Below are 103,326 nucleotides of genomic sequence, written 5' to 3'. Positions count from 1 at the left end.
GCATCGTTCCGTGGTAAGTAACCGTTAAGGTAGGATCGCCCATAGTAATCACCAAATCCTGCTGGGTAAGGTCAAAAGCAGCAAAGCCGTCGTTGTTTACATCGCACTCAATAAGGTTTCCGGGAACCGTGTTAACTGTTGGTGGGGTATCTATAATCAAATCGATACTACGACTGCTATCAAAACAACGGTCATCGTTTCGGTTTTCTAAACGAATATAGACGGTCTCTCCAGGAGCCGAAACATAATAAGGGTTTGGCAATGGGTTGGCATCGTTGTCTGCATCCACCTGGCTGCCATGATAGGTAATGAAATATCTGGAAGATGGCTCGCCATCAAGTACCAAAGAGTTGAACTCCACTGCTAGATCCACAAACTCGCCGCCATCACCATCAGCATCGCAATAGCTTGCGGTGGCTGGAACCAACCCAGCGATAGCACGGCTGAAGTAAATTTTAAAATCAGTTAAATCAAAACAGCTTCCACTATTATCCTCGATGCGTGCATAAATAGATTGTGGCGATGGGGGTACAATAATATGCACACCGCCAAGGATCTCATTGGTGTCATCAAAACTGTCTTGGAAACTTTGGTAATATTTTATCGTGAACTGCGCAGGGTCCTGAGCACCCAAAATATTTGCGTCGTTGTCTGTTAAATTGAAAACTCCCGCTGTCGTGCCATCATCGCATTGGTAAAGATTTACCGGAGTATTTGCAACGGGCTGGGGTCTAAATGTAATTACAACAGAATTACTATCTACACTACAAATACCATCTACTGCTTCCACTCTATAAATACCATCTGCAGTAACTACCAATGTTGGATTTGTAGCACCGGGAATAGCAATGTTATTTCTAAACCACTGAATATTAAATGGAGGATCGGTAACACCTGAATCTAAAATAACTGGCCTACCCAAACAAGCTGGACCTGGATTAAGAAGAATACCTGCTGTACTTAAATCAACTGGGTAAATATCTTCGTTGTTTGTTTCATCCGTTTCAGATACAATACCAGTTCCGTTTCCTATATCATCAATTACTGCTCTCAAGTTAAAATTGTTGGGAGTGGCAATTGGAATATTTAAAGTTATAGTACCACTTTCAGAACCACCAATAGGAATAATAGTTGTTGTTGTGGTTTGCCCAATAAGTGTTGCATCTGCATAAAATGCAATTGGTGTATTTGCCGGTAATTCATTCGTACTATTGACGTTATAAACTGTGTATTCTACATCCAAGTTATTATTCTCACAAAGCACACCCAAGTCATCAATTTCAATAGTAGCATCGGGAAGTTCTGAGTTTACACTGGTAATAATATTATTCACCATTATAAAATCCTGATGAGACTCTAATTCAATGAGGATACTAGTATCACCAGCAGCCACAATTCCTGATAAATTGTAAAAGTCCAAATCCATATTGTAGTTCTGGACATTTCCGGGAGCCCCGACATAAGAATTTGTTCCGTTGAATGCGTTATTTGCAGGATTTAAAGCATTAGAAATTAATGTTCCATTAATAAAAAGACTTTCTCCATTGGCGATTTCCTGTTCTCCTTCCCAAGCTAAAAACCCTATTTTCGAAAGTACATCCGAACTTACATCTATGTTAGTTAATGTAATACTGAGGTTATTATTATTTGCTGATACACTTTCTAAACCATCAAAAAGACTGATTTGATTTAGCAAAAGCGAAGGGTCTTCGTATATTACGTAAATTGCCCATCCACCAAAGTTAGTACCGCAATAGCCAGGAAGCAAGGCTTGTACGTCCATGTCTGCAAACGTATAAGTGCCATTTCCTGTTGCACCTACAAGAGCGGTAACATCTGAATAGGCCGAAAAGTATGGATTACCATTAAAAGTATGGCTAAAAATACGCTGGGCGCTAATGGGTGTTCCATTCATAGAAACATCAAAATCTCCTGTACCTATAGACCCCCAGTATAAATGAGCTGAAACAAAAGTCTGTCCAGGCGATAAAGATAAACTAGCACTACTCTGTAGCATCTGTCCGCAATACCCATTAAAATTTGGCTGTGAGTTCAGCGTATTACCTACTGCTGTAAAATCATACCTACCATTAAATTGCTGAAATAATGTTACGGCCTGTGAAAAAATAAAAAGTGGAAAAAGTAAGGCTAAGAAAAGTATTAATTTTTTCATAAAACTTGGTATTACAGTGCCAAATATATTGAATACATTGTTTTTCTTTTTATATTTTCGCAAAAAAAACATCTTAATGCCTCAATTTAACATAGATATTTCAAAAACGTCCAATCCGAATATTATAAAATTCGTTGCTAACTCGCTCTTAACCCGCTCCAGTAGCTACGAATTCAAAAATATAGATGAAGCAAAACCGAGCCCTTTGGCGCAGCAACTTTTTTATCTTCCATTTGTAAAAACGGTATATATTTCGCAGAATTTCATCGCAATCGAGAAATATGACATAATTGCATGGGAAGAAGTACAAGAAGAAGTGTCCGAATCCATTTTAGAGTACCTAAATGAAGGAAAATCTGTAATTGCCGAACAAGACACTCCCAAAAAAGTTGCCATAACCATTTATGCAGAAAGCACCCCCAATCCTTCAGTAATGAAATTTGTGGCTAATAAATCTTTAGCAACTGGAGTTTTTGAATTTAAAAACATCGACGATGCCACTCATTCGCCCTTGGCAATGGCATTGTTTAATTTCCCTTTTGTAAAAGAAGTTTTTATTAGCGAAAATTATGTTTCGGTGATGAAATACAACATTTCCGAATGGCAGGAAATTTCAATGGAATTGCGCGATTTTATCCGCAAATTTATTGAAGATGGAAAAACAATATTGAATGATGAAATATTAAATGCAACCACTACCGATGCAAATATTTCATCTACAAATAATACTTCTGAAAATTTTTCGGAGAATCACACAGACTTTGAAAAGGAAATAATTTCTATTTTAGATGAATACGTAAAACCTGCCGTAGCACGCGATGGTGGAAATATTCGTTTTGATTCTTTCAACGAAGAAACTAAAACAGTAAAAGTTATTTTACAAGGTGCTTGTAGTGGCTGCCCTTCTTCAACAATAACTTTAAAAAACGGAATAGAAACTATGTTGAAAGAAATGCTCCACGGTAAAATAAATAGCGTGGAAGCTATAAATGGATAACCTCACCTTATAGCGTTAGAAATCATTACCTTTTAACTTAATTTTCAGAAAATTAGGGCTTAATATTTGTATTTTGAAGTTTCACTATTTTTAACTTAAAACCAAAAATATGGCAGTATTAAAAGTTATTGAAGTTCTGGCAAGTTCAGACAAAAGTTGGGAAGACGCCACTAGAAATGCAGTTAAAGAAGCATCAAAAAGCGTGAAAAACATTCGCTCCGTTTATGTAAACGAACAAAGTTGCGTGGTTGAGGGCGGTGACAACATTACCAAATTTCGCGTAAATGTAAAAATCACTTTTGAAGTGAATTAATAATCTAAAGACCTTAACGGAATACGCTTTTGAAATTCCAAAAGCGTATTTTTGTTTTTCTGAAATCCCGTTATGCGACTACTATTTACACTTTTAGCCTCACTAATTCTACTTGGCTGTAATTCTTCAACTAAAAAAACCTTGGAAACACAAAGCTATACAAACGATTTAATAAAGGAAACAAGCCCTTATTTACTTCAGCACGCACACAATCCAGTTAATTGGAACGCTTGGAACGAAGCTACATTGCAAAAAGCAAAAAAAGAAAAAAAGCTAATGATTATAAGCGTTGGCTATGCTGCTTGCCACTGGTGCCACGTAATGGAGCACGAAAGTTTTGAAGATAGCACTGTAGCCGCTGTAATGAACAAGAGTTTTATTTCGGTAAAAGTAGATCGCGAAGAAAGACCCGATGTAGATCAAACTTACATAAATGCTGTTCAATTAATGACGGGAAGCGCCGGTTGGCCTTTAAATGTTGTTACACTCCCCGACGGAAGACCCGTTTGGGGCGGAACCTATTTCAGGAAAAATGATTGGATAAATGCCTTGGAACAAATACAGGAAGTTTATACCAACGAGCCTGAAAAATTGATCGCCTACGCAAACCGATTAGAAGAAGGAATTAAAAGCATGGATCTAATCCATTTAAATACGGATGAGATTATTTTTAAAGATTTTCCACTTGAAAATATTGTAGCGGATTGGTCGCGGAAATTCGACACGAAAAATGGCGGTTTTCAAGGTGCACCAAAATTTATGATGCCGAACAATCTTGAATTTTTGCTACGGCAAGCCATTGAAAAAAATGACGCCGAGCTACTAAATTTTGTAACGCTAACTTTAGACAAAATGGCTTATGGCGGCCTTTACGACCAGATTGGCGGCGGATTTTCCCGCTATAGTACAGACGAAAAATGGCACGTACCTCATTTTGAAAAAATGCTTTACGACAATGCGCAACTTGTTAGCCTTTACAGTAACGCATATTTGGTAACCAAAAACCCACTTTACAAAGAAGTAGTTGCGGAAACTTTGCAGTTTATAGCGCTCGATTTAACTAACAAAGAAGGCGGTTTTTATTCGTCGCTGGACGCAGATAGTAAAGATGAAAATGGCAAGCTGGAAGAAGGTGCATTCTACGTTTTTACTTCGGAAGAATTGCAGGAGCAGCTAAAAGATGATTTCAATATTTTTAAGGAATATTACAATGTAAACAGTTACGGAAAGTGGGAAAACAACCACTATGTCCTGATTCGCAAAAAGACGGATGCAGAAATTGAAAAAGAATTCGGGCTTACTTCTGAAGCATTTCAACAGAAAAAGAATAATCGGAAAGAAACACTTCTCACCTATCGCAACAAAAGGGACAAACCAAGATTGGACGACAAAACCCTAACTTCTTGGAATGCATTGATGCTAAAAGGATATGTGGATGCGTATAAAGCTTTCGGCAAAAAAGAATACTTAGATGCAGCTTTAAAAAACGCAGCTTTTATCTCTAAAAATCAACTTCGGAAAGACGGGGTGTTATTTCACAATTATAAAGATGGCAAAAGCAACATCAACGGTTTTTTAGAGGATTATGCTTTTACAATTGAAGCATTTGTAGACTTATATCAAATAACCTTGGACGATAAATGGCTCGACCTTTCCAAGAAAATGGCTGATTATACAATTGCTAACTTTTTCGATTCGGAAAAACACATGTTTTATTTCACTTCAAAAAATGATCCGGCCATTGTTACCCGAAACTTTGATTATCGCGACAATGTAATTCCCGCTTCAAATTCTGCAATGGCTAAGAATCTTTTTCTGCTTTCAAAATATTTTGAAGAAACCAATTTTGATGAAATTTCGCATCAAATGCTGAAAAACGTTTCCGAAGAAATAAAACAATATCCAAGTGGTTTTTCTAATTGGATGGACTTGATGCTAAACTTCAAAAGTAGTTTTTATGAAGTTGTTGTTGTAGGCGCTAATGCACCAGAAATAATAAAAGAACTAAATACAAATTATCTTCCGAACATAATTATTGCCGGAAGTACAGGCGAAAAAGATGGCCCACTTTTTGAAAATAGATATGTGCCCGATGAAACCCTTATTTATGTTTGCGAGAACAATGCTTGCAAACTACCCGTTACAGACACAAAAATTGCAATTAAATCATTAAACAAAAAAGAATAAATTTTTATGGAAAAATTTCAAGACTTAGATATTTACCTTGAAAAGTATGGCCAAAAGTTACTCGATTTTTTACCGAGTGCGATTGGAGCAGTTGTAATGTTACTGATTGGCTTTTGGATTATTAAAGTAATAAATCGGTACACAAAAAAGTTTTTCGACAAAAAAGAATACGATCCAACGCTCGAAAATTTTATTGCGAGTCTTATAAATTGGGGTTTAAAAATCATCCTTTTTGTTTTGGTTATTACGCAACTAGGCGTAGAATCTACTTCGCTAGTTGCAATTATTGGTGCGGCAGGATTGGCAATTGGTTTAGCATTACAAGGTTCGCTCGCCAATTTTGCGGGAGGTATTTTAATCCTGTTAATAAAACCGTTTAAAGTAGGCGATTTTATAAGCGCCCAAGGTGTAGATGGAACCGTAAAAGAGATTTCAATTTTCAATACTAGCGTAATCACTTTTGGAAACCAACTTGCTATAATTCCGAATGGACAATTGAGTAACGATAATATTATTAATTATACTATAGAAGGGATAAGACGCGAAAACTTAACCTTTGGTATTAGTTACGATGACAATATAAAACAAGCAAAAGAAATTCTTTTAGCTTTGGTGAATGAGCAAGAAACAGTTTTAAAGATTACAGACAAAATGCCGATGGCTGCCGTTGCTGAATTGGGTGATAGCTCGGTTAACCTTACACTGCGTTATTGGGCGAAGAATGAAGACTTTTGGAACCTGCGATGGCTAATTTTAGAAGAAGGAAAAGCAAGGCTTGAAGCTGCTGATATTTCTATACCTTACCCACAACGCGATGTACACCATTTTAATTTGGAAACACTACAGAAATAAATTGTTATGTTTGTAGAAATATAGCCTATTTTTATATCAATCATTAAAAATTCAAATATGAAAAAAATAATTTTAACCTCGCTTGCTGTTATGCTTTTAGTTCCGGCAATTGCGCAACGTACCAATACCAATTATAATATTTATGATAGAACCATAGATCTTAATCAAAAATCATTGGCTTTCGGACTTACAGAAGCACAATTTGAATCAATAAAAGACGAGGCTTATGCCAATCCCAATTTTGTTCAGGGGAAAATATTTCAAGGAGATCAGCTTGTACAAGATGATGTTCCGATGCGATATAACGCTTTTGCAGATGAAATTGAAATCAAAAAAAATGTGTCTGATGTAAGTTATGGCGCTTTAACAAAGTCACCAGATATATTCGTAAAAATATTTAGAGACATTTATGTTTTTGTTCCATTAGATGGCAGCAACGAAAAAGGCGGCTATTTTAACGTACTTAGCGATGGAAAAACATACGATCTTTACAAGAAGACGAAAGCTGTTTATAGAGAGCCACAGAAAGCTAAAACTAGCTATCAAAGAGATTCTCCGCCAGCATTCCCAAAAACTGTTACCTATTATTTGGTTCAAAATGGATCATTCTTAGAAATGCCAAATGGTAAGTCTAAAATTCTTAAAATGATGGATCGTAAAAAAAGCGAGATGAAAAGTTATATTAAAGACAATAATATAGATTTAGACAAAGAAGCAGATTTAATAAAAGCGATTAGCTACTTCGATTCAATATTATAAAGCAGTGACGCTAACCCAACATAAATTCCTTTAAATAAAAAGGCTCAAAATAAGCGACATTTTCTGTGTCGCTTATTTTGTATTTGGCCTCGGCCAAACTTGCCATACCGGCTGATGACGGAAAATTATTGTCAAGAAAAACTGCGTTTTTATTAGTACACAATTCTTCAAACTTGTTTGAACCATCGCCAAGGAAAATGGTTTTAGATTCTTCTAAATAGTCACTAAATGAATTCTCGTTTACTATTTCAGCTCTGGTTTCTCTAATTTGTTTTTTTTCAGCATTAAAAACTGCTGAATACACTTCCATTCTTCGAGCATCGAGCAGCGGGATAATGTAGCAATCTTTATGATCAACCTGTCGTGCAAGAATCTCTAGCGTTGAAATTGACAGTAACGGAATATCTAAAGCAAAGCACAATCCCTTGGCTGCAGATACGCCAATTCTAAGCCCAGTATAAGAACCCGGACCTTTACTAACTGCAATAGCATCTAATTGATTTTTATCAATTTTAGCTTCTGCTAAAACCTCTTCAATGAAAACATGAAGCTTTTCAGCGTGTGAATATTTTTGATTGTTTTCTTCGCGAATCGCTTTTACCTCACCCCCAACAGAAACAGCAACCGAACAATTGGTAGTAGCAGTTTCAAGACATAAAATTACAGCCATTATTTTTCCTTTTTTTCCGCTTTGGGATCAATAACCTCGACCTTATCACCTTGTTTCAACGATTTGGTAACTGTGTTATAAGGCCCAATAATAACGGTTTCGCCCTCTTTTAAGCCTGTTATTATTTCAATATTAGAATCGTCTTGTATACCTGTTTTTACAACGCGTAATTTTGCTTCTTCACCTACTTTAACATAAACCGCCTCAAACTTTTCGTCGCTTGTAGTTGTTGTTTGACTGGTATACAGTTTCTTTGAATCTGTGGTATCTGTTTTTATAACAATTGCACTAATAGGCACACCAATTACATTCTTCTTTGTAGTGGTAATTATATCTACAGTAGCTGTCATTCCAGGTCTAAAAGGTGAATAGCTTTCAGGTTTTCCTTCAGTTAAGGTTTTATAAGAATCTGGAAGAATTCGAACTTTCACTTTAAAGTTTGTTACTTGATCTGCAGTTAATGCACTTTCTGCACTATTTGCAATTTCACTAACTACCCCTCGAAATTCACGTTTTAAATACGCATCTACCTCAACAATTGTTGAATCGCCCACAGAAACTTTTACAATATCATTTTCGTTTACGTCAACTACTACTTCCATATTTTGAAGGTTTGCCACGCGAACAATTTCGGTTCCTGCCATTTGGGCTGTTCCCACTACTCGCTCGCCTAATTCAACCGACAGCTTTGAAATAGTTCCACTCATAGGCGCATAAATGGTGGTACGAGAAAGATTATCTACAGACTGCTTAACATTTGCTGAAGCACTTTGAACGTTGTAAAATGCCGCTTTTGAGTTTGCTTTCGCCATATCATAATCGGTTACCGATTTGTCCCATTCAGCTTTAGAAATAACGCCTTTCTCAAATAGTGATTTGTTGCGATCAAAATTAAGTTGGGCATTCTTTTCGCTCGCTTGGGCCTGTGTTAACTGAGCGCGAACATTCTGCAAACCTGCTTGCGATTGACTTACCGCAGCCTGAATTAAATCTGGGTTTATTTTAACCAAAAGATCGCCTTTTTGTACAGTTTGGCCTTCTTTAACGGGAAGTTCAATAATTTCTCCTGAAACTTCAGAAGAAAGCGCAACTTCTACTTCGGGTTGAATTTTTCCTGTTGCGGCAACGGTTTCAACTATATTGATGGGCGAAATCTGGGTGATTTCAACTTCTTTAAAATCGCCTGTATTACCGAACCAACCTGCTTTCTTTCCAACAAGAAGAACAACTATAAGCAACACAACAACTACAACAATCCAAATGATAGTTTTTTTCTTCATACTTAAAATTTTAATTCGCTAGCTGGAACTCCAAAATACAATTCCAAAACTTTCAATTTGAAAATATATTCAAATTTAGTTCTGTTCTCTTCAATTAAAGAATTATCGTAGCGTAATTTTGATTGACTAAAGTCGAATGCATTGGTTAACCCAACATCAAAACGATCTTTTGCATATTGATATGCTAGCTCTTGCGATTCAAGCGCAACGGTTGCAGATTCATACGCTTTAAGCGCACCATTAGCATCTACATAGGCTTGGTATACACTAGATTCTAAATCTAACCTTGTTTGCTCTAATTGATACTCCGTATTTTTTAAATTTATCTTACTTCGCTTTACATTACTTCTAACGGCAAAACCATTAAAAATAGGAACATTAAGTTGTAAACCATAACCAATACCATCGTTTAAGTAAAGCTGGTCAACAAAATCGGTTTGTAATGGGTCGTTATCTGCATAACGTGTATTGTAACCAAAAAATGCTGAAAGTGTTGGGTAATAGCTACCGCGCGAAATTTGCAAATCTTTCTCAGCCAAGTCTACACTTTTTTGAGCAATCTTTACTTCGGAACGCGTTTCTTTTGCGCTTTCAATTATTTCTGAAACATCTTTATCTGCAATGCCTCCATCGATAATTTTGTACTCCTCGTCAGCAATATCAAAATTTGTATAGTCTTTAATCAATAAAAGTTGCGCAAGGCTTATTAAAGAAATCGTGACAGTATTTTCTGCTACGGCCATACGTTGTTTTTCGCTTGCATCAGTAGCTTTAATCTCTAAAAGATCGCCTCGGGGAAGCACTCCAGCGTCCACAAGATTATTGGTTCTATCTAATTGTTCGAGCGTTACTCTGTTTTGAGAATTTGCAACTTCTAAATTTGCTTTATTCAGCAAAACTTGTAAATATGAATTTGCTACGGTAAGTGCAATATCATCTTTCATTTTGTCTAAACGATACTGAGCTGCTAATTTTGTTAGCTTAGAACGTTGCAATTGGCGCACATTTCTAAGTCCATCAAAAAGTTTAAGCCCTACGTTAATAGAGCCCGAAGCAGATCCAAAAGTAGTATTCTCAAGTTGATTATTTGTAGGGTTTAAACCTAAACCTGTATTTTTTGATGCACTAGCGCTACCGTTTACTGTAGGTAGAAAATTACCAATTGCTTCTAGTTTATCTATTTCGCTGCTCTCTAATTCTAGCTCGCTCTGTTTTACCGAAATATTATTTTCAAGTGCATGATTCACACATTCCTGCAAAGTCCATTGTTTGGTTTGGGCTGAGAGTGAAATACTGAGTATCAAAAAAAAGAAAGGGATTGCTATCTTCTTCATAAGTTTATCTATTGATGAATAAGTCTTTTGCAATGCTAATGCGTTACAAAATTTATGAAATTATAATTTTAAATTGAACTGATTTATATTCTAAAAAGGACGTTTAGCCACGACCACCCGTTACTGGCGCTGGTTTTAATATGTTCCAAACTTTAATGTCGTCATCTTTGGAAACTCCGCTCTTTACCTCAACATCTATTCCGTCGCTCACGCCTAATTCTATATCTCTTCGCTCAAATTTTTGATCGCCAACCATTACCTCAACAAAAGGTTTCTGTGTTTTTGGATCAAACTGAACTAAAGCTTCTTTTATGGTCAACACATTTTCTGCTTTTGCCAAAATAATAGAAGCGTTGGCACTAAGTCCTGCACGAATAAAAGTTGAAGTTGTGTCTAGATTTTTCATCGTTCCCTTTATTTCAAACTGAATTGCGCCATTTTCGTCTATTCCCTTTGGAGCGATATAATCTAGTTGGGCATTGAAAGTTTTTTCAGGAAGTGCGCCCACAGTAATCTCTAACGGAAGACCTTCTTTAATTTTCCCCACTTCGCTTTCATCAACTTTTCCTTCAAAAATCATTTTGTCTACATCGGCCAAAGTAGCAATTGTAGTTCCATCGTTGAAATTATTCGACTCAATTACTTGATTTCCAGTTTTTACAGGTACATCTAGTACCATTCCTGAAACTGTTGCACGAATTTCCGTATTTGCAGAAGAACCCATTCCACTTGTAGTTCCTGTTTTTACGATATCGTAATTTTGACTAGCAGCGGTTAAGCCAACTCTTTCTTGCTTTAATCTTTGCTCGCTTTGATCGTAAGACAATTGTGCGTTGTCAAATTCATTGGCAGAAATTACGCCTTTCTCAAACAATTGTTTCTGGCGGTTATAAATGTTCTTTTGGTTTTCGAAAGCAAGACGCGCGGTTTCAACTTGGGTGCGTACGCTGTTTATGTTGCTTTTGGCGCTGTTTAAAGAGGAAACATTTGGCACCACTTTTACTTTCGCAATTAGGTCTCCAGCTTTTACAATTTCACCTGCTACTACAAAAATCTCGTCAATAATTCCTGAAATGTTTGGTTTTATAAGCACTTCTTCCTTCGGAACAATGCTTCCTGTTGCCACAGTTTTTTTAACAACTGTACCCATTGTTGGTTTTTCAGTTTCATAAATAATAGGGTCTTCTATATTTTTTGAATAGAGCCAATACATAGAAACTGTAAATAGAATCGCAATGGATGCAAGGATGATTATGGTTTTAGTTTTTTTCATTTTGTTGATTGTTGAAATTTTGGTCTTTAATTGATGATTTTTTCAGGTTCATTTATGTGCCCAACAATGGCAAATGCTTAACCTTATGATATGTTAGCGCTAATGTTATACAGTGCTGTAATTCTTTCACTGGTATTTTTTCTTTTAATTTGAAAACGATAGCCCGATTGTCTTCAAAATTGAATTTGTCTTTATAAATTGTTCTAAATGTAGTAACCAGCTTGGATGTACATTTAAAGTAGATTGCAAACTGATCTGGGTTTTTCAACTTCCAATCCATTCGAATGGTGCTTCCATATTTTGTTAAATAACTCGGTTCACTCCATTTGAGAGTTTCCTCCAGTTCTTTAAGTTCATCGATCTCAGATGCCGTTTTTAAAACCAATTCGCGAAGCTGAAGCATTTGTTCCTTCACTTGTTCGGGATAATTTTCAAAAACTGCCACAACTTTTGGATCGCTTATTAATTTCATTACCACTTAATTTATTCTGTCCTTAATGCTTCAACAGGTTTTATTTTTATGGCATTCTGCGCGGGAATTAACCCTGCCAAAAGACCTGAAACAATCAAAATAGTTAATGCTATAAATACAACGCCAATGTTAACCGAAGGGTTTATAAACATCATTTCGCTGGTGTCCATTCCGCTGAGTTGATAATTTACAAGCCAAAGTACCGCAGATGCCAATACAATTCCTGCCATCCCAGAAACGATGGTTAAGAAAATAGATTCTAACAGTATTTGTGAGCGAATGCTTCCCGGCGTAGCACCTAAAGCTCGGCGAATACCGATTTCTTTAGTGCGTTCTTTTACTACAATTAGCATTATGTTACTAATGCCAATAATTCCTGAAAGCAACACTAAAATACCTACGAAATAGGCCACAAAATTAAGTGCCGTAAATAGGCCAGATATTTTGCTGTATTCTTGATAGAGATCAAAATTTCCAATGGCGCGATCGTCGTTCGGGTTTATAGTGTGACGTGTTTTTATAACGTCAAAAACTTGCGATTTCAATTCTGTAATTGAATAACCATCTTGAGCGGTAATTGCCATCCAACCTACAATGTCGCCCATATTAAATGCTTGTGAAAACGATGTAAAAGGCACATAAATTTCCTTTTGCATTTCTTCGGGATCGCCATTATTTCCTTTCTTTTTATAGGTGCCAATGACCATAAAATTAACGCCATTAATTTTAATATAAGAGCCTATAACTTCTTCACCGGGATCGTATAACGCACTTTGAACCCCGCTCCCGATTATTGCAACTTTTCGTTTTTCATTTATATCGGAATAGCTAATAAACCGTCCCGAAGTAATATCCATGGGCTGCTGCTCAATAATTTCGGGATAATCGCCATAAACATTAAAAGCACCAGTTTGAAGACCACGTACCACGTTATTACTTCCGCGAAAACCTCCTAATTGATTTCTGGGTGAAACGAAGCGTAAGCCTTGTACATTTTGTTTTAAAGCATCAATATCGCTCGTTTTGAAATTATAACGGCGACCCTTTGGTAATCCTTTATAAGGTTGCGAAGCGGTCTGCGTCCACATAAACATAGAATTAGTGGCCATGCCGTTAAAACCTTGTTTAATTCCGTTTTCTAAACCGTTGCCGGCTGCGAGTAAAATCACCAATATAAAAATACCCCAAAGCACTCCAAAAGCAGTCATTACGGTTCTAAACCAATTGCTGCTAAGAGCTTCAATAATTTCGGCCCAACTGTCTCTACTAAATAATTTACTCATCGCGTAAAGCTTCTATGGGTTTAATATTTGCGGCTCTATAGGCGGGGAAAAAACCAGCAACAGCTCCAGCAACCACAAGTATAATAACCGTTGTAATTGCAACTGAAAAGTCTACTGAAGGGTTTCTGATATAATCTGTTTCAATAAATGGTCCTACTAATTGCAATAGGATGAGACTAAATATTAAGCCCATAAAACCTGCGATTGCGGTAACAAAAATAGATTCGTGAAGTATCATTCCAATGATGGACCAAGGCTCAGCGCCAATTGCTTTCCGGACACCAATTTCTTTAGTGCGCTCTTTTACGATAATTAGCATAATATTACTTACTCCAACTACGCCAGCAATGATAGTACAGATACCAACGCCCCAAAAGAACCAAGTTATCATTTTATTGAGATCGTAAAAGCGTTTTGCATTTTCCAAAGTATTGTTCACATTTACCGCTCTGGTATCATCTGGCGATATAGTGTGCTTGGCTTTTAAATCTGCTTCTAAACCTGCAGAAAAGGCTTCCGAAGCAGCCAATGCATCGATGTAATTGTCGTGCTGTTCAATTGTGAAAGCAAGCGATCTAAGTTTATCGCCAGCATTGTAAACGCGTTGTGCTGTGGTTAATGGGATAAAAATGCGGGTTTCTTCGCGCTCTCCACCTGGGTCTGAATAAACTCCCACAACCTTAAACTGTATTCCTGCAACGTCTATATATTCACCCATTGCATTTTTTCCACCAAATAAATCCAGATAAACTTGGTTTCCTATAATTGCGTTTTTTTCAAATGAATTAAGATCGTTCTGATTTATGTATCTTCCTTCAACTAAAGTTGCGTTTTCAAGAAATTGATAATCGGCACGAACGCCTTCTACTCTATAACTTCCGCTTTCTTTTTTATAAGTAGTTAATTGCCCCCATCTACTGAAAACTCCAGATTTAAGTTCAATTATATCTTCGTTTTTATTAACCGCCATATCATAATCGCGGTTGTCCATTTCTATTATGCGGCCGGGATTCATCCCTTTATATTCTATGGAAGTAACATTTGTCCAAACGCTAATGCGGTTTGCAGCATCATTTTCGAATTGTTTTGAAACGCCGTTAGACATCCCTTGCCCGATGGCTAAAAGAATAACCAATATAAAAATACCAGATGCCACGGAAAGACCCGTTAAAAAAGTCCGAAGTTTGTTTTTGCGGATTGCTTCAAAAATTTCCTGCCAGCGTTCAATACTAAACATAAACCTCGCTTTTTGCTCGTACCTGTTTTACAACAGAGTCGTCAATAATTAACCCATCTTTTAGGTTTACGATTCTTTTGGTCATATGCGCAATATCGTCTTCGTGAGTAACAATTAAGATTGTTTTTCCCTCGTCGTTAATGCCTTGTATTAGTTCCATAACTTCATAAGAAGTTTTGGTGTCTAGCGCTCCTGTAGGTTCATCTGCAAGTAAAACTTTTGGATCACTAGCTAAGGCGCGGGCAATTGCCACACGTTGTTTTTGTCCACCAGAAAGTTCGTTTGGTAAATGTGAAGCCCAATCTGCCAAGCCAACTTTTTCTAGATAATGCATTGCTCTTTCAGTACGAATATTGCGTTTTACCCCTTGATAATAAAGCGGCATAGCAACATTTTCTAAAGCAGATTTGTAGTTTATGAGGTTAAAAGACTGAAAGATGAAACCAAGAAATTTATTGCGATAGCGGGCTGCAACTTTTTCATTCAAGTTTTTAATTAATGTTCCGTCAAGAGTGTAAGTTCCTTCATCTGCTTCATCAAGAATACCCAAGATATTTAGCAAAGTGGATTTTCCAGATCCGGAAGAACCCATAATGGAAACCATTTCACCTTCAGCAACCGAGAAGTTTATTCCTTTTAAAACATGAAGCGAGTTTTTGCCCATGTGATACGATTTGTGAAGGTCTTTTATTTCTATCATCCTAAAAATTATTGATTTGCAAATTACAAGGGAAATGCCTCGCAAATGTGAAATTCATGTTAAGACTTAAAATCGAAAGTGATTGCAGTCAGGTATAAGACTCCAACAGCTCGAAAGTGTTACAATATCTTTCGATAAACTACAGTGTTTTTTCTGCGCGGGCCTTTTTTCGACTTCTATAAATGGCATATCCGATGGCGGCAATAAGTAGATAAGGGAAAATCATAAGATACACGATTCCGTTATTGATGCCTTTTGCGGTTTGCCCGCCTTCTTCACTTTCTAAAACCGCACGACACATGGCGCACTGAGCTTCAGCGGGAATTGCGATTAAGAGACAAGCAACTAATACTATGAGAAGGGTTTTAGTATTCATTATAAATTTATTTCTGCAAAAAACTAAAGATGAAAAATAATATTAATTAGTATCTTTTTACGTTCTTCTATCTCCTATTCTTAAATATAATATGGCGAAATCATTAAGTAAACAATAACGCCTGTAACGGCTACATACAACCAAAGCGGGAACGTGATTCGCGCAATTTTTCTATGTTTATAAAACTGACCCGAAATACCTCTAGCAAAAGTTACTAATACAAAAGGAATAACGATAATGGAAAGCGAAATATGGGTTAAAAGAATAAAATAATACACATATTTTATAAAACCTTCACCGCCAAAAGGGGTTGAATCTGAGGTCATATGATAAGCCACGTACATTATCAAAAATAAAGCTGATAATATAATAGCCGTTTTCATTAGGCGCTCGTGCAGTTTTCTATTTCCTTTCTTTATTTGAATAACCGCGACTATCAAAATAATTGCGGTAAGTGCATTAATGCTCGCATATATTGGCGGTAAAAAACCCAATCGCTCCACTCCTGGAATTTTTACGGTAAACAACACTGCTACAGCTAAAGGTATAGCGATGGACAGTATCCATATCCATACATTGTAATTTCTAGGTTTTTGAGTGGTTGATTCCATTCGTTATAAAAGTTTTTTAATATCTTCTTTTAGCATTTTAACTGCTTTGTCCTCTAGCCCGTCGTAATAAATAATAGGGTTTTCGTTTTCATCTATCCTAGAGCGAATTTTGCCATTTTGATCAATAAGTGCAAAAAAGCCAGAATGTTCAAAACCACCATCTACTTCAGGAGTCTCGCCTACGTAAAGATTGAAACCTTCATTTGCTAGCTTAAATATTTTCTCCTTTTCACCAGTTAATAGATGCCATTGAGGCTTGGTTATGCCTTTGTTTTGAGCATATTCTTTTAAGATAGCTGAAGTATCGTATTCTGGATCGATAGAAAATGAAGCGATTGCCATGTTTGGATTTCCTAAAAACTCGTTTTGAATTTTTAGCATGCTTTCTGTCATAATTGGGCAAATGGACGGACAAGTTGTAAAAAAGAATTCTACAACATAAACCTTGTCTTTGTAGTCGGCATTTGTAATGGTTTTACCGTTTTGATCGGTAAAGCTAAATTGGGGCACTTCACCAATTGTTGCAAGTTCTGGACCTGAAATTTTATTTATAATTTTTGGCACTACCCAAATTCCAAAAACTAAAATAATGAATGAGATTCCTATGTATGAATAGTTCTTTTTCACGATGAATATTTTATATAATTTTTAATGTTATTGCTTATTACTCTTCCTATTGAGTTCTTAAGGTTTTGAACGTATTAAATTTCTCTGTTGGAATCGTATTTTTTTAAAGCTCTTCTGTATTCTGCCAAAAGCACTTTTACGTCGTCGCTCATTTTATTGTTTATCTCTGCAATGGTACTCGAATCGAAACCATACATTACACCTTCGTCGTCGTCATCGTCGCGACCACGAAGACTGCGCTCTTTATCGATTATAAAAACGTAGGGCGTAGATAAATTGGCATCCAAACTTATGTTTGATTTTAATGATTCGAAAACCATTTTAATATTTTCAGCTGAACCAAAAGCGAAGAACCAAGAATCTGTGGGTGCTATCTGCTTCAGTTTTTCTTCAATGTTTCTAGCCTGCTCCTCTGTGCCTTCGGGAAGTAAAATAACAAATTGAAATTCGTTAAACTGATGGTTTTTTGTGTAGATTTTATGCGCTAAGTTGTAGGCATAGGCGCGATGTGCCTCCAAATCATTTCCGAAGAAACCCAAAACTGTAATACGATTTTCGAGTTGTACAGAACCGCCGTCGAGCGTTTTAAAATTTTGAAGTTCAGTAACAGAAGTGGTGAGTACAGGTAAGGTAGCGAAGTTATTTTTTCCAGAAGCAAAAAAAACATAGACTGTAATAGGCAGTAAAAATAGGATGCCGAGAACCAAATATTTCTTCATTGTTACAATTTTTCACTACTTAAAATAGGGTAAAAGTAGTCTGGCAAAAATACAGGGTAAAACCCCCTTGAGCAATGTTTTGGATGTTAAATTTAGAAATTTGAATCATAAAAAAAGCCCTCACAAAGAGGGCTTTAATATAAATCTGTTTTTCAACTTAGAAGTTAAACTTTATAAATCCGTTTTTATAAACTTCGTGAATATAATCTCCTTCAATAAGAAGCAACAACACCAAATATGCAATAAGGAATATGGTTGTCCAAACCGCTGCTCTACGCAAGGCTGGAGTTTCATCACGCATGTGCATAAAGTCCCAAGTAATGTAGTAGGCTTTAAAGATTGTAAGTAATATGAATATCCAGTTAAGTAAGTTTAATGATAAAAACTTAGTATCTGCCAAAATTTCTGGTCTAATAATACCCAATGCTACTTCAATTATAGTAACAACAGAAAGTACTACAAATACGCCCCAGATTTTGTGAACGTTAGATTTAAACTTTAGAGTTCCTCTAAAGATTGCTAATTTATGTGCTTGCTCGTGTGCCATTTTTTAAATATTGAAATATCTATTATACAAGATAAAAGAATGTAAATACAAATACCCATACTAAATCCACAAAGTGCCAGTATAGTCCAACCTTTTCAACCATATCGTAATGGCCGCGGCGTTCGTATGTTCCTATTATTACATTGAAAAAGATAATACAGTTTAATAATACCCCGATTGTTACGTGAAACCCGTGAAATCCTGTTATAAAGAAGAAAAAGTCTGCAAACAGTGGATGCCCATATTCATTATGGCGAAGATTTGCTCCTTCCACAACCATATTACCATCATTCACAAGTTTTGCAATAGACTCTTCTCTAGACAGAACAATATGCTGCCCGTCTTCACCTTTGTTTGGTATTCTCAGTAAAAGATTGTCGTTTGCCAAAAATCCTTCTTTTACTTGTTCGAATGAAACACTTGGTTGATAAGCTAAATCCTGCTTGTACCAGATTCCTTTCTCTTTAGTTTGTTCTACTCTTAGTCCATTGTTTTCAGCTGCAAAATCAGCAAGCGCTACGCGTTCACCTTCTTTATCTAAAAACTGAAGTATCTGCCCACCGTGGGTTTCAACTGCACCAAAATCACCTTTAATAAAGGTATTCCATTCCCAGGCTTGAGAACCCAAGAAAATGAAACCACCAATAATGGTTAAAAACATATAGAAAATTACTTTCTTCTGCTGCATTTTATGACCGGCATCCACAGCTAATACCATGGTTACAGATGAGAAAATAAGAATGAAGGTCATAAAGGCCACATAGTACATGGGTGCCTCTACGCCGTGCAGAAAAGGAAAGTGTGTAAAGACTTCATCGGCAATAGGCCAAGCGTCAACAAATTTGAATCGAGACATTCCATAAGAGGCCAAAAAACCTGCGAATGTCAATGAATCGGAAACGATGAAAAACCACATCATCAATTTGCCATAATTGGCCTTCAGGGGATCGTTTCCGCCGCCCCAGGTTTTTCCTTCGGTACCTGTTTTTACAACAGTTGCTTCCATAAAAAGAGTTTGGTTTTAAATAAAGGTTCAAAAATACGTTTAATTTTTATTTAACGAAATATAAAAATAAAAACAGGTAAATCCATACAATATCTACAAAATGCCAAAAAGTTGCAGCTAGTTCAACGCCAAGGGTTTTACCGTTTTTATATTTTTGTTTATACTGATTATAAATTACAACCAAAAGCGATATTAGCCCTGCAAAAACGTGAGCAACGTGCAATAGCACCACCAAATAGATAAACGATGTAGTAATACTACTTGTAGGTCCTGTAAAATTATAACCATCTTGAATAATTTCTGCAAATCCTACAAATTGAAAGATAACAAATAATATTCCTAAAATAAAGGTTGAAACTAAAAGGGACAATCCAAGAACGTTCTGTTCTTTTTTGATTGCCTTTAGCGCAAAATGTACCGTCGCACTACTTATTACTATAAGTGCAAGACTTATGTAAAAAGCTGGCGGTATTTTAAAATCGGTCACCCAATCTGGTCGCTCTTTACTTACCACATACGCACTTGTTAGTCCAGCAAAACTCATTGTTAAGCTAATAAGGCCGAACCAAAGCATATTCTTTTTTGCTCTGTTAATTTTCAGATCTTGACTTCCTTGGGTTAAATCCATTTTATTTATTTCTTATATATTCTCCGAAACCAATAGTGTTTCGGTTATCTTAAAAATTTATCTACTACATAAATAATTTGTAGCAAAGTAATATAGCTAACGCTTGCAAGCATAAGCTGCTTTGCGGCGACTGACGTTTTTTCTTTATAAAGTCTAATTGCATAATACAACAACCCTATGCCCAACAACCCTATTAAAGCTCCAGAAACAGGGGTTAAATAAAGTTTCCCCGTTATTCCTAAAACAGGAACTAAAGAAACTAGCACCGTCCATATTGAATATAAAATAATTTGTATCGCCGTTCCTTTATCTCGCTTTCCATTCGGGAGCATAAAAAATCCTGCCTTTTTATAATCTTCAAATAGAAACCAGCCAATAGCCCAGAAATGTGGGAATTGCCAAAAAAACTGAATCATAAACACGGTTCCGGGTTCAATACCAAATTCACCTGTAGCTGCAACCCACCCCAACATAAACGGAATTGCTCCTGGAAAAGCTCCCACAAAAACCGAAAGAGGCGTTTTTGTTTTTAAAGGCGTGTAAAGGCTTACATACATAAAAATTGAAATGGCACCAAACATTGCCGTTATTGGGTTTATTGAATATAAAACAGCAATACCGATAACAGTTAATACACTAGCCAGTATAAATGCCGATTGAACAGTCATCTGTCCAGCGGGTAGCGGTCTGTTTTTGGTACGGTCCATTAGTGCGTCCAAGTCTTTTTCAATTATCTGATTGAAAACATTTGAGGCGCCTACCATACAGTAACCACCTACACATAATAGAAAGAGAATATAAAAATCTATGGAGTCTGCCCCTAAAAGATATCCTGCTACAGAAGAAAATACAACGCTAACGGAAAGCCGAAGTTTGGTAATTTCGGTAAAATTACCAATTAAGGACGGAGTGATTGACTTTGTATTAGTAACAGACAAGTTCTTCTTTTTAAACGGTGCAAAGATACGTCTACTGTATTTTCTCCGCAATATATAATCAACAATCTTCTGCGTTTATTTCAGCAATTGTAGTATTTTAATCCAATATTTCAAACTAAACAAATATGTTCGCAAAAATTACCTTCAACACCATCTTCTTATTATTCGTTTTAACTACATATGCTCAAAGCGATACTGGAGAAAAAAACAATACAAAGCTTATAAAAATAACCAATAAGGTCTATATGCTTCAAGGCAACGGTGGCAATATTGGGCTAAGCTTTGGCAACGACGGCATTTTTATGATTGATGACCAGTATGCCGAGGATATTGAACAAATTCAAAAAGACATTAAAAAAGTAAGCAACAAACCAATTCGGTTTTTGATTAACACACATTTTCACGGCGACCATACCGGCGGAAATGCAGCGTTGGCAGAATCAGGAACGATTATTTTTTCTCAAGAAAATGTACGCGATCGGCTACATAAAATGATAAAAACCGATTCAAAAAAGATTTCTGAAGACATTCTTCCCGTAGTTACTTTTAAAGAAGACCTAACATTTCATTTTAATGGTGAAAGAATATATGCCTTTCACGTACATAATGCACATACAGATGGGGACGCCATGGTTTACTTTCCAGATAGTAACGTGTTACATACTGGCGATGTTCTCTTCAACGGAAAATATCCTTATATCGATACCGAAAACGGAGGAAGCCTAAAAGGTTGCATTACCGCACTTGAAATGGCTTTAAAAATTATTAATGAGGATACTAAAATAATTCCCGGACACGGTAATTTAGCAACTTATGAAGATTTAAAGCTGACTATAAATATGCTTACAACGCTTTACCAACGTGTAAAAACTGAATACATAAAGCAAAAAACTGAGGCTGAAGTTTTAAGTATGACGGAACTCACCAAAACCTATGACGATCGAGGTTATGGCTCAGGTTTTATTAAAACCGAAGCTTTTGTAAAAATGTTATATAGTGAAGTAGCTAAAGAACGTGGGCCTATAGAAGAGATGGAAGCGACGAACAAAGAAGCTTTAAAAAAGTATGAGCAAATGCAAAAGGAAAGAGAAGAAAAACAGAAAGAATAACTTCTTAAAAATCGTAATACCAGTTAAATAAATCTGTTCGCACACCAAAATTCACCCACGTGGTTTGGTTTTCAAAGACCGTTTTAGTGTCAACTTCTGGATTGAAATCTCTAAATATAAAACTGCCATAAATTTTTAAATTTGTGGCAGGGTTTATTATATATCCCGTCTGTAATTCAGCATGGAAAAAATTTGTTGTATTTCCTTGTCCCAATTCATTGCCATTATCTGAAATACGGTCATCTTCCGTTCCATAAATATCTCCTCCGTAGAAGAAAGAATCTTCCGCAGTATTAAATTCGAAGCCTCGTTTTGCAACAATAAATTTGGCATCGCCATAAATTCTTCCTCTTTGGTAGCGTGCTATTGCAATAAATTCTGAAAAATTGGCGCCAAGCGTATGGGCTAAAGATTGATTGTTGTGACCATAATTTAGCACCACGGTGTTGTGCGAGTAAGTGTATGGACGCACACGATTATATTCGGCTTGCAGATATAAATTTTTAATTTTGAAGGCATCGTAATATTTAACTCCAAGTTGAAATCCAGTCTTGTTTTTATAGCTTCCTTCCCCTCCAACAACGTCGCTGGCTGAAAATTCATCAATTATAAGTTGCCCATAAAGGTTAACTTTATCATTCACCTTGTATTTTGAGGTGAGCCCGATTAGCGCATTTCCACCACGAGACCCAGTTGAAAATTGAATAGCCTGATAGAAAATAATCGGGTTTAGGTAATTCATATCAAAACCTCGATTATTATCATTCTCCCAAACTACAGATTCAAATAAGCCAATATTCAATCTTTTTGTAATATTATAACTCAGATAATGATTTGCCACAAATTTGGTGCGAAAGGAGCCATCTGCAGTAACTTCCGGGCGTACATCACGAAGGGACATCCAAGTGTTGGTATATTTAAGCTTCCAAAATGTGGTGTTTAATTTAAAAAATGGATACGAGCTCGCATTGTCGCTCATTAATAATGAACGATACCCGTCCCCTAAAAAGGTATTACCATGCCCTAATTGAATATTGAAATATTTTGAAGGTGTATACGAAATATGCCCAGTAGTAATTGGGTAATCGTAAGAGTTCGTTCTATATTCCTTTGCAATACCACGACCAGGAATAATTGCTGGATTACCACCATCGGGACGAATAGACTCTGCATAGCGATTAAAATAATCTGCAAAACGACCTTGGCTTTCATAAATAACCCCGAAGAAGCCAATTTTATCTCCAATACCACCTTGTGCATAAACCAGCCTCGTATTGTTATAGGTATTTAAATCTGCATCAATATCTCTTCCTAATTGTAAATCAACTCCTGGATCTAAGGTTATCCAATAATCTTTTCCTTTTATAGTAACAAAATGTTCATCCCATAATTTGCGGCTAAACCACGAAGTGCCACTTTTGGAAATTTCTTTATTTGCGGCCTCAAAATCATAGTATTTATTTACATCTGAATAGACGTATGGTTTCTGTGCAGTGTGATTGTTTAAACCTACACGATTCAGCGCAGGATCGAACAAACTATAATTATGGTGCGACAATGGAATATTGATATTACTACCGTACTCTTCATTGCTATAAGGCAGGTTCACCATTTCGTCGTACTCTTCGGTTAAGCCTGCCCTTTCGTTGTTTACGGTTATTGGCGTGGTCTGAATAATACTTTCGCCCGGAGCCACTAAAGGGATAGCAATGGGAAGCGTAAATTGAACATAGGCCGGACTGCCATTATAAGTTGCGGGAGATACTTCTGGGAGCGATTCAAAAACACGGACTGCCTCTATTTTTAGTTCATCATAAATGGCATCTGTATAAAGCACTTTGAATTTTCCTTCCTTAGTAACTTCAAAAAGCACATTTACATTCCCTTTATAATTTTGCGCAAACACCTTCTCGGGAACTTGAAAATTTTCAAAAATGAATTGTTGCAAGGTAGTTGTGAAACAATTTTCCAAAGCAGCAACTTCGGCCGTTTCACATTCCTCAAAAACAGGATATTTCTCGTACTGCGCAGATGGAATTTGTGCGAAAGAAACTATTGAAAAACAAAGTATAAAAAGAAAGAAAAGCTGTTTCATTGGGTAATGCTCGTTTAAAGTCGAAAGATACAGTTTTTTTATAATGAGCAGATTCAAAAAAAGCTCCCATTTTCTGTGGGAGCTTTTAATATATATATAAAATATCTTAATGAATTTGAAAAGCAATAGGTACGGTATACATTACATCTACATTTTTATCGCCCTGTTTTCCGGGTTTCATTTTTGGAAGATTATTTACAACACGCTGTGCTTCCTTCTTTAAATTAGCGTTATGTGAATTGGCAACTACGTCTGTAATAAATCCATTGGAATCAATTTTGAAATTCACATAAATTCTGTGGGTTTCATTTGGACTTAAACTCTCTAAATACTCTTTTCTGAAATTTTTATTTATAAAAGAATTAATTTTTGAAGACATACACTCAATCTTCTCGTTGTTTGTCGCTAAACTTTCACAACCAGGAAACACAGGCACAAATTCAACATTTAATACAGATCTAGTAATATTTGAGGCGGGTTCTTCCACGGTTTGTTTAGGCCCCGCTGGCACTTCAACTAAAGGAGCATCGGTTGCGGCTATTGGAGTTTCAATAACTTTAGCACTATCTGGCGCTACAATAAAAACTGAGCTTTTAACTACTTTTTGAATCGGAACTTGCTTCTGTATCACCTTCTTTGCTGGCTCAATAATTTTGGGTTTTTCAATATCCAAAACATAATTAATCATAGCTGGCTCTTCCACGGTTGTTGGAATATAACGTTCTGCCGTTTTTTTATTTATTTCGAAATCAGTTTGCAGTACAAAAAAGACAAGTAGCATACTGGCAATAACCCCAATTTGAAAAAACAAACGTGAGTTCCATTTTATGTTAGTCTGCTTTTTTTCTACTCTTTTGTTTCTGGTACTCTCTACAGTTGTTTTCATAATTAGGTGTTTTAAAGGGTTACACTTATATAAATATCAACTGTTGTGCCAAAATGCAAAAAGCCCTGTCTTTACTAGTAAAGACAGGGCTTTTAAAATTTAAATATTTTATTTACTGAATATCGAAAATTATAGGAAGTGAATAAAGAACCCCAACTGGTTTTCCTCTTTGCTTTCCAGGCGTCATATTAGGAAGTGAATTTACCACGTCCATTGCTTCTTTTTCAAGTCTTGGGTGTGGTGCACGAGCACGTACATCTACAACTTTTCCGTTTCTATCAATTTTGAATTGAACTGCAATACGCTGTCTTCCTTCCAAACCTAGATCTGATGCAAGGTTAGAGTTAAATTTCTTATTAATGAATTCACTAATCTTAGAAGACATACATTTCTTCTTAGCATCGTTAGATTTTTCTCCTTCACAACCAGGATATACAGGAACATTTTCAATTACTGCAAAAGGTACATCAGCAATTTCTTCCTCTACTACCTCTTCTTTAATCTCTTTTACCTCTACAATTTTTTCATCTTGTTTCGCTTCCGTAGATTCTATGATAGTTTCTTCCTCCTCAGCTTCGTCTTCAATAACGTCAATAATTTCTGGCGCTGGCGGTGGTGGTGGTGGTGGTGGTGGTGGTGTTAATTGTTGTGTTACTGGAATTTCTTCTTCAAGTTCGTCACCTACGTCAAGTTTTCCGTAGTCGTTATCAGACTTGTCATAAGATTTCCATTCAATTGCTTGCCATGCAAGAAAAAGCATTACGACCATACCAAGCTGAAAAAACATCATGCTTCTACGGCCTACGTCTGATTTTGGATTTTTTTTGGGTTCCATAATAGTGGGTTTAACTAGTTGCTAAAATATAGAAATTATCGTTCAATATAAAACTTAATTAAAATTTTAAAAATTTAATTTTTGTTTTATGCTTTTGAAAAAAAAGATACCGAGTGTTGCGCCTAATAAATTTGCTGCAACATCTAAAATATCTGCACTGCGTGAATTTGTGAACAGCTCTTGAGATATCTCAATTATTATGCCATATAGCAATACCGAAAGCAGTAGTATTAAAATCCATCTATTTTCGAACCGAAAGCTATTCTTAACATAAAAATAGAGCAACCAAAGGTTAACAAGAATAAAATAAATGAGCAGATGTATTAATTTATCTGCTTCATAAATTTGGGTTTTAGGCAAATCTTGACCCGAAACAAAAAATAGACCGGTAATTGTTATAGTATAAAATAGTGCTATTAACAGTAACGGTTTATCCGCCAATAAGCGTTTTATAAGCGGCATCATCAAGTAATTCTGCTATTTCATCTGGGTTTGAAATCTTCATTTTAATCATCCAACCTTCTCCGTAAGCGTCAGAATTCACCTTTTCGGGCTCAGACTCTAGGTTTTCATTGAATTCAATTATTTCACCTGTAAGCGGCAAAAACAAGTCGGAAACTGTTTTTACAGCTTCTACTGTTCCAAACACTTCGTCTTTATCCATAGTGTCTCCTACGGTTTCTACTTCCACATAAACTATATCGCCTAGCTCGCTTTGAGCAAAATCGGTGATACCGATAGTTGCGACATCGCCTTCAACTTTAATCCATTCGTGGTCTTTAGTGTATTTTAAATTTGTTGGTACGTTCATAACAATTATTATATATGCGATTATTTTTTAATTTCCAAAATTATACCTCAATGTAAACCCACTTCTAATAGTAGTTTGTGGGAAAGCCGTAGAAATGGCATATTCAGAGAAGGTATGGTCGTAATAGAATAGTGCGGTTAGATTTTTGCTCAGTGCATAATCTATAGAAAGCTGTGCTCCATAAATGGTTTGGCCAGCAGTGGTTTGGTTATTTAGAATATCTAAATACCTAACAATTGTAATATTATCTCTTCGGGAAAGATCTATTTTAAAGTTTAAATCGCTTACTATAACAGATTTTTTACCTCCAAAATTAGTCGCAACTCGTAGATCCTTTATTCGGTATCCAAACCCAACAATATACTCGTTTCCTTTTATTTCAGTAAGCAGGTTGTTTGCAAAACTTAAGGATAAAGCTCGATCTTTCCGCATTTCAGCAAGTATTTTGACTGAATTTTTCATTTCAAAATCCACTCGTAATAATGGCGAAAATTGTTCGGTTAAATTCACATTGGTCAATAATGTTTTCACCTTAAAGTTACCAGCCTGATCTACATCTTCCGGTGCATTAGCATCGTAATCTAAATTAGACTGAAATTGGTTTACAGTATAACCTGCGCGATATCCATGTGTAAGTGAAAAACGTTTGAAATTTTTCTTAAACCAAGCAATATTCATTAAACCAGTATATTTAATATCCCAGTTTGGAAGTGGTATATCTCTAAAAATTCCGGTTTTTTCTTTTGAAGCATCGCTGCCTTTATATGCCGCAAGAAATGATGGTAATAAAACGTCTTGACTGTTTCTTCCAAATCCTACAGGATACCCCAAGGAATCGCGTGGAATTGCTGCACCTTGATAATGATCTTCGGCAAGCCTATTTGCCACTGTCAATCTATTTGATCTGAAATCGTCAAAAGCAGCCGAAGTGATTTCATCACTAGTACCAAAAGCAGTTTTGATTAATAAGGTTGAAATAGTAAAGTTACCAAAGGTGTTTGGCGTCAATGATTGGTATAAATCGTCTTGAACTATAAAATTTTCTGAATAGTTTTCTGAATAAATTCGGCTTCCATTCACATCAACAGTTAAATCATTAATTGGTTGCAAATTGGCCTGAATATCCATTTGGCGACTTTCAACTTCGGTGTACTGTTCGTTAAATTCTGGATATAATGTTAACCAACCTTTACGCGCCGCTAACTCTCTTACTTCAGCCTGACTTCCTAAAACAAAACCTGTTGTTGGTTTTAATGTTCCAATAAACCCTATTGAAGGTAGATAACCCGGTAAGAAAATACCATTGTTTTCCTGATAGTTAAACTGTACTTTCCTAAGCATAGTTGCTAAACCTATAAATGTATTAATGGCTTTATCACCAGCATTAAGCCCGCCGCTGGAGTTTGCACCACCATTAAGAACACTCGGAGTATTATTTTTCCCGCCTGATAATGAATTATTTTTCTCTGCCTCTAGCTTACCTTCTCGCTCGTTTTTGCCTTCGTTTCCAGATTTTGAATTCGCCGCTCCACCGCGTTCATCGCCCGCAGATTTTGAGGTTTTACTTTTTCTAATTTTAGTTAGTCCCACATAACGGTAAAAACCATTCATGTCTAAACTAGAATTAATTTGATGTGTACTTGCGTTCTGAATTGAGTTTCCTAGATTATAAACATTTCTGCTTCCGTCACTAAGCTCAATTTCAATCTCGTTAAATTGATTACTGCCGCGCTCCCATTGATAGTCACCTGTATATGAATAGGTAGTTCTTAAGAATTTTAGAAACGGAAACTTGCTGAAAGGCAAATCGTAATTTAGTTGCAACGACTGAAAATGTTGGTTTGGATTACCCACATCGAAGAAACCATCCCAAACACCAATTTGATCATCAACAAGACCATTTTCGTCTAAATAATTATTTACAACCATATTGTTGGAAGACGTAAAATTGAATCGCAACGATTTGGTTAAATTATGGTTGACGGTGTATTGCCAGTCAAAAAGATAATTACGTTGATATAAAATTGGTAATCCCTGATTGCCCGCAAGCAAATCGAGTTCTCTAAACTTCTGCTCGTTGTATTGACGCGTAATATTGGAACTAATCGATATATTGGTAGGCAAATAATTAAAGTTGAAATCTTTTAAAAACTGCCAATATTTACCTGTAAATAGCGAGTCAATCTTTTTGAAAGGCTCCACCGGCTTTGCCGTAAAGTTATAGTTGTAAGTAGCTCCGGCTCGAACGTTTTGTTCCAGTGCATCTTCTACTTCAAAATCGTGATGATCTGTTTGATTATATGAAAAAGAACCCGTTAAATTTTCTACATCGTACACTTTGGGTTTACCCTCACCGCTTCTTTCTTTTCGAACACCAATAAAGTTTATACTTTGACGCTTCGTATAATCTACTGCTTGTTCCTTTATTCGATCCTTGTCTTCTTGGCTCTCCGTGTTATCAAGACGTGCATCTAATTCAATATCTTGAAATTCGGGATCGTATTGCGGTGTAATAAGTTCTTCGGAACGACCATAATTGAATGGCAACTGAATACCCCATTTTTTCGGAAGCAGTTGACCAAGATTTACATTTGTAACTACATCATATTGCTGAAAGTCTTCACGACTACGTTGATTTGGCCCTTGTTCAATAGATCCAAAACCAATGGTGCTTTTCTTACCTGTTGCACTTATAGTTGCAAAGTCGGCTATGTTAGCATCCATGCTTACTACCGCAGCCCAACCGCCTTCATTTTTAAGTTCAGACATTCTTAGTTCATTGAACCAAACTTCTCCACATAAATCGTTATTGGTACTGTTTCTTACCCCAATCATAATTGTCCGAACGTTTCCGAAACTTGGGTTACCTTTTATACCTATTGTAAGTTCATTCTCTCCGCCCGAAATACTTCCTTCAAGTTCCGATTGTGTGTAGAAAACTACATCGGTTGAATTTAAAGGCGTACGTGTTTTTACTTCCTGCAATAATTCTAAAGGCAGGTTTAATCTGTTTGCAACAGGCCAAATGTCTTCAGCAGATGTTGCTCCAAAATTAGTTGGGTTTAATGGAATTCGAACTTCGTAATAGTTATTTGTAAGGTCGTTACCCAAACGCATAAATGCTACTAATTGACCATTACCCAGCGCCGTTTCATTCTGCAACGATTCTGCGTGAATAAACATTTCCAGATTTTTATACTGGCGCATGTCGACATTAAAATTTTTATAAACAGAACGTCCATCGTTTGGCTCTAAACCACATACGCGCATAGCAAGAGATTGCTCGTTTTCACGTATAATATTATTGTTGTTGTTTAACTCTTCACGTTCCAATCCTGGAGGAAGTCTGTAAGGAATTGGCTCACGATTTTCGTTTTCTTCAATACTTACGGCTTCTACTTCAAATAAAGTATCGTCGTTTGAAGGATCTTCGAAAGTTACTTCGTCTAAAGTTTTTTGATATTTTCTGTAATCGCCACGCACTAATTCCATGGTACCAAAACGCAGTATCGTATTTTGTGAGAATTGAGAAAGGAACATTCGCATAAAACGAATAGATCTGTAATCTGAAATACCCCCTTTTGCTTGGTCTGGTTTATTAATTGGAACTTTAAACTGAACCCAACGCACCGGAAGTACATTATTATCTTGTGTCGTGATTTCCAACTCTTTTACATCGGAAATATAAGAGTTGTTTTGTCTGTTCATTCCAGGATAAACAGGCACATTGTATTCAAAATAACTGTTAATCGTATTCATAGTATTATCACGATTAATATCTTCTACATCGGGCTGGGCTGTGCTTCCACGGTTTGTATTTGTAACTTCTACAGGCGAATTTCCTTCGGTTCCATTATATTTTAAATAGCGATCCAAAAGACTTCCTTCTGCTTGTAAAAAGTATTGGTAATCATCGTTTGAAGGATCATTGCCAAATTCTGCTCCAAATTTTGCGATTTCTTGAGCATTGCTTAAACCATCGAACCCCACATCTTGATTGGCGCGTTCATCTCCTTGGGTGTCAAAAGTATAAACAAGAGATTGGTTTAAAGGCACTTTACCCCAAGCGGTTGAAGTAGTATTACCCGTCTCTCCATCTGCTGGCAGACCGTTTTCATATTGTTTTCTTCCATCTTTAAGAAGATCTTCAGAAACGCTTCCTAAGTTGAAATTTATATTTCCTCCTTGGTTGCCGCTGGTTTCATCGTAAATAAAAGGGTCCATTACCCAAAACTGAATATACTCAACGTTAGACTGTTCAAAATCTGTAGTTGTAAGCGGTCTCATTATTCCACCAAAATTGTCTGCTGGACTCGGAAGCGGCTCACCGTTAGCGGCTGCGGGATTATAATTGTATTCCCCACGTTGGGTTGGGTAATATGCCAAATCTAAAGTAAATAATGCCTGTGTTTGACCTTGAATAATATCTTGGTTCGGGAAAATTTCATCTCTAAAAACACGACGGGTAAATGGTGAAGATAGCTCTTCATCATTAATTCCTTCGGGGCGTTGGCTACTGTAAAATATAGGATCAATAGTATACCAAGCTAATTTAGCACGTTTATAATTATAGCGAAGATTATCATTCTCCAATTCCCCTCCATAATCTAGCGGTGTACTCGCCAAAAACCAACTTGAAGGCGAGCTAATGTCGTTTCCAGTTTGCGAAGCTTCAAAATCATCTACATAAACCGTGGTTTTTCCATCAAAATCTGCAACTTTTGGAGCTCCCGGTTTTAGATATGCAAATTCCCCACGCAAAGAAAGATTAGATTCTACATCTGTATCTATGTTTGGAAGTTTATTCACCAATCGGGTAAGAAACGGAACCTCGGTCGAATAATTTAGGTTCATACCATAAATGGTATTGTTTATAGGCTCAACACCGTAAGAGGATTTTTGAGTTAAAGGACGTTCGTTAAGATTTAAATAAGTGGCGCCCATTAAAAACTTATCGCTGAATTTATGCTCCACATTCAAACCTGTAAAGCGTTTGCTCTGTTGCCCGAATAGTGAATTATTTTCAGTACTTACTGAAATTGGAATATTACTATTTAATAAAGATGGATCCAAAATTTGAACGCGTCCCAATTGATAGTTTACGGTATAATCAACTCCTTCAACCAATGTTCTTCCACCAGCAGTAACAGTAACCGAACCCTGTGGAATATTGAAAGCTCCAATAGGAATTCCGTCTGCCCCTGTAGATTTGTATGAACCTTTTAATTGAAATTTATTTTTTTCACTTTCCTCTTGTTCAGCTTGTGTTTTTGTTCCGGTATAAAGTGTTCTAAAAACATACTTTGCCTGATTAGGGTTGTAAGTTTCTGGCATAGAATAATTAGCCGGCGCGGTGGCCAAACTCAACTTTTCAAACAAATGCTCACCAAAAGGCTCGACTGATGTAAAAATAATTCGCCCGTTTTGTGCATCTACCGTAATTCCTGGTAAGAAATCAAAGAATCCATCGCCACCTTGTTGCGGGTCGTTATTAAAGTTCAATCTATCGAGATTGAAGACTTTTAATAGAATTTGGTCTTTAACATCTTCCGGTAGTTCCGCTCCAGCCGCCGTTAAATAGTTTAACGGTGAAGGGTCAGTATAAAGAATATTAAGTTTGAAATCTTCCTTTTCTAGTTGGTATGCTCCAATTGGATAGATGTTTTTCATCATCAAATCCCAAATTGGTTCATTCACATTTGTAATGCTACTTTTCAAAAGTTTAACCACAAGATTTTGAGCAAGCCCAGTTTCTTGTTCAGGTGGAATTCCTGTTCCACCACCTTCTTCTGGTAGCGTACCTCCGTTTGCTTCAACACCATCGCTAGAAAATTCACCAACTTGATAAACTTTTCCGTTTACGGTATATTGAAATGAAACCGCTAATACTTCATCATTGGTTAAACGTTGATTTAACGAGATATAACCCAATTGCGAGTTTAAGGAATATTCTCCCCCATCTAATCTTCGGGCACTTTCTAAGGTTACATAATCTATTCCTTCACTTACATTAACACCAGTAAAACCTTGTCTTACCGTGGCAACATCACGAATTAATGGGTTTAACAACGTTTGCGCTCCGCCATTTATTCCGAAAGGGTTAAAATCGTTATTTCCGTTGTCAGGATATGCATTTCGAGAAGCGTTTATAAAACCTCCTGGAGGCATATTTAAACCAACATTTAGTGGATTAGACTCACCAATATCCTGCAATGCTACAATGTTCCGAACATTTTCGGTACGGCTGGTACGGTTGGTAATCCAAACTTCCATTCTAGTAATTTGAACGTTACTATTTATGAATGGATATTGCCCCAAGGCACGGTTATAATTATCTCTAAAGTAATGTGATAAAAAGAAGTGACGATTTTCGTCATAATCTAAAGCGAAAAGCTCAAAGTCTGTAATTGTTGCACCACCCTCCGCAGCTACTGTACGGGTCTCAGATTTTTGTTCAGAGAAAACTCCCGTAATAGTGGTTTTACCAAATTGAAGCTGTGTTTTTACTCCAAAAAGACTTTGCGCCCCTTGAATTAAAGAACTGTTAAGTGGCATACTTACGTTACCTACTTCAATTTTTTGAATAATATCGTCTTCCGTTGGAGTGTATTCCAACTTAATTTGGTTTTGAAAATCGAAAGTGCTTTCGGTGTCGTAGTTTGCGTTAACCTGAAGTCTGGTTCCAACTTTTGCCAAAAGGCTTAAACTAATCCGTTGGTCAAAATCAAAAGAAAAATTACTTCGATTTCTTGGAGAAAATGATGGGTTATCCTGTTTTGTATAAAGAAGTCCAAGATCCATTTCTACAGAACCTTGTGGAATTACCTCGATAGAATTTCCGCCGAAAATAGATTCAAAGAAATTTGAATTCACATAAAAAGTAGGTAGTAAGTTTTTTTGTTGTTCTTCCGAACCTTCTTTTCTACCGTCCGCTGCATCAATCTTTTCTTTGAAATATGCCTTCATCTGCTCCTCTTGAATAAGGCGCTGATATTCCTCTGGCGTAAGAATTATGGGGTAGGTAATTTTAAAACTACCCAAATTTTGGGTATAAATGTATCTGTCTGTAATTGGGTCGTAAGTATAGAGGTTTTGAATGCTTGTTGGATTTGGGAGATCCATGCGCCCCATCTCACTGCCAACAGCAGTGGAGTCCTGCGCCAATGAAGCATTGCCGACCAATATGAAACTTACAATTGCTAACAGCTTAAAAAAGCCACCCTTGTGAACGTAATTTTTTGCCTTCAAATTTTACAAATTTTTTAAAGCTTGTTTAATGATCATTTCTACCGAAGCATCTGGATTCTCCTTTACAATAGCATCCACTATTTTATCGGACTGTTTACGAACAAAACCTAGCGTCTCCAAAGCAGATAACGCTTCATTTTTGTTAGTATTGCTTGTTCCCGCAGAAATAGATGACAAACCGTATACTTTTAAAATCTTATCTTTTAAGTCCAAAACCACACGTTGTGCTGTCTTGGCTCCTATTCCTTTTACAGATTGAATCGTTGGTAAATCGTTCTGCGCAATGGCATCAAGCACTTGTTCTGGTGCTAAAGAAGACAACATCGTTCTTGCAATACTAGCCCCAACCCCCGAAACACTAATTAACAATTTAAATATTTCTCGTTCCGCAACACTCGAAAATCCGTAAAGCGTATGAGCATCTTCCCGCACTAGTAAGTGGGTAAATAACTTCACATTTTCACTTGAAGGAAGTTCAGAATATGTGTGCAATGAAATATTAATAAAGTATCCCACTCCATTGCAATCTATCACTACATCAGTTGGATTTTTTTCAACCAGTCTGCCCTGTATATGGGTTATCATATGTTAACGAAAACTTAAAGGTTCAAATATAGTATAATTATTTGCAACTGCCATTGGGGTTTTTGCGAAAATATTGAGGGGAAAGCTATGTATTTACTTGCTTCCTTGCTCCCGCACAGCTTTCTCTTTCTGTTGTGCATCTACAACAGCCACGGCACTCATATTTACAATTTCTTCAACACTAGCACCCAACTGCAGAATGTGAACAGGCTTGCGCATTCCCAACATAATTGGGCCAATGGATTCTACACCGTTTAACTCTTTCAGTAATTTGTAATTACTGTTTGCCGAATCTAGATTTGGAAAAATAAGTGCGTTTACTTTTTTACCCGCCAATTTTGAAAATGGAAATTTCTTTTTGAGCATTTCAGGGTTTAGCGCAAAATCAGTTTGTAACTCGCCATCAACAATCATATCTGGATTACTTTTATGAAGCAGGTCTACCGCCTCCCGTACCTTGGTAGCATGCGGATCTTTTGAAGAGCCGAAGTTGGCGTATGAAATCATTGCAATTACGGGTTGCAAACCAAACATTTTCATCGTGTAATTGGTCATTTGTGCAATCTTTGCAAGCTCTTTTGCCGTTGGATCTATATTTATAGATGTATCAGAAATAAACAATGGGCCGCGTTTAGTAAGCATCACGTTTGTGGTTGCTACTTTAGTAACACCTTCAAATCTTCCTACGGTTTCAAAAACTGGCACTACCACAGCTGGGTAGGAACGTGCGTAACCAGAGATCATACAATCTACATCGCCTTCACTCAGCATCATTCCAGCGAAATAATTTCGCTCACGAATAAGCTTTTCGGCAGTGTAAAGTGAAATTCCGCTTCTTCTACGTTTTTCCCACAGTTTTTGAGCGTAATACTGAAGCTTATCAGCATTCTCATCATTTTTTGGATCGATTATTTCAATGTCGGCATCAAAATCTATCTGTTCCATCAACTCGACGATAATTTCTTTTCTTCCCAATAAAACAGGGATGCCAATACCCTCTTCGAAAACAATTTGTGCGGCTTTTAGCACATCTAAATGATCGGCTTCCGCAAAAACAATTCTCTTTGGAGCCAGTTTTGCTCGGTTTACTAATAATCTAATCATTTTATTGTCGCTACCCATGCGCTCATAAAGCTCCTCTTGGTATTCTTCCCAATCGGTAATATTTGTAGTAGCAACACCACTTTCCATTGCAGCCTTCGCTACAGCGGGAGGGACTGCGGTTATAAGGCGTGGATCAAAAGGTTTAGGAATTATATATTCTTTCCCAAATGTTAGTCTGGTTTCGCCATAAGCAATATTTACTTGTTCTGGAACGGGTTCTTTGGCAAGGTCGGCCAATGCTTTTACAGCAGCCATTTTCATCGCTTCGTTTATTTTTGTAGCGCGAACATCTAATGCTCCACGAAAAATAAACGGAAATCCAAGTACATTGTTTACTTGATTAGGATGATCGCTACGGCCTGTTGCCATAATAATATCTTTTCGCGTTTTTACAGCTAGATCGTATTCAATTTCCGGATCGGGATTTGCCATTGCGAAAACAATGGGGTTTAGAGCCATGCTTAGAAGCATTGAAGGCGTTACAATATCTTTAACCGAAAGGCCAACAAAAACATCGGCATCTACCATGGCTTCGTCCAGCGTGTCAATTTTTCTATGTGTGGCAAATTCTGCTTTTTCATCGGTAAGGCTGTCGCGGTCTTTACGAATAACACCTTTACTATCCAGCATTACAATGTTTTCATTCTTCGCGCCAAAAGCTTTGTAAAGACGGGTACACGAAACTGCAGCAGCACCAGCCCCACTAATTACAATTCTAGCGTTCTCAATTTTTTTCTCAGATATTTCTAATGCGTTTAATAATGCCGCAGCAGAGATGATTGCCGTACCGTGCTGATCGTCGTGCATTACAGGAATATTCAATTCTTCCTTTAACCTTCTTTCAATTTCGAATGCTTCGGGAGCTTTAATGTCTTCAAGGTTTATGCCCCCAAAAGTTGGTGCAATGTTTTTAACTGTAGCAACAAATTCATCTATATCTTCGGTTCCTATTTCAATATCAAAAACATCTATATCTGCAAAAATTTTAAAAAGCAACCCTTTGCCTTCCATCACGGGTTTTGAAGCTTCGGGACCAATATTCCCCAAGCCTAAAACGGCGGTTCCGTTGGTAATTACTGCAACGAGGTTTCCTTTGTTTGTGTATTTATATGCGTTTTCAACATTTTTCTCTATTTCTAAACAAGGTTCCGCAACACCCGGCGAATACGCTAAAGATAAATCTCGTTGTGTAGAATAACTTTTTGTAGGAATAACCTCAATTTTCCCAGGTCTTGGTTTTGCGTGATATAAAAGGGCTTCTCTACGTTTGCTTTGTTTGCTCATATGTCTATACTATTAATCCGGTGTAACCTTTTTGATACTTGTTATTTCACAATTACCCAAAAGACCTACAAAGTTAGAATGTTAGTTGTAATGACGAAAATTTGAAAGTTAATCTTTCAAGAAGTTTATATTTCGTTTTAAGCCCGAAAATTTAGTCCGTTTTACCGCACTATTCTTGAATATTTTCTGAAAAACATCTTCGGTGATTTCTTCCCAGTCTTTTTTAGACATAGAAAGCATTTCGAGATTTGGGTTGAAAAGTGACTCGTTGTGTGGTTTGCTGAAACGGTTCCACGGACACACATCCTGGCATATATCGCAACCAAACATCCAATCTTCAAAATTTCCTTTTTGTGAAGTTGGGATTTCATTTTTCAATTCAATAGTGTAATACGAGATGCATTTACTGCCATCCACAATTCTATCGCCCACAATCGCGTTTGTGGGGCACGCATCTATGCAAGCGGTGCAACTGCCGCAGTGATCGGTTACGGGAGTGTCATATTCCAACTTTATATCGACTATTAATTCGGCAATAAAGTAAAAAGAGCCCAGCTGTTTTGTAAGCAAATTGCTGTGTTTGCCAATCCATCCCAAACCGCTTTTTGCCGCCCAAGCTTTGTCTAAAACCGGTGCAGAATCTACAAATGCACGACCCTGTACATCGCCTATTTCTTCGGAAATAAAATGCAGCAATTGTTTCAACTTGTCTTTTACTACAAAATGATAATCGGTGCCGTATGCGTATTTTGAAATTTTATAGGTTTCTGAAGTTTGTGCTTCAGAAGGGAAATAATTCAGCAATAAAGAAATAACACTTTTGGAGCCGGGAACCAAAATTGTTGGGTCCAGCCTTTTGTCGAAATGGTTTTCCATATACCCCATTTCGCCATTCATGTTTTTATTAAGCCAGCTTTCCAAACGTGGCGCCTCCTCCTCTAAAAATTCTGCTTTGCTAATTCCACAGGATAAAAAACCGAGACGCTTGGCTTCGGTTTTTATTAACTGCGTATATTTTGAAGTATTCTCTATCAAGTTTTATCTGTAATTAAATTCCAAAATAGCATTTTTTGGCTTAAGCGTTATGAGCGGTTTTATTTCAATTGGCGTGTTTTTTTCAGAAATCTTGTACGTTTTCACTATTTCGGCAATTGCCAGAATCATTTCGTACATCGCAAAATTATTGCCAATACACATCCGTGGACCGGCACCAAAAGGAAAATACTGACCCGAAAAGTGATTGGGATTTACATCTGAAAATCGCTCGGGTTTAAATTTTTGTGGCTCGTCCCAATTTTCAGGATTGGTATGAATTTCTAATATTGAAAATAACAAACTAGAATTTTTAGGGATAAACATATCTCCAAATTCATCGTCCTCAATATTTACACGGTCAATAAAATAAGCCGGCGGATAAAGACGCAACGATTCTTCAATTACATTTTTGGTAAATGGGCAATGCTTTATAAAATCTATTAAGGTTTCTGTTTTTTCTTCCGCCTCGGTAATTTCAGCAAAAAGTTTTTCCTGAATTTCAGGGTTGCGAGCTAACAATTCGCAAGTAAATGTTAGCGCATTCGATGTTGTTTCGTGACCCGCCGTAAAGAGAATTAGTATTTCGTCAATCAGTTGCTCATCTGCCATTGCGCTGCCGTCTTCGTATCTAGCATCCAAAAGCATATCGAGCAAATCGTCTTCCCGCTTTGCCGATTGGCGTCTTTCGTTAACTAGTTTTTTAAGAATATTGCGGGCGTCATTAGTTTCAGAAATATGTTTTGCGATTTTTCCGCTCAGTTTAAACCACCAACCAAGATACGGTTGTCGTAATTCCTTCACCAGCATTTGCTGGGCAGATTCAGTAATGTGCTGAAGTCTGTTAATTTCCTTTTGATCAACGGCGCTACTGAAAAGTGACTTTACAACAGTTTGAAATGCGAGGTCGTTAAAGACAGGAAAAATATCATTGGCGCCAGCTGTTTCAATTTTTATCAGTTCCGCTTTTATGGCACCGTGAATGGTATCCAACAAATTAACCAATTGCTTTTTATGAAAAGCGGGTTGAATAAGTTTTCGCTGTTTTTGCCATAATTCTCCTTCGGAAGTTAAAAGTCCGCGACCTACATATTTAACGAGATCGCGTGTTTGGATGGGCGATTTTGTAAAGTTTTTGTGGTTTTTCTGAAGTGCATATTGCGCAAAACCAGCATCGCGAGAAAAAATAACCGATTTGCCAAAACCAAGTTTCAATCGAAAAGTATCCCCTTTCGTTTCAAAATTTTTATGGTGAAATGGCAATGGGTTTTTGAGTATCTGAGTAGAATGAATCAAAAAACGGAAGGCAGAAACCGACGGAATTTTCTTTGCTTCCATAATAAGTTTTTAAAATAATCCGCCTTGCGATGGGCTTTTCACCTTTCCAAGGTGTTTATATGCGGCATCAGTAACTTCTCTTCCGCGAGGGGTTCGCATGATGAAACCTTGTTGTATTAAAAATGGCTCGTACACTTCTTCAATAGTTTCAGGGCTTTCGGAAACTGCCGTGGCAATTGTTGTTATACCAACGGGGCCTCCTTTAAATTTTTCGATGATGGTAGATAAAATTTTATTGTCCATTTCATCTAAACCATGAGCATCAACGTGCAATGCATCTAACCCAAATCTTGCGATTTCAATGTCAATTTTTCCATTACCTTTTATCTGTGCAAAATCACGGATTCTTCGCAAAAGTGCATTTGCAATTCTAGGTGTTCCACGACTTCGGCCAGCGATTTCCACAGCGGCTTCCATAGTAATAGGAACGTGCAAAATTCCGGCGCTTCGCTCTAATATGGTGGTAAGTAGTTCTGTAGTATAATATTGTAATCTAGAAGAGATGCCAAAACGAGCGCGCATTGGGGCTGTTAACAAGCCTGAACGGGTAGTCGCACCAATAAGCGTAAAAGGGTTCAGATTTATTTGAACTGAACGCGCATTCGGTCCAGATTCAATCATAATATCTATTTTGTAGTCTTCCATTGCAGAGTAAAGATATTCTTCCACAATGGGGCTTAATCTGTGTATTTCATCAATAAAGAGCACATCGCGCTCGTCGAGATTGGTGAGTAATCCTGCAAGATCGCCAGGTTTGTCTAATACTGGACCAGAAGTAACACGAATGTTTACACCAAGTTCGTTGGCAAGAATATAAGCAAGGGTGGTTTTTCCCAATCCTGGAGGTCCGTGAAACAGAGTGTGATCCAATGCTTCACTCCGCAAGTTTGCCGCTTGAACAAATATTTGAAGGTTTTCCAATGCCTGATCCTGCCCAGTAAAATCGTCGAAGCTAAGGGGGCGCAGTTTCTTTTCAATATCCAGTTCCTGAGATGAGAGATTTTCTCCAGTAGGATCGAGGTTTTCGTTCATAACACAAATATAGCAATCCTTTGGATGCCCTATAAAAAAATAGAGCCATACTTTTCAGCATGGCTCTTGAAATAAATAGTAGATTCCTCACTTCCTACATATTATTAACTCAATAGTGTAAAGATAACACAAAACATTTAAAGTTATACTACGTAGTAGTACGCAATTTTTACGTACAAAAAAGCCCTATCAATATTGAAAGGGCTCTTTTGTAAGGAAGTATGTAGGATTATTTAATGATCCATCTCGTCTTCGTTATCTTGAAGTGGGACGTTTTGCGGTATAAAATCCTGTCCAGGAATTACATAATCCGTTTCGTCTTTATTCAGTTTACTGTAGTCGTAAGACCAACGATATACGTGTGGAATTGGACCATCCCAGTTTCCGTGTATGTGTTTTATTTCTGTTGTCCACTCTAGTGTTGTAGCTCTCCAAGGATTCTTCGGGCCAATTTTTCCGAAGAAAATTGAATGGAAGAAGTTGTATAAAAAGACAACCTGAACAGAAATAGTAATGATTGCGAAAATAGTCATCACTACGTTAATGTCTGCCAAATCATCAAAATATGGAAATGCTGTATTACTATAATATCTTCGTGGTAAACCTGCCATCCCCACAAAATGCATAGGGAAGAAAATACCATAAGCACCAATTGAGGTTACCCAAAAGTGAATATAGCCAAGTTTCTTATTCATCATTTTACCTTCAAACATTTTTGGGAACCAGTGATAAACTCCCGCAAGTAGGCCATAAAGTGCAGATATACCCATTACCAAGTGGAAGTGAGCAACTACAAAATACGTATCGTGAACGTTAATATCTAAAGCACTATCACCAAGAATAATACCTGTTAATCCACCAGTAATAAATGTTGAAACGAAAGCTATAGAGAACAACATTGCCGTGTTCATCTGTAAGTTTCCCTTCCAAAGTGTGGTTATCCAGTTAAAAGCTTTTACTGCTGAAGGAATTGCAATCAGAAGGGTTGTAAATGTAAATACAGACCCAAGGAAAGGATTCATCCCAGAAATAAACATATGGTGTCCCCAAACAATAGTTGAAAGGAACGCAATTGCGAGAATGGATGCAACCATGGCGCGATAACCGAAAATTGGTTTTCGAGAGTTTGTTGCCATTACTTCGGAAACAATACCCATCGCTGGTAGAATTACAATATATACTTCAGGGTGCCCAAGGAACCAAAATAGGTGCTCGAACAATACCGGTGAACCACCCTGATGGTGTAATACTTCACCTGCAATATAAATATCTGAAAGGAAGAAAGAAGTACCAAAACTTCTATCCATAATTAACATTAGCGCTGCAGAAAATAAAACTGGGAAAGATACTACCCCAATAATTGCAGTTACAAAAAACGCCCAAATTGTTAACGGAAGGCGCGTCATAGACATACCTTTTGTACGTAAATTAATTACGGTAACAATATAGTTTAGCGACCCCAATAAAGACGATGCAATGAAAATAGCTATTGAAATTAACCAAAGCGACATTCCTGCTCCAGAACCTGGAATTGCCTGAGGCAACGCACTTAAGGGAGGATAAATTGTCCATCCTGCAGAAGCGGGTCCCGCTTCAACAAACAATGAACAAAGCATTACAAAACTTGATAAGAAGAATAGCCAATAGGAAATCATATTCAAGAATCCAGAGGCCATATCTCTTGCACCAATTTGCAAGGGAATTAATAGGTTACTAAAAGTTCCACTTAATCCTGCAGTTAATACAAAGAAAACCATGATGGTTCCGTGAATGGTAACTAACGCAAGGTAAACACTTGGATCCATTACGCCATCGGTTCCCCATTTTCCTAAGAAAATTTCGAAAATGGTGAATTTATGGTCTGGCCAAGCCAATTGTAATCTAAACAATAAAGACATTAATATACCAATAACTCCCATAAACAAACCTGTAATAAGATATTGTTTAGAAATCATTTTATGATCTTGGCTAAAGATATATTTAGTTACAAATGTTTCTTTATGATGATGCCCGTGATCGTCATGGTGATCTTCTACTGCGTGGACCTGTTCGTGTGCTGACATATCTATTTAAGCTAATATTATTTAGTTTCTTTACTAAGCTGATCTCCTAAGGTAGGCTGTTCTGCCAACCATGCTTTATAGTCTTCTTCAGATTCAACTATAATTTTCATTTGCATGTTGTAGTGACTTATTCCGCAAATCTTGTTACATAAAAGAATGTAATCAAATTCATATGAATCTAGCGCTTCTTCACCGTTGGCGATAAGTTTAACGCTATTTTCTTTTCTGATGTTATTGATTCTTGCAACCTTTTCAACAACGTACTCATCCTGTCTCATTTCTTCCGTAGTAATTGTAGGAGTGAAAGCGAATTGAGTTATCATTCCTGGAACACAGTTCATCTGAGCTCTAAAGTGAGGCATATATGCTGAGTGTAACACGTCTTGAGAACGCATTTTGAACAATACTTTTCTACCAACTGGTAAATGAAGTTCTGTTACTATTTTATCATCTTGTCCGTTCGGGTCTGCAGGATCTACACCTAATTGGTTTATTCCGGCTATCAATCGAACGTTTGCTTCTCCTAGCGTATTATCATTTCCACCGTAACGGGCTTTCCAGTTAAATTGCTGTGCATATAGCTCAACAATTAGTGGATCGTCATCTTTGTCAACATTCATAATATCGGTCCAAGTAAATAGACCGTAGATAATAAGACCGGCAAGAACGATTACAGGAATAATAGTCCAAATAAACTCTAGCTTGTCATTATCTGCGTAGAAAGTTGCTCTTTTTGTTTTGTTACCTCTGTATACAAAAGCAAACCAGTGGAGCAACCACTGTGTAAGGATTCCCACCAAAAAGATGACAACCATAGAGATCAACATTAAATTGTCAATTTCGGATCCGTGCTCAGATGCCGATTGTGGCAATAATGTATCGCCCCAAATCCAAAAGGTCAGTATGGCTAAAATATAGATGAAAGCTAAAAAGCCCATCATTAAATAACCATTCATGTTATTGTCCTTATCCGAAGCTATTTCGGAATGAATTGTTGGCTTTACTTGAGCCAATTGAAATATTCTGTTCATTTGCCAAACAGAAATTCCAAAAAGAATAATTACTAATACAACTAGAAATGCGGTCATCTTACTATATCTTCTTTAAACTAAATGATTAAAAATGGTAGTTTTCACTTTCTTTAATAAACGGATCATTCTTCGGTCTTAAGGATACTTTGCCCAATCCCGTTCCAACAACGAAAATGAAAAGTCCTGCAAAGAATAATAGCGCTGCTATTTCTGGAATTCCAAAACCCCAGTTATGGCCTACTGTTGAAGGCATCACCAATAAGAAAATATCTATATAATGACCTATCAATATGAATACAGCAGCAATAACAACAAACCAAGGCACTCTTTTATAATCGCTATTCATCAATACTAGAATAGGGAATACAAAATTAAGGATAAGCATTCCGAAAAACAACAATTTGTATTCTTGTATTCTTATAATAAAATAGGTTACTTCCTCAGGAATGTTAGCGTACCAAATTAGCATAAATTGACTGAACCATAAATAAGTCCAGAAAATACTAAAGGCGAACATATATTTTGCTAAATCGTGCAAATGCTTATCACTTACAAAAGGAATCAATCCTCGACTCTTCAAATGTATTGTTACAAGAGCAAGTACAGTAATTGCCGATACAAACATACTAGCAAAAATATACCAAGGAAATAGTGTGCTATACCAGTGTGGAGTCATAGACATAAACCAATCCCACGACATTGTTGCTTCTGTTAACAAGAAGAACAAAAGGAAAAATATAGACATTTTAAAGTTCTTTCTATATGGTCCATAGTTATTAGCCTCTGCTTGTGCTAACGAATTTTTTCTAGAAAAATGACGATATAGGTTCCATCCTAAAAGGTAAATTACGGCACGAATTAAAAAGAAAGGCAAGTTAAGATATCCAGCTTTACCCTGTAGAATTTTGTCTTCCGCAACTAACTCTGCGTTTTGCCAAGGGAAAAAATGTGTTCCAGCAAATGCTACTATTAAAACAACAATAATAGAACCCGGAAGTAAATAAGACGTAATACCCTCCATAATTCTATAAAGAACCGGAGACCATCCTGCCTGAGATGCAAATTGAATTGCATAAAAAACTAATACTCCTAGCGCCAACATCATAAAGAAGAATGCTGCTACAAATGTTGCCGACCAAGGTCTTGTTTGCATTTGGTGCAAAACATGCTCTTCGTGTGAGCTTGCTCCATGGCCTTCTGGCTTTAAGTCAGTCGCATGCTCCATAGCTGCTTCTGAATAGCCTTCCACTCCACGGGCAGTATCTACAAAATTCGCTGTGCTTTCATCGCCATGTCCTTCGACAGCGTGACTTTCACCGTGTTGGCCTTCCTGTTCGGCCATGATTTTTTTAACATCTTCTACAGTCTTTGGGGTCGTAAGAAAACCATAGGTCATTCCTGCAAGTCCAAGGACCATTATAATGATAGAAAACAGTTTTAATTTACTAGGTAGCGTGTACATATCTTTAGCTATTCTCTTTAATTCCTTACTTTTTATCTACTTCGGATGCATTAACTGCTTCCATATTTTTTCCTGTTGATCCATTTACTGAATCTGTAGCAACACTTGCAGTTTCAAGAATTCCGGGCTCACCATTCAGCGCCGCCTTAAGATCCATAACGTGCATTGCAATTTGCCAGCGTTCCTTTTCATTTACTTGGCCAGCATAAGATCCCATTGCATTTAGACCATAAACTTGAACGTGGTTGATACCTCCAGGTACAATGTTTCGTCCTGCATCGGCATAGCTAGGAATACCTAAAAACTTTTCGCGTGTTACCAAAATTCCTTGTCCATCACCTTTGTCTCCGTGACAAACAGCGCAATACACTGTGTAGAGCTGCGCACCAACGGCTATATTCTCTTCGTTAACTGGGTAAGGGCTTTGTGATTCGGCTTTTGCAAGTTCTAATCCAGCGGTACTGTTTTCGTAATCATACGCTGTATAACCACGAGGTATCGTATTAGCCGGTGGATGCATTGCCTCCTGCTGGTCTGGAAAAATTTGATATTCTCCGTATGTTTCATAGCCTACTGGCTCATACATATTAGGAAAATACTGATAATTTGGCTTTTTATCGTTAAAACAAGAAACCATGGTTGCAGAAGCAATAATGGCAATTCCTATGTTTATTAATGTTTTCATATTAATGGTCTTGCTCGTTTTCAATTAGACTAATTTCCGATGCACCAGTATCATACAAGAACTTCGTTAACTTTTCAACATCGTGATTATAGGCATCAACTTCCATTAAAAAATGGTCGTCTGTTGTACGTAAATCTGGATTTTCAGCTTTTTTAAATGGCCAAAGTTTACTTCTCATATAAAACGTTATAACCATTAAGTGAGCTGCAAAAAATACTGTAAGCTCAAACATAATAGGAATAAACGCTGGCATGTTCTGATAAAACGTGAAGCTTGGCTTGCCCCCTATATTCTGTGGCCAGTCTTGAATCATTATAAAATTCATCATAATAACAGCAACACTCAATCCAGTAATACCGTACAAAAATGAAGCTATCGCAAGACGGGTTGGTGCCAATCCTACTGCGTGGTCTAAACCGTGTACAGGGAATGGTGTAAAAACCTCAGAGATATGATAGTTTGCAGCGCGGGTCTGCTTAACGGCCTGTAATAATAGGTCGTCATCAGTGTAAATAGCGTGTATCTTTTTAGAAGCCATAATTAGTTCTTGTTTTTTAGCATTAGTGCCTGTCCAGCCCAATCATCTCTCTTGGCCCTTCCTGGGAATTCACTAATTATCTCGTCCAATAAATCGTATTCGCGGTCAGTCATTCTACTTACCTGCTCAAAGGTGAAAATTCCAAGTTGATGAAGTTTCTGTTCCATTACTGGTCCAACTCCACTTATCTTTTTAAGATCATCTTGTTTTTGAACCGATGGATCAAATGTTCCAACTGCACTCAATAAGTTATCTATTTTACCTCTATGAGCTTCAAAATCAACTTCATTGTTTTCAACATCATTCTCTGGCTCATTGAAAGCAGAATCAAAATCTTTATCTTCAATATTGGCAGATGGTCCAGCATCGGCAGGATACCCCTCTACTGATTGTACATGACTATGATCGTCACCGTGCACGGCACGCAATCTTTTAAAAGACTCTCCAGAAGATTTCAAAATTGTTTTTACCTCTGCTTGTGCAATTACTGGGAAAGTACGTGCATAGAGTAAGAAAAGCACAAAGAAGAAACCAATCGTTCCCATAAAGGTTCCGATATCAACAAACGTTGGTTGAAACATCGCCCAAGAAGAAGTTAAACGGTCTTTACTTAAATCGATAACGATAATATCAAAACGCTCAAACCACATCCCTATGTTAATAATAAGGGCAACAATAAAGGTATAAACAATATTTCTTCTTAATTTTTTCACCCATAGTGTAAGGGGCACAATAAGGTTACAGGTAATTAATGCCCAGAATGCCCACCAGTATGGTCCCGTTGCGGCACCAAAAGAAAGGTAAACGTAATTTTCATAAGGAACACCAGAATACCATCCAATGAAGTATTCAATAATATAAGCAACGGTAACGATTCCACCCGTAAGTAGAATTACCTTGTTCATATATTCAATATGTAAAACTGTGATATAAGCTTCAAGATTTGAAACTTTTCGCATAATAATCAAAAGTGTTTGCACCATTGCAAAACCTGAGAAAATTGCTCCCGCAACAAAGTATGGCGGATAAATAGTACTGTGCCATCCTGGAACTACAGACGTAGCAAAGTCAAAGGATACAATTGTGTGTACCGAAAGCACCAATGGTGTAGCCAAACCTGCCAAAACAAGCGATACTTCTTCAAAACGTTGCCAGTCTTTTACGCGACCGCTCCATCCAAAACTAAGGATGCCGTATATTTTTTTCTGAAATGGGCTATTAGTTCTGTCACGAATCATTGCAAAATCAGGAAGTAATCCTGTCCACCAGAATACAAGTGATACAGAAAGATATGTTGAAATTGCAAATACATCCCAAAGCAAAGGTGAGTTAAAGTTCACCCATAGCGATCCAAACTGGTTTGGAATAGGAAGTACCCAATAGGCCAACCAAGGACGACCCATGTGGATAATAGGGAATAATCCAGCTTGAACTACTGCGAAAATTGTCATTGCTTCCGCAGAACGGTTTACAGCCATTCTCCATTTTTGACGGAAAAGTAGCAATACCGCAGAAATAAGTGTTCCGGCGTGACCAATACCTACCCACCATACAAAGTTTGTAATATCCCAAGCCCAACCAATGGTCTTGTTTAATCCCCAAACCCCAATACCGGTTGATACGGTGTAGATAATGCATCCCAATCCCCATAAAAATGCTATAAGGGCAATGGTAAAAACAATCCACCAAGATTTATTGGCCTTTCCCAGAACGGGTGCCCCAACATCTACACTGATGTCATGATAGGACTTCTCTCCCAGAACCAACGGCTCTCTTATAGGTGCTTCGTAGTGTGACGACATATATAATTCTTAAATAATTGGTTTTTTATTAATTTTTATGCTTCTGATGTATTTTTCACAATAGCGTGATAGAAAACATTTGGTTTTGTACCAATATTCTCTAGAAGATGATACATCCTATCATCTTTTTTCAGCTTTAACACTTCAGAATTTTCATCGTTTTCATCCCCGAACACCATTGCGCCCGTATCGCAAGCTTTTGAACAAGCAGTTTGGAATTCACCATCTTTAACTGGTCTTCCGTCGCGCTTAGCATCAAGGATTGATTTTTGCGTCATTTGAATACACATAGAACATTTTTCCATAACCCCACGAGAACGTACTACCACATCTGGGTTAAGCACCATTCTACCAAGATCGTTGTTCATGTTATAATCAAACTCGTCGTTTTCGTTATACAAGAACCAGTTGAAACGACGCACCTTGTAAGGACAGTTATTTGCACAATAACGAGTACCCACACAACGGTTATAAGCCATTTGATTCTGCCCTTGACGTCCGTGTGATGTTGCCGCAACTGGACAAACAGTTTCACATGGAGCGTGGTTACAGTGTTGACACATTACAGGCTGGAAAGCAACCTGAGGATTTTCCTGTGCCGGAACTTCAACTACTTTATAACTATCAAAAGCAGGAAGATTTTCTAGCATTTCAATTTCATCCTTGAAAGTCTCACCCGCAGAGTAATATCTGTCAATACGCAACCAGTGCATATCACGAAATTTCCGTACTTCTTCTTTTCCTACAACAGGAACATTATTTTCAGCGTGACAAGCAATAACGCAAGCGCCACAACCAGTGCACGCATTAAGATCTATAGAAAGATTAAAGTGATGCCCAATACTTGTATCGAAAGGACTCCAAAGATCTGCTTTCTCTTCACGAACTGATATAGGACTATGATCGTAATCAGTTACTGGAATAGTATTCCAAACTGATTTGTCTTTTGTATTAAAAATTTCAAGGGTAGTTTCCTTAATAATATCTTCACTACGCCCAGCCATTGTGCTTTGCAATTGCACACAAGCAAACTCGTGCATTCCACTAGCCTTTTCAATAGAAACTTTTTGAATATTCGAAAAGTTCTGATAAAGCTGGTATGCGTTTACACCTGTTTGCATTTCTTCTTGAATTGCAGCAGTTTTACCATAACCTAAAGCCAAACCAACAGAACCTTTTGCCTGTCCGGGCTGAATAATTACTGGTATGTTTTCAACTACAACATTGCCCAATTTCACATTTACATAACTCCCGTTCAGGGCGCCATTTGAAACGTGTGTATTTTCAAGGTCTAAAGCTTCCGCATCTGCAGCCGAAACTGTAAGAAAGTTATCCCAAGACGCTCTAGTAATAGGGTCTGGAAACTCTTGTAACCAAGGGTTGTTAGCTTGTTGACCATCTCCTAAACCTGTAGAGGTATATAAAGTAAGGTCATATCCGCCTTCTTGTGAAAGGAAGGAAAGAGCTCCGTTAGTAGTGCTTTCTTCTATAATACCAGCACCTTCAGAAGCAGGAGTTAATTTCTCCATTGATACTTCCGCTTCACTTGAAACAAATCCATCGTGAAGTGCTTGACTCCAAGAACCACCAGCTAAAACTGAAGTAGTCCAAGTATCCTTTAAGTAATCGTAATATTTTTGAGTGTTTCCTGTCCACTGTAATATGCTATCCTGAAATTGACGCGTATTGAATAACGGACGGATTGTTGGCTGTGTAAGGCTATAAGTACCTTTCTTCATTTGCGCATCGCCCCAAGACTCCAAATAGTGTGGAGTAGCAGCAACCATTTTTGCCATTGAAGCTGTAGCATCTTGCTTCATAGCAAATGCAAGACTCATTTCAAGCTTTTTGTAGCCTTCAGCAAATTCTTTTGTATTTGGTAATGAATAAACCGGATCAACACCAATGGTAATTAAACCTTTGATACTTCCAGATATCACTCCATTTACAACATTCATTACTTCACTATTGCTTCCTTGTCTAATTAGCAAAGGCTTTTTAGCATCCATCGCCTCACTATTGGCATTGAAATTAAGCGCCATTGTTTGTGAAGCAACGTCTGGTAAATTTGTAATTAATAAAGCTTTGCTTCCAGCTTTTTGAAGTTGTGCTTTTGCTTTGTTAACGGAAGCCGTAATATGTTCTGGCAGCCCCGAAGCGCTTCCTCCTGTTAATGCTTTTAATATTTCAACTTGTTGTGAAGGTGTAGCTGGCACACGCTTGTCTGCTTTTGCACCAGTTAAAGACATGTTTGCCTCAAACTGAACGTGGCGAGACATTTTACCGTTTTTCGGAATACGCCCTTTTGCATACCCTTTACTATAACTTCCACCTTGCCAATCTCCTAAGAAGTCAGCACCCACTGAAACAATTACTTCAGCTTTTGAAAAATCGTAGTCTGGTAGCGCACGGCTTCCGTATTTATTTTGAAAAGCATCCAAAGCTCCCGAACAAGACACTGTATCATATACAACGTGACGTACATTTGGGTATTTAGCTGTGAATTCAGAAATTAATTTTGACGCAGAAGGACTTGCAAAAGTTTGAGTAAGCAACACCATGTCTTTTCCAGACATTTCGTTCATTTTCTGCGCGACAGCAGTATCGAACTCTGGCCAAGTTACTCCGGCTCCGTCCAACATTGGACCTGTTAATCTATTTTTATCGTATAACGAAAGTACTGAAGCGTGCACACGTGCATTTGCGCTTCCACCATTAATCGCTAAATCGTTTCTTTCAATTTTAATTGGGCGTCCTTCTCGAGTTTTAACCAAAATATTGGCAAAATCGAAACCATCCGCCATGGTAGACGCATAATAGTTTGCAACTCCAGGAACTATATCGTGAGGTTGAACAACATAAGGAATAGACTTAACCACGGGACCCTCGCAAGCTGCTAATGTAGCCGCTGCTGTGGAAAAACCCACATATTTTAAGAAATCACGACGCGTGGTTGAAGAAGATTCTAATGCTCCTTTATTGCCAAGAAACTCGTCTGTAGGTATTTCAGTTACAAACTCATTGTCCTGTAGCGCCTTCACAATTGTGCTGTCTTCGTTCAGCTCCTCAACACTTTTCCAGTATTTCTTGTTTGATGCCATATTGCTATCTGTAATTTTCCTTTAATTTTATTAATAATGACATTTTCCGCATTCCAATCCACCCATCTCGGCGATTGTTAACTTCTCAACTCCATATTTCTTAGAAAGCTCTTCGTGTATTTTGGCGTAATATTCATTATTCGCCATATTAACGTTGGTCTCTCTGTGACAATTAATACACCATCCCATAGTAAGCGGCGCAAACTGCTCTACAATTTCCATTTCTTGAATTTCTCCGTGACAAGTTTGACAGGCAACACCTGCAACAGTAACGTGCTGTGAGTGGTTAAAATACACAAAATCTGGAAGGTTGTGAATACGCACCCATTTAACAGGCTCGGTTTTACCGGTGTACTCTTGATTTTCTGCATCCCATCCTACAGCATTATATAATTTTGCTATCTCGCCGTCATAAAATTCTTTTGAATATTCTTCGGTAGCTGTTTCAGGAGCCACTTCCGAAATATTTTTATGACAATTCATACAAACATTTAATGAAGGAATTCCTGAAGTTTTACTTTTTCTAGCAGAACTGTGACAGAAATTACAGTCTATCTGATTATCACCAGCGTGAATTTTATGTGAGTAGTGTATTGGTTGTACAGGAGCATATCCTTGATCAACGCCAACCTGCATTAAATAACCGTAGCCAAAATAAGCCCCAGAAAGCAACAAGAATATAGAGAAAACCAAAACCAAGAATTGGTTTTGAACAAACGCCTTCCAGATTGGAGTGCGCTTTTCTTTTTCTTCATATACAACACCATTAGCCTCAGCAATTCTTTTAAGTGTATTGGTTACCAAGTAAAGCATTATTACCAATAACAAGAAAATAAGCGCTAGCGCACCTATCACTAAAGTATTTGAAACAGAACCAACACCGCCAGTTGTACTACCGGCACCTGCAGCACCTGGAACAGGTTCCGGGGGTGCAGCTTTTGGCTGATCAACATAAGCAAGTAAATTGTCTATATCGCTATCACTTAGCGCAGGAAAGGCTGTCATTATAGCCTTGTTGTTTTCTTCAAATATTTTTACTGCTATGGCGTCGCCAGATGCAATAAGCGCTTGACTGTTTTTAATCCACTTATTCAACCAATCGCGATCATACTTTTCGCCAACACCTCTAAGAGCTGGTCCAACTGCCTTTTTATCCAGTTTATGACACGCAGCACAATTGGCTTTAAATAAAGACTCCCCTGCAGCAACATCACCTCCAGTACTCGCTGCAGCAGCTTCCGCTGGTGCATCTTGTGAATATATGGTAGTTGAAAAAGTTAGTAAAAACACTAACAAAAGAAGTGGCAATTTTGAGCGTAGATGTATAAAATTCACCTTTTTCATCTGTTGATTATATTGTTTTTTATTGGTATTCGGAATTCGCAAAAAAATCATTTCGGTTTTAGGGCGAAACTCTTTGATGTGCTAATTTCTTTACAAAATGATTAATTTACTGTCGATAGTTTTGGAACAGAATTGGTTACTGATTACTGGAATCTTTAGACTCATTCCGCTCCACAAATAAAGGCACAAAAGTACATTATAAAGTCGATTTTGAAAATGCAAACAAAGTGTTAACTATTAATTTATATCTGTTCTAAATAATAATTTGGCTGTCCACAATGTTATTAAGTTTTACCTTTGCACAAAACAAATAAACTTATGAATCTACAAACCTATTCCAAAATTTTAATTGTCAGCATTTTAATCACTTTTATTTCTGGCAATTGCCTAGCACAAAGTGCTACGTTAACGGTCAATACAGATTCAAAGATTACACAATTGCTGAATTTGAAAAAAGAATTGGAAAAGGAAAATAAACTTTCTGATGGTTTTACAATACAGTTGTATTATGGCGAATTGGACAAAGCGAATCAAATTCTAAGAAAATATCGCGGAAGCCACACAAATTGGCCAGCTTCTATTGAATACGAAACACCTAATTATAAAGTTTGGGCAGGAAATTTTTCTTCGCGAATTGAAGCAGAAAGAGCCCTAATGGAAATTCAACAAAGCTTTTCTGCTGCGTTTATTTTGAAACCGGAACGAAGAAAATAGAACTTATTCTTCGGTAATTTAACTGCTTATATTCCAGCTTTATTTATTTTCTCGTCTCTATCAATATCTCGAGAAGACTGAATTTTGTTGGGCTTTCCAAACCAGTTTTTCATTCTATTGTAATCTACATAGTAACTAATTCGCATTGAAATACTATTCAATTGTGGCTCATCAAATAAATTGCTGAAATTGTTTAAAAGATTAATCTGCGAATCGCGAATATAGCTTTCCATCGCATTTCTATACAAAATTGAAACTTGGCTTCCTGGTGCAAACCACCACGAAAATCTTAAATCTACATTCCAATTATTATAAGTTGCATCTCTATTTTCGTTAAAAACAGTGTTTGCTACAAGCGACCCATCATTCTGTAAAGTTAAAAACTCACTGTATTCCACTTCGGAATAATAATGGCGAAAAGATAAATTAAGCGCCATTTTATTATTGAAAATGTATTGTGACTCCAATGCATTAACTACCGTGTTTCTATCACGTTTTCCGAAAATAATATCATCCGCAGCTAAACCCACAAAACCTTCTTCTTTATCTGAAAGAGCCACATTTGTGCTAAAATAAATTTTCCATTTATCCGAAACTCGATACTGCGGTGCAAACCGAAGATTCAAATTACCACGTCCATCTTCGTCGTATTTATACCAGTCTATATTTACATCAACGGCCAATTTTTTCCGATAATCTGTGGAAAACCAACCCCAAAAATCATAGTAATCCGGTACTTCTACAAACCTTCCATTTACACGCGGCTCATAAATATCGTTACTACCAAAAGGAGTCATTTCAAACCCACCACCAAAAGCAAAAAACTTTTTAGTTGTAAAACTAGAATTGAAGTTGAAGGTGAAATTGTTATAAAGATCTGTCTCCAGTCTGCGTGTATAATTTAAGTTGAAATTAAGATTCAGATTATTTAAAAATCCCTTTGGCTGAAGATATCTATAACCGTAATAGCCGTAGTAATTAATGAAATTCGTTTCGCCAGAATAACCCATATCATTAATATCGTAATCTTGTGTGCGAAAATTGATATTTGCAGATATACGGTTTTTGCCGCTAATCTTCGCCATTCCCGCAAAACCTTCCACCCCAAATTTTGTAGTATCTTCTTCAACCCAACTACCTTCAACATTTGCAGAATAATTAAAAGTGTTCTTTTTATTGGTCAAATCTAAATAAAGCCCTGTTGCATTTGCATCTCTAAAATTGCCTTCGCGAATAACGTTTGTATTTACAATTGAAACCGAAGAGTTATCTCCAAAACGCTGATCTAAAACCATAATATTATAGTTTGCGAAAGGTTCTACAACCTCTTTCCTGGTTTCACCATTTTGGGCATTTCTAATGTCGGCGTAGGTTCTTTCAGTAATTGCATTAAAAACACCTATTCCCAGATTTCCGTCTGTTCTTCCCGAAATTTTAAAGGCATTTATAAGATCGACAGACCCAGCATAGTTTTCAATTTCTTCATTCTCTGCAAGATTCGGATAGCGCGACGGCGAGCCACCTACTCTGCGCGAATAGAAAAGATTTCCTTTTGTGAAAAGCTCAGTTCCCTCTGTGAAAAACGGTCTATTTTCTTCGTATTGCGTCTCAAATGCTGAAAGATTTAATATTTCGGCGTCAAACTTAGATTGTCCAAAATCTGGAATCAAAATCATGTCTAAAGTAAAGGCGTCGTTGATGCCATATTTAAGGTCCATGCCACCGTTAATTGCGGTTTTAGTCGTGTCATCATAATCATCTACATAAACCGAAACGTACGGCTGAAATGAAAGTCTTGTGGGTGATTGTACGTTTTCAATTCCATAAATCTCCCCGTCATAAATTGAAAAGGAGCCTTTGGTATTATCTATTGGACTCCAAGAATAACGTGTTCGCGTTCTTCGCACCTCCCGCTCCATATTTAAGCCCCATTCTTGTATATTTTTATTTGGAAATCGCACTTCAGAATAGGGAATAAAAAGTTCAGCCACCCAGCCGTCGTCATTTATTTGTACTGCACTGTACCAGACACCGTTCCACGAGCTGTCCTCATTGTCGTTTGTCATTTTAGCGTCGTATTGCACTCCTGCGGCAGTTATAATAAACTGTAAACTTTGTTGCCTATCATTGTAACCGTTTAAAAGAACGAAGAAAAAATCGTCGTTACCAATTCCGTCTCTTTCGGTAAGTTCCTTTAAAATTTTATCGGGCTCTGGATCCTTCATCGTTGCACCAAAGTAAATCCCCAAATCATCATAAATAATTTTAACCTCTGTATTTAAGCTATCTGGTATTTTCCTGCCATTGTTTGGTTGGCGCTCCACAAAATCGGTTGCAATTGGTGCATTTTGCCAAGCAGCATCGTTTAAAACACCATCAATTTTTGGAGCTTCAGTTGTACGGAGAATGGTTATTTTTTTTCTTGGAATACTATCACTGGTCTGAGCGAACATTACGCTACTGAAAGACAGAAGCGCCAAGAAGAAAATGCTTTTTGATGAAAAGTACATTGGGTTTGGTTTGCTTAATAGACCACGAAAAAATTGAATTGTTACACCCAATCTGAAGAATTCTAAATTAATTAAATGAAAAACGACCTGAAAAAATGATTTTCAGGTCGTTCTAAAATTTAAATTATGGATTAATTATTTCAGCTTCTTCTTCACTGCAACTTCTTGGAACGCTTCAATAATATCGTTCTCATAAATGTCGTTGTAATTTTTCACCTGAATACCACAATCATATCCTTTAGCAACTTCTTTCGCATCATCTTTGAATCGCTTTAAAGAAGAAAGCTCGCCAGTGTAAACAACCACACCTTCACGAATTAAACGGATATTAGAGTTTCGGAATATTTTTCCGGTAAGAACCATACATCCAGCGATTGTTCCTACTTTCGAAATTTTGAATGTTTCTCTGATCTCAGCAGTTCCGCTAATTTCCTCCTTCATTTCAGGAGAAAGCATACCTTCCATTGCATCTTTAAGATCGTTTATAGCATCGTAGATAATTGAATATGTACGGATATCTATTTCTTCCTTATCTGCAATTTGGCGCGCGTTACCCATTGGGCGAACGTTAAAGCCGATAATAATTGCATCGGAAGCTGAAGCTAACAACACATCACTTTCGGTAATTGGACCAACAGCTTTATGAATTATATTAACCTGAATTTCTTCGGTAGAAAGTTTTTGGAATGAATCTGTTAATGCTTCCACAGAACCATCCACATCACCTTTAAGAATAATATTAAGCTCCTTAAATTCACCAAGTGCAATACGTCGTCCAATTTCGTCAAGCGTAATATGACGTTGTGTTCTTACAGACTGCTCACGTTGTAATTGTGTACGTCTTGTAGCAATTGCTTTGGCTTCACGTTCATCTGCAAACACATTAAATTTGTCTCCAGCCTGTGGTGCTCCGTCTAATCCTAGTACAGATACAGGAGTTGATGGACCAGCCACTTTCACGTTATTACCGCGTTCATCCTGCATTGCTCTCACTTTTCCGCTGTGTTGACCTGCTAATACATAATCACCAACTTTTAGCGTTCCTCCTTGTACTAATACTGTTGAAACATATCCACGACCTTTGTCTAGGAAGGCTTCCACTACAGTACCGTTTGCTTGGCGGTTTGGATTTGCAGTTAATTCAAGTAATTCAGCTTCAAGTAATACTTTTTCAAGTAATTCTTTTACACCATCTCCAGTTTTTGCCGAAATGTCGTGCGATTGAATTTTTCCACCCCAATCTTCAACTAGTAAATTCATCTGGGCAAGTCCTTCTTTAATTTTTTCAGGATTTGCGTTGGGCTTATCTATTTTGTTTATAGCAAAAACTATTGGAACACCAGCTGCTTGCGCGTGGCTAATTGCTTCCTTAGTTTGTGGCATAATATCGTCGTCTGCCGCAACTACAATAATTGCAAGATCGGTAACTTGAGCTCCACGGGCACGCATTGCGGTAAACGCTTCGTGACCAGGAGTATCTAGGAATGCCATTTTTTGACCACCATCTAGTTCAACACCGTAGGCACCAATATGCTGGGTAATTCCACCAGACTCACCGGCAATTACATTCTCTTTACGTATATAATCTAAAAGTGAAGTTTTACCGTGATCAACGTGACCCATTACGGTAACGATTGGCGCACGTGGCTGAAGATCTTCTGGAGCATCTACTTCGTGAATGATAGATTCGCCAATATCGGCCGTTACGAATTCAACTTCATAACCAAATTCATCAGCAACGATAGTTAATGTTTCAGCATCTAGACGTTGGTTCATCGTTACCATCATACCTAAACTCATACAAGCTGAGATAATTTTAGTAACCGGAACATCCATCATCGTTGCCATTTCGCTTGCAGTAACGAATTCCGTAACTTTAATAAGTTTGTTATCGGCTTCCTGTTGTGCAAGTTCATCAGATTTTTGACGGTGCGTATCTCGTTTTTCTCGACGGTATTTAGCACCTTTTCCTTTGGAAGATTTACCTTGAAGTTTTTCCAAGGTTTCACGTACTTGTTTTTGCACGTCTTCTTCGCTTGGCTCTTCTTTTGGTGTGTTACTTCTTCCTTTTCTATTTGCCGCTCCCGCATTAGATCCTGGTCCGCGATTATCTCGGGTGTTTGAACTTCCAGGTTTTGGAGCTTCTTTACTTATGCGGCGTCTTTTGCCTTTAATGTTTTTCTTATCGTCGGCCTTAACATCTTTTTTCTTCTCCGGTTTTTTAAACTGGGTAAGATCGATTTTTTGACCAGTAAAGTTGGGGCCTTCAAGTTTTCGATACTGTGTAGTAACTGTATCTGAAACTTTTGGGGCTTCCGTTGTTTCTTCTTTCTTCGGCTCTTCCTTTTGGACAGCCGGAGCTTCTTTAACTGTTTCTTTCTCTTTTTCTTTAGCAGGCGCTTCAACTTTAGGAGCTTCTTCTACTTTAGGCTTCTCTTCGGCTTTTGGCTTCTCTTCAACTTTAGGCTTTTCTTCAACTTTAGGCTTTTCTTCCTTAGGTTCTTCTTCCTTAGCTTTTTCTACTTTTTCTACCTTAGCTACTTCCTCTTTTGCCTTTTCTTCTACTACGGGAGGTGCAACAGCTTCAGTTTTTTCAACTTTCACTTCCTCCTTTTTAGCTTCTTTAGGCTCCACTGGTTTCTCTTCAACTTTCGGCTCTTCCTTTTTGGGTTTGCCTGTAGCCAAATCGATTCTTCCAACCTGCTTAGGGCCGTCCAGTTTTGCTCCAGCTCGTATAACGCGAGTAGCTTCTTCCTTCTTCTGCTTTTCTTCAAGTTCGCGCTCACGCTCAAGACGAAATTCTTCTTTCTCTTTACGCTTTTCCTCACCGACCTCTTTGGACTCCATCTTCTTACTCTTGTCGGTCTCAAACTCTTCAAAAAGAACTTTGTATTCTTCGTTAGAAATTTTCGTAGTAGGACGCGCGTCAACTTCGTGACCGTGATCTTTTAAAAATTCCACGGCACGATCCAACGAGATATTAAATTCGCGCAATACTTTGTTTAGCCTTATCGATTTTTCTTCAGCCATAAATGCTTTTTCCTATGTTCTTTTTAAAAAATTTGTATAAAAGTAATTAAAGTTTCAACTACTCTTCAAATTCTTCTTTTAATATATTTATAACGTCGCGGATTGTCTCTTCTTCAAGATCGGTACGTTTTACCAAATCGTTGATGTCGTGTTCTAATACGCTTTTAGCCGTATCCAATCCTATTTTACTGAATTCTTCAATAATCCAACCTTCTATTTCGTCAGAGAATTCTGATAATTCAACATCTTCTTCTGCGCCTTCACGAAGCACATCAATTTCATAACCTGTTAATTGTCCGGCAAGACGAATATTGTGTCCGCCACGGCCAATTGCTTTACTTACTTCTTCTGGACGAAGAATAACTTCAGCACGTTTTTTAACCTCATCAATTTTTACCGAAGTAACTTTTGCAGGGCTAAGTGCTCTCGTTATATATAAGGTAAGGTTGCTAGTGTAATTAATTACATCTATATTTTCGTTACCCAATTCACGAACAATGCCGTGAATTCTAGATCCTTTCATCCCAACACAAGCTCCTACAGGATCAATACGATCATCGTAAGAATCTACAGCAACTTTTGCTTTTTCACCAGGAATACGAACCACTTTCTTAACTGTAATTAAACCGTCAAAAACTTCAGGAATTTCCTGCTCAAATAATTTTTCAAGAAAAATTGGAGCTGCCCTCGACATAATAATCGTGGGTTTGTTCCCTTTTAAATCTACGCTTTCAATAATTCCACGTACGTTATCTCCTTTTCTGAAAAAATCAGAAGGAATTTGTTTTTCCTTTGGAAGTATAATTTCGTTGCCTTCATCATCTAGCAATATAACTGCACGATGACGAATGTGATGCACCTCGGCAGTATAAATTTCACCTTCAAGATCCTTAAATTGCTTGTAAACAATTGTGTTATCGTGTTCGTGAATTTTCGAAATAAGGTTTTGGCGCAATGCTAAAATAGAACGGCGGCCAAGATCTATAAGTTTTACTTCTTCTGAAACATCTTCACCAATTTCAAAATCTGGCTCAATTTTTTGTGCTTCACTAAGAGAAATTTCCTCGTTAGGATCTTCCACTTCTCCATCAGCCACTACTACACGGTTTCTCCAGATTTCAAGATCGCCCTTGTCTGGGTTTACGATAATATCAAAGTTATCATCGCTTCCGTATTTTTTCTTTAGCGCATTTCTGAAAACGTCTTCAAGTATCGCCATAAGCGTTACTCTATCTATTTGTTTGTCGTCTTTAAATTCCGAGAAAGAATCGATTAGTGCTAAGTTTTCCATATCAATTCAATTAAAATGTTATCATCACTTTTGCTTCCATAATATCTTTATAAGGCAATACTGCCTCTTTCTGAACGGTTACTTTTCCTTTACCCACGGGCTTCGGTTCGCGTGCAGTCCATTTTAGAGTGCAACTCTCCTCGTTCGCGGCGGTTAATTCACCTTCAATTATTTCGTCATTTTTGGTTCTTATCTTTAAGTTTCTGCCTAAATTTTTTGTGTACTGCCTTGGCATTGTCAATGGTTCTGAAACACCAGACGACATAACTTCTAAAGAAAAATCATATTCTTCACGATCTAAATTATGTTCTATTTTGCGACTAACAGCCATACAGTCTTCAACTGTAACGCCTTTATCGCCGTCCAGAATGACCCGTATTTTGTTGTCTTCAGAAATATTTAGGTCGATCAAAAACAATGATTTGTTTTCTTCCAGTGCACTTTTCAGCAGTTGTGCTACATTTTCCCGCATCATTTTAAGCTATAAAAAGAGGGGACTTTAGTCCCCTCAGATAGTTTCGTATCAAATTCGGTGCAAATATACTATAATTTTTAATATTATAAAAACCAAGCGCAAACGATTTATTTTTGTAATTTAAGGCTTCTAATAAACACGAAAACAACCAACCAATTTATGAAACGTATCCTCGTACCAACAGATTTCTCCGAACAAGCCGAAAACGCTTTAAAAGTTGCTATTAAACTAGCCCAAAAACACAAAAGCGAAATTTTTGTTCTCCATTCCATGGAAATGCCACTTCACCTCGCTACAACAAGCGATTCGGGCAGTCTTCCAGAGTCGTTTTTCTTTATTAAACTTGCCGAAAAACGCTTTGGCGAACTTAGGGAAAAACCATATTTGGACGGTATAAATATAAACGAAACTATTGGTCACAGCGAAATCTATGAAGATATTGAAGAAGCGTGCTCCAAAAACCATATAGATTTAGTTGTAATGGGCTCTACCGGCGCAAGCGGATTTAAAGAAATGTTTGTGGGAAGTAATACCGAAAAAGTTGTGCGAACTTCCAAAACCCCTGTATTAGTTATAAAAAATAATCATCCAGAATTTGAAGTAAAAGATTTTATTTTCGCAACCGATTTCTCTGAAGAAGGACGTGGCGCATTAGATAAAGCGCAAAAATTCGCAAAAATGGTGGGTGCAAAAATGCATTTACTCTTTGTAAATACGCCAGCTAATTTTAATACTTCTTCAGACGCACAAAAAATAATGGAGAATTTTGTACGCGGAATGGGCGTTGAAAACTACACATTAAATATTTACAATGACACCTCGGTAGAAAAAGGCATTCTTAATTTCGCCAATCATATAAAAGCACAACTTATAGGTATGGGCACACACGGTCGCAAAGGTATTTCCCACTTTTTTAATGGAAGCATTAGCGAAGACATGGTAAACCACGCTAATATGCCAGTAATTACCTTTAAAATTTAATGAGGTATTTACTGCTAGCAATTCCATTTCTATTTCTTAGTTGTAACCAGTACAGCAATAAAAAAATGCCAGTAAAAAATCTGGTAATCGAAGAATCTCCTGCCATTTTAGTCGAAAAACCCGAACTTCCCGAAGGTGCACTAATGGCAGATTTTTTCGGGAATAAAGACTCCATCTTCGCTATTATTCAGAAAATTGATGTTGAGAAACAAACCACGCGTATTGGTTTTCAAAAAAATCGCTTACCCGAAATTTTAATTCCTGAAAGCTTTGGCGCTGATCTAAAAATCTTAAAGCTAAAGAATTTTAAGAATGATGTTTTATTGGTTAACGCGAAGCTAAAAGACACAAATTTTAATGAGTACTATTTATTTGTTTGGAATGATTCTGCTTGGAAACAACCTGTAAACCGCTTTGCAATTCATAAAAGTAATATGATAGATACGTTAATTCCCATAATCAACAACCCAAAAGACAGCACACAATTGTTGCGCTATTATTCTGTATTTAATATGGATAGAAAAAGTGAGAAAAAATTCACTTGGAAATTGATGCAGGAAAGTGTGCCTATTGAAGAATAAATTATTTTCTCCTATCTACCAAATCTACAGGCTTACGGCTTAAGGGCGGAAAACGAAGCGCCCCGATTACTTCATGATTAGCAAATTCAACTTTTGGAGCTACCCGAAGTTTCGCTCTAAAATGATCTTTTATTTTCAGTAATAATTCCTCTGAGTTATTTTCTGAAGCAATTTTAATTAAAATTTCGTCTGTCCCTAATTCATTGTGAAAAATTTCTATAACGTAACTCTCTACTTCTTTAAAATCGTTTAAAATATTATACATCGCAGGCGGATATAGCGTGGTTCCTTTATATTTTATCATCTGCTTTTTGCGGCCTACAACAGGCCCGAGACGTAAAGTGTTTCTTCCACATTTGCACGATTCAGTAAAAGCTTGAACCATGTCGCCAGTTTTAAAACGAAGGAGTGGCATAGCTTCAACACCTAAAGTGGTGATTGTTAACTCTCCAATTTCACCATTTGCGACTGTCAAATTAGCATCGTCAAGAATTTCTGCAATTAAGAGTTCGGGGTGTTGATGACCGCCATTATGCATTTCACATTCGTTGAAAGCGGTACTCATTTCAGTGGAAGCGTAAGTTGAAAACAGTTCAATATCCCAGTCCTTTTTTATTTTTTCGGCTAAAATATTCAATGAAAAATCTTGCTCTCTTATGGGTTCACCAATACAGATTGCCGCTTTCACACCCGTATTTTTTAAGTCTATTTTGTGTTGTTGCGCGTATTCAATTAATTTTAAAAGGAAAGAAGGAACAGTAATTAAATAGGTGGGTTTAAATTTCTTAATAGTATCCCACTGCAACTCTGGTATTCCCGAACCCACACGAATAATACCTGATCCCAATTTTCGTGCGCCCAAAAAATAGGCTAAGCCTGCCATAAAACGGCGGTCCATTGTGGTCATTAATTGTAAAATATCTTCTTTTACAACACCGCTGCAAGCGAAAGAAATAGCTTCATTATAAGCCAATCGTTCCAAATCATTATCTGTTAAAGCAAAAGTAACGGGATCGCCCAAAGTGCCCGAAGTAGTTACATAATCAACGATTTCAGATTTTGGAACACAAATAAAATCATCGTTAAATTGCTGAAGATGATCTTTTGTAGTTACTGGAATTTTTTGAAGATCTTCCAAAGTTTGAATTGCAGCTATCTCAATTTTATTTTCTTTAAAGAACCGTTCATAGAATGGAGAATTTTCACTCAAATATTGAAGCGTTTCCTTTAGTTTTTTCTCTTGAAGAATTTTAATTTCTTCTTTGGATGCTTTTTCTATTTCTGGAATCATTTTGAAAATTTCTTTGCGGCATTTGCGACTTTGCGGTAAATTTTCCAACACAGAAGTGCTAAGAACGCAGTATTATTTTTTAAGTTTTTGGAGATATTTCTCAATTTCCGTTCTATCCGGAACTGTTGTAATCTCTTTGGTCAGTGCCGTTTCAAAAGCCTGTTTTGCGGCGGCATCGTAATTTTTTTCAAAGTAATACTTTCCAGTTAAATAATAGGCTTTCCAGTACTCGGGATTTTTTTGCTGTAATGCTGAAAGGGTTTCGGGCAAAATAATTTCATCTTCCGCAATTGCCGTTTCCACTTCCCGCTCCAAAATTCGGTATTCTTCGTAATCTTTATACGTCTTTGAATACACAAAAGGATCTTCAGGTATATTTTTAACTGAATTAGAAAGAGAGGTTTTAGCCGGATTTCCTTCTCTATTTTTAAATATTTCATCTAAATTATAAGAAACAAATTCTCCCAATTGATACGGATTTGAAGAAACCCAAACCTCTTTGCTTTCTGGTTTAAAAACAATGCCGTGATGTGCTAAAAGCTGATTCAACGCTTTTTCATTTCCGAAACCAATTTCTTTATCGTCCAACCCATTCTTGTTTCGAAGTATGGCAACGGCGCCATCCACATTCAGCTTTTCATCTTCTGATATTAATTCTTCCATCCGTTCAAAACGATACATGGAGTGGCTTTCTGCAATCCATTCGGTATTTCGGTTATCGTTTTTGTAAGCTTCACTTTGAAAGTGATTACTACAAATTAGTTTGTCTGTATTCTCAACTTCATAAACCCCAAAATTATCAGGCGAGACTTCAATAATCGCGGCTTTTTTATCTTTTGCGCTTCCTATAAAAATAGCTTCGGAAACAAAAACTTCACGTTTTTTAGCAATTGCTATAGCTTCTTCAATGGTTGAAGCATATTGCAGAATTTCGCGCGTTACAATAGAAATAGGTGTTTTCGCCGCTTTTGGAATTTTAGATTTTCCAGCATTTATGGTGACCGTTAACCCTTGGTCGTTCATCCCCGACACTACCCCAACCATTCCACCCCAAGTAACAGACATAAATTTATGCCCTTCGGAAGGATTTACGAAGGCAATTATTTTTTCCTTCGCAAATTCATCGCCGGCGTAAAAGTCAAAATTTCTTCCAATAAGTAATTCGCCATCCTCAGTTTTATCATACCAAACTGCAAAAGAAGAACAGCCCACGAGCATCAAATCTTTCATGGCGTGGCCAATATCGTGTGCTCCGTGTAGGTAGAGCAACCGCAAATAAGGCTCGGCAATTTCACTAAAACTCGAAGAAGAATATTGCGAAAGCCCATAAATTTCAGCTTTGTACTCCTCGGGAATGTGCAAATACATTTTACGATTGTACCAAGCTAGAAATTTCCGAAGTAAATATTGTTGCGCTTTAGAAGGCACCAAATCTTCCACTTTATTGAAAAAAATAGCTTCCTGCTTTTGCATTAAATCTTGGGTTAAACTTCCAGTTATTTTACCAATTTGCAACGGGTTTCCTTCCACATAAAGTTCCCATTGGCCTTGTTTGTTTTTCAGAAGTGAATTATTGCCCGCTATAAAAGTGGAGTCGTTTATTTTTACTTTTTCAGGAATCGAATCATCGTAGCCACTTACATCTGGGCGATTGTGAATAGATTTTGAAACCCCGCATGAATTCAGAAAGACTATTAATAGCGTAAGTGTTAAAACTCTTTCTGAAAATTTCATCTTAACTATCTTGTTTTTTTCAGTTTTGCAGCCCTATTATTTGTTTGTGTAAAAGCCTTGTTTTCCTTGTAATCCAGCCATTTTTGGCCAAGAGATTTCCTCATTACATTTTCAAAATGCCGCATAAAAAACACATTGTAAAGCATATTTACAATCCTTTTTGGGTGTCTTGGAAACGCACGAAGCGTCATTGAAAAACCACCGTTCAAATATTTTATAAAATGCCAGTAGCCGCTTGGCATATAAAGCGCATCGCCGTGTTTCATTGTTGTGTGAACGCCTTCCAAATATTCTAAAGCCGGATATTTCTCAAAATCTGGATTGTCTAAATCTATGCTTTCTAAATTGTGCACCGCGAAAGGTATTTTGTACAAATATTTAGTTTGTTCGGGGGAAAAAAGCATCACGCTTTTAGTGCCGTGAAAATGAAAATGCACCAAATCTGCCAAATCCATATCGTAGTGTGGTAAAACTTTGGAACCTTCGCCGCCAAAGAAAAGCACGGGCAGCCGTTTGAAGAATTTTAAACCGATATCGGGATATTCAAAATCCTTTAAAAGTTCTGGCAATTTCATCTTTAAATCGTAGAAGAAAATACGCAGATTGGTTGGTTTGGTTTTAATTAATTCAATGTAATCTGACATTTTCATTTCGGTGGCGGGTTCGGCAGAATTTTGCTTTCCTTTGGTTGGTTCGTTGTTGTAAAGTGGAACAATCTGATCGCCGGCATGCTGCTGAATATAATCTAAATTCCATTTTTGAAAAGCCTCCCAGTCTTCGGTCAAGCCTTCAATTAAAACTGGCTTTTGGGGTTTGTAATAATTTTCAATGAAATCCTCTTTAGAAATATTTCGAATTCTTTGAATTGGTGTTGTTCTGATTATCCCCATATCACAACGCGTTTAAGTAATTTCTTCTTTTTTAGTGGCTTCCAGTATTTTATTCAGCAAATATTCGCCTCCCAATATTTCTGAACAAGTAACCACACCACTAATGGTAACGCCCAAAATACCGTGCATATTTAAACTTTGCCCAGTAAAGAATAGGTTTTTCACTTTCGTACGGGGCGAAATAAAAGACTTTAAAGGATTGTTTGCATCCTTTACATAACCATACATAGAACCATTATTACTGCCAATATAATCCCGATAAGACAAAGGGGTTGACGCGTAAATAGACTCAATGCAATCACGAAGATTAGGAAATTTTTTCTCGAGTTCTTTAATGATTATCTCAGATTTGTAGGCTTTAAATTCTTCGTACGTCTGTCCTCTATCATTTTTTTGGGCGGCCGTATTAAAGGTGTCTAACCAAGGTTCCATTTCGCTAAAACGCATATAGGTCATCACCGTCATATTATCGCCAAATTCCTCTGTATCCTTTTTGATTCCCATGGAAACCATATAATTTTCAGGCCAGCTTTCTTGTGTATAATCGTAGGCATTCCAAGTGTTACGATAATCTTTAAAGTGGTAGTAATTGTGATTTATGTATTTAAAACAATCTGGTTTCATTACCAAATAAAGACTAAAAGCCGCGATTGTGCTTTCAATATTTTCGATCCTTCTTGTGAAGGATTTTCTAAAATTTTGTTGTCCAATTAATTGCAGCGTTATTTTTGGATCGATATTCGAAATAAATTTATCACCCTCTATAGTTTTTCCATTCGCTGTCTCCACCGAAGTAACCACTCCATTTTCCGTGTTGAATTTAGTTACTTCGTGCCTTTTAAAAGCTTTGCCACCATTTTCGCGCAATCTATCCAAAAGCGCTTTGGTTATTTGGCTTCCTCCGTTAATACAACGGTAGGAGCTTTCAATGTACGAATTCACCGAAAGCGCGTGCATATAAAAAGGGGTGCGCTCACTTTCTCCAGCATACAGCAAATTGCTTCCGCCTAAAACCGCTCGCAGCTTTTCGTTTTTAGTAAGAGATTCTATAAAATCCTTCGCTTTCAACTCAAATAAGGAGGTGTTTTCATAATACGGTTTTCCAAGTTTTAGCTTGTAAAGCGGAAAACAGTTGCATATTTCCTGCATTTTTTTACAATACGCTGCTATCGCTTTTTTTTCTTCGGGGAAATCGGCAAGTAAGATTTTTTTGAAGTTTTCGTAACCCTGAGCGTGCCTGTATTCTTTCGGATCATTGTCAAAAGTGATAACGTCGAATCCATCTTCGTCCATCTTTTTTAGCGTAATGTCGTCTAGAATATCTAAATACTTGAAATAGCTATACAGATTTTGACCTTCGGAAAGTCCGCCAATGTAGTGCACTCCTGTATCAAAAATAGTTTTGTCGCGAACAAATGTTTGTAGATTGCCGCCAAACTGCTGGTTTTTTTCGAGTACGCAAACACTGTAGCCTTCTTTGGCAAGAATAATTCCAGAAACCAGCCCGCCAAGGCCACTTCCAATAATTACTACATCAAATTTTTCATTCATTCTGCCTTGTTTCCGGATGGTTTAAAGATACTAATATTAGCAGCCCGATACACCATTTGAAATCCTAAAGTATCCATAACTTCTGTGTTGTTTGCTAGAGCATTTTTCAGTAAAACTATCGTATCTATTGGAAGATTGGGGATTTGTTCAATCACCTTTGATGAGATTTCCGCCGAACTTAGTATTAAAGTTTTTACGTTTGAAGGCAATGAATCTTCCACCGAATCTATAAAGTTAAGTCTCCCGAATTTTTGGGAGATATAACTATTTTGAAGTGTCGATCTAATTTCAGAACTTTCAATTAAACTGAAAATTTTTCGATCGGGTCCATCTAGGGCCAAAAGAAAATCTAACTGCCCAAAATCTTCCGAGATATGTAAAATGTTTCCCCTTTTTTCAACTTGGCGGATAATTTCAAAATACGTTTCCGCACTTTCACTTAAATCCCTTTTTACATTCTTAAAAAGTGTATCGCCTTTATAGCGAAATTCTTCCAAAACAATTTTATGAAAATACGTAGGACCTTCCATCTTTTCACGAAGTTTTAAAAATTCACTTTTGAAAAATGCGCCAACTTTTTTTGCTTGCTGACTATGGTTTTCTCCCAAAGTATTGTCCTCGGCCTTAATTCGCGCTAAAATTTCTACCGTAATACTTCCGTCTTTTATTATAAAACTTCCCTTGGGGTTAACTTCGCTATTTCCGTGTATTAAAACTGGCAGAATATCTAAATTAAATTCATTCGCCAAATAAAACGCTCCTTTGTGAAAACGCTTAATTTTATTGGTTGGGCTGCGGGAACCTTCGGGAAAAATCATCAATGAATACCCTTGATCTATTTTTTTCTGAAGTGGTTCCAAACTGTTTTCGATACCGCTAGAAACCGGATAAAAATCTGCTCGCTGCACAACTTTCCCAAAAACTGGCGAATTATAAACCCAATCATTCACCAAAAAACAAATTTTAGGATGCAACATTCCAACCGCCAAAATATCGAGAAAAGAGGTGTGATTTGCGATAATTACAGCCGGTTTTGAGAAATCTTCAGCAGTTTCATTTATTACCTTTTTCACTACAAATGGGTTGGTGTAAAGAACGGATTTCATATATTTTGAAATCACTTTATGTAACCAACTCATTTTGTTTTTTTTGTTGATAGGCAATAGCGGCAGTAAGGTTACGCTGTAAATTGAAAGCAAAATACCACCAAGTCCGAAATAGCCAAATGAAAGTACAGAATGAATAAACATTCTCGGGCTAATGGGACGCTTTGTGCGACTGCCAATAAATAGTTTAAAAAGCAATGGCTGCACCGTAAATGCAGTTATCATTGCTGAAAAAATCCCAATAATCGAAACGATAGAAATAGAATATAAAGCAGGATGTTTCGCAAAAATTAATACGCCAACCCCCAAAATTGTGGTCAACACAGAAAGCATTATGGAGGTTTTGTGTGTTGCCATTACTTTTTCGCCAGTGGCCAATTCTTTCAGCAAACCTTTGGTCATAAAAATGCTATAATCGATGCCAAGTCCAAAGATAAAAGTGGAAATAATAATATTAAAAATGTTGAATTGAATGTGAAAAAGACCCATTATTCCCAAGGTCAAAAACCAAGTTAGAAAAATGGGAGCAGCAGTAACTAGAGTAAGCGACAAACTTCTAAAGAATAGAAGAAGTATCAGTAGCACGGCAATCAAACAATACCCAATTAAACTATTGAAGTCATTTTTTAAATTGCCTAAAAAAGTCTCGTTCATTTCCTGGCGGTCTATTACGAGTGTGTTTGCAATGTTTTTGAAAACACTTTTTATTTCCGAAGTGTTCTCATCTTCTAGTTTTATTACTGTAGTAATTGTGGTAAAATCAGCCTTCGTGGTTATATAATCCTCCAAAAGAACTGAAGGAATTTGCTGATAATCTTCTGGTTTTAGAGTTTCAAAGTCTTTCTCTAAAAAAGTGTAAAACTGTGTGAAAGTTGTAGGTTTAAAACCGCGTTTAACACCACTTTCTATTAAGTTAATTTGCGTACTCTCTTTTCGGGTTTCGCCCCAAAATTGCTTCCACTCAGCAATTTTTTCACGTTGATCCCGCTGCGAATGCACCAATGCACCAATAGAACTAAAACTTTTAATCCTTCCTTCGCTCTTCAACAATTCCAGTTTTTCGTGAATGGAATCATTCAGTTGTAAAGTGCCTTCTACAGACTTGCCGTAGGTTGCGAGATAAATCGATTTTGAAGAAATATCAGTGAGTTCATCCAAATGCTGCATTGCAGCTTTTATTTCTTCGGGTTCATAATTTAATTTTGAAATATCTTTATCGAATTTCACACGTTGAAAGCTGAAAACACTCACAACCAATACAGCTGCTAGACCTATAAGCAACCATTTATTCTTGTGAAAAGGATATTCTGCAACTCTGTCTAAAACGTTGATTTGCTGTTTCCGAGAAAGTGGATTTTTGTAAACCAATGGTATAAAAAATAGCGCAAAAACCGAAGCTCCCAAGACACTAACGGCGGCAAAAATGCCTAAATCTTGCAATGCTTGCGAATCTAAAAACAAGAGACATAAAAACGCTAAAGCAGTAGTTAAGCTACTCATTAAAATGGGTTCGGCTACATCTTTATACAGACTTTCCAGCGTTTCATTATTGCGAATGTGGGTTAAAATATGCAATGAGTAATCTAATGTTACGCCCAGTAAAACCGAACCAATCCCGAGTGATATCGCAGAAATTTCCTGTCGCAGAAAATATAATAAAGTTACCGCTAGCAAGCCTCCAAAAATGGTTGGGATAAAGAGAATAACGGGAACGTAAATTTTTCTATAGTAAAAAATAAACACCAAAATTAGCAGTGTCATTGCGACGCCTACTGTTAATTGAATGTCGCTTTTAATTTGGGCCGCATTGGCAACGGCTATAAGTGCCGCGCCAAAATACTCGCTGCTCACCGTTCCAGAATATTTTTTATTTAACGAATTTTGAAGCGTATAAAGTTTTTCAGCAAAGTGGGTGTTTTCAGCGGTTTCGCTGCTTCCAAATTTTGGGGTTATAAAAAGAAGAATGTTCTTCTCATCTTTACTAATTAGGAAACCGTCTTTCAATATAAAATCATCGGTTACGCCAAGTTCTCGCAATTTCTTTAATGCAATAAAGGAAAGTCCCAGCGGGTCTTTCAAAATAAAATCTTTTGAAACAATGCCCGAAGGTGAAATAAGTGTTCTGAAATTAGCTTCGGTTATGGTGGAAACACTGTCTTTTTGAAGTTTTTCTGCAATAATTTTATAATCTTCCTTTTCTAGAAAAAGCGGTAGATTTTCATACACAAAATTCATCGTGCGCTGAAAATCGTCATCATTTACTTTTCCGCGAATGTTTTTAATGTAATCTCCAGTTTGGGTATTTAAACTATCCAAAAACTCCGTGGCATATTCGGTTAAATCTTGGATTTTAGCATAATCACTTCGGTGGATATTTACTATAATCTTATCGGTAAAATTAACTGTCTTCAGTACTTTTTGAAGATTTTTAGCATCTTCATTAATAGGAATAAGTTTCGAAATATCTTCTTCAAACCGAATTTTGGATACAAAAAAAGCAAGTCCAAAAAGCACCAAAAGCAGCAGCAATACGCTGCCCACTTTATTTTTCAGCAGAAATTGATACCTTTTAAAAAACCATTTACCCATTGTCCAAAATCTTTTTCCTTTCAAAAAACGTCAAAAACACATAACCCATCAATCCACAAAAAATAGACGCTGAAACTGAAAGAACAAAACTGCCAACAATATAGGATTTTAAATATTTCACCAACTCCATACTTGGTTCAATTTCGCTAATGGTAAGCACAAAGTTTTCACCCAACAACCAACTCCCCAATTTTAAGCTGATAAAAAGAATAAGCGGAATGAAAGGCGGAATACTAACGTTACTAAATGCAAAGGCAATTACTTTGTTCAAGTTAAAAAGTATTGCCAAAAAAAGTACCACAACTGTGTGAAAACCCCAAAGCGGTGAAAGACCAATAAAAACGCCAAGTGCAATGGAAAATGCCTTTTTTTCAGCGGAGTCGTCACTTCCCAAAAAGTCTTCCATAATAAAACGCTTGAGACCTTTTTTTTTCAATTTTCTGAAAATATCTCGAGGTTTTATATAAAGAAATGTTAGGATTACTAACCAAGTATTTAAAATGCTGATACGCGTGAAATCCTTAAACGGACGAAAATGCGAAACCCTATCTTCTGTTTCGTAATGAATTTTTATCGGTATGTTTTTCACTTCAATACCGTGCCAAGCCGCTTTTACAATGGCTTCAATTTCAAATTCAAATTTTTGAGTGTAAAATTTCAGCTTTTTCATTGCAAAAAGCGGGTACAGTCGAAAGCCTGATTGGGTGTCCTGCAAGCGCGTTCCAGTTTCAACCCAAAACCAAAAGTTGGAGAATTTGTTCCCAAAACCACTTTTTTTAGGAACGCCCAACTGAGTCATATTCCTCGCTCCGATGAGTAGAATTTCTTTATTTGAATCTTTTTCCAATGCTTCAATAAACGCTGGAATATCTTCGGGAAAATGCTGCCCATCACTGTCTATAGTGATTGCATAATGAAAACCCCAATTATCGGCTTGTTTAAAACCTTGGCGCAGCGCATTGCCTTTCCCCCTATTTTTTGAAATATGTATTTGCGGAATTTGCGGAAACTGAGACAATATCTCTGCCGTAGAATCTGTGGAACCATCGTTTACAACTATTACATTTTCCGTATAAACTAAAACCTCTTCAATGACTCTTTGCAGCGTTTTGGAATTATTGTAAGTGGGTATAATCACGCAGCATTTCAGTGTTTTTAATTTTTCTGAAAATGGTTTTTGGCTCATTGATGATTATAAATTACAAATCTAGTTTGGGTAAAAATATGTTATTCGACTATAAGTTTTCAAGATTTCAGAAAATGATTAAACACCAAAAGGTTCAGCGTTAATCAATCCCAATATTCTTTTCAGCCAGAAATCTATTGTAAATTTTAAGAAATATTACAATTTCTTCGGCTTGATTCTGTTCCATCACCCGAATTACCAATTTGACTTTTTCAACTTTTCCCTTTTTATTAAGAAAACCTACAAATACATTTATGAATGCTCCATTGGAGCGATAAGAAATATCTTGGAAGTCATACGCTCTGGAAAAATCATACAAAACCGGATCAATGTAATATTCATCCAAGCGACTTCTCATAATCCCTAATTTCAGATAATCTCCTTCAAAACTGGCGCGATATGGGCGACTAGCACTTTTAAGATCAAAGGCACACCTATTTATTTTTTGTAAAATTATGGACTTTACTTCTTCAATGGAAAGAGGAGATGGCGGCGGAGCTTTCCGAAAAACTTCAACCGAGCCATTCTCAAAAACGATTTCTTTTATTTCAGATCTTGCAATAGTATATGTAGGTCCGTCAGGGTTTTGTGCGCTTTTATATTTAAAGCCCTCGTCGTTGGCTTCAATTATTTTAGCTTCAATTTTCTTTTCTGATTTTGAAAAGATAATATCCTGGGCAAATACATTTGAACACCCAATAAATAAGAAAATTATTATATACCTCATAATTCAATAACCTTAAAAGTAGCATTCAACTTTAGCGCAACTGTTTCATCGAAAGAAGTAATGTTTTTCACTTTCACTTCTCCATTTTCTTCAGTAATATCAATAGAAATTTTCAATACAGCATTTTTTTTAGGATTAATAATTGCCGTGAATTTGATATTGGACGAAACAGCCAATAATAAATTTTTACCCGTTTTATCTTCAGTCAATTCTTGTATAATTTGAATCATACAAACACCCGGCATTACTGGATTTCCTGGAAAATGCCCTTTAAAAATCGCATGTTTCTCGTTTAATTGAATCGTTGCCAAAATTCCGTCGACCGTAGTCTCGGTACTAATAACTTTATATAATCCTTCTATTAACATATTTGTTTTAATTGAATTATGGAGTTCGGGAATTTCCCGCTTTTTAGAAAATTAATCTCCGGAGATTATTCATTTTTGAATTTTTCCAAGTCTATCACTAGCTTAATATTGCTGTGTTTTATTGTAATTATCTCCGCAATATTTTCTTCGGAAGAAGTAAAATTAATCACCACTTTTTCTTTCGATTTTGATGTATTTACAATTTTATCGAGCTTATCATTCTTGTTGTTCAGAAAATAAAAATTGAAACTTTTATCTAATTGTGTTTTATAAAGCCTTTGATTTTCGGTTTCATAAACTGTTATAACCTCAGCACTTTCGTTTACTAACAATTTAAAATCGTCCTTTAAAACATTAATAATAAATTTTTTATCTAAATCTTCCACTACAAAATGCTTCGTAAAAGTATCGTCCTCAAACTGAAAATCGAACATTTTGCTACCAAATTCGGTTGTAAAAACAACGCGGTGATTTTCGGGAGCAATTCTTTTTACAATCAATATTCCTCCAAAATTTTTACCATAAACAGCAATTTTCGCTTTATACACATAATCAATTTCTGTATTTGAAAAATAAGGGTTTTCAACTGTAGTTTTCGTGAATTGCACTTGCCGCAATCCTTCCGTAGTTTTTAAAGAGCACGACGCCAATGCTACAATTGCGAAAAAACTAATTGCTAAAAACCGAATCATTTACTGTGTTATTTAAAACGCGATTACTGAAAATAATTCGCGTAAAATCCTGCGATGGCTCCACCATTTTTACCTCGTAAACCTGCGCATCATCTTTATTAAAAAGCAGCTCAAAGGACGCTATGTAACCGGCTATTTTTTTGTCTTTCGGAATAAATACCGCTTTAATACTTTTTGAAGATTTAAAGAAGGAAACCGTAAAATCCGCATCATTAAACATATTCCCTTTCACGCTACTTACAATTAATTGGTTCAGTTTTTTGAAAAGTTTACTATTACCAATATCCACTTTACTTTTAGTACCGCCATCATTGATGAGCAGTTGATCTTCCTTGAAAATTACACTGTATTGGTATGGGTTGGTGTATTCCCACTTTACCAAATTGGGCGCTTTAAAAACCATTTTTCCCGACGTTTTTACATCTTCCGTTAAAAAGTCGAGGTGTTTGTATTGCACAAAATCGGTCTTTATCGTTTTGGTTGTTTTTGCCGTAGCGATTACTTTTTCTTTAAAAGAAGCAATTTCAGAAGTATTCATTGCAGTTTCCTGCGCTTGAAGCGAGCCGCCAATAATAAAAAATAGTAATAGAAAATAATTACGCATAAGCTTCAATTTCAAATAAGCGGTCCACCGGAACCGACTGCAATTTGTGCGATTGCAAAAATAGCAATAACTGTTCCAACACAGCTAGCGTTTTTGCACTGCTATCGTGGAGCAGAATGATATCGCCCTTTTTTAGGTTGGTAGTAATTCGTTTTAAGATTTTTTCTTCGGAAATATTTGTGGTGTCCAAACTGCGTTTACTCCAGCCGACTGAAAAATGTTCCGAGCTTTTTAAAGCCTTTTTAATATTCGGATTGGTTACGCCAAAAGGTGGACGAAACATTTTCATTTCCTTCCCCGTGATTTCTTTAAGAATTGAATTGGTTTGTTTCAATTCTGCAACAATTTTTTCTGCAGAATAAAACCCGAAATTTTTGGAATGTGAATACGAATGATTCCCGATTGTGTGGCCTTCATCAATAATTTGACGAACTATTTCCGCGTGGTTTTCCGCATTTTTACCGATTAAAAAGAAAGTAGCTTTTGCGTTGTGCGCTTTTAAAAGCGATAAAACTTTTAGCGTGAAATCTGGGTTTGGACCGTCATCAAAAGTGATTGAAATATAATTTTTTGAAACTTTATAGTTGTGATTTAAGGATTGAAAATGATAATTCAACTTAATTTGAAAAGACCCGATTGCAGTAATGATTATCCAAATAAGTACGAACAAAACATACAACCAAGCCGGAATATCGCCAAAAAAACCTGCGAGCAGCAATCCAAAAAAGATTACTAAAGCCAACGCGTTTATGGTGTAAAATCTCAACATTTTTTCAGCAGAATTAAACTATGGTTTTCACCGCGGTATTGATTGTAACACAAAACCGTTTTAATTTCGGTAAGCTTAATGGCGTTAATTTTTACGATTTCGGGAATGGTCTGCGATTTCAATATTTTGGAAGCAAGCCAAAGCCCGAAAGCAGAAACAGTATAGTTTTCGCCAACTAAATGTTTGTAAAAAACTTGTTGGCTATTTCTGAAAATCCCATCGGAAAGTTGGCGATAATAATCGTCAAAATTTACATCGCCATTGTTTCCTGAAATCACAACATCAACATCTTCCACTTTCAAATTATTTTCTTCTAAAAAGCTTTCGATGGTTTTTGAAACCTTTTCTTTTTGAAGCGTATTATAAGTTTCAACCGCGAGCAATTCAGCATAACAAGATTGTTTTTTTTCATTTGAAACCACAAAGAAATTTGCGCCTTCACTAAAAACAGCACCTTCGGTTTTAGCGTCTAAAACACTGGAAATAGTTGCGTCTTCACGCTTTATATGGTTAATAATGCGATGAGCTTTTATAGTATGTTCTTCCAATTCCTCAACGCCGCCCACTAATATATTTGCTGCTTCTTCATTTTCTAATTGCATTTTGGCATCGAGCAAAGCAGATTCAAAGGAAATTGCCGAATGCACATAAGTAAAATTATAAGCTTTGCATTCCAATCCCAGCGCAATCTGGCCAGCAACCGTATTGTGCGTACTTTGAATAAAAGCGGTGGGTGTCAAATATTCTTCATTGTTATCGATAATAGCGCTCACAAATTTTCCCGTCTCAATCATACAGCCCAATCCAGTGCCAGTAATAATTGCGTCAACGGTTTCAATTCCGGCTTCAGCCATCACAATTTTTGAAGCGACCACACCCATTTTAATGCCTTTGGCCATTCGGCGGGCAGCAATTGGCGAAATATATTGTTTGTAATCTGGATTTTGGGCGAAAATTATAGGGTCTTTATAATCAATAATTTCATCCAAAAAAGAAGTGTTATCAAAAGTTTTTTGAGGCGAAATAGAAGCGATGCTGTTTATGTAAACTTTCTTCATTACGCTTCTTTTGAAAATATTACGGTTGAACAATTTCCTCCAAAACCAAGTGAATTTGAAAGCACCGATTTCAATTCCTTTTCTTTCAATTCCGTTTGCGGTACCAATGAAAATTCCTTCATCGGGGTTTTAAAGTTTAAGTTTGGGAAAATCACATTATTTTGAAGTGCTAAAACGGAATAAACTGCCTCAACGGCTCCAGCTGCTGCCAGCGTGTGTCCCGTAAAAGCTTTTGTGGAACTGAAATCAGGCATCAATTCACCAAAAACTCGTTGCATTGCGCGGCCTTCCGAAAGATCGTTATTGCCAGTGGCTGTTCCGTGAGTGTTAATGTAATCAATTTCTGAAGGTTTTAAAGCTGCAACTTTCAATGCCTTTTCCATCGCTAAAGTTGCGCCTTCTCCATTCTCAGAAGAAGCGGTTTGATGGAAAGCATCATTTGCATTTCCGTAGCCTTTTACATAGGCGAGCACTTTTTTGTTTTCGGCTTTTACAACTTGGTCGCTTTCCAAAACCAGAAATGCTGCGGCTTCACCGAGATTCAATCCTTTTCTGTTTTCGTCGAAAGGAGAATTGTAACTATCGCTCAAAATCATCAAAGTTTTAAAACCGTTGATAGTAAATTTTGAAAGACAGTCCGTCCCGCCCACCAAAACACGATCCAATTTTCCAGATTTTATTAGTCGGGCGCCAAGCATAATTGCATTCGCCGCAGAAGAACAAGCGGTGCTTATTGTTGTTACCAAGCTTTCTTCAATTCCCAATTGTAAAGCGATTTTTTGGGTAGAATCTCCAGCGTGATGGCTTTCAATGTATTTTTGCAGCGGCTTTTCTGTCAGGTAATCGTAATAATATTTTTCGGTCATATCCATTCCGCCCACGGTGGTGCCAGAAATAATACCTGTTTTGTATTTTTTAATTTCGGTTATTCCAGCGTTCGCAATCGCCTCTTTTGCGGCAATCGCACCGAGCAATGCTGTTCGAGAATAATTGTTTTCTGAGGGAAGGCTGAGCTGCAATATCAATTCATCATTAGAAAATTTTACTTCTCCAACCATAATTTCAGTACGATGAATAGTTTCAATATTTTCAACGCGAGAAATGCCTTGTTTTTCGTTTATGAGCGCATTATAATTTTCCGCCACATTGTTGCCAATGGCAGAAATTATACCCATTCCCGTTATGGCTACGCCTTTGCTCATTTATTGATTGTACTAAAAAATTCGACCGCAAATTGACTGTGCTAAATATGAAACACGCCATCAATTCAAGACTATTTATAAGAATTATTTTGTGCGGTGTTCTAAAATATAATCTGCCATTGACTGTACAGATTCAAAAATTTCTCTTCCTTCTTTTGGGTCGCTCAAGCGGATGCCGTAATCTTTGTCTAGCATCACTATAAGTTCTAAAGCATCAATAGAATCTAAACCTAAACCGTCGCCAAAAAGCTTGTCATTATCTGCAATCTCAGCAACTGAAACATCTTCGAGATTTAATTGTTCAATGATTTTTGCTTTTAATTCTTGCTTTAAGTCACTCATAATTTATTGTATAATCTGTTTATTTCTTCAATGCTGTGTTCAATTTCGGCCCTTTTTTCAACTAAATAAAGGAAAGCTTCGTAGCTATTTTCATCAAAATCTACCCAGCCACAAAGCACTTTTTCTGCTTTTCCGCTTCGCAATAAATTGTTGGCATACAGTTGCAAATGCTCGGCATTAAAGCGATCAAAGATAAAAAAACTATTTTCAGAATACAGGCTGTGTTTGATACTTATCTCGCCCAAACATATATTTGGAAGCGTGTAAACAAAAACCGCTGGACTGGGGTAATATTCAGCATCGTTTTCTATAGCAGTTTGATGTTTTCGATCTGTATCTAAACTGGAAGCTTTGTTTGAAAAAACAAGGGCTACGTTATTTTCTACTTCGTTTAAGTTTTCATTCTTCAACAATACATCGGCCGCCAAAAAAGCGAGTTTGCTAAGATTGTCCATTTTAAAAAACTTGGAATAATCTGTATTTAAAAATTTGTAAGCATTCTTTATAAAGGTTGAAAAATTTTCAGGAGTATCACTAAAAAGCAGTTTGCCATTTACTGAAACAGTATGGTTTTTAATGTGGGAATAACTTGTTATGTGAAATTTCTCAATCAACTTTTTAAATTTATTTTCTTAACCGATTTACACATTAGCGCTCTGCTTAGTTATTTATTTTTGCGAAAATTACCGCAGTGTTGCAACCTCCAAAACCAGACGCAGTTTTAAGGAATGTCTGCAAGTTTTTGGGTGTATTGCTTTTGATGATATTCATATCTTTTGAAACGCCAATTTCGGTAAACCCTTTGGATGAAAAAAGTATATTTTTTTCCAAAGAATGCATTCCCACAATGGATTCCAACAAGCCAGACGCTCCCAAAGTATGTCCGAAAAATCCTTTTAAACTATTTATTGGAACTTGCTCCATTTCCAAACGACTAAAAGCGATAGCTTCCATTTCATCATTAAAAGACGTTGCGGTGCCGTGAGCAGAGATATAATCTATTTTTGAAGCTTCCATCTTTGCCTCCTTAAGCGCAGCTTTTACACTGCGGAAAAGTCCTTCGCCAGTACGAGAAGGGCCAGAAATATGGTTGGCATCGTTGCAAGTGGCGTCTCCCAATATTTCAACCGCCTCTTTCGGAAGATTTCCTTTTGATGTAGTAACCAAAGCACTTGCGGCAACTTCCCCGAGGTTTATGCCTACCCTATTTTTATCAAAAGGTTTGCAAGGTTCGGCAGATAAAGCTTGAAATGAATTAAAGCCAGAAAGAATAAACTTTGTTACCAAATCGCCACTGGCTATAAAAACGTGATCGTATTTTTCTTCAGAAATAAAACGTTTTGCCACAGAAATAGCTAAAACTCCCGAAACACAGGCATTGGATACTACAATAGCCTCATTTTTAAAGCCGAAAAAATTCTGAATTACTTTCGCCAATTCGCTTAAATACGCCCGACTTTCAGGGAAATCGCTCTCTTTTTCGAGCACATTAATATTTCCTTTTGTAGTTGAAATTATAAGTCCAACTCTTTCATTTAAAGGAATATTAGATGCATCAATTACTTTTTTCAAAGAAAGAATTAGCATTTGTTCAAGTTTTGTAAACTTTAAAGCATCCGCAATTTTGTTGAATTCCTCCTTTATTACTTCCGAAGAGATTAGGGAAGCACAGAATGGTTCAGGCAAAAGCGAGCGGTCGTCATGTTTAGCCAAGCCCGAAACTCCTTTCAAAATATTTTCCACAACAATATGGCTGTCAAAGCCCAAGTTGCTATAAATATTGTTGTATGAAAGATATGTTTTAATCATTTTTTACAGACCCATTTGTTTTTTCCAATGTGCAAAAAAGTCAGGATTTGTCAATGAAAGTTTGCCTTCATTATCTAAAAATACCTGAATGGTTTCGCCTATACAAACCAACCTTTCTTTGGGGTCAAAAATGCTATACCTAAAAATCATTTTTGCCGCCGGCGAATCTATAAAAGTAGTTTTTATGGTCGCAACATCGCCGTAGCGTAGTGGTAGCTTGTGTTCGCAGGAAGATTTTACGATTGGCGAAGTATATCCGTTGGCTTTCTGTTCTAAATACGAAATGCCGTGTTCGCGCCCAAAAGCTTCTCTACCATCTTCAAAATACTGAATATAATTGCCGTGCCACACAATTCCCAAGGGATCGGTTTCTGTGAAACGCACGCGTATTTCAGAAGTAAAACTTATTTCTTTTTTAGAATTAGCTAGCATTTTTTTCGACTATAAATTATTCCTGGCAGAATATACAATTAATTTTTTCCCGCTAAAGGTTTCTGCTGTGTGTGTGCTTTAAATTTTGCCCAATACAGTTTTCATTTCGCTGACAGCAACAATTTTACCTTCGCATTCGGTTTGAGCGGTTATCAATGTAACGCCCATAATTTCGTGAAGAATATTTACAGTTGTTTTTAGTTCTTTGCCAACATCCGGAAGTTCAAAAATTTCAACACTTTTAATAGCGCCAATATAACCAGTTGGAGCGGCTTCTTTTCTTAGAAAAAATTGATAACCTGTATAAAGCGCAACAGTTTGAGCCATATGCTCAATTAAACCGGGGGCGGCGAATTTGTTATTTTTCGAAAAAATATTTTCTTCGGAAATAGTTAATCCCGCAACCACTTTTCTCTCTTCAAAATGAAGTAATTTATCTACCATTACAAACGGTGCTCTCTGCGGAATTAACGTTCCGAGGAAATCTGTGTCTGTTATTATTTCGGTGAAAATTTTCATTTTAGTTTTTATTTTGAATCGTTATCTGTTTCCCAAAAGTCGAAATAATTAAACCATTGCAAGGGATGTTTTTTCAAAATCCATTCAACGCTTTCAGTATATTTTTGCAACAAACCTTGGGCATCGCGATTTTTTACTTCCGCTTGACGGGCGTATAAATGATAGTGACTGTTAGTTTCTTTCATTACATAAACAAACAACACGGGCACGTTCAACCTGCTTGCCAATAAAAATGGGCCGGCGGGAAAATTGGCATTCTCTCCCATCAATGATTCGGTCATTATTTTTTGGTCCTTCATAAATCTATCGCCCGTAAAGCAGACCAATTCGCCATTGCTTAGCGCATTATGGATTTTAAAAATATGCGACATATCTTCTTCGACCAAAATAAATTTCACCTTGGAACGTACGGTAACTTTTTCCATATACTCCTTGATTTTTACGTGTTCGGCATCCGTAGCAACAAGGCTAATTTGCGAACGTGTATCAATTTCTTCAAAAAAGTATTCGGCGATTTCAAAGTTACCCACGTGGGCGCTAATTAAAATGCCGCCCTGATTTTTGTCCAGAAGGTTTATAATATTCTCTACTCCATCGCATTCGTGTGTAAACCTATCTTGTAAACCCGAAGAAATCGCGGCTTTGTCTATGATGGTTTTTCCGAAAACGTAATAACTTTTATAAATGCTGAAAAGACTCTTCAGTAAAGAATATTTTAGTCTTTTTCGAAAATAGTAGTATATGGAACGTGTGCTTTTGCCTGCAAAGAAAACGTAATATAATGCCACAAAATAAAGCAGTCCGTAGGCGGCGCGAATCCCTAATTTGCGAATAAAAAATATAAAAATTTTATACCCAAAAACAGTTCCTTTGCTTTTACCTTCCCACTCACCTGCCATAAACAGTTATTGAAAATTTAGCTTATTTTCGTTTCAATCAGGTCGTAAAAATCTTGAAGTGTTATAACATTAAGGAAATCTTCACCAGTCAATTTTACGCCAAAATTGGCCTCAATGGCAACTACCAAATCTACAAAATCCAAGCTGTCTAATTCCAAAGTTTCCTTTAGATTAGCCTTTGGTTGTATGTCTTCGGTTTCTACCTCAAACTCATCTACCAAAAAGTAGTTTATCTTCTCAACTATAACTTCTTTATTCATTTTTAATGCGTGCACTTTTTAATAATTAATGCGGAATTGGTACCACCAAACCCGAAAGAATTGGACAAAAATACATCTATTTTTTTGTTTAACGTTTTGTTAACAAGGTTTAATTTGGAAGCAGCCTCATCGGGTGTTTCAAGATTTATATTTGGTGCTACAAAGGAATGTTCCATCATTAACATGGAGTAAATTACCTCGCTCGCTCCAGCCATCCAACATTCGTGACCCGTCATCGATTTTGTAGAACTTACACATGGACCATTTTCGCCAAAGACATCAATAATTGCAAGCGCTTCATTTGCATCGCCGACGGGTGTTGAAGTTGCATGGGCGTTAACGTAGTCAATGTTAGCTGCATCGATGTTTGCTTGTTTCAGCGCCATTTTCATGGCTCTCGCCGGACCATCAATATTGGGGGTTGAAATATGTTCTCCATTAGATGAAAACCCATACCCAATAATTTCACCCAAAATTGGCGCACCACGTTTTACGGCACTTTCGTAACTTTCAATTACCAAGGTTGCAGCGCCACCGCTGGGCACAAGTCCGTCGCGATTTTTATCAAAAGGACGACTTGCTTTTGTGGGGTCAGATTGTGTAGAAAAAACACCCAAACCATCAAAACTACCCATTGCGAGTTCGTTAATTTCTTGCGCTCCGCCTGAAATAATACAATCCTGCAACCCATTTTTAATTAAGAAATAAGCCATCCCAATGGAGTGGGAACCACTGGCACAAGCAGCACTTATGGTAAAATTAATCCCTTTCAATTTAAAAATAGTTGAAAGATTCATTGTTACCGTAGAGTTCATGGCTTTAAAAATAGCGCCAGAACCAACTAGGGTTGTATCTTTTTTTTCACGAATCTTATCTACAGATTCCATCACAGATTTTACGGTACTATCGTTTCCGTAGAGAATTCCCACTTCGTTTTCATCGAGGAATTGTTGATCAATTTTGGCGTTTTTGAGTGCTTCTACAGTTGCAGCGTAGGCAAATGCACCCTCTTGCCCTAAACTGATGCGCTCCCTTCTAGAAAGTTGTTCCTTTAAATTAGGTTCTTCTACCCACCCCGTTAAACAGGAACGATAGCCGAATTCTTTTCGTTTTTCGTCGTATATAATACCGGACTTGCCGTTGTATAACGATTCTTTAACTTCCTCTAAGTTTTTGCCTATGCAGGAATAGATGCCCATTCCAGTTATAACTACTCTTCTCACGTCTCCTTCAGATTTATGAATAAATTCCGCCATTTATATTAATTACTTCCCCGGTAATATACGAAGCTTGTGGAGATGCCAAAAAGCATACCAAATGAGCTACTTCTTCCGCTTCGCCAAAACGGTTGGCTGGGATCATTTTTTTGAGTTCCTTTTCGTCAAGTTCTGCGGTCATATCACTTTTAATAAACCCGGGAGCTACTGCATTTACTGTAATATTTCGCTTACCAATCTCCTGCGCCAATGCCTTTGTAGCACCGATAACAGCTCCTTTTGCAGCAGAATAGTTTACCTGGCCTGCAGTTCCCTTTAAGCCAGAAACTGAAACCATATTGATAATTCTTCCATATTTGTTGACTAATAATTTTTGAATCAAAGCATTTGTAACATTATAAAAACCGTTTAAACTTGTGTTTACTACACTGTGCCAATCGTCCGGTTTCATCCACATAAAAAGGCCATCTTTAGTGATGCCCGCATTGTTTACGAGCACTTCAATTATAGCGTTTTTATTGGCTTCGTGCCATTTCTCCAATGCATTATTTACTGCGTCGGCATCAGTAACATTAAACTGGATAATTTCGCCTTTACCCCCTAAATCCTTAACCTCATTCAAGGTTTGAAGGGCCGCTTCTTTATTGCCGTTATAATTAATAAGAAGGGAATATTCTAAATCTTTTGCCAATTGAATACATATTGCGCGACCAATACCGCGAGAACCTCCCGTGACTAATGCGTATTTCTGTTTTAGATTTTTTTCTTCCATTGGTGGTTTTTATAGTGAAGTATATCTTAGACTCCAATCAGTTTATTGTAATTATATGAATTCTGAAGTTATTTTGAAAAATCCATCAAAAATTCTTTCACTTTATTCACATAAGGGTACATTACAACATCTTCCCTAAATACTGGAACAATCGCACGAATTTCATCATACATTTTCTTGGTTTCTGAAGAAACTTGGTCTTGCACTTTTAGGTATTCTATTGCCTGAACAATTGTTATAAGCTCGATTGCAACAACTTCAAAAGAATTTTCAATTACTTTTTTTGTAATCAACGCAGCGTTTGTGCCCATACTCACAATATCTTGATTGTCGTTATTATTTGGGATGCTATGCACGTACATTGGGTTACTAAGCATTTGGCTTTCGGCAGTTGTGGAAGTTGCAGTAAACTGTACTCCCTGCATTCCAAAGTTTAGCCCCAATTTTCCTAAATTAACAAAAGGAGGTAAAATGTTGTTTAATTTTGAATTGAGCAAATAGTTTAATTGACGTTCAGAAAGCATCGTCATTTTTGCGACGACTATTTTCAGCTTGTCCATTTCTAAAGAAACATAATCGCCGTGAAAATTTCCGCCGTGATATACATTTCGCTTTTCAACATCTACAATTGGATTGTCGTTAGCCGAATTTACTTCTTCAATTAGTACTTTTTCAACAGTATTCAGCGTATCCAAAACAGGTCCTAAAATTTGCGGCACGCAACGAAGTGAATAGTATTCCTGTACTTTTTCTTCAATAACATTCTCGCTTTTTGACCCGTTATAAAGATGATGTTCTCGCTTTCGGGTTAAGCTGCTATCTTTTAAATGAACGCGCATCATCTCTGCAATTTTACGCTGCCCCTCATGTCTTTTTGTTTCATTTAATTCAAATGAAAGGTGGTCGTCATACGCTTTTACAATTTCATTTATTGCAGACGAAGCTTTAATCATCCACTTCAAAATTCGCTTTGTGTAAAGCACATTTACAACGCCAATACCCGTCATTACTGAGGTTCCGTTCATTAAAGCTAAACCTTCGCGAAGCTCTACTTTTATGGGTTGCAGGTTTTCAAGTTTGAAAACTGCTTCGGTATTTTTACGTTCGCCTTTATAAAAAACTTCGCCTTCGCCAATTAAAACCAACGCCAAATGAGCAAGTTGAACCAAATCGCCACTAGCGCCAACGCCGCCGTGTTCGTAAATAAGTGGAATAATATCTCTGTTTAATAATTCGCTCATCAATTCAATAACCGAAGGATGAACCCCACTGTGGCCAAGGCTCAAAGTGTTTAAACGCGCAAGCATGGCAGCCCGAACATATTGCGGAGAAATTATATTTCCGGTACCCGACGCATGGCTGCGGATAAGATTATATTGCAATTGTATGCGCTGATCGTCCTTAATTTTATACTGCGCCATCGGGCCGAAACCAGTGTTAACGCCGTAAATAATTTTATTTTCAGAAAATTCTTTTAGAAAGTCAAAACTTTTTTGAACTCTTTCTAATATATCTTTGTGAAGTTGGACAGTATCGTTTTTGAAGATAATTTCATCAAAATCAGCAATTTCCAGTTTTCCTTTTAATATTGGCATTTAGGCTTGAATCAAATGTTTTGTTAAATTAATTTTTCCAAATACTATGAAAATTTTAGATTGTAAATTTAGAGTTTTTTAATAATCTTTAACTTAATAATTATGAATGATAATGCTGTAGATGTTTTAATAATTGGCGCTGGACCTTCGGGTTGCGTAGCGGCTTCCTATTTAAAAAACAACGGTATAAGCATAAAAGTTGTTGAGAAAAGCGTCTTTCCACGTTTTGTAATTGGTGAAAGTCTTCTGCCTAGATGCATGGATCATTTTGAGGAAGTAGGACTTTTAGATTGTTTGATGGAGCAGAATTTTGAAATAAAGTCGGGCGCCAGATTTTTAAAAAACAATGTAGTTTGTAATTTTGATTTTGGAAAAAAACATACTTCAGGTTGGGATTACACCTGGCAAGCTCCGCGCGCAGATTTTGACCAAACCCTCGCAAACGAAATCGTAAAAAAAGGTGTGGACGTATCTTTCGGACACGAAGTTACTGCGGTTGATTTTGATGAAAAGGGTCATTCAACTACAACTGTAAAAGACGAAAATGGCAACGATTATAAAATAACTGCGAAATTTATAATTGACAGTAGTGGCTATGGCAGGGTTTTGCCGCGATTACTAGATTTGGAAAAACCTTCGACTCTAAATCCAAATTCTGCAATTTTCACCCACTTAAAAGAAACTGAACGCCCCGAAGGTGTTGAAGGCACGCTAATTACTTTTGATGTAGTAATGGACGACGTTTGGCTTTGGGTAATCCCATTTTCAAACGGAAATACAAGTATTGGTTTTGTGGGTCCAACGGAATTTATTGAATCTTTCCAAGGAACAAATACTGAGAAACTCCAAGAAATGCTGAAAATCTCAGACTATTATTACGACAGACTTAAAGATTTAGAATTTCTATTTGAGCCGCATATTATTAAAAACTATTCAAAAGCGGTGAAGCAGCTTTACGGAAAAGGCTATGCCCTAACGGGAAATAGTGCCGAATTTTTAGATCCGGTGTTTTCTTCCGGCGTAACTTTTGCCACAGAATCTGGATTGAAAGCCGCCAAATTAATTACAAAAGAATTAAAAGATGAACCAGTTGATTGGGAAAAAGAGTACACAGACTACATTATGAAAGGCGTAGATGTTTTTAGAACCTACGTTAGCGAATGGTACTCTGGCAATCTTCAGAAAATATTTTTTCACCGTCCTGAAAACCCTGTAATAAAAGAACAAATTTGCGCGGTACTTGCGGGTTATGTTTGGGATGAAACCAATCCTTTTGTAAAAAACCACGACCGACTTGTAAAAACGGTTGCGAAGGTTATTGATATGGAGAATGAGACGGTAAGCTAATATTTGCTTTTTTAAATAGCAATATATTAAAAATTCCCAACCTTTTTCAAGATTGGGGTTACAGCGCGGAAACGACTGAAACACAAAAGCCTGCTGCTTTTGTATTTCTGCCACCCACGGTCACGTGGACCAACAAAATAGTAATTTCAAAAAATACATAAAAAACGAAAAATCCCAACCTTTTTTAAGATTGGGATTTATAGCAAAGGGAACGACAGAAGCACAAAAGCCTACTGCTTTTGTGTTTCTGCCACCCACGGTCACGTGAGCCAACAAAACAGTAATTTCAAGAAATACATAAGAAATGAAAAATCCCAACCTTTTTCAAGATTGGGATTTAATTTTTGTTGGCCCACTAGGGCTCGAACCTAGACTCTTCTGTACCAAAAACAGACGTGTTGCCAGTTACACCATGGGCCAATTCAATAAATTTGGATTTTCATCCACCAAGGCTAAAAAAATATTTTCTAGCTTAGGAGGTGCAAATTTAATACAAAGTTTGTCTTGTACAAACATTTCATTAAAAAAATTTACAGGCATTTTTCACTTTTATCAAATTAGTTGAAAATATCACTTCATATTGCACGTTACCACATTTACATACTTGGGCTATCTATATATTTAGTAAATTCGTCCCATTAAAATTTAAATGCACTTATGGGGTCTTTCAACTTTACAAAATGGAATAAAATTACAGGCTGGCTGGTCTTTGCTATCGCCCTAATAACCTACTGGTTAACCGTTGAACCAACCGCTAGTTTTTGGGATGCGGGAGAGTATATTACAACCGCCAGTAATCTGGAAGTTGGTCACCCACCAGGAGCTCCATTGTATCAATTACTCGGAGCGTTTTTCAGCATCTTTGCTTCTGATGCCTCCCAAATTGCACTTACAATTAACTTAATGTCTGTTTTTTCTAGTGCATTTGCTGTTCTATTTATGTTTTGGTCGCTTACTATTTTGCTTACCAATGTGGTTTCAAAACACCAAGAAATTCAAAAAACTAACGCCATGGCTATTATTGGTAGCGCAGCAGTTGGCTCGTTAGCATTTGCTTTTACTGACAGTTTTTGGTACAGCGCTGTTGAAGCAGAAGTTTACGCTAGTGCCGCATTTTTAATGTCGGTTCTATTTTATACAGCTTTACGCTGGGAACGCGAAATGCTAGAACCTGGCGGCAACCGATGGGTAATTCTTATCGCTTTTATTATTGGACTTTCTTTTGGGGTTCACTTTATGGCTCTGCTAACTATTCCAGCAATCGGATTTTTATATTTCTTTAAACATTATAAAACCGTAACCGTAAAAAACTTTATCGTTGCAAACATTGTGACCGTCGCGATTCTGCTATTTATTTTTATCTTTTTGCTTCCAATGACATTAAAGTTCTTTAGTGCTTCAGAAGTATTTTTTATAAACAGTATCGGTCTACCTTTTAACTCAGGGACTATTATTGCCGGCCTGCTGTTTATATTCGTATTCATATACACTTTACGATTAACTCGAAAAAAAGGATTTGTACAGTTAAACACCCTTTTGCTTTGTATTCTCTTTATTTTTATAGGCTTTTCTAGTTGGTTAATGCTACCAATACGCGCAAATGCCGGAACAGTAATTAACGAAAACAATCCGAACAACGCTCGCGAACTTTTAGCGTATTACAACCGTGAACAATACCCCGAAACACATCTTTTTTATGGGCCGCTATTTACTGAAACCTATGCTGGCTTAGATGAAGACAATCCCTATAAAGACGAAAAACCTAAATACGAAAAAGACGAAGCCACCGGCAAATACATTATTGTAAATAACTATAAAAATGCTGGCCAAAACACCGAAGATTCGCAAAAGGCATTTATGCCCAGAATGTGGAGCACAGAGCACAACGCCAACTACATGGAGTTTACTGGCGGTTTAGACTTTTCGGTTAAAAGTGAATATTTAAGCGAACCTCGATTAGTAGATGAGGTGAATAAATTTAAACAAGCCTACAATCAAGGCCTCGTAGACAAAAGCGATTACGATAAGTTTCTGAAAAACTTTGGCCAATATCTCGACATCCAAAAACCATCCTTTTATCAGAATATGAAATTCATGTTCGAGTTTCAGTTTGGTTATATGTATTGGCGTTATTTTATGTGGAATTTTACCGGAAGACAGGATGATGTGCAAGGCCAATACACAGATCTGCACGGCAATTGGCTTAGCGGTATAAAATTTATTGACGAACTGCGGTTAGGTAATCAGGACATGTTGTCTAGTGATATGACAGATAACAAAGCTCGGAATACATACTTTTTCCTTCCGCTAATTCTAGGAATAATAGGTTTAGTATTTCACTTTAAGAACGATCAAAAAAGCTTTTGGGTGCTATTAGTGTTATTCCTCTTTACAGGTTTAGCGCTGAAGGTTTATTTAAATGAAAGACCTTTTGAACCTCGAGAGCGGGATTACGCGCTAGTAGGAAGTTTCTATGTATTTGCCATGTGGATAGGTTATGGGGTTTACGCTCTTTTCGACATGATGAAAGACTATGTGAAACCTAAAATAGCACTTCCGGTTGTGCTAACCATTTCGGCTTTGGCAGCTCCTATTTTACTTGCTACCCAAAACTGGGATGATCACGACCGCAGCAACCGTTATACTGCCCAATCAATGGGAAAAATGTATCTAGATTCCTGTGATAAAAACGCTATTCTCTTCACAATTGGAGATAATGACACCTTTGCACTTTGGTATGCACAAAACGTGGAAGGCTACAGACAAGATGTTCGTATTGTGAACACGAGTTTGTTCCAAACCGATTGGTATATCGACGATATGAAGAAAAAAGCCTTCACAAGCGACCCTATTCCTTCACAATTAACACACGATAAATATCGCTGGGGAACGCGCGACTTTTTAATCCATCAAAAAACTACACAGGATACCATCGATATTAAAACGTGGATGAATTTTGTGGCCAACGATAGTCCAGCAACCCAAATGGAACTTCCGAGTGGGCAAATGGTGAACACTTTCCCGTCAAAAGTACTTCGTATACCTGTAAATAAAGAAGCAGTTTTGAGAAGCGGAATCGTAGATCCAAAAGATGCTGATAAAATAGTTCCGTATATAGATATTAATCTAAAAGGCGACATTCTGTACAAAAATAGAATGATGATGCTAGATATTATCGCAAACAATAACTGGGAGCGTCCAATTTATTTTAGCGGCGGAAGCTTTGGCGACGACGATTATCTTTGGATGAAAGATTACCTGCAATTAGATGGTGTGGTCTATAAATTGGTGCCAATTAAAACAGCATTAGACAAAAGAAGCCCGTTTGATATGGGTCGAATTGACGCCGATAAAATGTACAATATTGTTATGTCTTGGGATTGGGGTAACAGTGGTAGCCCAGATATTTACCACGATACCGAAACCCGAAGAAATGGTATAACCTATAGAAGTAATTTGGCACGTCTTGCCGAAGCCCTTATAAATGAAGGTAAAATGGACAAAGCTGAAAAAATACTCGATCTTGGTATGGAAAAAATGCCAATAGATTATTTTGAATATTATTCGCTATTGGAGCCATTCGTAATTGGGTATTATGAACTTGATAAGCCTGAAAAAGCTAGAAAGGTATATGAAGATGTTTCAAAAAAATACCAAGAACATCTTAAGTATTACAACAGCTTAAAATTCAACAAGCAGCGCGCTATTGCCGAAGATATAATAAGCGATATGGAACGTTATAGAAGCTTGGTGCAGTTAGTTACCGTGTACGACGAAGAGCAATACGCTAGATCTGAAGCAGAAGAATTCAACGAATATTTAAAACTATTCCGTCATTTCTATTCTCCAGACGAAGCTATGGATTTAGACAGAGATGTAGAAAAAGACTCGACCATCGAGATTCCTTTAGATTCTAATCTTTTAGAATAAATGGAACGTACGCCATCAAATTGATGAAAAACCGGTAAATTAAAACGATTTGCAACTACGCTTTATAAAGATGCCCAAATTAATTCAGTGGTTATACCCTGAACGAATTTGGGCATTTTCGCGTAAAAAGAATGCCGTTTATCTCACTTTTGATGATGGTCCAATTCCTGAAATTACGCCCTGGGTTCTTGATGAACTTAAAAAATACAACGCCAAAGCCACCTTCTTTTGCATAGGCGAAAATGTTCAAAAACATCCAGCGGTTTTCAAAAGAATACTTGCCGATGGCCATTGCGTGGGTAACCACACATTTAACCATTTAAACAGTTGGAAAACACAGACTGCGGAATATGTGGATAATGCAGAAAAAGCGAGTATACAGATGAAGAATGCTTCATCTGAAATAAAGAAGCTTCAATCGAAAATCGTCAATCAAAAACCGCTTTTCCGACCGCCGTATGGTAAAATCACACAAAAACAGGCGAAAATTCTTCAGAAAAAAGGTTTCAAAATTGTAATGTGGGATCTAATTAGCTACGATTATGACGCAAACGTTTCCGAAGAAAAATGCCTTAAAAATGTATTGAATAATATTAAACCGGGAAGTGTAATCGTTTTTCACGATAGTTTAAAAGCAGAAAAAAATCTGCGCTATGTGTTGCCGAAGGTATTAGAATATATTGCAGCGAAGGGCTGGAAATTTCGCTCCATTCAACATTAATCCTTCTTCATTAAACATTAAATCAAACGTACTCATTCACAAGCCCAATTAATGTATTGGCATCTTGTTCCCCACTTTGGCGCCATTTCATTTCGCCATCTTTATAAATCATTAAAGTGGGAAGTCCCTTAACGCGTAGCGCGTCAGCAAGTTCCTTGTTTTTTTCAACATCTATTTTTATAACCCGAGCCTTGTCGCCAAGTGCGGCAGCAACGTCCCTTAAAACAGGGTGCATTTCTTTGCAGGCCTCGTCCCATTCTGTGTAAAAGTCGAGCAGAACTGGAATTCGCGTTTCAATTAATTCTCCAAATTTTGACATTAGCCTAGTATGTTAGTTGAATAACTGTATTACAAATATAATAAAATTAGTGCCTAAAGTACCTATGTGTTCTAAAGTGCTTAAAGATTTAAAAAATGAGGCATTTTAGAATATTTAGCGTGTTAAGTAATAATTTCTTTTTTGGTAGTGAGCGGGCTCTTTCTTTTAAGTTGGATGACAGTAATTTCTGGCCAAATGCCTACTCTCCCTGGATAACCTAAAAAGCCAAAGCCACGATTTACATTTATATATCTTCCAAATTCCTCATAAATCCCCGCCCAGTTTTGGTATCTATATTTTATGGGGCTCCATTTTATAATTCCTGGAATTTCAATCCCAAACTGCATTCCGTGTGTATGCCCACTTAAAGTTAAATGAAAAAAGCGCGGATCTTCTTTTACTTTTGCTTGCCAATGCGACGGATCGTGACTCATCAAAATTTTAAAATCTGTATCTGAAATTCCTTCGCAAGCTTTATCGAGATCTCCAGCTTGTTTAAAACCATTTAAACCCCAATTTTCAACACCAACCAAAGCAATTTTTTGACCGTTTTTTTCGATGTATCTGTTTTCATTCAGCAACAAATCCCAACCCATTTCCTGTTGAAGAATTTTTAATTTCCGAAGATTTTCAGCTTTTTCTGAAGCACTATCCCAATTAACATAATCGCCATAATCGTGATTTCCTAATATGGAAAAAACACCATGGGGAGATTTCAAACTCGAAAAAAGTTGCTTCCAATCGTTCATTTCTTCGGCAATATTGTTTACCAAATCGCCCGTAAAGAGAATTACATCACTTTGTTGATTATTGATAAGATCTACGGCGTATTCCACCTTTTTATGGTTGTCAAAACTACCGCTATGTATATCGCTAATCTGCGTTAACGTAAACCCATCAAATTCTTCTGGCAAGTCATCAAATTCTAAGGCATACTTTAATACTTTGTAATTGTATTTGCCTTGAATCATTCCATAAAGCAAGGAAGCAAAAGGGATTGCGGCAATCCCCAAAGCAATTGTACTCACAAATTTTCTTCGCGAAGCCATAAAACTAGTTTCGTCGCTTCCAGCAACTTTCATAAAAATGCCAACAAAGAACCTTCCAATATCTTCGCCGAACATAAAAATTATTATAATCAGCTTTGGAACAAATACTGCGAGAAAAATTCCGAAGAAATACATTTTTGGCGGCTGCATCATTTTTGCAGTGCCCAGAAAGGAGAGTTCATAAATTAAACCTGCTAAAACTGCCAACGAAATAAAGACGTACCAACCGTGTATCCACGGACTTTTAGTCACAGCTTTAACTGCTTGAAAGGCATAAATATCAACAAGAATATAAATGACAATAAAAATGAACCAACGCATAGAGTAGAAACAATTTTTAAAGATAGTAGGTTTCAAAAAACTGAAACTGTAGTTCACTTTATTTTAACGGTTTTAGTATCTTTCTCAGCATATATATCTAAAATGCGAAACACTTTACCTCTTCTCTTTTTACTTTGTTCAATTTTCTGTTTTTCGCAGGAGAATCCTTCAACCCAAAAACTTAGTTCGTTCGTAAATCCCTTTATCGGCACAGGCGGCCATGGGCACACTTACCCTGGCACGACGATGCCTTTTGGGATGATGCAGTTAAGCCCCGATACGCGTTTGGACGGCTGGGACGGCTGCAGCGGCTACCATTACAGCGATGAATATATTTATGGCTTCTCGCACACTCACCTCAGTGGAACAGGCGTTAGCGATTATGGCGATGTGCTTTTGATGCCTACAAATACAGTGAATTTCAATAATGGCGCCAATAGCGAAAAGGGCTATCGCGCACATTTTTCGCATAAAAATGAAACTGCTTCTCCGGGTTATTACAAAGTTTTGTTGGATGAAACCAATATTGAAGCGGAACTCACGGTTTCAGAACGCAGCGGGATTCACCATTACACTTTTCCGAAAGATTCAAAACAAATTGTAATTTTAGATTTGGAACATCGCGACAAAGTTTTAAGTGCAGGAATTAATATTATTTCCGAGACTGAAATTTCTGGCCACCGACATTCCGATGCTTGGGCGAAAGATCAGCGACTTTTTTACAATATTCAATTTTCTCGACCGTATAAAAAAGTTGAATATTATTCCCCCTCTGGTGACAAGGCAGTCAATCCAACCAAAGCCGCTTTTGAATTTGATGCTTCCGAAGGGAACGAGCTTGAAATTAAGGTTGCAATTTCCGCCGTTGACGAAGCTGGTGCAAAGCAAAACTTAGAAACCGAAATAGGCACTAAAACCTTTCAACAGATAAAAACCGAAGCTGAAATTGCTTGGGAAAAACAGCTGAGGAAAATCGATGTTTCGACTACGCTCAACAACCAATCATCAGCAAACCGGGGACTGAGCCGAGCCGAAGTGCTCAACAATAAAAAAACAATTTTTTACACTGCGCTTTATCACACGATGCTAGCGCCAAACCTTTATCAAGATGTTGATGGCCGTTACCGCGGAATGGATTTAGAAATTCATCAAACAAACGATTTTCAGAATTTCACCGTTTTTTCACTTTGGGACACCTATCGTGCTGCACATCCACTTTATACCATCATTGAAAAAGAACGAACAAACGATTTTATAAATTCACTTTTAGCAAAATACAACGAAGGCGGAATCCTCCCCATTTGGCCATTGGCGGCAAATTACACGGGTTGCATGATTGGCTACCACGCCGTGCCCGTAATTGCCGATGCCTATTTAAAAGGAATTCGTGGCTACGACACCGAAAAAGCTTTTGAAGCAATGAAACACAGCGCAATGCAGGATAAATTGGGGCTGAAAAGTTATAAGGAATTTGGCTTTATCCCAGTGGAAGAAGAAAGCGAATCGGTTTCAAAAACTTTGGAATACGCTTACGACGATTGGACGATTGCAGAAATGGCAAAAGCAATGGGAAACACCGAAGATTATAATAAATTTACTGAAAGAGCGCAGTATTATAAAAACGTTTACGATCCCGAAACCAAGTTTATGCGTGGCCGTTTCCGAAACACTTGGTTTGCGCCTTTTGACCCCTACGAAGTGAATTTTAATTACACTGAAGCCAACTCGTGGCAATACAGTTTTTATGCGCCACAGGACATTTCTGGTTTAATGAATTTAATGGGTGGAAAGGCTGATTTTGAAATTCAACTCGATAAACTTTTTACTGCCGAAAATAAAACTTCGGGTCGCCAACAGGCCGATATTACTGGGCTCATTGGTCAATACGCCCACGGAAACGAACCGAGCCACCATATGGCTTATCTCTACAATTTTGTAAATAAACCCGCGAAAACACAGGAAAAAGTCCATCAAATTTTAACTGAATTATACCAAAATGCTCCCGACGGTATTTCTGGCAACGAAGATTGCGGACAGATGAGCGCATGGTACATTTTTAGCGCATTGGGTTTTTATCCGGTAACGCCCGCAAGTAATCAATATATTATTGGAACGCCTTTATTTGAGAGTGCTTCCATTAATTTGGAAGATGGAAAAACGTTTAAAATAACAGCAGAAAATGTTTCAGATAAAAATAAATATATCGCTTCTGCAACACTCAATGGGAAACCTTTAAAGCGAAGTTTTATATATCATTCGGAAATTATTAACGGCGGAAAACTGGTTTTTAAAATGACCGACAAACCTTCAACTTGGGCAACAAAAGATGAAGATATCCCTAAAACAGAAATCACCGAAAACCTGATTATTCCCTCCCCTTTTATCGCAAAAGGTGATGTTGCTTTTAAGAATGAAACTGAAATTTCACTTGGCGTTGTTGCATCACAAACCGCAATTTATTATTCCTTAAACAATTCAGAATTTAAAAAACACAACCAGCCTTTTACAATTTCGGAAGAAACAGAATTGAGAACTTACGCTTCCGATGGTTATGGAAAAGAAAGTGAAATTCTCACAACTCATTTCTACAAAATAGACCCAAACCTCAGCATAACTTTAGAAACCGAATACGCCAACCAATATAACGGCGGCGGAAAGAACGCCCTGATTGACGGCATTCACGGCGCAAACGATTTCCGGACTGGAACCTGGCAAGGCTATCACGATTTAGATTTGAAAGCGACTGTAGATTTAGGTTCAAATAAAGAAGTGAACACCGTTTCAGTAAGTTTTCTGCAGGACCAACGCAGCTGGATTTTTTATCCCACGGAAATTATATGCTTAGTTTCAGAAAACGGAACCGATTTTACGCAGTTGGCAGTTCAAAAAATAGAAGCCGAAAAACCTTCGGAAGAAACAGAAATAAAAACGATTGAATTTGAAGTTGGAAAAAATATTCGATTCATAAAAATCACGGCTAAAAACTTCGGTAATCTTCCAAAAGGGCATTTGGGCTATGGCGGAAAAGCTTGGCTTTTTGTGGATGAAATTGAAGTGAAATGAACCCCGACTAAACCTGACAGGTTTTTGAAACCTGTCAGGTTTGTCAAAATTATAGTATTATGAAACGCAGAAAATTTATTCAAAATGCATCGCTTTCCACACTGGGAATTGCAGTGGGAACATCTGTTTTTGCTTCTGAAATAAAAACTTCTATTTCCGAAGAAATGAAACCTAAAAATGAAGCTTCTGGTTTCCCGATGGCAATTGCCACTTGGAATGTAAACGATAGCACAGCCGAAGCTTGGCGCGTTTTACAGGAAGGGAACTCTTCGCTCGATGCCGTGGAAAAAGGCTGTATGATTGAAGAAGCCAACGCCGAAGGGCAATCTGTTGGCATTGGCGGTTTACCCGATCGCGATGGAAACGTAACGCTGGATGCCTGCATTATGAATAAAGATGGCGACTATGGTGCAGTGGTTTATCTTCAAAATATTATGCACCCAATCTCTGTTGCTCGAAAAGTGATGGAAGATACGCCACACGTAATTTTGGCAGGAAAAGGCGCAGAACAATTTGCAATTTCAAAAGGGTTCAAACCTGTAGATTTGCTAACCGACGCTTCAAAAAAAGCATACGAGGAATGGAAAAAAACTTCGCAATACAAACCTATTATCAATATTGAAAACCACGATACCATCGGGATGCTCGCCATTGACAAAAACGGCGATATTTCTGGGGGCTGTACCACCAGCGGCTTGGCTTACAAAATGGCCGGCCGTGTGGGCGATTCGCCTATAATTGGTTCAGGACTTTTTATCGATAATGAAGTAGGCGGCGCAACAGCAACAGGTTTGGGTGAAGAAGTATTAAAAACCGTCGGCAGTTTTCTGATTGTTGAATTAATGCGCCAAGGCAAAACCCCGCAACAAGCCTGTGAAGAAGCAATTGGGCGAATTATTAAAAAGACTCCCGATTATAAAGATTTTCAAGTGGGTTATATTGCCGTAAACAAAAAGGGAGAAACGGGTTATTACGCAATTCACGATGGATTTTGGGTAACACGATATCAAAACGATAAAAACGAAAACTTTCCTTCCGATTTTTACGATAAAAAATAAACGCTCTGCGTCCTTTACGACTTTGCGGTTATCTTTTCACCGCAGAGTCGCTGAGAGCGCAGAGAAAACCAAATTCAACAACTAACCATGACCGAAAAAAAATCCTTCCGCTCCGCATTTATCACTGTTACTGTTTTATTTTTCCTGTGGGGTTTTATCACTGTTTTAGTTGATAGCTTGGTTCCGCGATTAAAAGACGTTTTTGAACTCAGTTATTTTCAGGCGGGATTAGTTCAATTTGCTTTCTTTTTGGCGTATTTGGTAATTTCTGTCCCAGCGGGAGCATTGCTTTCGCGAATTGGATATCAAAAAGGAATTATCGTAGGTTTGGTTACTATGGCTTTGGGCTGTTTGCTTTTTTATCCCGCAGCTGCCGACAGACAATTTTGGCTTTTTATGGTTGCTTATTTTACGCTCGCAGGCGGAATTACCATACTCCAAGTAGCGGCAAATCCGTACGTTTCGGTCTTGGGAAGTGAAGATGGCGCATCCAGCAGATTGAACCTTTCACAAGCATTTAACTCTTTAGGGACGGCGATTGCTCCTTTAATTGGCGCTTGGTTTTTGTTGAGCGACACTATAAAATCTTCGGAAGAAATTTTAGTTTTAACAGATATTGACAGAACTTCCTATTACGTTTCAGAGGCTTCTGCTGTACAAATACCATTTCTTTACATTGCCGCGTTTATCGGGCTATTGGCGCTTCTTTTTGTTTTCATAAAACTTCCCGCTATTTTAGAAAAAAGCCCCGTAGGTGGTTACAGAAAACTTCTGAAAAACAAAATAGTAATGTTCGGCGCATTGGGTATTTTCGTTTATGTAGGTGCCGAAGTAGCAATTGGCAGTTATTTAGTGAATTATTTTATGAGCATGAATATGTCTGAAATAATTCAACAAAACGATGCTATGCGTTACATAGCCGAGCAATTACTAAACATGGATTTAAGTGCGATAGACAGAAAAGCGATTGTAGGAGCATTTGTGGTTTTTTATTGGAGTGGCGCCATGATTGGAAGATTTGCAGGAGCCTATCTAACTAAAATTATGAAACCCTCCAAAGTGCTTTCAATTTTCGCCTTATTAGTAGTCGTACTGCTTCTAGTTTCAATGAATACAAATGGTTTAACCGCTATGTGGTCTATTCTTGCCGTTGGACTTTTCAACTCTATTATGTTCCCAACAATCTTTGCTTTAACCATTGATGGTTTGGGCGATTTAAAACCACAAGCATCTGGTTTGCTTTGTATGGCTATAGTGGGTGGCGCAGTTATTCCGCCAGCTTATGGGTTTTTAACAGATAACGTAGGGTTTAAAATCGCGCTAATATTATTGATTGCATGTTATGGCTATATATTTATTTTTGGCAGAATGAAAGGCCGAACCATCCAATAACGAAATTGCTTCATTCACTAAAAATATCTTACTATTCACTATAAAATTTAATTCTGCAGAGCACCTATGTGATACATTTAGAGTGATTTAACTCCCGAATCCTTAAAATTTCACAAAATGAATAATGCACTTATTTATATTACAGCGGGAGCCATTTTTGACACTTTTGGCGATTTACTCATGAAGAATTGGGTTGTTAGCAGTAGTAAAACCCATTTTGTTGGGGGAATGCTATTTTATATTATTGGGCTAAGTTTTTTAACGTATAGCTTCACGTTTAAAAACATTGTTGTTGCCTCAGTAATTTTCTTAATTTTTAATATCGTTCTACTTTCTCTTGTAAACTGGATAGTTTACAATGAATCACTTTGCGGAAGAGAACTTACAGCCTTGGGACTGGGGTTGGTCTCAATTATATTATTTGAATATAATTGAAAAAAGCCGCGATGGAGAGCGGCTTTCTTCAAAATGATAATTAACAACATTGAGTTTTAAAAGACTCTTATTGTTAGCCTTAAATTTAAAATTGGAAGTTTTTCTTCTAAAATAATCGACAATGATCTCTATTCAGAAAACATCAATTCACCATTGCTTTCCATCTCTTTGAATTTCATTACAAGCTCCAAAGCATCAGGAATTACGTCGCTACAGCAAATTATAAGTGAGCCTTTAACTGCGTTTTTAACGGCGTATGTGATAGCATCTTTTTCTGATGGGATTATTGTAGTTTTTTTATTGGCATCCCTCATTTTAATACCATCATTAAGCATCTTAATTAGTGCCTCTTCAGATTTACCGCGCAAATGCTTGTCTTGACGGATAATAATTTCGTCGAACATATCAGCGGCTATGCTTCCTAATTCATTCGTATCTTCTTCTCTTCTATCACCCACACCTGCAATAATGCCAACTTTTACAGTTGCTTCCAGATTATCGGTGAAGTTTTTTAGCGCGCGCATACCTGCGGGATTATGGGCATAATCGAGTAAAATACTGAAGTTTTCAAATTTGAAAAGATTCAATCTTCCCGGCGTTTGTGTAGCCGAAGGGATAAAAGTTTCCAACGCCATTTTCATATCTTCAATACTAATTCCGCGAACGTTTGCTGCAATTACAGCTGGAAGAATGTTTTGAATCATAAAAGTAGCTTTCCCACCGTAGGTTAACGGAATGTTTTCAGCTTTCATAATGCGCATTTTCCAAGTTCCACGGCAAAGAGTTACGTATCCATGTTCATATACTGCTGTTATACCACCTAATTTCTGAAGTGCTTTAATTCGCGGATTTTCTTCGTCCATAGAAAACAGCGCGAGGTTACAATTTATGGTTCTTCGCATTTCATAAACCAAATCGTCATCGGCGTTAAGGATTGCGTATCCATCTGGCAAAACTGTTTCTGGAATTACTCCTTTTACTTTTGCAAGCTGTTCTATTGTGTGAATTCCTTTTAAACCCAAATGGTCTGCAGCAACGTTTGTTACAATCCCTACATCACATTTTTTGAAACCGAGACCGGCACGTAATAATCCACCGCGAGCACATTCCAATACTGCAAAATTTACCGTTGGGTCTTTTAGTACAAATTCTGCACTTGCAGGGCCCGTACAATCGCCCTTCATCAATAATCTATTTTGAATATAAACACCATCACTTGTAGTATAACCTACTCTGTGACCTTTCATTTTTGCCATATGGGCAATTAAACGAGTGGTGGTAGTTTTTCCGTTTGTTCCAGTAACTGCGATAATAGGAATTCGTCCCGTAGTTCCCTGCGGAAATAATTTATCCACCACAGGAGAGGCAACATTTCTGGGCAAACCACTAGTTGGCGCCAAGTGCATTCTAAATCCTGGACCTGCATTTACTTCTAAAACAGCCCCTCCAGTTTCTTCCAGAGGTTTGCTTATGTCTGTAGTCATAATATCAATTCCGCAGATATCAAGATCTATTATTTTTGAAATGCGTTCGCACATTGATACGTTTGAAGGATGTACAATATCTGTAATATCCTCTGCAGTTCCACCGGTACTAAGATTTGCAGTATCTTTTAAGATTACAACTTCACCTTTAGGCGGAATGGTATCTTCTGTATAACCTTTGGCACTAATGATTGTTCGAGTTAAGTCATTAATCGTGATTTTTGTGAGTACATTTTCATGACCATAGCCACGGCGTGGATCCTTATTTACAATCTCCACTAATTCTGTTATTGTAGATTTTCCGTCGCCCACTACGTTTGCAGGGGTACGTTTGGCGGCTGCTACTAACACATTGTTTATTACTAGCAAGCGGTAATCTTCGCCAGTTATATATTTTTCTATAATTACTTTTGGTGAAACAACTTTAGCTGCGTGAAATGCAACTACTGCATCTTCGTAGTTTCTAATATTTACAGTAATTCCGCGACCGTGATTTCCCCCTACAGGTTTTACAACCAATGGGAAGCCAACATAGCTGCATGCTTCTTCCAAACTACTTTCGCGGCCAATAATATCGCCTCTCGGAACGAGCACTTCAGCTTGCTCTAAAAGGTATTTTGTATCTTCTTTATCGCAGGCAATTTCAACGCCAATACTGCTAGTTTCTGAAGTTACCGTAGCTTGAATTCGTTTTTGATTTGCGCCATAACCTAATTGACAAAGTGAATATTTATTAAGACGAATCCAAGGAATTCCACGTGCTTCGGCTTCTTCAACAATAGATCCCGTACTTGGGCCCAAACGCACCTCTTCACGAATTTCACGCATTTTTTGGATATCCGCTTCCAAATCATAATCTTCTCCGTCTATCAACGATTGACATATATCTACTGCTATTTTTGCAGCATAACGACCTACGTTTTCTTCAATATAACTGAACACAACATTGTAGACTCCACTTTCACCATAATCGCGAGTTCTTCCGAAGCCCGTATCCATATCTGCTAAAGTTTGAATTTCCAACGCAATATGTTCAATAATATGCCCCATCCATGTTCCGTCTTCCACTCTCTGAAAAAACCCACCCGGTGCGCCTACGCTACAACGATGACTGTACATGCTTGGAAACATTGCTTTAAGCCGATCACTAAAACCTTCAATCTTATTGGACGGACGTTCCTCCATTTCCTCTAGATCTAAGACCATTACTATTAATTTATGACGGCGTACAGACCAGTAATTTGGCCCCCGCATGGCGTTGATTTCTCTAATTCGCATATGTTGACGGATTTCTTTGTTTAGTATGAATTTGATAAATATATGATTAATTTTTATAACAATTACCGTATTTTTGCGCTCAAACTAAATAAATTCATGAGCGTAAAAGGCACCCTAATCCCCATAGGTGGAAATGAAGATAAAGGCAACGGAGAAAATGAAAGATATACTCTTGAGTATATTCAGGACGGTATACTTTCCCGCGTGGTTAGAGAGAGTGGCGGCATAGATGCTACTATAATCGTTATTCCTACGGCCTCGAGCATACCTGTTGAAGTGAGTGAAAACTACCTTGATGCCTTCAAAAAACTGGGTTGTAAAAATGTGCATATTATGGACATTAGAAACCGCGAAGATTCTGAAAAACCAGAATTTTTAGAACTGATGCAGAAAGCAAACTGCGTGATGTTTTCTGGTGGCGACCAGTCAAAAATTGTAAAGTATATTGGTGGAACGACACTGAATAAAATTATACAAGAAAAGTACGAAAAAGAAGAGTTTGTTATAGCCGGAACCAGTGCTGGAGCAATGTGCATGAGCGAAGAAATGATTACTGGCGGAGGCGTACAAGAAGCATTTACCAAAGGCGCTGTTAGCATGGGCCAAGGAATGAGTTATATACCAAACTTTATTATCGATTCGCACTTTATACGTCGCGGACGTTTTGGTAGATTGGCTGAAGCCGTTGCTAGATTTCCTTCAAGAATAGGAATAGGCCTTGCAGAAGATACCGGACTAGTAATTAAAAACCGCAATAACTGCGAAGTAATTGGCTCGGGAATGGTAATACTTTTTGATCCACGCAGACTTATTCACAACAACCAAGCTTCTGTTGAAGAAGGTCAGCCAATGTCTATCACCAATTTAAAAACACATATTTTGGCAAATGGCGACAAGGTTGATATAAAGGAGAAGCGTGTTCATATTTCACCCATTCATCTTGAAATGACCGACGCAGAAACGTTGTAATTGTTTATTGTAAATTACAATGGTATCAGTCCTTATAAATTTCGGTTCCCGTTTTTCCATCCGAAGTTTTAAAAGCGCGGTACATCCCTTCAGTATTGAAAGGCATTGCTATGTTTCCATTGGCATCTACGGCAATTAGGCCACCGTCGCCGCCAATTTCTAAAATTCTTTTATGGATAACTTCTTTAGTGGCTTCTTCAACAGTCATTCCTTTGTACTCCATTAAACACGAAACATCATACGCCACAACAGCGCGAATAAAGAATTCGCCACTACCTGTACAGCTTACTGCGCAGGTTTTATTGTTTGCATAATTTCCAGCGCCAACCATTGGGCTGTCGCCTACTCGGCCCCAGCGTTTGTTAGTCATTCCCCCAGTTGAAGTTGCGGCTGCAATAT

The 103,326-nt window shown here is 37.3% G+C and carries 84 protein-coding genes and 1 tRNA gene (1 of these 85 cut by a window edge); 17 read left to right on the top strand and 68 right to left on the bottom strand.

Annotation, left to right across the window (positions count from 1 at the left end; genetic code table 11):
- A partial coding sequence (locus AC3RVG_RS06885) for a CARDB domain-containing protein (RefSeq protein ID WP_489690701.1) occupies positions 1 to 2,173 on the bottom strand: 2,173 nt, incomplete at its 3' end.
- A 76-nt stretch (positions 2,174 to 2,249) separates the two neighbouring features.
- Here AC3RVG_RS06885 and AC3RVG_RS06880 point away from each other — a divergent pair.
- The 5 genes from AC3RVG_RS06880 (at position 2,250) to AC3RVG_RS06860 (ending at position 7,281) form a co-directional block, all read left to right on the top strand.
- The gene (locus AC3RVG_RS06880) at positions 2,250 to 3,170 is read left to right on the top strand and encodes a NifU family protein (protein ID WP_489690700.1); all 921 of its coding nucleotides are present in this window, start codon (positions 2,250 to 2,252) and stop codon (positions 3,168 to 3,170) included.
- A gap of 109 nt (positions 3,171 to 3,279) precedes the next feature.
- Entirely contained in the window at positions 3,280 to 3,483 is a 204-nt protein-coding gene (locus tag AC3RVG_RS06875) for a dodecin family protein (RefSeq protein ID WP_489690699.1), read from the top strand.
- A gap of 72 nt (positions 3,484 to 3,555) precedes the next feature.
- Positions 3,556 to 5,670, top strand: coding sequence for a thioredoxin domain-containing protein (locus AC3RVG_RS06870; protein ID WP_489690698.1), 2,115 nt, complete (start codon positions 3,556 to 3,558; stop codon positions 5,668 to 5,670).
- A 6-nt stretch (positions 5,671 to 5,676) separates the two neighbouring features.
- Positions 5,677 to 6,522: a mechanosensitive ion channel family protein gene (locus AC3RVG_RS06865; protein ID WP_489690697.1), complete on the top strand. Its 846-nt coding sequence runs from the start codon at positions 5,677 to 5,679 to the stop codon at positions 6,520 to 6,522.
- Between the two features lie 57 nt (positions 6,523 to 6,579).
- Complete coding sequence (locus tag AC3RVG_RS06860) at positions 6,580 to 7,281, top strand: hypothetical protein (protein ID WP_489690696.1); 702 nt, start codon at positions 6,580 to 6,582, stop codon at positions 7,279 to 7,281.
- 10 nt (positions 7,282 to 7,291) lie between these two features.
- On the opposite strand, the gene tsaB is transcribed toward AC3RVG_RS06860, so the two are convergent.
- The 16 genes from tsaB to cyoE all read right to left on the bottom strand — a co-directional run bounded on the left by tsaB (position 7,292) and on the right by cyoE (position 20,982).
- The gene (tsaB, locus tag AC3RVG_RS06855; RefSeq protein ID WP_489690695.1) at positions 7,292 to 7,951 is read right to left on the bottom strand and encodes a tRNA (adenosine(37)-N6)-threonylcarbamoyltransferase complex dimerization subunit type 1 TsaB; all 660 of its coding nucleotides are present in this window, start codon (positions 7,949 to 7,951) and stop codon (positions 7,292 to 7,294) included.
- Positions 7,951 to 9,231 (bottom strand): efflux RND transporter periplasmic adaptor subunit, encoded by a 1,281-nt coding sequence (locus AC3RVG_RS06850; protein WP_489690694.1) that lies wholly within the window; start codon positions 9,229 to 9,231, stop codon positions 7,951 to 7,953. Before AC3RVG_RS06850 ends, tsaB begins: the two co-directional genes overlap by 1 nt.
- A gap of 2 nt (positions 9,232 to 9,233) precedes the next feature.
- A complete protein-coding gene (locus AC3RVG_RS06845) occupies positions 9,234 to 10,565 on the bottom strand; it encodes a TolC family protein (RefSeq protein WP_489690693.1) in 1,332 nt (443 codons plus the stop codon).
- Positions 10,566 to 10,668: 103 nt separating this feature from the next.
- Positions 10,669 to 11,838 (bottom strand): efflux RND transporter periplasmic adaptor subunit, encoded by a 1,170-nt coding sequence (locus AC3RVG_RS06840; protein WP_489690692.1) that lies wholly within the window; start codon positions 11,836 to 11,838, stop codon positions 10,669 to 10,671.
- A gap of 52 nt (positions 11,839 to 11,890) precedes the next feature.
- Entirely contained in the window at positions 11,891 to 12,310 is a 420-nt protein-coding gene (locus AC3RVG_RS06835; protein WP_489690691.1) for a DUF1801 domain-containing protein, read from the bottom strand.
- An 11-nt stretch (positions 12,311 to 12,321) separates the two neighbouring features.
- Entirely contained in the window at positions 12,322 to 13,593 is a 1,272-nt protein-coding gene (locus tag AC3RVG_RS06830; RefSeq protein WP_489690690.1) for an ABC transporter permease, read from the bottom strand.
- Positions 13,586 to 14,830 carry an ABC transporter permease gene (locus AC3RVG_RS06825; RefSeq protein ID WP_489690689.1) on the bottom strand — a complete coding sequence of 415 codons (1,245 nt, stop codon included), beginning with the start codon at positions 14,828 to 14,830 and terminating at the stop codon, positions 13,586 to 13,588. The genes AC3RVG_RS06830 and AC3RVG_RS06825 overlap by 8 nt, the downstream gene beginning before the upstream one ends.
- Positions 14,823 to 15,530, bottom strand: coding sequence for an ABC transporter ATP-binding protein (locus tag AC3RVG_RS06820; RefSeq protein ID WP_489690688.1), 708 nt, complete (start codon positions 15,528 to 15,530; stop codon positions 14,823 to 14,825). The genes AC3RVG_RS06825 and AC3RVG_RS06820 overlap by 8 nt, the downstream gene beginning before the upstream one ends.
- A gap of 139 nt (positions 15,531 to 15,669) precedes the next feature.
- Positions 15,670 to 15,906, bottom strand: a complete 237-nt coding sequence (locus AC3RVG_RS06815) for a hypothetical protein (RefSeq protein WP_489690687.1) — start codon at positions 15,904 to 15,906, stop codon at positions 15,670 to 15,672.
- An 80-nt stretch (positions 15,907 to 15,986) separates the two neighbouring features.
- The gene (locus AC3RVG_RS06810; RefSeq protein ID WP_489690686.1) at positions 15,987 to 16,517 is read right to left on the bottom strand and encodes a DUF420 domain-containing protein; all 531 of its coding nucleotides are present in this window, start codon (positions 16,515 to 16,517) and stop codon (positions 15,987 to 15,989) included.
- 3 nt (positions 16,518 to 16,520) lie between these two features.
- Positions 16,521 to 17,144 carry an SCO family protein gene (locus AC3RVG_RS06805; RefSeq protein ID WP_489690685.1) on the bottom strand — a complete coding sequence of 208 codons (624 nt, stop codon included), beginning with the start codon at positions 17,142 to 17,144 and terminating at the stop codon, positions 16,521 to 16,523.
- Between the two features lie 74 nt (positions 17,145 to 17,218).
- A complete protein-coding gene (locus tag AC3RVG_RS06800; RefSeq protein WP_489690684.1) occupies positions 17,219 to 17,863 on the bottom strand; it encodes a hypothetical protein in 645 nt (214 codons plus the stop codon).
- A gap of 157 nt (positions 17,864 to 18,020) precedes the next feature.
- Positions 18,021 to 18,410: a cytochrome C oxidase subunit IV family protein gene (locus AC3RVG_RS06795; protein WP_489690683.1), complete on the bottom strand. Its 390-nt coding sequence runs from the start codon at positions 18,408 to 18,410 to the stop codon at positions 18,021 to 18,023.
- 22 nt (positions 18,411 to 18,432) lie between these two features.
- Positions 18,433 to 19,416, bottom strand: coding sequence for a cytochrome c oxidase subunit 3 (locus AC3RVG_RS06790; RefSeq protein ID WP_489690682.1), 984 nt, complete (start codon positions 19,414 to 19,416; stop codon positions 18,433 to 18,435).
- 46 nt (positions 19,417 to 19,462) lie between these two features.
- Entirely contained in the window at positions 19,463 to 20,044 is a 582-nt protein-coding gene (locus AC3RVG_RS06785) for a cytochrome c oxidase subunit 3 (protein ID WP_489690681.1), read from the bottom strand.
- A gap of 44 nt (positions 20,045 to 20,088) precedes the next feature.
- Positions 20,089 to 20,982, bottom strand: a complete 894-nt coding sequence (gene cyoE / locus AC3RVG_RS06780; protein ID WP_489690680.1) for a heme o synthase — start codon at positions 20,980 to 20,982, stop codon at positions 20,089 to 20,091.
- 125 nt (positions 20,983 to 21,107) lie between these two features.
- Here cyoE and AC3RVG_RS06775 point away from each other — a divergent pair, with 125 nt between their 5' ends.
- Positions 21,108 to 22,091: an MBL fold metallo-hydrolase gene (locus tag AC3RVG_RS06775; RefSeq protein ID WP_489690679.1), complete on the top strand. Its 984-nt coding sequence runs from the start codon at positions 21,108 to 21,110 to the stop codon at positions 22,089 to 22,091.
- A 4-nt stretch (positions 22,092 to 22,095) separates the two neighbouring features.
- Here the strand turns inward: AC3RVG_RS06775 and AC3RVG_RS06770 are convergent, their stop codons facing one another.
- The 19 genes from AC3RVG_RS06770 to AC3RVG_RS06680 all read right to left on the bottom strand — a co-directional run bounded on the left by AC3RVG_RS06770 (position 22,096) and on the right by AC3RVG_RS06680 (position 52,367).
- Positions 22,096 to 24,186, bottom strand: coding sequence for a gliding motility protein RemB (locus AC3RVG_RS06770; protein ID WP_489690678.1), 2,091 nt, complete (start codon positions 24,184 to 24,186; stop codon positions 22,096 to 22,098).
- A gap of 106 nt (positions 24,187 to 24,292) precedes the next feature.
- Positions 24,293 to 25,072, bottom strand: a complete 780-nt coding sequence (locus AC3RVG_RS06765) for an energy transducer TonB (protein ID WP_489690677.1) — start codon at positions 25,070 to 25,072, stop codon at positions 24,293 to 24,295.
- A gap of 112 nt (positions 25,073 to 25,184) precedes the next feature.
- Positions 25,185 to 25,907 (bottom strand): energy transducer TonB, encoded by a 723-nt coding sequence (locus AC3RVG_RS06760; RefSeq protein ID WP_489690676.1) that lies wholly within the window; start codon positions 25,905 to 25,907, stop codon positions 25,185 to 25,187.
- A gap of 66 nt (positions 25,908 to 25,973) precedes the next feature.
- Positions 25,974 to 26,372, bottom strand: coding sequence for a VanZ family protein (locus AC3RVG_RS06755; protein ID WP_489690675.1), 399 nt, complete (start codon positions 26,370 to 26,372; stop codon positions 25,974 to 25,976).
- Complete coding sequence (gene gcvH, locus AC3RVG_RS06750; RefSeq protein ID WP_489690674.1) at positions 26,338 to 26,718, bottom strand: glycine cleavage system protein GcvH; 381 nt, start codon at positions 26,716 to 26,718, stop codon at positions 26,338 to 26,340. The genes AC3RVG_RS06755 and gcvH overlap by 35 nt, the downstream gene beginning before the upstream one ends.
- Before the next feature lie 27 nt (positions 26,719 to 26,745).
- Positions 26,746 to 33,966 (bottom strand): T9SS outer membrane translocon Sov/SprA, encoded by a 7,221-nt coding sequence (sov, locus tag AC3RVG_RS06745; protein WP_489690673.1) that lies wholly within the window; start codon positions 33,964 to 33,966, stop codon positions 26,746 to 26,748.
- A gap of 3 nt (positions 33,967 to 33,969) precedes the next feature.
- On the bottom strand, positions 33,970 to 34,551 hold the full coding sequence (gene ruvA / locus AC3RVG_RS06740) for a Holliday junction branch migration protein RuvA (protein WP_489690672.1): 582 nt from the start codon (positions 34,549 to 34,551) through the stop codon (positions 33,970 to 33,972).
- 93 nt (positions 34,552 to 34,644) lie between these two features.
- Positions 34,645 to 36,939, bottom strand: coding sequence for an NADP-dependent malic enzyme (locus tag AC3RVG_RS06735; RefSeq protein ID WP_489690671.1), 2,295 nt, complete (start codon positions 36,937 to 36,939; stop codon positions 34,645 to 34,647).
- Between the two features lie 108 nt (positions 36,940 to 37,047).
- Positions 37,048 to 37,974: a tRNA epoxyqueuosine(34) reductase QueG gene (gene queG, locus AC3RVG_RS06730; protein WP_489690670.1), complete on the bottom strand. Its 927-nt coding sequence runs from the start codon at positions 37,972 to 37,974 to the stop codon at positions 37,048 to 37,050.
- Positions 37,975 to 37,977: 3 nt separating this feature from the next.
- The gene (locus AC3RVG_RS06725; RefSeq protein WP_489690669.1) at positions 37,978 to 39,309 is read right to left on the bottom strand and encodes a cytochrome P450; all 1,332 of its coding nucleotides are present in this window, start codon (positions 39,307 to 39,309) and stop codon (positions 37,978 to 37,980) included.
- 9 nt (positions 39,310 to 39,318) lie between these two features.
- On the bottom strand, positions 39,319 to 40,341 hold the full coding sequence (gene ruvB, locus AC3RVG_RS06720; protein WP_489690668.1) for a Holliday junction branch migration DNA helicase RuvB: 1,023 nt from the start codon (positions 40,339 to 40,341) through the stop codon (positions 39,319 to 39,321).
- A 233-nt stretch (positions 40,342 to 40,574) separates the two neighbouring features.
- Entirely contained in the window at positions 40,575 to 42,404 is a 1,830-nt protein-coding gene (locus tag AC3RVG_RS06715; RefSeq protein WP_489690667.1) for a cytochrome c oxidase subunit I, read from the bottom strand.
- A 17-nt stretch (positions 42,405 to 42,421) separates the two neighbouring features.
- Positions 42,422 to 43,492, bottom strand: coding sequence for a cytochrome c oxidase subunit II (locus AC3RVG_RS06710; RefSeq protein ID WP_489690666.1), 1,071 nt, complete (start codon positions 43,490 to 43,492; stop codon positions 42,422 to 42,424).
- 28 nt (positions 43,493 to 43,520) lie between these two features.
- On the bottom strand, positions 43,521 to 44,897 hold the full coding sequence (locus AC3RVG_RS06705; protein ID WP_489690665.1) for a quinol:cytochrome C oxidoreductase: 1,377 nt from the start codon (positions 44,895 to 44,897) through the stop codon (positions 43,521 to 43,523).
- Positions 44,898 to 44,922: 25 nt separating this feature from the next.
- Positions 44,923 to 45,582, bottom strand: coding sequence for a c-type cytochrome (locus AC3RVG_RS06700; RefSeq protein WP_489690664.1), 660 nt, complete (start codon positions 45,580 to 45,582; stop codon positions 44,923 to 44,925).
- 1 nt (position 45,583) lies between these two features.
- Positions 45,584 to 46,120, bottom strand: a complete 537-nt coding sequence (locus AC3RVG_RS06695; RefSeq protein ID WP_489690663.1) for a DUF3341 domain-containing protein — start codon at positions 46,118 to 46,120, stop codon at positions 45,584 to 45,586.
- A gap of 2 nt (positions 46,121 to 46,122) precedes the next feature.
- Complete coding sequence (gene nrfD, locus AC3RVG_RS06690) at positions 46,123 to 47,922, bottom strand: NrfD/PsrC family molybdoenzyme membrane anchor subunit (protein ID WP_489690662.1); 1,800 nt, start codon at positions 47,920 to 47,922, stop codon at positions 46,123 to 46,125.
- A 35-nt stretch (positions 47,923 to 47,957) separates the two neighbouring features.
- Positions 47,958 to 51,023, bottom strand: a complete 3,066-nt coding sequence (locus AC3RVG_RS06685; protein ID WP_489690661.1) for a TAT-variant-translocated molybdopterin oxidoreductase — start codon at positions 51,021 to 51,023, stop codon at positions 47,958 to 47,960.
- A gap of 30 nt (positions 51,024 to 51,053) precedes the next feature.
- Positions 51,054 to 52,367 carry a c-type cytochrome gene (locus tag AC3RVG_RS06680; RefSeq protein WP_489690713.1) on the bottom strand — a complete coding sequence of 438 codons (1,314 nt, stop codon included), beginning with the start codon at positions 52,365 to 52,367 and terminating at the stop codon, positions 51,054 to 51,056.
- Between the two features lie 318 nt (positions 52,368 to 52,685).
- On the opposite strand from AC3RVG_RS06680, the gene AC3RVG_RS06675 reads away from it, so the two are divergent.
- Positions 52,686 to 53,081: an SPOR domain-containing protein gene (locus tag AC3RVG_RS06675; protein WP_489690660.1), complete on the top strand. Its 396-nt coding sequence runs from the start codon at positions 52,686 to 52,688 to the stop codon at positions 53,079 to 53,081.
- A gap of 26 nt (positions 53,082 to 53,107) precedes the next feature.
- On the opposite strand, the gene AC3RVG_RS06670 is transcribed toward AC3RVG_RS06675, so the two are convergent.
- The 4 genes from AC3RVG_RS06670 to rimP all read right to left on the bottom strand — a co-directional run bounded on the left by AC3RVG_RS06670 (position 53,108) and on the right by rimP (position 60,387).
- Complete coding sequence (locus AC3RVG_RS06670; RefSeq protein ID WP_489690659.1) at positions 53,108 to 55,591, bottom strand: DUF5916 domain-containing protein; 2,484 nt, start codon at positions 55,589 to 55,591, stop codon at positions 53,108 to 53,110.
- Between the two features lie 135 nt (positions 55,592 to 55,726).
- Complete coding sequence (infB, locus tag AC3RVG_RS06665) at positions 55,727 to 58,621, bottom strand: translation initiation factor IF-2 (protein ID WP_489690658.1); 2,895 nt, start codon at positions 58,619 to 58,621, stop codon at positions 55,727 to 55,729.
- Between the two features lie 58 nt (positions 58,622 to 58,679).
- Positions 58,680 to 59,912 (bottom strand): transcription termination factor NusA, encoded by a 1,233-nt coding sequence (nusA, locus tag AC3RVG_RS06660; protein WP_489690657.1) that lies wholly within the window; start codon positions 59,910 to 59,912, stop codon positions 58,680 to 58,682.
- Positions 59,913 to 59,922: 10 nt separating this feature from the next.
- Positions 59,923 to 60,387 carry a ribosome assembly cofactor RimP gene (gene rimP / locus AC3RVG_RS06655; protein WP_489690656.1) on the bottom strand — a complete coding sequence of 155 codons (465 nt, stop codon included), beginning with the start codon at positions 60,385 to 60,387 and terminating at the stop codon, positions 59,923 to 59,925.
- 159 nt (positions 60,388 to 60,546) lie between these two features.
- On the opposite strand from rimP, the gene AC3RVG_RS06650 reads away from it, so the two are divergent.
- Positions 60,547 to 61,368, top strand: a complete 822-nt coding sequence (locus AC3RVG_RS06650) for a universal stress protein (protein WP_489690655.1) — start codon at positions 60,547 to 60,549, stop codon at positions 61,366 to 61,368.
- 65 nt (positions 61,369 to 61,433) lie between these two features.
- Entirely contained in the window at positions 61,434 to 61,949 is a 516-nt protein-coding gene (locus AC3RVG_RS06645; protein WP_489690654.1) for a hypothetical protein, read from the top strand.
- Position 61,950: 1 nt separating this feature from the next.
- On the opposite strand, the gene flxY is transcribed toward AC3RVG_RS06645, so the two are convergent.
- The 23 genes from flxY to flxA all read right to left on the bottom strand — a co-directional run bounded on the left by flxY (position 61,951) and on the right by flxA (position 85,561).
- Complete coding sequence (gene flxY, locus AC3RVG_RS06640; protein ID WP_489690653.1) at positions 61,951 to 63,240, bottom strand: flexirubin biosynthesis putative acyl-CoA ligase FlxY; 1,290 nt, start codon at positions 63,238 to 63,240, stop codon at positions 61,951 to 61,953.
- Between the two features lie 72 nt (positions 63,241 to 63,312).
- A complete protein-coding gene (locus tag AC3RVG_RS06635; protein WP_489690652.1) occupies positions 63,313 to 64,974 on the bottom strand; it encodes a C45 family autoproteolytic acyltransferase/hydrolase in 1,662 nt (553 codons plus the stop codon).
- A 5-nt stretch (positions 64,975 to 64,979) separates the two neighbouring features.
- Positions 64,980 to 65,864 carry a cupin-like domain-containing protein gene (locus AC3RVG_RS06630; protein WP_489690651.1) on the bottom strand — a complete coding sequence of 295 codons (885 nt, stop codon included), beginning with the start codon at positions 65,862 to 65,864 and terminating at the stop codon, positions 64,980 to 64,982.
- 12 nt (positions 65,865 to 65,876) lie between these two features.
- A complete protein-coding gene (locus tag AC3RVG_RS06625; protein ID WP_489690650.1) occupies positions 65,877 to 67,415 on the bottom strand; it encodes a phytoene desaturase family protein in 1,539 nt (512 codons plus the stop codon).
- Entirely contained in the window at positions 67,412 to 71,110 is a 3,699-nt protein-coding gene (locus tag AC3RVG_RS06620; RefSeq protein ID WP_489690649.1) for an MMPL family transporter, read from the bottom strand. The genes AC3RVG_RS06625 and AC3RVG_RS06620 overlap by 4 nt, the downstream gene beginning before the upstream one ends.
- Complete coding sequence (locus AC3RVG_RS06615; RefSeq protein ID WP_489690648.1) at positions 71,103 to 72,296, bottom strand: DUF2062 domain-containing protein; 1,194 nt, start codon at positions 72,294 to 72,296, stop codon at positions 71,103 to 71,105. Before AC3RVG_RS06615 ends, AC3RVG_RS06620 begins: the two co-directional genes overlap by 8 nt.
- A 100-nt stretch (positions 72,297 to 72,396) precedes the next feature.
- Positions 72,397 to 73,023 (bottom strand): hypothetical protein, encoded by a 627-nt coding sequence (locus AC3RVG_RS06610; RefSeq protein ID WP_489690647.1) that lies wholly within the window; start codon positions 73,021 to 73,023, stop codon positions 72,397 to 72,399.
- A complete protein-coding gene (locus tag AC3RVG_RS06605; protein ID WP_489690646.1) occupies positions 73,020 to 73,391 on the bottom strand; it encodes an ApeI family dehydratase in 372 nt (123 codons plus the stop codon). Before AC3RVG_RS06605 ends, AC3RVG_RS06610 begins: the two co-directional genes overlap by 4 nt.
- A 65-nt stretch (positions 73,392 to 73,456) precedes the next feature.
- Positions 73,457 to 74,083 carry a flexirubin biosynthesis protein LolB2 gene (gene lolB2 / locus AC3RVG_RS06600; RefSeq protein ID WP_489690645.1) on the bottom strand — a complete coding sequence of 209 codons (627 nt, stop codon included), beginning with the start codon at positions 74,081 to 74,083 and terminating at the stop codon, positions 73,457 to 73,459.
- Complete coding sequence (lolA2, locus tag AC3RVG_RS06595) at positions 74,061 to 74,687, bottom strand: flexirubin biosynthesis/transport protein LolA2 (protein WP_489690644.1); 627 nt, start codon at positions 74,685 to 74,687, stop codon at positions 74,061 to 74,063. Before lolA2 ends, lolB2 begins: the two co-directional genes overlap by 23 nt.
- On the bottom strand, positions 74,680 to 75,456 hold the full coding sequence (locus tag AC3RVG_RS06590) for a polysaccharide deacetylase family protein (RefSeq protein WP_489690643.1): 777 nt from the start codon (positions 75,454 to 75,456) through the stop codon (positions 74,680 to 74,682). Before AC3RVG_RS06590 ends, lolA2 begins: the two co-directional genes overlap by 8 nt.
- Positions 75,450 to 76,514: a beta-ketoacyl synthase N-terminal-like domain-containing protein gene (locus tag AC3RVG_RS06585; RefSeq protein WP_489690642.1), complete on the bottom strand. Its 1,065-nt coding sequence runs from the start codon at positions 76,512 to 76,514 to the stop codon at positions 75,450 to 75,452. The genes AC3RVG_RS06590 and AC3RVG_RS06585 overlap by 7 nt, the downstream gene beginning before the upstream one ends.
- Positions 76,514 to 77,716 carry a beta-ketoacyl-[acyl-carrier-protein] synthase family protein gene (locus AC3RVG_RS06580; RefSeq protein WP_489690641.1) on the bottom strand — a complete coding sequence of 401 codons (1,203 nt, stop codon included), beginning with the start codon at positions 77,714 to 77,716 and terminating at the stop codon, positions 76,514 to 76,516. Before AC3RVG_RS06580 ends, AC3RVG_RS06585 begins: the two co-directional genes overlap by 1 nt.
- Before the next feature lie 84 nt (positions 77,717 to 77,800).
- A complete protein-coding gene (locus tag AC3RVG_RS06575; protein WP_489690640.1) occupies positions 77,801 to 78,058 on the bottom strand; it encodes a phosphopantetheine-binding protein in 258 nt (85 codons plus the stop codon).
- On the bottom strand, positions 78,055 to 78,672 hold the full coding sequence (locus tag AC3RVG_RS06570; protein WP_489690639.1) for a 3-oxoacyl-ACP synthase: 618 nt from the start codon (positions 78,670 to 78,672) through the stop codon (positions 78,055 to 78,057). The genes AC3RVG_RS06575 and AC3RVG_RS06570 overlap by 4 nt, the downstream gene beginning before the upstream one ends.
- Before the next feature lie 46 nt (positions 78,673 to 78,718).
- Entirely contained in the window at positions 78,719 to 79,867 is a 1,149-nt protein-coding gene (locus tag AC3RVG_RS06565; protein WP_489690638.1) for a beta-ketoacyl synthase N-terminal-like domain-containing protein, read from the bottom strand.
- 3 nt (positions 79,868 to 79,870) lie between these two features.
- Entirely contained in the window at positions 79,871 to 80,299 is a 429-nt protein-coding gene (locus AC3RVG_RS06560) for an acyl-CoA thioesterase (protein WP_489690637.1), read from the bottom strand.
- Positions 80,300 to 80,377: 78 nt separating this feature from the next.
- Positions 80,378 to 80,818, bottom strand: a complete 441-nt coding sequence (locus AC3RVG_RS06555; RefSeq protein WP_489690636.1) for a hotdog family protein — start codon at positions 80,816 to 80,818, stop codon at positions 80,378 to 80,380.
- 8 nt (positions 80,819 to 80,826) lie between these two features.
- On the bottom strand, positions 80,827 to 81,717 hold the full coding sequence (locus tag AC3RVG_RS06550; protein WP_489690635.1) for a lysophospholipid acyltransferase family protein: 891 nt from the start codon (positions 81,715 to 81,717) through the stop codon (positions 80,827 to 80,829).
- A 17-nt stretch (positions 81,718 to 81,734) separates the two neighbouring features.
- Entirely contained in the window at positions 81,735 to 81,977 is a 243-nt protein-coding gene (locus AC3RVG_RS06545) for an acyl carrier protein (protein WP_489690634.1), read from the bottom strand.
- Positions 81,978 to 81,979: 2 nt separating this feature from the next.
- Positions 81,980 to 83,233, bottom strand: a complete 1,254-nt coding sequence (locus tag AC3RVG_RS06540) for a beta-ketoacyl-[acyl-carrier-protein] synthase family protein (protein ID WP_489690633.1) — start codon at positions 83,231 to 83,233, stop codon at positions 81,980 to 81,982.
- Positions 83,214 to 83,966 (bottom strand): flexirubin biosynthesis SDR family reductase FlxB, encoded by a 753-nt coding sequence (gene flxB, locus AC3RVG_RS06535; RefSeq protein WP_489690632.1) that lies wholly within the window; start codon positions 83,964 to 83,966, stop codon positions 83,214 to 83,216. The genes AC3RVG_RS06540 and flxB overlap by 20 nt, the downstream gene beginning before the upstream one ends.
- Positions 83,967 to 84,034: 68 nt before the next feature.
- Positions 84,035 to 85,561, bottom strand: a complete 1,527-nt coding sequence (flxA, locus tag AC3RVG_RS06530; RefSeq protein WP_489690631.1) for a flexirubin biosynthesis tyrosine ammonia-lyase FlxA — start codon at positions 85,559 to 85,561, stop codon at positions 84,035 to 84,037.
- A 102-nt stretch (positions 85,562 to 85,663) separates the two neighbouring features.
- Between flxA and AC3RVG_RS06525 the strand changes: the two genes are divergently transcribed.
- Complete coding sequence (locus AC3RVG_RS06525; protein WP_489690630.1) at positions 85,664 to 86,908, top strand: NAD(P)/FAD-dependent oxidoreductase; 1,245 nt, start codon at positions 85,664 to 85,666, stop codon at positions 86,906 to 86,908.
- A 347-nt stretch (positions 86,909 to 87,255) separates the two neighbouring features.
- Here the strand turns inward: AC3RVG_RS06525 and AC3RVG_RS06520 are convergent.
- Positions 87,256 to 87,328: transfer RNA gene (locus tag AC3RVG_RS06520), tRNA-Gln, on the bottom strand.
- A gap of 237 nt (positions 87,329 to 87,565) precedes the next feature.
- On the opposite strand from AC3RVG_RS06520, the gene AC3RVG_RS06515 reads away from it, so the two are divergent.
- Positions 87,566 to 90,838 carry a protein O-mannosyl-transferase family gene (locus AC3RVG_RS06515; RefSeq protein ID WP_489690629.1) on the top strand — a complete coding sequence of 1,091 codons (3,273 nt, stop codon included), beginning with the start codon at positions 87,566 to 87,568 and terminating at the stop codon, positions 90,836 to 90,838.
- Between the two features lie 70 nt (positions 90,839 to 90,908).
- Positions 90,909 to 91,559 (top strand): polysaccharide deacetylase family protein, encoded by a 651-nt coding sequence (locus tag AC3RVG_RS06510; RefSeq protein WP_489690628.1) that lies wholly within the window; start codon positions 90,909 to 90,911, stop codon positions 91,557 to 91,559.
- Between the two features lie 22 nt (positions 91,560 to 91,581).
- Here AC3RVG_RS06510 and AC3RVG_RS06505 read toward each other — a convergent pair whose 3' ends face one another.
- Together AC3RVG_RS06505 and AC3RVG_RS06500 are read right to left on the bottom strand one after the other, a co-directional pair.
- Complete coding sequence (locus tag AC3RVG_RS06505; RefSeq protein ID WP_489690627.1) at positions 91,582 to 91,878, bottom strand: thioredoxin family protein; 297 nt, start codon at positions 91,876 to 91,878, stop codon at positions 91,582 to 91,584.
- A 122-nt stretch (positions 91,879 to 92,000) separates the two neighbouring features.
- Positions 92,001 to 93,248 (bottom strand): metallophosphoesterase, encoded by a 1,248-nt coding sequence (locus AC3RVG_RS06500; protein WP_489690626.1) that lies wholly within the window; start codon positions 93,246 to 93,248, stop codon positions 92,001 to 92,003.
- Positions 93,249 to 93,350: 102 nt separating this feature from the next.
- Between AC3RVG_RS06500 and AC3RVG_RS06495 the strand changes: the two genes are divergently transcribed.
- The 4 genes from AC3RVG_RS06495 (at position 93,351) to AC3RVG_RS06480 (ending at position 99,196) form a co-directional block, all read left to right on the top strand.
- Entirely contained in the window at positions 93,351 to 96,311 is a 2,961-nt protein-coding gene (locus AC3RVG_RS06495; RefSeq protein WP_489690625.1) for a GH92 family glycosyl hydrolase, read from the top strand.
- Between the two features lie 59 nt (positions 96,312 to 96,370).
- Positions 96,371 to 97,369 (top strand): isoaspartyl peptidase/L-asparaginase family protein, encoded by a 999-nt coding sequence (locus AC3RVG_RS06490; RefSeq protein WP_489690624.1) that lies wholly within the window; start codon positions 96,371 to 96,373, stop codon positions 97,367 to 97,369.
- A gap of 87 nt (positions 97,370 to 97,456) precedes the next feature.
- Positions 97,457 to 98,761, top strand: coding sequence for a sugar MFS transporter (locus AC3RVG_RS06485; protein ID WP_489690623.1), 1,305 nt, complete (start codon positions 97,457 to 97,459; stop codon positions 98,759 to 98,761).
- A gap of 117 nt (positions 98,762 to 98,878) precedes the next feature.
- Positions 98,879 to 99,196, top strand: coding sequence for a hypothetical protein (locus tag AC3RVG_RS06480; RefSeq protein WP_489690622.1), 318 nt, complete (start codon positions 98,879 to 98,881; stop codon positions 99,194 to 99,196).
- Positions 99,197 to 99,324: 128 nt separating this feature from the next.
- Here AC3RVG_RS06480 and cphA read toward each other — a convergent pair whose 3' ends face one another.
- Entirely contained in the window at positions 99,325 to 101,958 is a 2,634-nt protein-coding gene (gene cphA, locus AC3RVG_RS06475; protein WP_489690621.1) for a cyanophycin synthetase, read from the bottom strand.
- Between the two features lie 96 nt (positions 101,959 to 102,054).
- On the opposite strand from cphA, the gene AC3RVG_RS06470 reads away from it, so the two are divergent.
- The gene (locus AC3RVG_RS06470; protein WP_489690620.1) at positions 102,055 to 102,927 is read left to right on the top strand and encodes a cyanophycinase; all 873 of its coding nucleotides are present in this window, start codon (positions 102,055 to 102,057) and stop codon (positions 102,925 to 102,927) included.
- Between the two features lie 25 nt (positions 102,928 to 102,952).
- Here AC3RVG_RS06470 and AC3RVG_RS06465 read toward each other — a convergent pair whose 3' ends face one another.
- Positions 102,953 to 103,326 carry the 3' portion of an isoaspartyl peptidase/L-asparaginase family protein gene (locus AC3RVG_RS06465; protein ID WP_489690619.1) on the bottom strand. Its footprint extends 562 nt past the window's final position, so the window shows 374 of its 936 coding nt (coding positions 563-936); its start codon lies beyond the right edge, outside the window; it ends in the stop codon at positions 102,953 to 102,955.

The organism is Aequorivita sp. IT1282 (assembly GCF_058068205.1).
This window is presented reverse-complemented; position numbering and strand designations above follow the sequence as displayed.

Coding starts and splice junctions, on each gene's coding strand:
- AC3RVG_RS06880 (WP_489690700.1), top strand. CDS start 2,250: ATGCCTCAATTTAACATAGATATTTCAAAAACGTCCAATCCGAATATT.
- AC3RVG_RS06875 (WP_489690699.1), top strand. CDS start 3,280: ATGGCAGTATTAAAAGTTATTGAAGTTCTGGCAAGTTCAGACAAAAGT.
- AC3RVG_RS06870 (WP_489690698.1), top strand. CDS start 3,556: ATGCGACTACTATTTACACTTTTAGCCTCACTAATTCTACTTGGCTGT.
- AC3RVG_RS06865 (WP_489690697.1), top strand. CDS start 5,677: ATGGAAAAATTTCAAGACTTAGATATTTACCTTGAAAAGTATGGCCAA.
- AC3RVG_RS06860 (WP_489690696.1), top strand. CDS start 6,580: ATGAAAAAAATAATTTTAACCTCGCTTGCTGTTATGCTTTTAGTTCCG.
- tsaB (WP_489690695.1), bottom strand. CDS start 7,951: ATGGCTGTAATTTTATGTCTTGAAACTGCTACTACCAATTGTTCGGTT.
- AC3RVG_RS06850 (WP_489690694.1), bottom strand. CDS start 9,231: ATGAAGAAAAAAACTATCATTTGGATTGTTGTAGTTGTTGTGTTGCTT.
- AC3RVG_RS06845 (WP_489690693.1), bottom strand. CDS start 10,565: ATGAAGAAGATAGCAATCCCTTTCTTTTTTTTGATACTCAGTATTTCA.
- AC3RVG_RS06840 (WP_489690692.1), bottom strand. CDS start 11,838: ATGAAAAAAACTAAAACCATAATCATCCTTGCATCCATTGCGATTCTA.
- AC3RVG_RS06835 (WP_489690691.1), bottom strand. CDS start 12,310: ATGAAATTAATAAGCGATCCAAAAGTTGTGGCAGTTTTTGAAAATTAT.
- AC3RVG_RS06830 (WP_489690690.1), bottom strand. CDS start 13,593: ATGAGTAAATTATTTAGTAGAGACAGTTGGGCCGAAATTATTGAAGCT.
- AC3RVG_RS06825 (WP_489690689.1), bottom strand. CDS start 14,830: ATGTTTAGTATTGAACGCTGGCAGGAAATTTTTGAAGCAATCCGCAAA.
- AC3RVG_RS06820 (WP_489690688.1), bottom strand. CDS start 15,530: ATGATAGAAATAAAAGACCTTCACAAATCGTATCACATGGGCAAAAAC.
- AC3RVG_RS06815 (WP_489690687.1), bottom strand. CDS start 15,906: ATGAATACTAAAACCCTTCTCATAGTATTAGTTGCTTGTCTCTTAATC.
- AC3RVG_RS06810 (WP_489690686.1), bottom strand. CDS start 16,517: ATGGAATCAACCACTCAAAAACCTAGAAATTACAATGTATGGATATGG.
- AC3RVG_RS06800 (WP_489690684.1), bottom strand. CDS start 17,863: ATGAAGAAATATTTGGTTCTCGGCATCCTATTTTTACTGCCTATTACA.
- AC3RVG_RS06795 (WP_489690683.1), bottom strand. CDS start 18,410: ATGGCACACGAGCAAGCACATAAATTAGCAATCTTTAGAGGAACTCTA.
- AC3RVG_RS06790 (WP_489690682.1), bottom strand. CDS start 19,416: ATGGAAGCAACTGTTGTAAAAACAGGTACCGAAGGAAAAACCTGGGGC.
- AC3RVG_RS06785 (WP_489690681.1), bottom strand. CDS start 20,044: ATGGATTTAACCCAAGGAAGTCAAGATCTGAAAATTAACAGAGCAAAA.
- AC3RVG_RS06775 (WP_489690679.1), top strand. CDS start 21,108: ATGTTCGCAAAAATTACCTTCAACACCATCTTCTTATTATTCGTTTTA.
- AC3RVG_RS06770 (WP_489690678.1), bottom strand. CDS start 24,186: ATGAAACAGCTTTTCTTTCTTTTTATACTTTGTTTTTCAATAGTTTCT.
- AC3RVG_RS06765 (WP_489690677.1), bottom strand. CDS start 25,072: ATGAAAACAACTGTAGAGAGTACCAGAAACAAAAGAGTAGAAAAAAAG.
- AC3RVG_RS06760 (WP_489690676.1), bottom strand. CDS start 25,907: ATGGAACCCAAAAAAAATCCAAAATCAGACGTAGGCCGTAGAAGCATG.
- AC3RVG_RS06755 (WP_489690675.1), bottom strand. CDS start 26,372: ATGATGCCGCTTATAAAACGCTTATTGGCGGATAAACCGTTACTGTTA.
- gcvH (WP_489690674.1), bottom strand. CDS start 26,718: ATGAACGTACCAACAAATTTAAAATACACTAAAGACCACGAATGGATT.
- ruvA (WP_489690672.1), bottom strand. CDS start 34,551: ATGATAACCCATATACAGGGCAGACTGGTTGAAAAAAATCCAACTGAT.
- AC3RVG_RS06735 (WP_489690671.1), bottom strand. CDS start 36,939: ATGAGCAAACAAAGCAAACGTAGAGAAGCCCTTTTATATCACGCAAAA.
- AC3RVG_RS06725 (WP_489690669.1), bottom strand. CDS start 39,309: ATGGAAGCAAAGAAAATTCCGTCGGTTTCTGCCTTCCGTTTTTTGATT.
- ruvB (WP_489690668.1), bottom strand. CDS start 40,341: ATGAACGAAAACCTCGATCCTACTGGAGAAAATCTCTCATCTCAGGAA.
- AC3RVG_RS06715 (WP_489690667.1), bottom strand. CDS start 42,404: ATGTCAGCACACGAACAGGTCCACGCAGTAGAAGATCACCATGACGAT.
- AC3RVG_RS06710 (WP_489690666.1), bottom strand. CDS start 43,492: ATGACCGCATTTCTAGTTGTATTAGTAATTATTCTTTTTGGAATTTCT.
- AC3RVG_RS06705 (WP_489690665.1), bottom strand. CDS start 44,897: ATGTACACGCTACCTAGTAAATTAAAACTGTTTTCTATCATTATAATG.
- AC3RVG_RS06700 (WP_489690664.1), bottom strand. CDS start 45,582: ATGAAAACATTAATAAACATAGGAATTGCCATTATTGCTTCTGCAACC.
- AC3RVG_RS06695 (WP_489690663.1), bottom strand. CDS start 46,120: ATGGCTTCTAAAAAGATACACGCTATTTACACTGATGACGACCTATTA.
- nrfD (WP_489690662.1), bottom strand. CDS start 47,922: ATGTCGTCACACTACGAAGCACCTATAAGAGAGCCGTTGGTTCTGGGA.
- AC3RVG_RS06685 (WP_489690661.1), bottom strand. CDS start 51,023: ATGGCATCAAACAAGAAATACTGGAAAAGTGTTGAGGAGCTGAACGAA.
- AC3RVG_RS06680 (WP_489690713.1), bottom strand. CDS start 52,367: ATGAAAAAGGTGAATTTTATACATCTACGCTCAAAATTGCCACTTCTT.
- AC3RVG_RS06675 (WP_489690660.1), top strand. CDS start 52,686: ATGAATCTACAAACCTATTCCAAAATTTTAATTGTCAGCATTTTAATC.
- AC3RVG_RS06670 (WP_489690659.1), bottom strand. CDS start 55,591: ATGTACTTTTCATCAAAAAGCATTTTCTTCTTGGCGCTTCTGTCTTTC.
- infB (WP_489690658.1), bottom strand. CDS start 58,621: ATGGCTGAAGAAAAATCGATAAGGCTAAACAAAGTATTGCGCGAATTT.
- nusA (WP_489690657.1), bottom strand. CDS start 59,912: ATGGAAAACTTAGCACTAATCGATTCTTTCTCGGAATTTAAAGACGAC.
- rimP (WP_489690656.1), bottom strand. CDS start 60,387: ATGATGCGGGAAAATGTAGCACAACTGCTGAAAAGTGCACTGGAAGAA.
- AC3RVG_RS06650 (WP_489690655.1), top strand. CDS start 60,547: ATGAAACGTATCCTCGTACCAACAGATTTCTCCGAACAAGCCGAAAAC.
- AC3RVG_RS06645 (WP_489690654.1), top strand. CDS start 61,434: ATGCCAGTAAAAAATCTGGTAATCGAAGAATCTCCTGCCATTTTAGTC.
- flxY (WP_489690653.1), bottom strand. CDS start 63,240: ATGATTCCAGAAATAGAAAAAGCATCCAAAGAAGAAATTAAAATTCTT.
- AC3RVG_RS06635 (WP_489690652.1), bottom strand. CDS start 64,974: ATGAAATTTTCAGAAAGAGTTTTAACACTTACGCTATTAATAGTCTTT.
- AC3RVG_RS06630 (WP_489690651.1), bottom strand. CDS start 65,864: ATGGGGATAATCAGAACAACACCAATTCAAAGAATTCGAAATATTTCT.
- AC3RVG_RS06625 (WP_489690650.1), bottom strand. CDS start 67,415: ATGAATGAAAAATTTGATGTAGTAATTATTGGAAGTGGCCTTGGCGGG.
- AC3RVG_RS06620 (WP_489690649.1), bottom strand. CDS start 71,110: ATGGGTAAATGGTTTTTTAAAAGGTATCAATTTCTGCTGAAAAATAAA.
- AC3RVG_RS06615 (WP_489690648.1), bottom strand. CDS start 72,296: ATGAGCCAAAAACCATTTTCAGAAAAATTAAAAACACTGAAATGCTGC.
- AC3RVG_RS06610 (WP_489690647.1), bottom strand. CDS start 73,023: ATGAGGTATATAATAATTTTCTTATTTATTGGGTGTTCAAATGTATTT.
- AC3RVG_RS06605 (WP_489690646.1), bottom strand. CDS start 73,391: ATGTTAATAGAAGGATTATATAAAGTTATTAGTACCGAGACTACGGTC.
- lolB2 (WP_489690645.1), bottom strand. CDS start 74,083: ATGATTCGGTTTTTAGCAATTAGTTTTTTCGCAATTGTAGCATTGGCG.
- lolA2 (WP_489690644.1), bottom strand. CDS start 74,687: ATGCGTAATTATTTTCTATTACTATTTTTTATTATTGGCGGCTCGCTT.
- AC3RVG_RS06590 (WP_489690643.1), bottom strand. CDS start 75,456: ATGTTGAGATTTTACACCATAAACGCGTTGGCTTTAGTAATCTTTTTT.
- AC3RVG_RS06585 (WP_489690642.1), bottom strand. CDS start 76,514: ATGAAGAAAGTTTACATAAACAGCATCGCTTCTATTTCGCCTCAAAAA.
- AC3RVG_RS06580 (WP_489690641.1), bottom strand. CDS start 77,716: ATGAGCAAAGGCGTAGCCATAACGGGAATGGGTATAATTTCTGCCATT.
- AC3RVG_RS06575 (WP_489690640.1), bottom strand. CDS start 78,058: ATGAGTGACTTAAAGCAAGAATTAAAAGCAAAAATCATTGAACAATTA.
- AC3RVG_RS06565 (WP_489690638.1), bottom strand. CDS start 79,867: ATGATTAAAACATATCTTTCATACAACAATATTTATAGCAACTTGGGC.
- AC3RVG_RS06560 (WP_489690637.1), bottom strand. CDS start 80,299: ATGCTAGCTAATTCTAAAAAAGAAATAAGTTTTACTTCTGAAATACGC.
- AC3RVG_RS06555 (WP_489690636.1), bottom strand. CDS start 80,818: ATGAAAATTTTCACCGAAATAATAACAGACACAGATTTCCTCGGAACG.
- AC3RVG_RS06550 (WP_489690635.1), bottom strand. CDS start 81,717: ATGGCAGGTGAGTGGGAAGGTAAAAGCAAAGGAACTGTTTTTGGGTAT.
- AC3RVG_RS06545 (WP_489690634.1), bottom strand. CDS start 81,977: ATGAATAAAGAAGTTATAGTTGAGAAGATAAACTACTTTTTGGTAGAT.
- AC3RVG_RS06540 (WP_489690633.1), bottom strand. CDS start 83,233: ATGGCGGAATTTATTCATAAATCTGAAGGAGACGTGAGAAGAGTAGTT.
- flxB (WP_489690632.1), bottom strand. CDS start 83,966: ATGGAAGAAAAAAATCTAAAACAGAAATACGCATTAGTCACGGGAGGT.
- flxA (WP_489690631.1), bottom strand. CDS start 85,561: ATGCCAATATTAAAAGGAAAACTGGAAATTGCTGATTTTGATGAAATT.
- AC3RVG_RS06525 (WP_489690630.1), top strand. CDS start 85,664: ATGAATGATAATGCTGTAGATGTTTTAATAATTGGCGCTGGACCTTCG.
- AC3RVG_RS06515 (WP_489690629.1), top strand. CDS start 87,566: ATGGGGTCTTTCAACTTTACAAAATGGAATAAAATTACAGGCTGGCTG.
- AC3RVG_RS06510 (WP_489690628.1), top strand. CDS start 90,909: ATGCCCAAATTAATTCAGTGGTTATACCCTGAACGAATTTGGGCATTT.
- AC3RVG_RS06505 (WP_489690627.1), bottom strand. CDS start 91,878: ATGTCAAAATTTGGAGAATTAATTGAAACGCGAATTCCAGTTCTGCTC.
- AC3RVG_RS06500 (WP_489690626.1), bottom strand. CDS start 93,248: ATGCGTTGGTTCATTTTTATTGTCATTTATATTCTTGTTGATATTTAT.
- AC3RVG_RS06495 (WP_489690625.1), top strand. CDS start 93,351: ATGCGAAACACTTTACCTCTTCTCTTTTTACTTTGTTCAATTTTCTGT.
- AC3RVG_RS06490 (WP_489690624.1), top strand. CDS start 96,371: ATGAAACGCAGAAAATTTATTCAAAATGCATCGCTTTCCACACTGGGA.
- AC3RVG_RS06485 (WP_489690623.1), top strand. CDS start 97,457: ATGACCGAAAAAAAATCCTTCCGCTCCGCATTTATCACTGTTACTGTT.
- AC3RVG_RS06480 (WP_489690622.1), top strand. CDS start 98,879: ATGAATAATGCACTTATTTATATTACAGCGGGAGCCATTTTTGACACT.
- cphA (WP_489690621.1), bottom strand. CDS start 101,958: ATGCGAATTAGAGAAATCAACGCCATGCGGGGGCCAAATTACTGGTCT.
- AC3RVG_RS06470 (WP_489690620.1), top strand. CDS start 102,055: ATGAGCGTAAAAGGCACCCTAATCCCCATAGGTGGAAATGAAGATAAA.